The organism is Bradyrhizobium sp. 482_C4_N1_8 (assembly GCF_052075965.1).
GTDB classification, from domain to species: domain Bacteria; phylum Pseudomonadota; class Alphaproteobacteria; order Rhizobiales; family Xanthobacteraceae; genus Bradyrhizobium; species Bradyrhizobium barranii.
In genome coordinates, this window is record NZ_CP197231.1 from 8445775 (window position 1) to 8559473 (window position 113699).

The 113699-nt window shown below is 63.8% G+C and carries 105 protein-coding genes, 2 tRNA genes and 4 pseudogenes (2 of these 111 only partly in view); 32 read left to right on the forward strand and 79 right to left on the reverse strand.

The window, feature by feature from the left end:
- Together AB7Z56_RS40055 and AB7Z56_RS40060 are read left to right on the forward strand one after the other, a co-directional pair.
- Positions 1-1996 carry the 3' portion of a tetratricopeptide repeat protein gene (locus tag AB7Z56_RS40055; protein ID WP_441256854.1) on the forward strand. Its footprint begins 1253 nt before the window's first position, so only the last 1996 of its 3249 coding nucleotides appear in the window; the start codon falls outside the window, past its left edge; it ends in the stop codon at positions 1994-1996.
- A gap of 17 nt (positions 1997-2013) precedes the next feature.
- Positions 2014-2249: pseudogene (locus tag AB7Z56_RS40060) on the forward strand (IS5/IS1182 family transposase); the annotation flags it as partial.
- A gap of 84 nt (positions 2250-2333) precedes the next feature.
- On the opposite strand, the gene AB7Z56_RS40065 reads toward AB7Z56_RS40060, so the two are convergent.
- The 11 genes from AB7Z56_RS40065 to AB7Z56_RS40115 all read right to left on the reverse strand — a co-directional run bounded on the left by AB7Z56_RS40065 (position 2334) and on the right by AB7Z56_RS40115 (position 19332).
- Positions 2334-3794: a protein kinase domain-containing protein gene (locus tag AB7Z56_RS40065; RefSeq protein WP_441256794.1), complete on the reverse strand. Its 1461-nt coding sequence runs from the start codon at positions 3792-3794 to the stop codon at positions 2334-2336.
- Positions 3795-4361: 567 nt separating this feature from the next.
- Positions 4362-6047: an ATP-binding protein gene (locus AB7Z56_RS40070; RefSeq protein ID WP_441256795.1), complete on the reverse strand. Its 1686-nt coding sequence runs from the start codon at positions 6045-6047 to the stop codon at positions 4362-4364.
- 13 nt (positions 6048-6060) lie between these two features.
- Positions 6061-7209 carry a hypothetical protein gene (locus AB7Z56_RS40075; RefSeq protein WP_441256796.1) on the reverse strand — a complete coding sequence of 383 codons (1149 nt, stop codon included), beginning with the start codon at positions 7207-7209 and terminating at the stop codon, positions 6061-6063.
- Positions 7206-8024: a hypothetical protein gene (locus AB7Z56_RS40080; protein WP_441256797.1), complete on the reverse strand. Its 819-nt coding sequence runs from the start codon at positions 8022-8024 to the stop codon at positions 7206-7208. The genes AB7Z56_RS40075 and AB7Z56_RS40080 overlap by 4 nt, the downstream gene beginning before the upstream one ends.
- Positions 8021-12265 carry a hypothetical protein gene (locus AB7Z56_RS40085; protein WP_441256798.1) on the reverse strand — a complete coding sequence of 1415 codons (4245 nt, stop codon included), beginning with the start codon at positions 12263-12265 and terminating at the stop codon, positions 8021-8023. The genes AB7Z56_RS40080 and AB7Z56_RS40085 overlap by 4 nt, the downstream gene beginning before the upstream one ends.
- 4 nt (positions 12266-12269) lie before the next feature.
- Complete coding sequence (locus AB7Z56_RS40090) at positions 12270-13340, reverse strand: hypothetical protein (protein ID WP_441256799.1); 1071 nt, start codon at positions 13338-13340, stop codon at positions 12270-12272.
- Positions 13337-14530, reverse strand: coding sequence for a hypothetical protein (locus tag AB7Z56_RS40095; protein ID WP_441256800.1), 1194 nt, complete (start codon positions 14528-14530; stop codon positions 13337-13339). The genes AB7Z56_RS40090 and AB7Z56_RS40095 overlap by 4 nt, the downstream gene beginning before the upstream one ends.
- Positions 14530-16062, reverse strand: coding sequence for a hypothetical protein (locus AB7Z56_RS40100; RefSeq protein WP_441256801.1), 1533 nt, complete (start codon positions 16060-16062; stop codon positions 14530-14532). The genes AB7Z56_RS40095 and AB7Z56_RS40100 overlap by 1 nt, the downstream gene beginning before the upstream one ends.
- Positions 16062-18125, reverse strand: a complete 2064-nt coding sequence (locus tag AB7Z56_RS40105) for an HsdM family class I SAM-dependent methyltransferase (RefSeq protein WP_441256802.1) — start codon at positions 18123-18125, stop codon at positions 16062-16064. The genes AB7Z56_RS40100 and AB7Z56_RS40105 overlap by 1 nt, the downstream gene beginning before the upstream one ends.
- A 17-nt stretch (positions 18126-18142) precedes the next feature.
- On the reverse strand, positions 18143-18526 hold the full coding sequence (locus AB7Z56_RS40110; RefSeq protein ID WP_441256803.1) for a hypothetical protein: 384 nt from the start codon (positions 18524-18526) through the stop codon (positions 18143-18145).
- The gene (locus AB7Z56_RS40115) at positions 18523-19332 is read right to left on the reverse strand and encodes a hypothetical protein (protein ID WP_441256804.1); all 810 of its coding nucleotides are present in this window, start codon (positions 19330-19332) and stop codon (positions 18523-18525) included. The genes AB7Z56_RS40110 and AB7Z56_RS40115 overlap by 4 nt, the downstream gene beginning before the upstream one ends.
- 723 nt (positions 19333-20055) lie before the next feature.
- Between AB7Z56_RS40115 and AB7Z56_RS40120 the strand changes: the two genes are divergently transcribed.
- From AB7Z56_RS40120 to AB7Z56_RS40130, 3 genes are read left to right on the forward strand one after another with little or no spacing between them, the layout of a single operon-like run.
- Positions 20056-20820 (forward strand): hypothetical protein, encoded by a 765-nt coding sequence (locus AB7Z56_RS40120; RefSeq protein ID WP_441256805.1) that lies wholly within the window; start codon positions 20056-20058, stop codon positions 20818-20820.
- On the forward strand, positions 20820-21113 hold the full coding sequence (locus tag AB7Z56_RS40125) for a helix-turn-helix transcriptional regulator (protein ID WP_441256806.1): 294 nt from the start codon (positions 20820-20822) through the stop codon (positions 21111-21113). Before AB7Z56_RS40120 ends, AB7Z56_RS40125 begins: the two co-directional genes overlap by 1 nt.
- Positions 21110-22261, forward strand: coding sequence for a tyrosine-type recombinase/integrase (locus tag AB7Z56_RS40130; RefSeq protein WP_441256807.1), 1152 nt, complete (start codon positions 21110-21112; stop codon positions 22259-22261). Before AB7Z56_RS40125 ends, AB7Z56_RS40130 begins: the two co-directional genes overlap by 4 nt.
- 89 nt (positions 22262-22350) lie before the next feature.
- On the opposite strand, the gene AB7Z56_RS40135 is transcribed toward AB7Z56_RS40130, so the two are convergent.
- From AB7Z56_RS40135 to AB7Z56_RS40175, 9 genes are all read right to left on the reverse strand, one after another.
- A tRNA-Phe gene (locus tag AB7Z56_RS40135) sits at positions 22351-22426 on the reverse strand.
- A gap of 184 nt (positions 22427-22610) precedes the next feature.
- Positions 22611-22793 carry a DNA gyrase inhibitor YacG gene (gene yacG, locus AB7Z56_RS40140; protein WP_028151429.1) on the reverse strand — a complete coding sequence of 61 codons (183 nt, stop codon included), beginning with the start codon at positions 22791-22793 and terminating at the stop codon, positions 22611-22613.
- 145 nt (positions 22794-22938) lie between these two features.
- Positions 22939-23568 (reverse strand): Maf-like protein, encoded by a 630-nt coding sequence (locus AB7Z56_RS40145; protein ID WP_028151428.1) that lies wholly within the window; start codon positions 23566-23568, stop codon positions 22939-22941.
- A gap of 145 nt (positions 23569-23713) precedes the next feature.
- Positions 23714-24181 carry an arsenate-mycothiol transferase ArsC gene (locus AB7Z56_RS40150; protein ID WP_063985873.1) on the reverse strand — a complete coding sequence of 156 codons (468 nt, stop codon included), beginning with the start codon at positions 24179-24181 and terminating at the stop codon, positions 23714-23716.
- 132 nt (positions 24182-24313) lie between these two features.
- A complete protein-coding gene (locus AB7Z56_RS40155; protein ID WP_063985874.1) occupies positions 24314-24811 on the reverse strand; it encodes a UPF0262 family protein in 498 nt (165 codons plus the stop codon).
- Positions 24808-26103, reverse strand: coding sequence for a histidinol dehydrogenase (gene hisD / locus AB7Z56_RS40160; protein ID WP_063985875.1), 1296 nt, complete (start codon positions 26101-26103; stop codon positions 24808-24810). The genes AB7Z56_RS40155 and hisD overlap by 4 nt, the downstream gene beginning before the upstream one ends.
- A gap of 145 nt (positions 26104-26248) precedes the next feature.
- A complete protein-coding gene (locus AB7Z56_RS40165; protein WP_063986739.1) occupies positions 26249-26698 on the reverse strand; it encodes a DUF2948 family protein in 450 nt (149 codons plus the stop codon).
- Positions 26699-26779: 81 nt separating this feature from the next.
- Complete coding sequence (locus AB7Z56_RS40170; RefSeq protein WP_063986740.1) at positions 26780-27439, reverse strand: NAD(P)H-binding protein; 660 nt, start codon at positions 27437-27439, stop codon at positions 26780-26782.
- 26 nt (positions 27440-27465) lie between these two features.
- Positions 27466-28404, reverse strand: a complete 939-nt coding sequence (locus AB7Z56_RS40175; RefSeq protein ID WP_063985876.1) for an SDR family oxidoreductase — start codon at positions 28402-28404, stop codon at positions 27466-27468.
- A gap of 84 nt (positions 28405-28488) precedes the next feature.
- On the opposite strand from AB7Z56_RS40175, the gene AB7Z56_RS40180 reads away from it, so the two are divergent.
- The gene (locus AB7Z56_RS40180; protein WP_063985877.1) at positions 28489-29142 is read left to right on the forward strand and encodes a TetR/AcrR family transcriptional regulator; all 654 of its coding nucleotides are present in this window, start codon (positions 28489-28491) and stop codon (positions 29140-29142) included.
- A gap of 200 nt (positions 29143-29342) precedes the next feature.
- Here the strand turns inward: AB7Z56_RS40180 and AB7Z56_RS40185 are convergent, their stop codons facing one another.
- The 5 genes from AB7Z56_RS40185 to AB7Z56_RS40205 form a co-directional block, all read right to left on the reverse strand.
- Positions 29343-30167, reverse strand: a complete 825-nt coding sequence (locus AB7Z56_RS40185; RefSeq protein ID WP_441256808.1) for an alpha/beta fold hydrolase — start codon at positions 30165-30167, stop codon at positions 29343-29345.
- 114 nt (positions 30168-30281) lie between these two features.
- Positions 30282-30791 carry a hypothetical protein gene (locus AB7Z56_RS40190; RefSeq protein ID WP_028151419.1) on the reverse strand — a complete coding sequence of 170 codons (510 nt, stop codon included), beginning with the start codon at positions 30789-30791 and terminating at the stop codon, positions 30282-30284.
- Between the two features lie 260 nt (positions 30792-31051).
- The gene (locus AB7Z56_RS40195; RefSeq protein WP_063985878.1) at positions 31052-31360 is read right to left on the reverse strand and encodes an EthD family reductase; all 309 of its coding nucleotides are present in this window, start codon (positions 31358-31360) and stop codon (positions 31052-31054) included.
- A gap of 126 nt (positions 31361-31486) precedes the next feature.
- Positions 31487-33193: an FAD-dependent oxidoreductase gene (locus AB7Z56_RS40200; RefSeq protein ID WP_063985879.1), complete on the reverse strand. Its 1707-nt coding sequence runs from the start codon at positions 33191-33193 to the stop codon at positions 31487-31489.
- A 40-nt stretch (positions 33194-33233) separates the two neighbouring features.
- On the reverse strand, positions 33234-33422 hold the full coding sequence (locus AB7Z56_RS40205; protein ID WP_063985880.1) for a hypothetical protein: 189 nt from the start codon (positions 33420-33422) through the stop codon (positions 33234-33236).
- A gap of 317 nt (positions 33423-33739) precedes the next feature.
- On the opposite strand from AB7Z56_RS40205, the gene AB7Z56_RS40210 reads away from it, so the two are divergent.
- Positions 33740-33814, forward strand: a tRNA-Thr gene (locus AB7Z56_RS40210).
- Positions 33815-33914: 100 nt separating this feature from the next.
- Here the strand turns inward: AB7Z56_RS40210 and AB7Z56_RS40215 are convergent.
- Positions 33915-34934: an outer membrane protein gene (locus AB7Z56_RS40215; RefSeq protein ID WP_245328497.1), complete on the reverse strand. Its 1020-nt coding sequence runs from the start codon at positions 34932-34934 to the stop codon at positions 33915-33917.
- 1102 nt (positions 34935-36036) lie between these two features.
- On the opposite strand from AB7Z56_RS40215, the gene AB7Z56_RS40220 reads away from it, so the two are divergent.
- Positions 36037-36528, forward strand: coding sequence for a septal ring lytic transglycosylase RlpA family protein (locus AB7Z56_RS40220; protein WP_094184040.1), 492 nt, complete (start codon positions 36037-36039; stop codon positions 36526-36528).
- A gap of 96 nt (positions 36529-36624) precedes the next feature.
- Here the strand turns inward: AB7Z56_RS40220 and AB7Z56_RS40225 are convergent, their stop codons facing one another.
- The 3 genes from AB7Z56_RS40225 to AB7Z56_RS40235 all read right to left on the reverse strand — a co-directional run bounded on the left by AB7Z56_RS40225 (position 36625) and on the right by AB7Z56_RS40235 (position 38448).
- Complete coding sequence (locus AB7Z56_RS40225) at positions 36625-37113, reverse strand: cyclic nucleotide-binding domain-containing protein (RefSeq protein ID WP_063985882.1); 489 nt, start codon at positions 37111-37113, stop codon at positions 36625-36627.
- Positions 37114-37309: 196 nt separating this feature from the next.
- The gene (locus AB7Z56_RS40230; protein ID WP_063985883.1) at positions 37310-37948 is read right to left on the reverse strand and encodes a ferric reductase-like transmembrane domain-containing protein; all 639 of its coding nucleotides are present in this window, start codon (positions 37946-37948) and stop codon (positions 37310-37312) included.
- Positions 37949-37959: 11 nt separating this feature from the next.
- Positions 37960-38448 (reverse strand): hypothetical protein, encoded by a 489-nt coding sequence (locus AB7Z56_RS40235; RefSeq protein WP_063985884.1) that lies wholly within the window; start codon positions 38446-38448, stop codon positions 37960-37962.
- Between the two features lie 371 nt (positions 38449-38819).
- On the opposite strand from AB7Z56_RS40235, the gene AB7Z56_RS40240 reads away from it, so the two are divergent.
- Positions 38820-40583: a SulP family inorganic anion transporter gene (locus tag AB7Z56_RS40240; protein WP_231143678.1), complete on the forward strand. Its 1764-nt coding sequence runs from the start codon at positions 38820-38822 to the stop codon at positions 40581-40583.
- A 13-nt stretch (positions 40584-40596) separates the two neighbouring features.
- On the opposite strand, the gene AB7Z56_RS40245 is transcribed toward AB7Z56_RS40240, so the two are convergent.
- Positions 40597-41046, reverse strand: a complete 450-nt coding sequence (locus AB7Z56_RS40245; RefSeq protein ID WP_063985886.1) for a DUF3085 domain-containing protein — start codon at positions 41044-41046, stop codon at positions 40597-40599.
- Complete coding sequence (locus tag AB7Z56_RS40250; RefSeq protein ID WP_063985887.1) at positions 41043-41282, reverse strand: hypothetical protein; 240 nt, start codon at positions 41280-41282, stop codon at positions 41043-41045. Before AB7Z56_RS40250 ends, AB7Z56_RS40245 begins: the two co-directional genes overlap by 4 nt.
- 170 nt (positions 41283-41452) lie before the next feature.
- Between AB7Z56_RS40250 and AB7Z56_RS40255 the strand changes: the two genes are divergently transcribed.
- Together AB7Z56_RS40255 and AB7Z56_RS40260 are read left to right on the forward strand one after the other, a co-directional pair.
- Positions 41453-41620 (forward strand): hypothetical protein, encoded by a 168-nt coding sequence (locus AB7Z56_RS40255; protein ID WP_231143679.1) that lies wholly within the window; start codon positions 41453-41455, stop codon positions 41618-41620.
- Positions 41621-42205: 585 nt separating this feature from the next.
- Complete coding sequence (locus AB7Z56_RS40260) at positions 42206-43213, forward strand: LLM class flavin-dependent oxidoreductase (RefSeq protein WP_231143680.1); 1008 nt, start codon at positions 42206-42208, stop codon at positions 43211-43213.
- Between the two features lie 218 nt (positions 43214-43431).
- Here AB7Z56_RS40260 and AB7Z56_RS40265 read toward each other — a convergent pair whose 3' ends face one another.
- The 6 genes and pseudogenes from AB7Z56_RS40265 to AB7Z56_RS40290 form a co-directional block, all read right to left on the reverse strand.
- Positions 43432-44307 carry an amidohydrolase family protein gene (locus AB7Z56_RS40265; protein ID WP_063985889.1) on the reverse strand — a complete coding sequence of 292 codons (876 nt, stop codon included), beginning with the start codon at positions 44305-44307 and terminating at the stop codon, positions 43432-43434.
- A 13-nt stretch (positions 44308-44320) separates the two neighbouring features.
- Positions 44321-44713: a RidA family protein gene (locus tag AB7Z56_RS40270; RefSeq protein ID WP_063985890.1), complete on the reverse strand. Its 393-nt coding sequence runs from the start codon at positions 44711-44713 to the stop codon at positions 44321-44323.
- A 25-nt stretch (positions 44714-44738) separates the two neighbouring features.
- Positions 44739-45422, reverse strand: a pseudogene (gene hpaH / locus AB7Z56_RS40275) (2-oxo-hept-4-ene-1,7-dioate hydratase); the annotation flags it as partial.
- Between the two features lie 28 nt (positions 45423-45450).
- Positions 45451-46311, reverse strand: coding sequence for a fumarylacetoacetate hydrolase family protein (locus AB7Z56_RS40280; protein WP_063985892.1), 861 nt, complete (start codon positions 46309-46311; stop codon positions 45451-45453).
- A 55-nt stretch (positions 46312-46366) separates the two neighbouring features.
- Complete coding sequence (locus tag AB7Z56_RS40285) at positions 46367-46984, reverse strand: flavin reductase family protein (protein WP_283017788.1); 618 nt, start codon at positions 46982-46984, stop codon at positions 46367-46369.
- A gap of 3 nt (positions 46985-46987) precedes the next feature.
- A complete protein-coding gene (locus AB7Z56_RS40290) occupies positions 46988-47953 on the reverse strand; it encodes a Bug family tripartite tricarboxylate transporter substrate binding protein (protein ID WP_063985894.1) in 966 nt (321 codons plus the stop codon).
- A 129-nt stretch (positions 47954-48082) separates the two neighbouring features.
- On the opposite strand from AB7Z56_RS40290, the pseudogene AB7Z56_RS40295 reads away from it, so the two are divergent.
- The 3 genes and pseudogenes from AB7Z56_RS40295 to AB7Z56_RS40305 all read left to right on the forward strand — a co-directional run bounded on the left by AB7Z56_RS40295 (position 48083) and on the right by AB7Z56_RS40305 (position 51046).
- Positions 48083-48882 (forward strand): annotated as a pseudogene (locus AB7Z56_RS40295) (IclR family transcriptional regulator).
- Positions 48883-48963: 81 nt separating this feature from the next.
- Positions 48964-50259, forward strand: coding sequence for an O-acetylhomoserine aminocarboxypropyltransferase (locus AB7Z56_RS40300; protein WP_063985896.1), 1296 nt, complete (start codon positions 48964-48966; stop codon positions 50257-50259).
- Positions 50260-50263: 4 nt separating this feature from the next.
- Positions 50264-51046: an alpha/beta fold hydrolase gene (locus tag AB7Z56_RS40305; RefSeq protein ID WP_063985897.1), complete on the forward strand. Its 783-nt coding sequence runs from the start codon at positions 50264-50266 to the stop codon at positions 51044-51046.
- 190 nt (positions 51047-51236) lie between these two features.
- Here the strand turns inward: AB7Z56_RS40305 and AB7Z56_RS40310 are convergent, their stop codons facing one another.
- Together AB7Z56_RS40310 and AB7Z56_RS40315 are read right to left on the reverse strand one after the other, a co-directional pair.
- Positions 51237-52190: an aliphatic sulfonate ABC transporter substrate-binding protein gene (locus tag AB7Z56_RS40310; RefSeq protein WP_084795315.1), complete on the reverse strand. Its 954-nt coding sequence runs from the start codon at positions 52188-52190 to the stop codon at positions 51237-51239.
- Between the two features lie 22 nt (positions 52191-52212).
- Positions 52213-52434 carry a hypothetical protein gene (locus tag AB7Z56_RS40315; RefSeq protein WP_063985898.1) on the reverse strand — a complete coding sequence of 74 codons (222 nt, stop codon included), beginning with the start codon at positions 52432-52434 and terminating at the stop codon, positions 52213-52215.
- 392 nt (positions 52435-52826) lie between these two features.
- On the opposite strand from AB7Z56_RS40315, the gene AB7Z56_RS40320 reads away from it, so the two are divergent.
- Positions 52827-53558: an SDR family NAD(P)-dependent oxidoreductase gene (locus tag AB7Z56_RS40320; RefSeq protein ID WP_063985899.1), complete on the forward strand. Its 732-nt coding sequence runs from the start codon at positions 52827-52829 to the stop codon at positions 53556-53558.
- Between the two features lie 276 nt (positions 53559-53834).
- Here the strand turns inward: AB7Z56_RS40320 and AB7Z56_RS40325 are convergent, their stop codons facing one another.
- The 9 genes from AB7Z56_RS40325 to phnG are packed head-to-tail and all read right to left on the reverse strand — an operon-like array spanning position 53835 to position 60817.
- A complete protein-coding gene (locus tag AB7Z56_RS40325) occupies positions 53835-54446 on the reverse strand; it encodes a pyridoxamine 5'-phosphate oxidase family protein (protein ID WP_071909237.1) in 612 nt (203 codons plus the stop codon).
- A gap of 22 nt (positions 54447-54468) precedes the next feature.
- The gene (phnN, locus tag AB7Z56_RS40330; RefSeq protein ID WP_063985901.1) at positions 54469-55065 is read right to left on the reverse strand and encodes a phosphonate metabolism protein/1,5-bisphosphokinase (PRPP-forming) PhnN; all 597 of its coding nucleotides are present in this window, start codon (positions 55063-55065) and stop codon (positions 54469-54471) included.
- Positions 55062-56219, reverse strand: coding sequence for an alpha-D-ribose 1-methylphosphonate 5-triphosphate diphosphatase (locus AB7Z56_RS40335; protein WP_063986743.1), 1158 nt, complete (start codon positions 56217-56219; stop codon positions 55062-55064). Before AB7Z56_RS40335 ends, phnN begins: the two co-directional genes overlap by 4 nt.
- Positions 56220-56230: 11 nt before the next feature.
- The gene (gene phnL, locus AB7Z56_RS40340; RefSeq protein ID WP_063986744.1) at positions 56231-56929 is read right to left on the reverse strand and encodes a phosphonate C-P lyase system protein PhnL; all 699 of its coding nucleotides are present in this window, start codon (positions 56927-56929) and stop codon (positions 56231-56233) included.
- Between the two features lie 22 nt (positions 56930-56951).
- The gene (gene phnK, locus AB7Z56_RS40345) at positions 56952-57746 is read right to left on the reverse strand and encodes a phosphonate C-P lyase system protein PhnK (protein WP_063985902.1); all 795 of its coding nucleotides are present in this window, start codon (positions 57744-57746) and stop codon (positions 56952-56954) included.
- Complete coding sequence (locus AB7Z56_RS40350; RefSeq protein WP_063985903.1) at positions 57739-58635, reverse strand: alpha-D-ribose 1-methylphosphonate 5-phosphate C-P-lyase PhnJ; 897 nt, start codon at positions 58633-58635, stop codon at positions 57739-57741. Before AB7Z56_RS40350 ends, phnK begins: the two co-directional genes overlap by 8 nt.
- Complete coding sequence (locus AB7Z56_RS40355; RefSeq protein WP_063985904.1) at positions 58632-59735, reverse strand: carbon-phosphorus lyase complex subunit PhnI; 1104 nt, start codon at positions 59733-59735, stop codon at positions 58632-58634. Before AB7Z56_RS40355 ends, AB7Z56_RS40350 begins: the two co-directional genes overlap by 4 nt.
- 4 nt (positions 59736-59739) lie before the next feature.
- On the reverse strand, positions 59740-60348 hold the full coding sequence (gene phnH, locus AB7Z56_RS40360) for a phosphonate C-P lyase system protein PhnH (RefSeq protein WP_063985905.1): 609 nt from the start codon (positions 60346-60348) through the stop codon (positions 59740-59742).
- Positions 60349-60352: 4 nt separating this feature from the next.
- Complete coding sequence (gene phnG, locus AB7Z56_RS40365; protein WP_084795316.1) at positions 60353-60817, reverse strand: phosphonate C-P lyase system protein PhnG; 465 nt, start codon at positions 60815-60817, stop codon at positions 60353-60355.
- A gap of 119 nt (positions 60818-60936) precedes the next feature.
- On the opposite strand from phnG, the gene phnF reads away from it, so the two are divergent.
- A complete protein-coding gene (gene phnF / locus AB7Z56_RS40370; RefSeq protein WP_028151386.1) occupies positions 60937-61668 on the forward strand; it encodes a phosphonate metabolism transcriptional regulator PhnF in 732 nt (243 codons plus the stop codon).
- 126 nt (positions 61669-61794) lie between these two features.
- On the opposite strand, the gene phnE (AB7Z56_RS40375) is transcribed toward phnF, so the two are convergent.
- From phnE (AB7Z56_RS40375) to phnC, 4 genes are all read right to left on the reverse strand, one after another.
- Entirely contained in the window at positions 61795-62643 is an 849-nt protein-coding gene (gene phnE, locus AB7Z56_RS40375) for a phosphonate ABC transporter, permease protein PhnE (RefSeq protein ID WP_063985906.1), read from the reverse strand.
- The gene (gene phnE / locus AB7Z56_RS40380; RefSeq protein WP_231143682.1) at positions 62640-63524 is read right to left on the reverse strand and encodes a phosphonate ABC transporter, permease protein PhnE; all 885 of its coding nucleotides are present in this window, start codon (positions 63522-63524) and stop codon (positions 62640-62642) included. Before phnE (AB7Z56_RS40380) ends, phnE (AB7Z56_RS40375) begins: the two co-directional genes overlap by 4 nt.
- 76 nt (positions 63525-63600) lie before the next feature.
- Entirely contained in the window at positions 63601-64536 is a 936-nt protein-coding gene (gene phnD / locus AB7Z56_RS40385; RefSeq protein WP_283017790.1) for a phosphonate ABC transporter substrate-binding protein, read from the reverse strand.
- Between the two features lie 59 nt (positions 64537-64595).
- Positions 64596-65405, reverse strand: a complete 810-nt coding sequence (phnC, locus tag AB7Z56_RS40390) for a phosphonate ABC transporter ATP-binding protein (protein ID WP_283017791.1) — start codon at positions 65403-65405, stop codon at positions 64596-64598.
- Positions 65406-65579: 174 nt separating this feature from the next.
- On the opposite strand from phnC, the gene AB7Z56_RS40395 reads away from it, so the two are divergent.
- Genes AB7Z56_RS40395 through AB7Z56_RS40405 form a run of 3 tightly spaced genes read left to right on the forward strand, consistent with a single transcriptional unit; the run spans position 65580 to position 68158 of the window.
- Complete coding sequence (locus AB7Z56_RS40395) at positions 65580-66251, forward strand: chloramphenicol acetyltransferase (RefSeq protein ID WP_063985907.1); 672 nt, start codon at positions 65580-65582, stop codon at positions 66249-66251.
- Positions 66248-67441: an alpha-D-ribose 1-methylphosphonate 5-triphosphate diphosphatase gene (locus AB7Z56_RS40400; RefSeq protein ID WP_063979770.1), complete on the forward strand. Its 1194-nt coding sequence runs from the start codon at positions 66248-66250 to the stop codon at positions 67439-67441. Before AB7Z56_RS40395 ends, AB7Z56_RS40400 begins: the two co-directional genes overlap by 4 nt.
- An 18-nt stretch (positions 67442-67459) precedes the next feature.
- Entirely contained in the window at positions 67460-68158 is a 699-nt protein-coding gene (locus AB7Z56_RS40405) for a DUF1045 domain-containing protein (RefSeq protein WP_063979771.1), read from the forward strand.
- A 3-nt stretch (positions 68159-68161) separates the two neighbouring features.
- Here the strand turns inward: AB7Z56_RS40405 and AB7Z56_RS40410 are convergent, their stop codons facing one another.
- From AB7Z56_RS40410 to AB7Z56_RS40440, 7 genes are all read right to left on the reverse strand, one after another.
- A complete protein-coding gene (locus tag AB7Z56_RS40410) occupies positions 68162-68770 on the reverse strand; it encodes a hypothetical protein (protein WP_085965313.1) in 609 nt (202 codons plus the stop codon).
- Positions 68771-68853: 83 nt separating this feature from the next.
- A complete protein-coding gene (locus AB7Z56_RS40415; RefSeq protein WP_028159106.1) occupies positions 68854-70254 on the reverse strand; it encodes a selenium-binding protein SBP56-related protein in 1401 nt (466 codons plus the stop codon).
- A 292-nt stretch (positions 70255-70546) separates the two neighbouring features.
- Entirely contained in the window at positions 70547-71485 is a 939-nt protein-coding gene (locus AB7Z56_RS40420) for a dihydrodipicolinate synthase family protein (protein WP_028148940.1), read from the reverse strand.
- A 117-nt stretch (positions 71486-71602) separates the two neighbouring features.
- Positions 71603-73684, reverse strand: a complete 2082-nt coding sequence (locus AB7Z56_RS40425) for a methyl-accepting chemotaxis protein (RefSeq protein ID WP_063985908.1) — start codon at positions 73682-73684, stop codon at positions 71603-71605.
- Positions 73685-73805: 121 nt separating this feature from the next.
- Positions 73806-74576, reverse strand: a complete 771-nt coding sequence (locus tag AB7Z56_RS40430; RefSeq protein ID WP_063979773.1) for an enoyl-CoA hydratase — start codon at positions 74574-74576, stop codon at positions 73806-73808.
- Between the two features lie 11 nt (positions 74577-74587).
- A complete protein-coding gene (locus AB7Z56_RS40435) occupies positions 74588-75037 on the reverse strand; it encodes a MarR family winged helix-turn-helix transcriptional regulator (protein WP_063979774.1) in 450 nt (149 codons plus the stop codon).
- A 45-nt stretch (positions 75038-75082) separates the two neighbouring features.
- Entirely contained in the window at positions 75083-75736 is a 654-nt protein-coding gene (locus AB7Z56_RS40440) for a TetR/AcrR family transcriptional regulator (protein WP_063979775.1), read from the reverse strand.
- A gap of 91 nt (positions 75737-75827) precedes the next feature.
- On the opposite strand from AB7Z56_RS40440, the gene AB7Z56_RS40445 reads away from it, so the two are divergent.
- Both AB7Z56_RS40445 and AB7Z56_RS40450 read left to right on the forward strand, forming a co-directional pair.
- Positions 75828-77087 carry an HlyD family secretion protein gene (locus AB7Z56_RS40445; RefSeq protein WP_063979776.1) on the forward strand — a complete coding sequence of 420 codons (1260 nt, stop codon included), beginning with the start codon at positions 75828-75830 and terminating at the stop codon, positions 77085-77087.
- Positions 77035-78648, forward strand: a complete 1614-nt coding sequence (locus AB7Z56_RS40450; protein ID WP_063979777.1) for an MDR family MFS transporter — start codon at positions 77035-77037, stop codon at positions 78646-78648. The genes AB7Z56_RS40445 and AB7Z56_RS40450 overlap by 53 nt, the downstream gene beginning before the upstream one ends.
- A gap of 154 nt (positions 78649-78802) precedes the next feature.
- Here AB7Z56_RS40450 and AB7Z56_RS40455 read toward each other — a convergent pair.
- From AB7Z56_RS40455 to AB7Z56_RS40495, 9 genes and pseudogenes are all read right to left on the reverse strand, one after another.
- Positions 78803-80463: pseudogene (locus AB7Z56_RS40455) on the reverse strand (tannase/feruloyl esterase family alpha/beta hydrolase).
- 96 nt (positions 80464-80559) lie between these two features.
- Positions 80560-82014, reverse strand: coding sequence for a GntP family permease (locus AB7Z56_RS40460; protein WP_063979778.1), 1455 nt, complete (start codon positions 82012-82014; stop codon positions 80560-80562).
- Positions 82015-82017: 3 nt separating this feature from the next.
- Positions 82018-83037, reverse strand: a complete 1020-nt coding sequence (locus AB7Z56_RS40465) for a patatin-like phospholipase family protein (RefSeq protein WP_063979779.1) — start codon at positions 83035-83037, stop codon at positions 82018-82020.
- A gap of 109 nt (positions 83038-83146) precedes the next feature.
- A complete protein-coding gene (gene serA, locus AB7Z56_RS40470; RefSeq protein WP_063985916.1) occupies positions 83147-84391 on the reverse strand; it encodes a phosphoglycerate dehydrogenase in 1245 nt (414 codons plus the stop codon).
- A 120-nt stretch (positions 84392-84511) separates the two neighbouring features.
- Complete coding sequence (locus tag AB7Z56_RS40475; RefSeq protein WP_063979780.1) at positions 84512-85744, reverse strand: rhodanese-like domain-containing protein; 1233 nt, start codon at positions 85742-85744, stop codon at positions 84512-84514.
- Between the two features lie 73 nt (positions 85745-85817).
- Positions 85818-87011 carry a PepSY-associated TM helix domain-containing protein gene (locus AB7Z56_RS40480; RefSeq protein ID WP_063979781.1) on the reverse strand — a complete coding sequence of 398 codons (1194 nt, stop codon included), beginning with the start codon at positions 87009-87011 and terminating at the stop codon, positions 85818-85820.
- A complete protein-coding gene (locus AB7Z56_RS40485) occupies positions 87004-88032 on the reverse strand; it encodes an extracellular solute-binding protein (protein WP_283017793.1) in 1029 nt (342 codons plus the stop codon). Before AB7Z56_RS40485 ends, AB7Z56_RS40480 begins: the two co-directional genes overlap by 8 nt.
- Before the next feature lie 2 nt (positions 88033-88034).
- Entirely contained in the window at positions 88035-90368 is a 2334-nt protein-coding gene (locus AB7Z56_RS40490) for a TonB-dependent siderophore receptor (RefSeq protein WP_441256809.1), read from the reverse strand.
- 202 nt (positions 90369-90570) lie between these two features.
- Positions 90571-91455 (reverse strand): dihydrodipicolinate synthase family protein, encoded by an 885-nt coding sequence (locus AB7Z56_RS40495; RefSeq protein ID WP_063985917.1) that lies wholly within the window; start codon positions 91453-91455, stop codon positions 90571-90573.
- Positions 91456-91634: 179 nt separating this feature from the next.
- Between AB7Z56_RS40495 and AB7Z56_RS40500 the strand changes: the two genes are divergently transcribed.
- A complete protein-coding gene (locus tag AB7Z56_RS40500; RefSeq protein ID WP_063985910.1) occupies positions 91635-93047 on the forward strand; it encodes an FAD-binding oxidoreductase in 1413 nt (470 codons plus the stop codon).
- A gap of 8 nt (positions 93048-93055) precedes the next feature.
- Positions 93056-93751, forward strand: coding sequence for a GntR family transcriptional regulator (locus AB7Z56_RS40505; RefSeq protein WP_063979784.1), 696 nt, complete (start codon positions 93056-93058; stop codon positions 93749-93751).
- 6 nt (positions 93752-93757) lie between these two features.
- Here AB7Z56_RS40505 and AB7Z56_RS40510 read toward each other — a convergent pair whose 3' ends face one another.
- On the reverse strand, positions 93758-93898 hold the full coding sequence (locus AB7Z56_RS40510; RefSeq protein ID WP_162131457.1) for a hypothetical protein: 141 nt from the start codon (positions 93896-93898) through the stop codon (positions 93758-93760).
- Between the two features lie 190 nt (positions 93899-94088).
- Positions 94089-95027: a DMT family transporter gene (locus tag AB7Z56_RS40515; protein WP_063979785.1), complete on the reverse strand. Its 939-nt coding sequence runs from the start codon at positions 95025-95027 to the stop codon at positions 94089-94091.
- A 56-nt stretch (positions 95028-95083) separates the two neighbouring features.
- Here AB7Z56_RS40515 and AB7Z56_RS40520 point away from each other — a divergent pair, with 56 nt between their 5' ends.
- The 4 genes from AB7Z56_RS40520 to AB7Z56_RS40535 all read left to right on the forward strand — a co-directional run bounded on the left by AB7Z56_RS40520 (position 95084) and on the right by AB7Z56_RS40535 (position 98963).
- On the forward strand, positions 95084-95281 hold the full coding sequence (locus tag AB7Z56_RS40520; RefSeq protein WP_063979786.1) for a hypothetical protein: 198 nt from the start codon (positions 95084-95086) through the stop codon (positions 95279-95281).
- A gap of 96 nt (positions 95282-95377) precedes the next feature.
- Positions 95378-97399 (forward strand): YgiQ family radical SAM protein, encoded by a 2022-nt coding sequence (locus AB7Z56_RS40525; RefSeq protein ID WP_063979787.1) that lies wholly within the window; start codon positions 95378-95380, stop codon positions 97397-97399.
- A gap of 395 nt (positions 97400-97794) precedes the next feature.
- Positions 97795-98253, forward strand: a complete 459-nt coding sequence (locus tag AB7Z56_RS40530) for an Rrf2 family transcriptional regulator (protein ID WP_063979788.1) — start codon at positions 97795-97797, stop codon at positions 98251-98253.
- Positions 98250-98963: a class I SAM-dependent methyltransferase gene (locus AB7Z56_RS40535; RefSeq protein WP_063979789.1), complete on the forward strand. Its 714-nt coding sequence runs from the start codon at positions 98250-98252 to the stop codon at positions 98961-98963. The genes AB7Z56_RS40530 and AB7Z56_RS40535 overlap by 4 nt, the downstream gene beginning before the upstream one ends.
- A 60-nt stretch (positions 98964-99023) precedes the next feature.
- On the opposite strand, the gene AB7Z56_RS40540 is transcribed toward AB7Z56_RS40535, so the two are convergent.
- The 3 genes from AB7Z56_RS40540 to AB7Z56_RS40550 form a co-directional block, all read right to left on the reverse strand.
- Positions 99024-100157 (reverse strand): alpha/beta hydrolase, encoded by a 1134-nt coding sequence (locus AB7Z56_RS40540; RefSeq protein WP_063979790.1) that lies wholly within the window; start codon positions 100155-100157, stop codon positions 99024-99026.
- Positions 100158-100408: 251 nt separating this feature from the next.
- Positions 100409-100726 carry a DUF1488 family protein gene (locus tag AB7Z56_RS40545; protein WP_256376441.1) on the reverse strand — a complete coding sequence of 106 codons (318 nt, stop codon included), beginning with the start codon at positions 100724-100726 and terminating at the stop codon, positions 100409-100411.
- 3 nt (positions 100727-100729) lie between these two features.
- A complete protein-coding gene (locus AB7Z56_RS40550; RefSeq protein WP_224516821.1) occupies positions 100730-100930 on the reverse strand; it encodes a hypothetical protein in 201 nt (66 codons plus the stop codon).
- A gap of 331 nt (positions 100931-101261) precedes the next feature.
- Here AB7Z56_RS40550 and AB7Z56_RS40555 point away from each other — a divergent pair, with 331 nt between their 5' ends.
- Positions 101262-102353, forward strand: coding sequence for an AraC family transcriptional regulator (locus tag AB7Z56_RS40555; RefSeq protein WP_224580953.1), 1092 nt, complete (start codon positions 101262-101264; stop codon positions 102351-102353).
- Between the two features lie 78 nt (positions 102354-102431).
- Here AB7Z56_RS40555 and styB read toward each other — a convergent pair whose 3' ends face one another.
- Both styB and styA read right to left on the reverse strand, forming a co-directional pair.
- Positions 102432-102917, reverse strand: a complete 486-nt coding sequence (gene styB, locus AB7Z56_RS40560) for a styrene monooxygenase NADH-dependent flavin reductase subunit StyB (RefSeq protein WP_063979794.1) — start codon at positions 102915-102917, stop codon at positions 102432-102434.
- Positions 102918-102941: 24 nt separating this feature from the next.
- The gene (gene styA, locus AB7Z56_RS40565; protein ID WP_063979795.1) at positions 102942-104192 is read right to left on the reverse strand and encodes a styrene monooxygenase subunit StyA; all 1251 of its coding nucleotides are present in this window, start codon (positions 104190-104192) and stop codon (positions 102942-102944) included.
- Between the two features lie 107 nt (positions 104193-104299).
- On the opposite strand from styA, the gene AB7Z56_RS40570 reads away from it, so the two are divergent.
- Both AB7Z56_RS40570 and AB7Z56_RS40575 read left to right on the forward strand, forming a co-directional pair.
- Positions 104300-105229, forward strand: a complete 930-nt coding sequence (locus AB7Z56_RS40570; RefSeq protein ID WP_063979796.1) for a LysR family transcriptional regulator — start codon at positions 104300-104302, stop codon at positions 105227-105229.
- A gap of 30 nt (positions 105230-105259) precedes the next feature.
- Positions 105260-106282: an LLM class flavin-dependent oxidoreductase gene (locus AB7Z56_RS40575; RefSeq protein WP_354124611.1), complete on the forward strand. Its 1023-nt coding sequence runs from the start codon at positions 105260-105262 to the stop codon at positions 106280-106282.
- A gap of 26 nt (positions 106283-106308) precedes the next feature.
- Here AB7Z56_RS40575 and AB7Z56_RS40580 read toward each other — a convergent pair whose 3' ends face one another.
- From AB7Z56_RS40580 to AB7Z56_RS40595, 4 genes are all read right to left on the reverse strand, one after another.
- Positions 106309-106698 carry a hypothetical protein gene (locus AB7Z56_RS40580; protein ID WP_441256810.1) on the reverse strand — a complete coding sequence of 130 codons (390 nt, stop codon included), beginning with the start codon at positions 106696-106698 and terminating at the stop codon, positions 106309-106311.
- A gap of 217 nt (positions 106699-106915) precedes the next feature.
- On the reverse strand, positions 106916-108217 hold the full coding sequence (locus tag AB7Z56_RS40585; RefSeq protein ID WP_063986745.1) for an aminotransferase class V-fold PLP-dependent enzyme: 1302 nt from the start codon (positions 108215-108217) through the stop codon (positions 106916-106918).
- A gap of 609 nt (positions 108218-108826) precedes the next feature.
- Positions 108827-108985 carry a hypothetical protein gene (locus AB7Z56_RS40590; protein ID WP_231143684.1) on the reverse strand — a complete coding sequence of 53 codons (159 nt, stop codon included), beginning with the start codon at positions 108983-108985 and terminating at the stop codon, positions 108827-108829.
- Between the two features lie 143 nt (positions 108986-109128).
- Positions 109129-111279, reverse strand: coding sequence for a GumC family protein (locus AB7Z56_RS40595; protein WP_063979799.1), 2151 nt, complete (start codon positions 111277-111279; stop codon positions 109129-109131).
- A 157-nt stretch (positions 111280-111436) separates the two neighbouring features.
- On the opposite strand from AB7Z56_RS40595, the gene AB7Z56_RS40600 reads away from it, so the two are divergent.
- Both AB7Z56_RS40600 and AB7Z56_RS40605 read left to right on the forward strand, forming a co-directional pair.
- On the forward strand, positions 111437-111622 hold the full coding sequence (locus tag AB7Z56_RS40600) for a hypothetical protein (protein WP_193375933.1): 186 nt from the start codon (positions 111437-111439) through the stop codon (positions 111620-111622).
- A gap of 312 nt (positions 111623-111934) precedes the next feature.
- Positions 111935-113699 carry the 5' end (the start) of an NAD-glutamate dehydrogenase gene (locus AB7Z56_RS40605; RefSeq protein ID WP_063979801.1) on the forward strand. The gene runs 3062 nt beyond the window's last position, so the window shows 1765 of its 4827 coding nt (coding positions 1-1765); it begins with the start codon at positions 111935-111937; the stop codon falls past the right edge of the window.

A 113699-nucleotide genomic window follows, 5' to 3' on the forward strand; every position in this document is an offset into this window, starting at 1 on the left:
GTTCTGCGACGAATCGCTCGATCCGCGCGAATATTTGGTTATCGTTGATGTGGTCGGAGAGTTTATTGGGGCACCGGGCAGACGTGTGTTGCTCAATCGTGCCTGGCGACGACGCTCGCACATCGAACCCGCCGAACAGCTCGAATTTCTGTCGGGTCTGGCCACCATGGCTAGTCAGGCTGGCGACGATGAACTGGCTCTCCAGGCTTGGCGGGACGCAGCTCCGTTCGATGCCGAGGGCGCTCTAACCGTCAACGAGGCGGTCGCACTCGATCGTCTGGGTAGGACTTCGGAAGCTCTGACCCTAATCGAGTCGAGAGCCCCAGCAGGCGAGCGGTTTCACACAGTTCTGGGAAACATTCGGAACCAGGCCGGTTTGCGAGCAGCCGCAATCGAAGCCTACAGGAAAGCGGTCGAAACCGAACCGCCGTTTGTCCTGCCCTTCCTGAATGCCTTCCGAAGCATAGAGAAGCTGCGCGAACCGTCGTTGGCAGAGCCCTTTGTCTCTGCACTTATGGAAAGATGGGAGCCCTCGCCACGGCGCTCAATCCTGCTTGCCGAAGGACACCTGCTCGCGGGTCGGCCAGCTACGGCGGCGGACTTCGCATTGGAAGCTCTCGTCGATGATGGGACGGTAATTCCACCCGAAGACGTGCACTCACTCCTTTACGAGCCGGATGACTCGTCACTTTTTGTTTCGCCGAGCGCAGACATCCATAAACTTTATGCCCTCGCACTCCTGCGGTCAAAGCGGTTCCAGCAATTATCTGAACTGGTGAGCACAGTGTTCGAGTGGCCCCGCTGGGCCGGCGGAGATTGGCGAATCTTGAATGCGGAAATCGCTCGAGCGGCTGGTTCCTCGCGGGAGATCCCCGCGCTTCTGGAAGGAATGGATCAACAAATACCGGCTCAAATCTCATTGGCGTTGGTGGCGCTTGAGAACGACGATCCGGACGCGGCCGAGCGGCTCGCAATGCAAGTGGCGGCTCAGCCAGATGCGGAGCGTTACCTGCATCCGGAAGGCCAGCCTGATGCGATGGCCCACGCGGTGCTGGCCAGCGTCTCATGTCACCGCGGCGAATTCGCAAGGGCGCGGGAGAGCGGACGCGAAGCGGTGCGACGCGATCCAGCCTGTGTTCTCGCGCGTCGCGTGTTCGTCGATGCGCTCGTCAATCTAGGGGACGACGACGAGGCGGAGGCCGTTCTAGCCGATGCGTTGCGGCGCCTTCCCTCGGAACCTCAAATTCTCCGTCTGGCCGTCGAGACACTGGTTGGCCTTGGGCAGCTAAAGAGGGCTGGCGACATATTGGCCCGATACCGGCCGGGACTCGCGGAGTACGGCAGCGAGGACCTCGGATACCGGCTCGGTGAACTTGTCGCGGCCGGCAGGTTGGCGGCTATCATGCCTCCCGCTTCGCAAACACAAGCTGCGCAAACCGAGTGGCCTTGGATCGGGGCGCTGGGCCCTCCCCTTTCTGGGTGGCTTGCGGGTGCTCATCACAGCCTAACGAACCTTGCCGAGCTCAAGATCGCGCTGGCAATGTTCACCGCGAAGGTGGCCGAGAAGGTCCTGGTCGACCGTCTGTTAATTCCATTCCGGGAGGCGATCGCCGGGCAACTCCTCGCGCCCGACGATCGATTTCGGGATGTAGACGCTTTCATTGCAGGAGGGCGTCCGCCTTCTCTGGGTGGGATGGTCCGCCTTCTCCGTTACACGGCCAGGCCGTTCTCGTCTGCGGATCCGGACGTGCTTAAAGCGTTCCGGAAGTACGTTCGGGCCGCCAATTGGCCCGGACGAGACCTGCTTCAGAACCTCTCCTTCATGAACAGACTCCAAAATCTCGCCAATGTCAGAAATGACAGTGCGCATGTGAACGAGCCTAGTGCGGATGAGATCGTTACCGCCATTTCCATCGTCGTTGACCAGGGGCGACCTGGAGATATCTTCAAGGCGATAGGGATCGAGCTGCCGGACCTTTCTGCCAAAGACAGATGACTATAGGCTGGAGGCACACTAAGGCTACATCAACCCACGTTGCGCTGACGATAGCCTCGCTTGCTGTCCATCCGATAAGGTGCGCTCAAACAAAACATCCGCCCGACAAGCACCTCTATGCCCAGCGCCATCTCGTGGAATGCTGCTTCAGCAAGCTCAAGCAGTTCCGTCGCGTCGCAAGCCGCTTCGAAAAGACCGCCCGAAATTACCGTGCCGTCGTCACTCTCGCTGCCATCATTTATGGCTGCGTTAAGTGTCCACACCACCTAGAGCTCGGCCGCGAGTATCCCGATTCCACGCTCGCGCGCACAGCGCATCAAGATTTACTACTTATTGATCAAACAAGCCCTAGAGCGCGAAAATGCTCGGCTTTGTTAACCGCCCACTCGTCATCTGGTACAGCCTTCTGGTAAGCGCGAAGGAAAGCAGTCGCCTTACCGGTGTCTCGCATCTGCTCATACACTGCGACTAGGCGCCGGAGGATTGCCGGTTTGCCGGGCAGCCGCCGATGAAGCGCCAGCAGTTGTTCCGCCGCCATCTCGTACTTCGCGTCGAGCGCGAAGATCGACGCCTGCTTGAGCAGAAGGTCTGGGGCGTCCGGCGTCTCCGCCAGGCAACGCTCTACGAAATTCCGAGCCTGATCAACTTGTCGAATTTCGAGATAGGCTGCGAGCGCAAGGCGGCATAGCTCCGCGCCCGCCGGCGTCGGCGAGTTCACCACCTCTGGCCGTGCCTCAATGTCTCGAATGCAGTCAAAGAATCGCCCCTCCCGGTAGGATGCTTGAACCATCACCAGGAATGCCCGTTCATCCCGAGAAGTCTCGAATTCGGCTCGCGCCACGAGCTCGGCCTCGCGATATTCTCCTTTCTCCATGAGGCGAACTGCCTGTGTCGACCAATCTTCGTGTGCGGCCATTGGCCGGGCGACAATTCGGATTGGCGTGAACTCGAGCTGCGCTCGTCGTACTTGCCGGAATGTTTCCAGCATCGCATCCACGCTTGGCCAGCGATCGTTAGGTTCCAGCTTGAGGCAGCGATCAATAAAGTCGTCCAGCGCCTGCGACACTGACGAGTTTAACTCACGAGCGCGCGCAAATGGCACGTGCCGCGCGACTTGACTCAAGGTGTCGTGAGGAAGACGCGCCGTAACTAGGTGATAGATGAGTACGCCAAGGCTATAGATATCGCTGAGGTAACGCGCCGAGGAATCGCGTGCCGCTAGGGTCGCTCCTACGATTTCCGGCGCCGAGTAAAGGATGGTACCACCATTTTCGCGCGTCCTAGCATACATGTCCTCCGGCAAAATGCTCGATCCGAAGTCGGTCAACTTCACGCGTTCAGCCGAGACCAATATATTCTGTGGCTTGATGTCGCCATGAGACATCCCGACGCGATGAATATGCGCGCACCCTTCCATAACCTTCTCGAACACGCCAAGTAATCTTGCATAACTCGCGACGAACCCCTCCTCGCCTTGATCAAGCATCTGCGCGAGAGTCACGGAGGGGAAGTATTCCATCTCGATCGCATACCACTCGCGCTCGGGCGGAACGCGGCCCATCCAGTAGACATCGACCACGCACGGGTGTGGGACCTGTCCGATCAGGAACGAGCCCTCGGCCAGTTCTTCGTTTCGCTTCCCCTGGGCTTTCGGAATCTTCACGGCGACGATGGCACCATCCACCACCCGTTGCGCTTTCCACACCCATCCGTAGGAGCCGTCGCCTAGGCATTCCAATAGCTCGTAGCGATCGCCGAGACGTCGGTCGGCACGGGGAATAAAAAACTTGGTTGTCATGAGTCGCCTCTTCGAAGAATACTCTCGAGACGGAGCAGTCCGTCTTGCCCTGCGCGAACAACAAACTGGTAAAAGAGGAGCCTTGCTCGTGGATTGCCTGGAACCCGCACGCCGCCAATGGCGCTGAAGCCATCTCGCACGATTCTGCGGAAGCTGTCGTGGTCAGGCAACGAGACAAGACCTACGCTCCAGTAGGCAAGCAGCAGCGTCGCTCCTTCGCAGGCCCAACGATGCTGAGCGAGTAAGAGCGTCTCTACCTTTGGACTGAGGTCCTTCTGCTTACCTGCGTATCGCTCGAATTCGGCAACAAGCGCGACACGCCGGGTGGACCGCTCAAACCATACCGAATCGGAGCGGACGTCCTCCTCAACATGCGCAAGAACACCTTCGTGCGGGGCAGGCACTTCGGAGATAGAGGCGAAGCCGAGATCGCGTCCAACGGCCGTTAAGAACGTGCAACCGAGGCTGTGCACCAGGTGCCCAGCGTCGCGCACACCCCACTCAGTCCACATGGGGAGATGGGAAGCCACGGCTTCGACGGTGAGCCTGCTCTGTGCGTCTGTGACGTTAGGCACCGAATCTGCCCCACACGTTGAGAACTTCTGGCGATTCTCCACCATGAACCAGCGCCTTAGTTCCGATACGGACCAAGAGAGGAGCCGGGATTGAACGACCGCAGATGAGCGCTTCACCCGTCGAGAGCCCAGGAAGCTGGTCAAGGTCAGCGGCACTCACCATATCCGACGTCTTGGCGATGAACCGTTGGTCGTCTGGATTTCGCAGCCTCATGGCGATCAGGGTATTGCACTGTGATGTCACGTCCGGATCGAGCTTCGACGGACGTTGACTTACGACTGCGAACCCAACGCCGAATTTGCGGCCTTCGCCGGCAATCTTTTTGATAATCCGATGACTGACCGCCGGCTCCCCCGCTGGAGCAAAGTTGTGCGCCTCTTCGTAGACGATGAAGCACGGACGGACACGATCGGTCTTGCTAGAAGCCGCGCGCAGAATCTCGCTCGATATTAGGGCAGTGATGACTTGCTTCGCGGTATCGCTGAGTCCCTGCAAGTCTACGATCACGAGGCGACCGCGGCGGTCCGTTGGTCGTCCCACCATTTCGTAGACGTCTGTCGCGCTGGGAAGGCCAGAGTGGTAGAAGCTTTGGGCTTCTTGCAGCACTCGAGAAAGCTTCATCGACGCGACTGCGGCGCTCCGGCCGTTGAGTGCGGTCGCTTCCGCTTGGCTAAGTTCATCCCACTGTCGCACTTCGTCGATTCCATCGCCAAGGTAATAACGGAGACGGTTGATATCGCGAGGTGTCACTACTTCATGCGCGATCCAGTAACGGATAGCTACATCAAGCACACGCTGCTGTGGTTCGGTGAGACCGGGCAAGATCTCGCTGAGATCGTCCATCTCGAAGTTATCAAACTGCAGAGCAAGCTCCTGATTCAAGCCAGCATATTTCTGGCGGAACGAGGTGTTCTGAGGGCTGTAAACTGAAATCCCTGCGCCGGCCTCGCGCATGCGATTGAACGCTTCCCGAATCGCCGGCAGGGCAGCCTTGTCGCGCTCGTCATCTAGCTCGTCGGGGCGCTCGTTAAACCGCATCTCCCCGCCCTGCAATGCGCGACCATACTCGCCATGCGGATCAAAGACGACGACCGTTCCATTGTTGAGGGCGACAAGGCGCTCGATGATACGACCGACCGTGTACGACTTCCCCGAACCTGTCATTGCGAGCACGGCGAGATGCTCGGTCACCAGACGATTCACGTCCAAATAGACGGGCACTGCGGTAGCACCCCGCTCATATCCGACCAGATTCCCGATATGAAGGCTGGAGTGCTCCTGAAACTCGTAGAACGCGCTTAGGAACTGAAAATCAACCGGCTCTACCGGAGCTCCCGGATCTAGCGCGCGACGTGGCATCTTGATCTGCCCGGTGGCAGGATCTCGAAATCCGATCGCCTCGAGCTTACCGAGCACATGCTCACCCGTTACCTGCGCTCCAGGCAAGAGTTCGAGCTCGGTTACTGCCTGCCCGAGGCCAGAGTTATACAGCACATTGCTTCGACTAATGCTGACGATGCGTGCGAGGACGTCGGTTTGTGCTTCCTGCTCTCGCTCGCGATGGCGAACCCGCACGAATTCACCGCGCCGACCGGCAAAAGACGAGTTCAGCACCATCGTGAGGCTCGTAGGGTCGCCCGTGTTGCCGACCAGTCTGCCAAGTACGTGGGTGGTCATATTGCTTTCTCCTTTATGTCGCGAGGTCCCAGTCCGAAAGCCAGAAGCCCTCGAGATCTCGCCGCTTAAGCTCACTGGCGACACTCCGGCTGTAGTGTTCGAGGAATGGTCCAAGGGCATTGAGCTCACGCTCAGCCAACTGAACCGGGAGAGGTGCTGACGCCGCGCCGCCGACGGCGGTTAGGGCCATGGTCAGGCCGACGATTTCATCGATTGCTGAAGCAGTCCATGCCGGGGCATCGCCAATCAATTGCATCAGTCGTGGCTGCGTCGTCTGCCCCGCGCGGAAATGCAGCCCGATGACCCCGAGATCGACAACTGAGCTAGGCTCCATACGCGGCGTGTGCACATTCATGCGGAACGCAGCCGTTCTCGTAAAGCTGCCGAGAATCCCATGCACGAACCGCCGCTCCCCCACGCCGAGAATTGCGTCGCGGATGCCATCAAGCGCTTGCAAATGGTCGCGGTTGACGTTCTCGGTAGGGAGCAGCTGACTGCGTCCTTCCTGGATCCGGAGATCCTGCTGCGCCGAAAGAACGATTGCGCCGAACCGTTGCGATGCTAAGCCTACGATGACAGGCCCTTCCGCCCGCCACGGAAAAAGGTGCTCCCGGTGACGGGACCAGAATGACGCGATTGTTTCCAGCGTCGCCGCATAGGCGGCCTTGTAACCTTCGTCGCCCACTGGGTCCGACGGTGGAACCATCCCCCGATCCATGATCAGCGGAGTGTCGAGGTAAATAAGCCTCGCGCGCTCCTCGGTGACCGCCCTGTCTGCCAACTCATACGCCTGCCGCATTGACGCGAGCGCAATCCGCTTCGACTGGTTCTCAAAGTTGATGTCGTCGATTTCACATGCACTGTCTTGCCCAGCCGTCGAGATAGCGTTCTGCTCAACGAGCAGATCGCAACGGCACGCAGCCGCTCCATAGAGGAAGCCGCCGATGGTTTTCGTCGTCGAAGCATGGGTGGCGATGCCAGCCGCGCGCGTGTTGATAGGATTCGGGCGGGCCACCGCGCGCACTAGGCCTGCCTTCACGAACAGCGGCGCAACGCGTTCAAGGTCGCGGATCTGCTTGAGCAAGCGGCCAACCGTTCCCGGCAGATGAACCTGCGATTGAACGGCAAGTGTCTGCGCTAGCGTTCGATTGTTGGTGTTCATAGTTTGGATACCTCGCGAACCGCACTGACGTAGGGAGCGTATGGGCTTTGCATGACGAGTTCATACGCCTGCGTCGTTGGCGCAGCGCCAACGACAAGACCTCTTTCATTCAATTCTCGCAAAAGCGAGCGACCGTTCTCGCCGGAGAAGCGAAAGATCATAGAGGAGCTCAGACCAGCGATTGCCTGCTCTTCGTTCTCGAAGGCGTGGCTGAGTAGAAACACGAGAAACCCGTAGTGGTCCGGCCGAAGCGCAGCGAGCTCCGACGTCTGCGCGACACGTAAGTCGCCGGCAAGGTCAGCCAGGCGTGTGAGCCATCCTTCGACTTGCGGAGCAGCGTCAAGTACGGCGAGCGACCAAATCGGAAGACAAGTAACGACAAACAGCCCTGCAGCGGGGTGCAGACGGTATGCCCCCATGCAGACACTCAGATCGCTCCAGGTTGCCCCGGGAACAGACGGTGTCTGCAGGTTGCCCGTCAGCCGGTAAGCGACTTCCGGGCCCAGCACCTTTGCGAGTCCTTCTCCCCCTTGGGGCACCCTATCAATGCGCTCCGCACGCCAGGCTACCGGGCGCTCGCACTGTGCTCTGCCAAATGGTGGGACGAGGAGGAGCAGGTGCCCCGGGGTTCGCGTCCACTCAATTAAACGGGATTGTTCTTCCGGTTCGGCGGCTTGGAAGCCGTCCGCGAATGCGAGAACGATCGCGCGGCCGTCTGGGAGGCTCTTGGCCGGCGCGGCCGACAGGGCTTCCTTCAGGACCTGGCCCCGCCGATGCGATGCGAGTGTGCCATGGAGCAGAACGGGGACGTTCACGTCCTCCCTCCCAGCCGGTAGGTGCGCTCCACGAGACCGCGGCCAACTAATGCTTCTGCTTCCTGGGTTTCCAGGGCGGGGTCACGACCCGCATCGAGCGCCGCCACGATCTCGCACCAACGATCGAAGCTCACGCCCGCGGATCCGAGCACCTTTCCGCCGGCAACGGTGTTTTCATGAGCGTGTGCCTTCACGAGCTTCAACGCTTCCGAGAGTGCGCCCACGTCCTCAACGTCCCGGATGCTGAGCGTCTTCGGCGATGCGCTGTTCACAGCCGTTGCTAGCGCTTCGAGCCCGCGCTGCGACCGTAGGAGGTCCGCGCCCTCGACGAGGTGCTTCCGATATCCGGCCACGGCGTTCTCTGCAGAGAGGATATGGCCCAACAACTGCGTCAGGGAGTTGCGCGGTTCCTCGAGAAGGTCGCGAGCTCGCGACATCAAGGGCTCGAAATTCCCTAGGCGCGCAGGGCCATCAAACTCGGAGCGTAGGCGGTCTACTTCGTCGCCGCGCACATTCTCCAGGGCGCCCTCGATGAAGGTCGGCCTCCCCAGCAGTTTGTCGAGTCCAAGAACGGCCGACGGATACTTGAAGTCTGCCGGCGCGTTGGATAGGACCGCCGAAAGCGTCTGCAGACGTCCGGCCGCCCCTGACAGATCCATCCGCAGCCTCTCGTACACCGATTTAAGGTCACGGAAGGCTGCGACGATCTGACCATCGCATTGTTCAAGCGGACGCTCAACCCAAGTCGTGAGGTCGACACCCGCCTCGCGAGCCAGATTCTCCAGTTGGACCGTTGCTTCAGCGACCTTCAGGTCGCGCAGATTTTGCCGCAGAGTACCGGGCTCATTCGCCTGCAGGAGCCCCGTCGCCCCTGCAGGGAGGGCCGGGGCGATGGCGCCGTCGAAAATGTGTGCGATCTTCTCGAGCGAAAGCGTGAATAGGGCGATCGGGAAGCCCAGTAGCACTGCAGCATCGGCGCGCATCTCATCTGCCAGCGAGATAGTCCGGGCGCGAATGCGCTCCTCAGCGCGACGCACAAAGGCGACAAAGAGCGACGCACGGCGGATTCGCTGCCATAGAGGAACATCGTCAGATTCAAAGTCGAGCGTCTTGACGTTCGGGTCCTGTTGAATCGCGAGATAGTCATCGCGGCGATAGACCCAATTGACATCGCTCAAGACGCGCCGCCGTCGCTGCGCACTCAAGCACAGTGAATCCGCAGTAACGGTCGCTGACTCGGCTGTGTCGAGAGCGTTAAGGTCCATGTTCGATCTATTCAACTTGCCTCGGGCCGTCAGCGTCTTAGCCCCAGGCTGTCCGCCTGCCTCCGGCGCGAAGAGTTCCTGAACGCGGCCGGCGCCGAAGACCCCCTCCATTTCGCGTACAAGTTTCGGGTATTCCTTCGTGAGCCAGTTGTCGGCCTCCTGGACAGAGTTACGCAGCTCGGCACGCGTGCGAGCGGTATAAGCATCGGCGCTCTTGGCGCTCGGCTGCTCTTTCGCGAAACCGAGGGACCTAACAATCGACATCCACTCGAAGTAGGTGTCTTTGGGCTTCACACCTTCCCACGAGTAGCCCCAGAACCACTCACGCTCGGCAAGCGGGAAGGTCCAGTCTCCCTTTAGAACGCGTCGAATCGTCTCGACGAGAAATGGCGAAAACAGAGGCGCTGCCGCATCGTCGAGCCGAGAAAATAACCCAGCACGTTCGCTGTCGCTATAGCCAGCTGCGCGCGCCTTCGGGGTGACTCCCAACTTAGCGAGAAGCGCTTTGAGCTCTTCAACGTCAACGCCCGACTTCTCGTCAAGGTTGGCGAGCGACGCGGGCTGCGCGGTGTCGATCGCGAGGATTCGCCATGCCCGTATGAGAAGCTCCTGCTCCGAATCCTTGAGCTTGCCGGACGAGCGCAGAGGCCAAGCAATCCGCCCGAGCTCGTTGAGCCGCTGCCGGAAGCGGCCTGCCTCGTCGGCGAATGGGCGCAAAAGACTCTGAAGGCGCCCGGTGAACGCGGTGGTAAAGCCGTGGCCGTCGAGCCGGAAGCCCGCGCAAGAGGCTGTCGGGACGCCCACCTGATGGAGGATGTGTTCTTCCGTCGAGGTGAGTTGATACAGCAGGAGATAGCTTTTGGCGCCCTTCAGCGTGTCGCCGGCCGGATTTGCCATTATGTCGACGAGGGCCCGGGACGCGGTGAAGGCAACAAGAGGCGTTCGTCCTTCTTCTCCGAACTGCGCACTGACAGCTTTGCACAGCCGCTGTAGTTCGTCTTCGTTCTTGACCCACGCGAATAACAGCCGGCCCTTCGGATGAAGCTTGAGTCCATCAAAGGTGACCAGCCCGCCACCGGAGGTGCCGCGACTCCCGGGCGACGTCGCAACGATGTTGAGCGCCTCGTCGCGAATGCCAGAGGGAGCGAAATCGTAGGTCCAGTGCTGGTCGATGACGCGCATCGCACCCACAAGGACCTGCCGCGCACGGTCGCGCTCGCTTTGCGAACGAAGCGTCGAAAGCACCTTCTCGTGCGCCGCGTTCTGATCGGGATCGCGGAAAATAAGAGAAGTCTGCCCCTGCTTGCGGTATCTGAGGTCGAGACGGGCAATCATCTCAACACTTGGTCCGACGTGCGTAGCGGTATCAAGGCCAAGGTCCTCAGCGCCGAGAAACCTACGCCATATTGCGCGTGCCGCATCCTCTGCGGCAGGATGGGGGTAAAGCAGCGAGACGAGGTGGACGAAGTCCGCCTGCCGCAGCGGCACCAGCAGCGTGTGCTTGCCATCGTTGCGCCGCAGGCCCTTTGTCTCGTGGATCGCGTAGGTTCCAAGATTTGAGAGCAGCTGACGAAGATCGAGCGGCTGATCGACGCCGCCAAGACGCCACATGCCGCGGTCACGGGTAAATTTTGATGTACGCAGGGCCTCCGCAGCTTCCAGCTCATCCCACTCCACGCGGCGAAACAGGGTCGCAACAGGCTCGTCATATTCGTTGCGTGCCGAGAGTAAGGCCGCTCGCGTTTCGGTGGGGTAAGTGTCGAGCGAAACCGGAAGCTGCCCGTACAGCAAATCACGCGCGGTCGCGAGCTGCGCACGGTCAGGAATTCTCAGCATCTCGATCGCGTGATGGTCGAGCACATGTTGCTGGACCCGCCCGGACACCTTCACCAGATCATCGAAAAGCGCGCCCACTGTCGGCACGTCCTTCTCGCCACGAGCACGCTTGTCGCGCAAGCGCTCGTCAATGCTCGCCATGACGACATTGAACCAGCCGAAGTTGCCGGCGCTCATTGCGTAAGCGGCTTCGACAAGCCCTTGCGGATAGGCCTCCGCTAGGCGCCCCTCCTGCGTTAGCGTCTGCACGAAGTCACTTACGTCGGAGAACGCGTTCGACTGAAGCTCGGTCAGCTCGAAGCGCCGGGCGGTCGACTGAATCTCACGCAACTCGTCCCCGATGGCCGGTGAGCAAAGCGCCACGTACCGGAGCCAAGGCAGTTTCCTGCGCGGGTCTTCTTCTTTGATCGCCTTTCCCATAAGTTTGATAGCTCGCCCGTCAAGGTGCTTGATGTCGGTAGCATCGAGTCCGAACGTAGCGGCCTCTGCGGCGGTCTCGAGCTCATCCAGCACAACCAGCACGTACTTGATGCCGAGCGAATGAAGATACGTATACGCCGCCTGACAAAGGCGCGTTGCGAGCTCCGGATCTTCGTAGAGCTTTTCGTCGGAGTGATTGGCGGACACTTCGAGTACAACAGCGAGCTTCTTCGGATCAAACCCCGCAACAATAAGGCGGTCGGCGCCTTCTTTGGCGATCTGGCCCTGAATAGAGCCATCGAAGGTTCCACGCGCAAGGGGTAGCAGCGCCTTATAAAGTCCATAGGCGAACCAATTGTCGACGTTGTTGTAATCGTTGGCGACCTGGCTATAGCGAATGTAGAGACCCAGGTACTGCTCACGGTCCGTATCGTCGTGGAACAGATTGGCCTGCGCCAATGCTCCATCGTCCGCTCGTACCCACCAGCCTCGCGAAGTGCCGTTGATCTGCGCCACGAGTTCGTAGCCAAGGCGCGATTTACCGACGCCCCACTGCGCGATCACCGCGAAGACGTGGGCGAATTTCTCGGCCTCGTCGTCGACCAGGTGAATGAAGTGCCGGAACGCCTCATAGAAGCGACCCTGCCCGACGATGGGATGCGTCAGCGGATAGCTCGAAACGCCCGTCGCTGCCCACTGGTGCTTGGCCTTGTTAATCATCGCGTCATCTCCTTGGCAGAGCGGGGTGTCGTGCGGTTCGGTTACTTTCAAGCGCAGCCCACGAACTCTGGAAGCGATCGTTGAACTCAGGGTGGACAACCCAGCGCACGAGCTTGCGCGACGGGTCGCCGAACAAGCCTCGACCGTGTCGCGACTGTCCGGGTTCGGCGGACAGGATCTCGAGCGCACCGGTGGATACAGAAGTCTCCAGCAGAAGGTCCATCCATCGGCTAAAGTCTTCGCCGGACGGGCTGGCTCCGAATGTCGCGAGAAGCTCCCTCAGGACTAGCTCCGCTGCCACAAGGCCACGGATGTCAGCATGGCGGTTTGTTATTTCGGTTAGCGCGTTCGCCGCGGTGACCTGTCCTGTGAGGTCGGCGACGAGCGAGACAGGCAACTGCAAGGCACCTTGCGATGTTATCCATCCAACAGTCTCGAGCAGGTGCAGCGGCGCCGTCAGCGGGGAAAGCGACAGATCGTCCCGCCGACTAGCTCTGCGAAGGACATCCGGGTGAACGGCGAGATTGGAACAGCCCGTTTGCACGAGCCAGCGCGCGGACGAGCGCTGCTCGAGTCCTTCTAACCAGTGTTCTGGCTCGGCAAAGCGCTTGAGGATCAGAGATTCTCCGGGAGTTATGCCGCGGCGACGCGAGCGGACCTGCTGCCAATCCTTTAGGACCCAGTCACCATCGAGTAGCCGGCACAGCAGGCAACGCAGCCATACGCTGTTCCGCACAAGGAACTCGGCAAAGTCTGTCAGGATACCGGGGGACTGCCTTTCCCAGCGCGACACCAGATCTGCGGCGTCTACATGGAGCTGCCACTTCGACCCGTGCTTGATCATCAAGCCGGCTCCGTGCAGCAATGCGCCATCAGACGTGGTCACGGCGCCGAATAACCCGAGCGCAGTTCGGCGGGAGAGCGTCTTGCTCAGGACATGTTGCCAGACCGCGCGCGGGCTCCCCGAGCAAAGCGCTGGATCCGCACGCATGAGCGTGGCGAGGGCGCGAAACCAAGCTTCGCCATCACGCGTATCGGTCCAGAAGGACGGTCGCTCCAAATATAGCACGCTCATAACGTCGCGCCCTTCTCAAGGAAACCGCCTGCTCGTCCGACTCTCCCGCGGGCCCAAGTTTCTGCGACCCGGCGCACCGCAGCGGTGATGTGGGATCCAAGGCGGTAGAAAGCGCGACTGCCGAGGGCGCGGTAGCAAGCATCGGAGAACGATGGGTGAATCGTGTACCCGGGACTCCTGCCACCGGATCCGTGATCGAACCGCCAGACCTCGCGCCGCACGAGCACCTCGACGACACTTGCGAGACGGTCATCAAGCACAGCGGCAGAAACGCGATGAGCGAGGACGGTCACGTCGAGTTGTGCGAGCGTTTCCAGCACGAACTCACCGAGCGAACCGCACTGAACCTCCTCACCCGTCGGAAGAGTTACAACGACATTGACTCGTGGCGGGTTCTGGAACAATGCGACGTGAGCGTGCTCCAGCTCAAACGCCAAGCCTCCCGAGACCCGCTCGGCCTCCCAGGCCTCCTTCGTAAATACCATTTGGCTAAGCAGGAAAGCCCAGGGCCGCTGAAGCACCCAGCGCATCGAATCGCCGTCGCCTATACGGTCGTCGAGCGCACCCGAGAGTACCACAGCCGCTGGGGCCGTGTCATCGAGAGAGGGAAGTCTGATCAACCGACCCGGCTGCCACGTCTTCGAGGGGTCATCCCAGACGACACCCGGGATTGAACCTACAGATGTCGGTGGTGATTTAACCGGGCCGGCTGTCGCTGCGAGTGCGCGCAGCAGGACCGGAAACGCCTGTGCCTCGTGCGCAGCTGCAGGCAACACGAGTCGCTCGAGCTCGCCCGACCGAGTCTCGGCAAGCGATGGGATTACTCCTGCGATGAGTTCTGCGGCAAGCGGCCCCGACGCTGTGACCGTTCCGCAAAGACCCGCAACGTCGTTCCGTTCGCCGATCTCCCTGAGCCGAGCGAGGACGATGCGCAGCCACGCCGCCCGCTGTTCACAAAAGAGCGAGAAGATCGCAGGCAGCGTCTCGGAATAGGTCGGGAGCACGTTCGCCAAACTGACGAGCTGAGACGTCGCGACGAGTCGCGCACCGTCGTCGAGCCACAGACCCGCGTCCCGAGGAGCGGACAGCGCCCGCAGTGATTGGCTCGCAACCTCGCCGGAGGTGATAAGCGCCTTGAGATCGTCGACCACGCGCACGAGGGCGCTCCCTTGGAGAGCCGAGAGGTTCATCAGTCCCCGCCTCCGGCTTTATCCGCGTCGTTTATGAGCGCGTAGAGGGCGTCTAGATCGGTGAAAAGACCCGGTCCATCACCGTTAGCGTTGCGACACAGAGTTTGAATTAGGGCGCGATCACGGCTTTGATCGCCAGATTCCAGCCCCTTCTGTGCTGCGACGAAGTCCGCCTCTGAGCGCTTGCATTCAATTAACGACTCGACGAGCTGAATAGCGGCAACCGTTAGGAGCCTTGCCGCATCGACACATTGACCCGCCCGAAGCATCCGATCATCGGTCGCGAACCATTCGGCACGATCGACCGCAGGCACATTCGGAATAGGGACTTTAATAAGTCTCACGTCTCCCGGATAAGAGTGCGCCGAGATACCGCGAATAGTCGACTGTATCTGCAGGAAGCCGATATCTGATTTGAGGTAATGCCTGATAAATGACGCAGGGACTTGCTCTCGATCCACGCGAAGAAGCATCACTTCCGTCGAGGGGTATACGCCGGCATCAGTTTGGCAATAGCTTACGTTACGTCCTATGTAGCTCTTGTTGTGTGCGGCGTTGCAAAGGAGGAGGTCGTGAGCGCTGAGCATTCGCGAGTTATTAGCTGGACGCTCAACCGTACGAAGCTCTCCTTCGAGAAAGCCCCGACCGAGGTTTGTCACGGTCGCTTGAAGCACCCCGATCTCGGCCTCTGGTTCGGTCTGTCCGTTCGTAACCAGGGACGTCAAAGTTTCAAGAGACTTCGTTTGACCTCCAACTTGCTTAAGATACTGCTCTACTGCTGCTGGGTAAAAGTGGGCGTCAAGCCGCTCCGTAAGATCGTTCGAAGGCAATCGTCGAGTACGCTTGCCGAAGTCGATTCCCACCGGGGGCGAGATGTGTTTCGCGTGGACCATAGCAACGCTCGCCTCGAGGGCACGGGCATGCGAGCGCAAACGCTCCGCCTGTCGAACCTTGTCCCCGATGTAGCGTGCAGTGAGATCATTCACTCTTGGTGCAGGCAATTCCGGGACGTCGTAGAGGCTGATGGACGTAATCATCATGCCGCGCTGCTGTCGCAGAAATGCCATGCGTCCGTGACGAGAATTGAAGTAAGACGAGAGAAACCCGGGATCAACTCCAGGATTCAAATCGAGAAACATCACTTCTGACGAACAATTGACTTCGATTGCAGGAGGCACGACGGCGGAGTTACCGAGCTCACCCTTGCGCACCAAGAGGACGAAGCCGGGCTGCAGTCTCGAGCCTTTCATGATGCCGAGGTGGGCAGAGTGCTTGATCCGCTCCGCCTGATCAGGATCGAGCGAACCGGCCACGATGCAGCCGCCGGAGATGAACGGGACGCCGTCGACATCAGTCGTGTAGTGGGGAGTAACCGCTGAGGTGTGCCCGATTCCGGATCGTCGATACAGATCAATGAGCGGCTGCGCGCCAAACCGACTCAACTTCTCTTCATTTTCGAGCAAAACCGGACGGTAGTGTCCTGGATCAAGGCGCTCGGACATGAAAAGAGATGGGGTTCTGAAGGACTCCATCACTCGCCCCGCACGTAGGCGCCCACGATGGCGGCCAGGTCATTCGGAACACCAGCGCTATAGTCCTCAACATTGTTTTTGACGATATACCCGAGGGTGTCCGCGACCGCCATGAACACGTCGGCCTGCGGCTCATCCTGAAACCTCTCTGGATCGTCTTTCCGCGCGTGGCGCTTCTGGAGATAAAGGACACTCGTCTTTGCGCCCGTACCTGACAGCTTGAAGGCATCCGCGGGCAGGCTGATCACCGCCTTTACGATAGCCTTGCCGCCGTGAAACTCGCCGGTGGCATCGTCCTTCGTTCCCATAATGTATTCGCGCACGTAGCGGTCGCCGGAGTTACAGAGGACGCCATCCGGCAGAATGATCAGGAGCCGCCCGCCGGGCTTCAGCAGCTGGAGGCAGCGGTCGATGAACAGCACCGCCGGATCCGTATTTGTGGAAGCTTTGTTCCACACACCCTTGCTATTGGGGGATCCGCCCATCGCGAGGCCGGTGACCGAGGGCGAGTAATCGAAGCCGCCGCCGCGACCGTCGCGCGGTGTGAGGTCAGAACGGAATGTCTGGAGGATGCCCCCCATCGCCTCGTCATGGTTCTTCTTTGCCTCGTCCTGGCCTTTGCTGAATTTGGGCGTTCCGAAAGGCGGATTTGTGCAGATGAGGTCGAAACTACCGGGCTTGAGCTGCGGGCTGGTGAGCGAGTTCTGGATGTAGAAGATCCGGGCCTTCGGGGCACCAAGCAGCGCCATGTTGACGCGCGCCAGCATCACCATCTGGGGCGATGAGTCGGCCCCGACGAAACTGTGTTCGCAGAGGTCGGCGAAGAGTTTCTTACGCGCTTCATCACTCGCGGTGGCCTTGCCACCGATTTCGTCGAGAGCGCGCTTCAGATGGCCGAGCGCAACGGAGACGAATCCTGCGCTCCCACATGTGGGGTCGCAGAACTGAAACAATGGGTGGCCCTTACCATCGCGCGCGACAAGGCTGGCAGCGTCTGTAGTACTCTCCTTAATGTCGTGGAACGCCATCGCAAGCATTGCCTGCTTTACGGGCGCTGGAGTGAGGTAAATGCCGAGGCCGCCCTTCGATTCGAAGTTGGCACGGAGGAAGACATCAAATGCACGACCCAGTACGTCGGCGGCGACGTCCGCGAGGGTGCCTTGCTTCTTCACGATCCCGCCGCGGTTGTCGGTAACGGGCCCAAGATCCTGAATGAGCGAGAGTACCGCTTCGTAGTTGCCCGGTTGCGCCAGGCGAAGGTGGGTGTTCTTGTCGAAGATGGGGTGCTTCTCGCCTGTGTCATCGGTGACAACGTAATCAGGGTGTCCCTTGACGTGCTCGAACGCGGAGTGGATCGCGGCAACCGCATCGGTGCCCTTCGCCTTCACGTAAGAGGCTGTGAAAACGTCACGCAGGTCCAGTTTCTTGCCGGCGTGCTCAAATGTCAGCGCACCTTCGTGGTGGAGACGAAACGACTCGAGGAAGAGGAGTTTTGCGACCTCCTCGATGATGTCGTTCTTGCCGTTCACCCGGTCTTTATGTGTCTGGTAGATGCGTTCGTGCAGGGCGTTGAATCCCTTCATTAGGCGGTCGTACATCTTCATCGACCAGCGGTATGTCGGATCAGCCTTGATCCGCTTGTATTCGTTGATCTCTCGAAGCCCAGGCAGCTTGTCGATCTGATGAGGCGGGTAGGCGAGATCAAACAATGCCTCGAGTTTGCCTTCAGCGTCGCGTACGACAGCGAACTGTGGGAACTGGTCTGCCGCAGTCTCTGGCGGCGGCAGCGTGTACGAGAGCATCTGCACCGAGTCAGCGTTGCTGCGATCCCAAGCACTAGATGGCAGGACCAACGCGAGCACGCGTGGGGTCTCGACGCCCTCATGGCGGCCCCACGCGATGGCTGCGGACATCCCTGCTTCGCTAGGCTTAAGCTCAACGCGCTGGTGGAATCCCGCCCCCGACAGGGCGTGCAACAAGCTCTTGAGGGCCCCCGTCTCCTCGGAAACGACGGGGCTCGTCGTCGCTTCTGCCTCAGTCTGGGCCTTTTTGGGTCGTGCCATGGAATGCTCCTGTGGTCCTACTGGGCGATACGAATCAGTTTTGGGCCGAAGATCTCGAGCCCGGGCGTGCGCCGCGCAAGCGCGAGGACCTGCTCGTCGGTGGTGATGAAGTGATTTGGAAGGCGAGCGCGTACTTGCGCCGCGGGGATGGGTTTGCCGGCGAAGGAGCGCACCGCCTCGAGGATGGCGTCTTGCAGCTTTTCATCCACACCGCGCGATGCAACATGGAACGTGCCGGCGGCGCGATCATGCCGAACTCCCGGAGCACACATCAGAAACAGCTGGAGCTGCTCCAGGGTCCAGGAGCTCCCCGTCGCCCGCATCCGCTCGTAAAGATCTTCGAGCGTAAGCGACTTCTCCTTCAGCGTACCGAGAAGCTCCGCTGCTTGACTGGGCGTCATTGCAGCACCTCGTGACCTTGGAAGGCGCGATTCGCAGAAAGACCGTGCGTGTCGTCAAACATGCGCGCGAGCGCGTTCAAGAGTGTGCTCCAGCGGCGGTCCAACACACGGCCTTGGGCATGGTGTCGTTCAACGGCACGCTGCCACCGCTCGCGAGTCTCGCGCTCTGGCGCGGGGACGTGAACGGAAAGGAGAGTCTGAGGTGGGACGAACTGCCGGACCGACCCAATCGCGAGCCGCGCAGTCTGCAAACGAATATGGTGTGTAGAAAGGAGCAAGGCCCACGCTGCGGGCGTCTCGCGAAACCGTAGACGAACCCAGCCGTCCATGGGGAACGTGTTGGGCGAAACGCCGTCGTCGACATAGGCTACACGGAAGCTCGTGCCGAGCGTAGAGAGGAGAACCTCGCCAGCGACAAGGGGCTCGCCGAGAGTACGTCCGGTGGCGAGGTCTGCGGGATCCGCAATCTCTTCAACCGGCTTGACGAACAAATCGTCCGCAACGTCACTCAGCCGGAGAGCGCGGGCCCCTTTCGGGGCGGACAGCAGCCGGCTTCGATGATCCGCAGTGGCGAGAGACCGAATGGGCACCCAATCCAGTTCTTCAAGTGCAGATTGGTCCGCGCGGAGAGCGACAGCGTCGGGTAACCAGCTTGCGTTCGACATGGATTCACATTCGAAGAAGATTCCCTCGTGCAGGTCACGCTGGGCGGACGGTGCGGTGGCCACCTCTTCTGCTGCGGCTTTGATCCGTTGGATGCTCTCTCCAACAAGGAGCATTTCATCGAGAACATCCCGAAGCGCCATGTAGAGGCTATCCATTTCGGGTGGGACTGGGGGCAGCCGAAGGTTTGCGAGGGTCCCGAGACCGACGCGGCGCAGTACTCCAGATTCTATCAGGAGCAGCTGTTCGTATTCCGTCCGGTTGAGGCAGAGCGCGAGCCAAGTCGCGATGGGCCCTGAGAGGCCGCGAACGATAAGGGAATTGCCGTCGACGGGATGACGCCGTGCTGCAGGCGAAATCAAAGCCGCTCGTACAGGCGCAAGCTTGTTCAGTACGACGTCGCCAGGCTGAACGCACCAGCGCTCCGCCAGTTGTGGCGTTTCCCAATGCGACCCGGCCAGTAGCAGGCGGAGCCGCCCAATATTGGACTGGCGGTAAATCGGCGTCGTGGCAGTGCGGGGGTCGTAGGTCAGCGCACCAGGCGTCTCGCTTACGCGCCAACCCTCCAATACCCGGCCCCCAAGCTGCGCGACGGTCAACCCGTGCCGATTGGCGCGCAAAGCTACTGCTGCGGGGCCAGCGAAATACGCCGGCGCCCACCCCGGCGCGGCGGCGAGAAGGTCTGGCGGCACGATCTCTATTGCTACATGTGAACTCACATTGCGCTATTGGGACGGAAAAGATCTCGTGTCAATGATATTGTGATGTCGCACGTGTGGCGTATTTCCAATTGTAAGTCCCATGCATTCCCCATCTTAGTAGAGCTCGAATGGAATTGACTTAGCTTCCATTTGAGTGCTACTTGGATGGAAGGCGGTGATTCTATGGTCTTTCCCAATCAATTGGTCGAAACGGTCGCCCGTGTTTTGGGCGTGCCAACTCAGACCGTGGCTCAACATGATCGTATTCTGGCCTTGAATGGATTTCGGAAGATGGGGGGCCGTGGGCGGAGCTCGGCCAAAGTAACCCCGGTGGACGCCGCTAATCTTATCATTGCAGTTGTGGGAGCGCCGGTATCCGGTCCAACCGTGCGGGACACGGCAATCAATTTCGAAAAGTATGCTGGGCTCTCCGCCAAAATTGATCTCGTTCAGAGTGACGGAGCAACTTGGTCATCTGATCTTAAAGTGATGCAAGGTCTTAGTGCTGGTCATTCGTTCCGCGATGCGCTGGCCGCACTGATTTCCGCATTTTCTGAAACAAAAATGGAAACGGCAGAGGTTTTTCGACAAGCTCACAATGAACCGTTCAAGGTAACCGGAGAGGTTCGCATCTACGTAGAAATGCGAGGTCCTCGTCCTAAAGCGGCAATTTCCATCGAGGGCGACGCCATTGATCCGACGCTTGCTGGCCCCGGTGCGCACCCAAGTGATTACGTCAGAAATCAATATTCTGAAAAACTTTTTTATGGAGAAACGATTCCAAATCTATCCGATGAAGAAGCGATCATGGGCTGGTTGACGGCGCGGTCTCGTCAACACGGGGGCGATTTATTTCAAACCCGGACCATAACGGACGTTACGATCGCCGAAGTCGCCGGCCTGTGGAAGAAAGACGTTGGAAGTACCTAATGATGCGCGCAGACTCACCTGAAAACTTCCTTATCATCGAAAAACGATCGTCGCGGGTTGGCAGATTGTCGCTTGCCCCGATCGGTTTGAGTAGAGAGGCGGCGGCCGAGTTCATCGGTATCGGAACGACGCTGTTCGATAGAATGGTGAACGATGGAAGAATGCCGCTTCCTCGCGCGCTCGACGGAAGGACGGTTTGGGATCGGGAAGAAGTGGAGGCTGCTTTTCGGGCGCTGCCTTATCACGGCGCGAAGATTGCAAAGGAAAATTCTGATTGGAGTAGAGTCAAATGAAAATCAGGCTTCTCGACGGTAGTGGCACGATCGATCTTAAATATCTGTTGGAGGATGTGGATCGATACGGCAACATTCGGATTTACTTCCGCCGCAAGGGCGCACCTAAAATTCCACTCAAGCAGCCCATTGGTTCAGCGGAATTTATTTCAGAATATAAACTCGCATTTGCTGGCAGGGCGCAAACTTCAGTACCTCGGCAGAAGTTCTCGCAAACTCGTGCGGCCAACGGCTCACTGCGTTGGCTAATCGAGCGATACTACGATGAAAGCGAAGATTTCTCTTTGCTCGACTCCCGAACGAAGCATGTCCGCAAGATGACGCTCGACACGATTTGTATGGAGCCGATGAGCCAAGACGATGCGACTCCCATCGGGATGATGGAATTTGCTAGTATGCCGCCACTCGCCGTGCGGCGTCTGCGCGATCGAAAAAAGGGTGCACCGGAAGCGGGCAACACTCGCGTAAAGGCGCTTCGTCAAGTCTTCAAATTCGGGATCGAGCATCAATTTTGCCAACACAATCCAGCGCGGGAGGTTTCATACATCAAGACTGGCTCGCAAGGCTTTCATGCTTGGGATATCGGGGAAGTTCGGCAGTTTGAGGAGGCCCATCCGCTGGGCACGAAGCCCCGACTCGCTCTGGCGATTCTTTTATTCCTAGGTGCGCGAAGATCGGACGCAGTGCAGTTCGGCAAGCAGCACGTCCGCGCAGCTGAGCACATGCCTCCGGCATTGCGGGACCTTCATACTGGGCGGTGGCTTCAATACACTCAGCACAAGAACAGAAAAAAGAAGCCAGTTACCCTCACTATCCCGATACTTGCAGACCTCGAAGAAGTCTTGGAGGCTTCGCCGCTTGGCGATCTAACTTGGCTAGTAACGACGTTCGGGAACGGCTTCACGCCCGCCGGTTTCGGTAACTGGTTTCGAGATCAATGCAACAAGGCTGGGCTCAGGCATTGCTCGGCTCATGGACTGCGTAAAGCGGGGGCGACGATCGCAGCCGACAACGGCGCCTCCAGTCACACGTTGATGTCGATCTTTGGCTGGTCAACGATCAAACAGGCTGAACTTTACACTCGTTCCGCCGATCAGAAACGGCTCGCGGCGACCGGCATGAGGCTAATTGGGAGGGGAAAAAAATGAACAAAAGTGTCCAACAATTTCCTTATCGGAAGTCCGTTGGGCAAAAACGGCAACTAACTTATTGAAACTTAAGCATCCACGACGCGGAATGGTGCCCAGGGGCGGAATCGAACCACCGACACTGCGATTTTCAGTCGCATGCTCTACCAACTGAGCTACCTGGGCGTGCTCCAAAGAGGGGCCAAGGCCCATCGAGCGGGCGGTTTATAGTGGGCTAGAAGCGGCCTGTCCACCCGGCTTCGCCAAGAGGCTTCGCCGGGCGCGGCCCGGCTGTGCACAAGATGGGGCGGACTTGCTGCGGCAGGCGCGCGGCGCGTCGACCATCGGAGTAAGCAATTGATATTAGTAATTATTCTTCGCCGTCCGCCTCGTCATCGCGGCCGGGGATGACGTAGGAGCCTTTCAGCCAGCGGTTCAGGTCGACGTCGCGGCAGCGCGAGGAGCAGAACGGGCGGGTGGCTTCCGACTGCGGCTTGCCGCAGATCGGGCAGGTTTTGAGCGGGCCGGCGGGCTTTTTGACGTGGTCGTCCATGATGTCGGCAGCTTACTCGGGGTGAAGGCGTTCAAGAGCCTGTCGGCAAAGCGGTTCCTCGGGCGGTCGCGCAGGCGTCGCGGGCCGGGTCCGGCGGGCCCATTCTACTGTGCATGGGGTTGTTTTCGAGATTTTTGTCGGCGCGCTAGATGGCCGTGGCGTTGAGCCAGCCGAAGCGGATCGGAAAACCCTCGCCGCCGAGCAGCGTCGTGGTCTCGTAGAGCGGCAGGCCGACGACGTTGCTGTAGGACCCCACCATCTTGACCACGAAGGAGCCGGCGATGCCCTGCACGGCGTAACCGCCGGCTTTGCCGCGCCATTCGCCGGAGCCGATATAGGCCTGGATGTCGTCCTCGGAGAGGCGCTTGAAGCGGACGCGGGTCTCGACCAGGCGCTGGCGGAAGGCCTCGCGCGGCGTCACCAGGCAGATCGCGGTGTAGACGCGGTGGTTGCGGCCCGACAGCAGCCGCAGGCACTGCGCGGCCTCGTCCACGAGGTTGGCCTTGGGCAGGATGCGGCGGCCGACCGCCACAACCGTGTCGGCTGAGAGGATGAAGGCGCCGCGCAGCTCGTCGTCGAGCTGCACCGATTTCAGGGCAGCGTCGGCCTTGGCCCTTGCGAGACGGTTGGCGCAGGCGCGCGGCAGCTCGCCCCGCTTCGGCGTCTCGTCGACGTCGGCCGGCCGGAGCGCGTCCGGCTCGATGCCGGCCTGGTTGAGCAGCGACAGGCGCCGCGGCGAACCGGAGGCAAGTACGAATTTGGGGCGGCCGAGCATAAGGTGATTGGGGGATGAAGCAGGGGGTGAATTGCGCGCGGAACCTATCGGAAGGGGGCTGATTTCACAACCCGGGAACCCGGACTTTACTGATTCGAGGCGTCCAACATGCGTGTGCCCTCGGTCTGTGACGCGGGTGTTACGGCTAACCGCTCGCCGCGCCGACCTTCGCAAAACGCCTGCGGATGCGCATCAACAGCTGGTCGCAGACCTCGCGGTAGGCGGCGAGCTTCTGGTCGCGGCTGCCTTCGATGGTGGTGGGATCCTGCGTCGGCCAGTATTCGACGTCGGCGGCGAGCGTGCGGGTCAGCTCCAGCGCCTTGTGGTGCGCTTCGGGCGAGAGCGTGATGATGAGGTCGAAATTGAGCCCCTCCCAGTCCTCCAGCTCCTCGAAGGTCTGCGGCTTGTGGGCGGAGATGTCCTGCCCCAGTTCGTCCATCACGGCGACCACGAAGGGATCGAGCTCGCCTTTCCTGGCGCCGGCCGACTTCACGTAGAGGCCCTGCGGAAACATGTGCCGCAGCAGGCTCTCGGCCATCGGCGAGCGCACGCTGTTCATCGCGCAGGCGAACAGCACCGATTGCGGATCGCGTGCGCGTGGCGGACCCGCCATCGCGCCTAGCCTCTTTTGAGAGAGGGCATGGCCTTGTCGGAAAACCGCTGCACATTTTTCCGGGCCATTAAGCCGTTTGTCTCGCGCATGATCTGGTCCGAAAACCGGTGCCCACTTTTCGGGATCATGCGCCTAACCCTTCCAGTGCAGGACGGTGATGAGCGTGAACAGCCGGCGCGAGGTCTCGAAGTCGACCCGCACCTTGCCCTTCAGCCGCTCCTGGAGCGTGCGCGATCCCTCGTCATGGATGCCGCGGCGCCCCATGTCGATGGCCTCGATCTTGTCCGGCGTAGCTGTCCGGATCGCCTGATAGTAGCTGTCGCAGATCATGAAATAGTCCTTCACGATCCGCCGGAACGGCGTCAACGACAACAGATGCGCGACCACGGGCGCACCGTCCTCAAGGCGAATGTCGAACATCAGCCGGCTGCCGGTGATTCCGATATGCAGCGTGAACGGCCCCTTCCCGTCGGCGCCATCGGGCGCGAACAGGTTCTGCTCGATCAGATCGTAGATGGCGATCGCGCGCTCATGCTCGATGTCGGGCCCGGAACGGCCGATCGAGTCCTCGTCGAGGGTGACCGCGACGATGCGATTGGTCGAGTCGTCCTGTTCGGGCGGCTGGGTCATGACAGATTGAGGCGCAATCCAATCGAGCGCGAATGAGCGTCCAGCCCTTCCGCTTGTCCGAGCGTCATCGCGGCAGGTCCGAGCGCACGCAGCTGGTCCGGGCCGCATTTCAGGATCGAGGTGCGCTTCATGAAGTCGGCAACTCCGAGGCCTGAGGAGAACCGCGCCGAGCGCGCCGTCGGCAGCACGTGGTTGGAGCCGCCGACATAGTCGCCGATCGCCTCGGGCGTATGCGCCCCGAGGAACACCGCGCCGGCGTTGCGGATCTTTGCGGCAAGCGCATCGGGATCATCAGTCATGATCTCGAGATGCTCGGCCGCGATCGCATCCGCGAGCGGAATGGCGTCGGCAAGATTCTTCACCATGATGATGGCGCCGAAATCGGCCCAGGAGGCGCCGGCAATTGCGGTGCGCGGCAATGTCTTCAGCTGCGCTTCGACGGCCTTCTCGACATCCGCGGCGAGGCGCGCGGAATCCGTGATCAGGATCGATTGCGCGCTGGCATCATGCTCGGCCTGCGCCAGCAGATCAGCGGCGATCCAGTCGGCATTGCCGGTGTCGTCGGCAATCACCAGCACCTCGGAGGGGCCGGCGATCATGTCGATACCGACCTTGCCGAACACCAGCCGTTTTGCGGCGGCGACATAGGCGTTGCCGGGGCCGACGATCTTGGCCACCGGCGCGATCGTGGCGGTGCCGTGCGCCAGCGCCGCCACGGCCTGCGCGCCGCCGACCCGGTAGATCTCGCTTACGCCGCCAAGCGAAGCGGCCGCCAGCACCAGCGGGTTGAGCTTGCCGTCCGGCGACGGCACCACCATGACGAGGCGCGAGACGCCGGCGACCTGCGCGGGCACGGCGTTCATCAGCACCGAGGAGGGATAGGCCGCGGTACCGCCGGGCACATAGAGGCCCGCGGATTCGATCGCGGTATAGCGCCAGCCGAGCTCCACGCCGAGCGGATCGGTGAAGCGCTCGTCCTTCGGGAGCTGGCGGCGGTGATAGGTCTCGATGCGGTCGCGCGCGAGCTTGAGCGCATCCAGCGTCGCGGCATCGCAGGCCTTCACGGCCGTCTCGATCTCGGCGGCGGTGACGCGCAGGCCGGATGCATCCAGCTTCAGCCGGTCGAACTTTGCCGTGGCCTCGAGCAGGGCCGCATCGCCCCGCCTGGCGACGTCGTCGACGATGGTGCGCACGGCGGCCTCGACGTCGGCCGAGACCTCGCGCTTGGCGGCGAGGAAGGCCGCGAATCGCTGGTCAAAATCGGCGCTGCTGCGGTCGAGACGAACGGGCATTTTTGGCTTGGCTTCCGGCTGGTCTTTGGGGCGGATTGGCTCACCCGACCCCCTGCTCAATGGCGCGGCGGGGAAGCTGCGTCAACCCTCGGGAGATGCCGTTCCGGCAGCGGCCCGACCTGGCTTGACTGGTATACCGGCCAGCTCACCCCTCCTCCTCGAGGCCCAGTCCGGCCCCGAGCGCGTCCGCCCCCAGATCGGTCAACTCGCATTCCAGACATTCGACGTCGAGGCGGATGGCGCCGCCATGGGCGAACAGCAGCAGGGCGCTGCCGCCGGGCTCCTCGTCGCGGCCGTCCTGGGAGTGAAACTCGATGCCGACGAGGTCCAGAACCTCGTCCGGCGCGCCGAGGTCGATGTTGCGCGACTTGCAGGCGAGCACGCGGTCGAAGCGGAGCGCGGCGACCAGCCGGCGGGGTTCGGCCTCGCCGTCCAGTGACTGCTCCCAGTCCAGCCGGCTCATCCCGACCACCAGCCGCTTCTCGCTTTGCCGCCAGATGATGTCGGCGGCCTGGACGCGGGCGTCCTGCACATGGGTCGAGATCACGGCGAGATCGTCGGCGTCGAGCGCGATCAGTTTGAGCTGGGGAGACATCGCCGGCATTTCTCCTCGGGGGCCGATAAGGCTCAACGCGCGCGGACGCGGAAATTTCCGTGAAACTAACGGGCTAGCCGGCTAGAGGCTATTGATATCCTCCATCTCCAGCACCTTCCGCGGATACCCCTCCCGGGCGACACGAATCATGGCGCGGCCCATCTGCTCGGTCGAGGTGACGAGCCGCGGCGAGATCCGGCGCAGCGCCGACCAGAGCGGCCCGGTTGCGGCATACACGGCCTGCACCCAGGCGGTCTTGGAGCGGGCGCCGTGCAGGGGCTGGATCGCCCCGGGGCGGAACATGTAGGCCCCCCGGAACGGCAGCTTGAGCAGATCGTTTTCGGTCTTGCCCTTGATCCGCGCCCACATCCGCGATCCCTGCTCGGTGGAATCGGTGCCGGCGCCGGTGACGTAGACGAACGTCATCTGCGGATTGAGCTTCGCGAGCGTCGTCGCCGTTGCGAGCGTGAGATCGTAGGTGAGATGGCGATAGCGATCCTCGCTCATGCCGATCGAGGAGACGCCGAGGCAGAAGAAGCAGGCATCGAAGCCCGTGAGCTGCGCTTCGATCGCCGAGTAGTCGGTGAAATCGCCGTGCGTGATTTCGGTGAGCTTCGCATTGCGGACGCCGGTCGGGCTGCGGCCGACCACGAGCACGCGGTCGATGCCGGTGTCGATCAGGCATTCGCGCAATACGCCCTGCCCGACCATGCCGGTCGCGCCGAAGATGATGACTTGCATCGTGACGTCCCCACCCGGCCCGCGGCTCATGCGGCGACCGCGATCTCGTCGAAGGATACACCGGTCAACGTCGCCGAGACATCCCACAGCATGGCGGCCGCGGCGAAATCCTTCGCCTGCGGCATGATCTTCGCCGGCGCGGGCGGCCCCTTCAATTCGTAGAACCAGTTCGGACCGCAATAGCCGCCGGGCTCTGCAGCCGGCGAGGTCGCCGCGAACAGCGTGGGCAGCGCGCCTTCGGCTGCGGAGTGGCTGATGAAAGGCTGGAGCCAACGGCTGACACGCGACTGGAAGGTGTCGGCGCCCGGCCCGTTCGGAATGAGATCGGTCCGCGCGTAGCCGGGATGGGCAGCAAGGCTCGTCAGGCCCCAGCCGGCGGCGAGGCTGTGGCGCTGCAGCTCCAGCGAAAACATCAGCATCGCCAGCTTGGACTGGCAATAGGCGCGCCAGGGACGATAGGAACGCTTGCTTTGCAGATCGTCGAAATTGATCGCGCCGGAGCGGTGCGCGAGGCTCGACAGATTGACGATGCGCGGCGCTTTCGCGCGGCGAAGCTGCGGCAACAGCTGTGCCGTCAGCGCGTAATGGCCGAGATAGTTGGTGCCGAGCTGCATCTCGAAACCATCCTCCGTCTGCTGCCGCTTCGGCAGCGCCATCACGCCGGCATTGTTGATCAGGAGATCGAGCTGCTCGTTGCTGGCGGCAAAGCGCCTGGTAAAATCGGCGACGGAGGCGAGACTGGCGAGATCGAGATGCTCGTAGGCGATCAATGCGTTGGGAAACCGCTCGCAAATGCCCTCGATCGCCCGCAGGCCCTTTGCGTCGTTGCGTCCGGTGAGTATGACAATGGCACCGGCGCCCGCCAGCGCCATCGCCGTCTCGTAGCCGAGGCCGCCCGTCGCCCCGGTCACGACGGCGGTCTTGCCGCTGAGGGAGGGGATGTCTGCCGTGCTCCAGTCGGTCATGCCGTATCTCCGTTCGGGGCTGGAATGAGGCCCGCGACCGGTCTAAATGTGCACTGAGTGCAAGTTTGCAAGAGGTGAAATAATTTGAAGGCTTCAAAGCCCGGCGGGAAATCGGTCAGGACAGGCGCCAAGCCATTGCCGGCAGGAGCAAAATCCCCTGATGGTCCCGGCCTGCGCCAGCGTAAATTGCAAGAGACCCGCGAGCGGCTGACCCGCGCGGCGATGGCACTGTTCCTGGAGCGCGGCTTCGAGGCCACGACCATCGACGACATCGCGACCGCGGCCGACGTGTCACGCCGCAGCTTCTTCCACTACTTCGCGTCGAAAGAGGACGTGGTCGCCGCCTGGCAGGAGGGCGCAGCAAGCGCGCTGGTCGCAGAGGTCGTGGCGCGGCCAGTGGGCGAAACCATGCTGACGGCGGCGGAGAATGCGATCGCGGCGGCCGTCAGGCGGATCGACCCGGCGGAAGCCGCGGCAATGTCGCGGCTCAAGCGCGACAATCCCGCGCTTCACGCGCGCGACCAGCTCAAATACGAGAAGCTCGAGCGCGCACTGGCCGAAGGGCTTTCGCAGCGTGCCAAAACCAAATCGGACAGGCTGAAGGCACGGCTCGTCGCCATGATCGCCACCGGCGCGATGCGCGTCGGCGGCGAAAACTGGATCGGCGAAGATGTGCGGGAGAAACCGGAGGTTTTCGTGAAGCGCACGTTCGATGCGATCAGGGCGATCTTGAAGTGAGTGCGCACCCTCCCCTGGAGGGGTCCGGGACGAGCGTAGCTCGCCCGTGGGTCGGCTCACATGGAGCGCAGCGGAATGTGAGACGGGGTGGGGTGACGGTCTCTCCGCATCGAACAGCGCCCGAGGGGAGAGATCACCCCACCCCGCTCGCGCTGCGCGCGATCGACCCTCCCCCTCCAGGGGAGGGTGAGATCAGTCCCTCACGCCTTGAAGAACGCGAGCAGGTCCGCGTTGATGGTTTCGGCGTGCGTGGTCGGCATGCCGTGCGGGAAGCCCTTGTAGGTCTTGAGCGTGCCGTTCTTCAGCAGCTTGGCCGACAGCGGGCCGGAATCGGCGTAGGGAACGATCTGGTCGTCGTCGCCGTGCATCACCAGCACGGGCACGCTGATCTTCTTCAGGTCCTCGGTGAAATCGGTCTGCGAGAACGCGACGATGCCGTCGTAATGCGCCTTCGCGCCGCCCATCATGCCCTGGCGCCACCAGTTCTGGATCACCGCTTCCGACGGCTTTGCGCCGGGACGGTTGTAGCCGTAGAAAGGACCGGAAACGAGGTCGCGGTAGAAGCCGGTGCGGCTGGCGGCGAGCTGCTTCTGGAGATCGTCGAACACGCTCTTCGGCAGGCCGCCGGGATTGGCCGCCGTCTGCACCATCAGCGGCGGCACCGCGGAGAGGATCGCAGCCTTCGCCACCCGGCTCTCACCGTGACGCGCGATGTAGTGCACGACTTCACCGCCGCCGGTGGAGTGGCCGACATGGATGGCGTTCTTGAGGTCGAGATGCGCGGTCACCGCCGCGAGATCGTCGGCATAGTGATCCATGTCGTGGCCGTCGGCGACCTGCGAGGAGCGGCCGTGGCCGCGGCGGTCATGAGCGATGACGCGGTAGCCGTGATTGGCGAAGAATATCATCTGCGTGTCCCAGTCGTCGGCCGACAGCGGCCAGCCATGGCTGAACACGATCGGCTGGCCCGAACCCCAATCCTTGAAAAAGATCTCGACGCCGTCCTTGGTGGTGATGGTGGGCATGAATGGCTCCTTCAGTGAAAATCAATCCGGGGCTCGCAAAACGCGAGCCGGCAATCCGGAGATGGTCGGTCGATGTCACGAGGTCGATGCCGCGCACCGACCGTGAACGTGCGATCAGGCAAACGTCATCGGCTTGTAGCGGCGCCAGGCGCCGATGGTCAGCACCACGAAGAACACCAGCACGATGCCCTGCACCACGGCGAAGACGGGGCCTCCCGGCGGATTCGGCGGCACGGCAGGCGCGAGCGCGGCGAGCGCCGGCACCTTCAGGAACGACTGGATCACCAGCACGAAGACGTTGAAATAGAGCGAGATCATCGCGGTCACGATGTAGACGGGACGCCAGACCCCTTTGAGCTTCATTCCGTAGAGCGCGAGGCAGGCGATCGCGAGCAGCACCAGCGAGATGCCGGCGATGATGTACGAGGGCAGCAGCTCCTTGAACGGAAACAGGAAGCCGGTGACGCTGGTGAGGATCGTGAACAGCAGGAAGATCGCGGTGAGGCCCGGCATCGACTTCGACCCGAGCAGACCGAACATCACGACCAGGCCGGCGACGATGCCGATCAGGCTGATGATGACATGGACCAACGTGAAGGCGGGCAGGCTCAACCCAAGAACCACGGCATCTCTCCTACTCTCTGCATTGAGATCAGGCGATTGATATTACGGTCCTCATCGGATGGCTACATACGCGATGTCACAGACTCGTGCGGAGCCATGCGCCGTCGTGCGAATCGACAAACGCACGACCGAATTTTTTGCAGTGCTGTCACAAACGAGAGCAGTTTGTAGCCCGGATGGGGCGAAGCTAAATCCGGGCTACGAGCTTGCAGGTCTTCGACGAAAGTTGAATCGAATTTGGCGAGACGCTTCGCGCGCGCTCAGACTTCCTTGGTGTCGAAGATCAGCAGATCGGCGCCGCCGCTGGCGAATTTCGGCACGTCGCCCGCGGCCGCCTTGCCAGCTTCGCTGCCGAAGGCCTTCTGGATGTCGCCCACGCTGTCGAAGCTGAGAATGGCGACGAGGTGGACGCCCGATGGTCCGGCGGGCGAGCCGACTGCGCCCGTGCTGACGGCGTATTTCTTCAGGCCGGGAAGTTTCTTCGCGAGCGGAATGTGGGTCTCGGCATAATGCTTGTCGAAGGCGGCGGCGTCTTTGGGCGTCTTGTAGAGCACGACGAGTTCGGCCATTTAGTCCTCCCTTGTGAATCTTTTGTTCTTCCACGCGCGATTGGCCTCGCGACGGGGCGATAGTCTGTGGGACACGGCAAGATGGCAAGTGAGATTCCGCTTGCCGTCTGCTTGTCTTGTCCTTGACTAAAGCGCCGGTTTTGCGGCGTCGCCGAGATAGCCGTGCAGGGAGGCCACGACCTGCGCGCCTTCGCCAATGGCGCCGCCGACGCGCTTGACCGAGCCGGAGCGGACGTCGCCGACCGCGTAGACGCCGGGCACCGAGGTCTCCAGTGGGGCCACCAGCTTGCCCTGGTTCAGCTCGGACTGCGCGCCCGTCACGACGAAGCCGCCGCGATCGAGCGTGACGCCGCAGCCGTCGAGCCAGCTGGTGGCGGGATCGGCACCGACGAACAAAAAGAGATTCTTGATGTCGGCGGAGTCTTCATCGCTCGACAGCCGGCTCTTCCAGCGGATGCGCCGCAGCAGCGAAGCCTCGTCGCCCTCGAGCGCGGTGATCTCGGTGTTGAACATCAATTCGATGTTGGGTGTCGCTTCGATGCGCTCGATGAGATAGCGCGACATGCTGGCGCCCAGGCCACCGCCGCGGATGATCATCAGCACCTTCTTGGCGTGTCCCGACAGGAACACGGCCGCCTGCCCCGCCGAATTGCCGGCACCGACCAGGGCCACCTCCTCGCCGGCGCAGAGCCGCGCCTCGACCGGAGAGGCCCAATACCAGACGCCGCGGCCCTCGAACTTGTCGAGGTTCTCGATCTCGGGGCGGCGATAACGCGCGCCGCTCGCAACCACGACCGCGCGCGAACGCAAGGGATCGCTGCCGTCGAGCGTCACCGCAAAGGCGCCGTCCCGGCGCGTGCAGTCGAGCGACTTCACCGTGACGGGGATCATGATGTCGGCGCCGAACTTCTGCGCCTGGTTGAACGCGCGCGCGGTCAGGGCCTGGCCGGAAATGCCGGTCGGAAAGCCGAGATAGTTTTCGATGCGCGCGCTGGCACCGGCCTGGCCGCCGAAGGCGCGGGTGTCGAGCACGGCAACCGAGAGCCCTTCGGAGGCGGCATACACCGCGGTTGCCAGCCCGGCGGGTCCGCAGCCGACGATCGCGACATCGTAGATACGGTCGTTGCGGGGGCCGCCGATCATGCCGATCGCGCGCGCAACCTCGGTTTCGCTGGGGTTGCGCAGCACCTCGCCGCTCGCCGCGACGACCAGCGGCCAGTCTTCCGGCTTCGGCGAATAGCGCGCGATCACCTCGGCGGCGTCGCGGTCACGCTCGGGATCGAGCAGATGATGCGGCTGGCCGTTGCGGGTGAGGAAGCCCTGCAAGCGCACCACGCCGGCCGAATACGAGGGACCGATCAGCACCACACCGCCGACGCCGGCCTGAAGCAGATTGACCCGGCGCAGGATCAGCGCGCGCATGATGCGCTCGCCGAGCTCGGCCTCGGCGACCAGCAGCGCGCGCAGGCGGGGCGGCGGCAGCAGCAGCGTCTCGACCTCGCCTTCGGCGCGGCCGTCGACCAGCGCCGGCCGGCCCGAGAGCTGGCTGAGCTCGGCCAGAAATTGCCCCGGCCCCTGGTCGATCAGCGGCGTGACATTGCCGAGCCCGTCGCGCTGGGTGATGGCGACGTGGCCCTTCAGCACGACGAACATGCCCGGCCCGGGCTTGCCGGTCTCGAACAGGAATTCGCCGTTAGCGTAGGTGCGGACCTCGCCGAAATTCCGCATGCGCTCGATCTCGGCCGATGTCAGCGCCGGAAAGGTCTGCTCAGGGCGCGTGAACCGCGACATCTGCGCGTCACCATCGTCTCGTTGCTGCTCGTCCTGCCCCATTGCCACGTCCATGCACTCCAAAAATTCTAATCGCCAGACTTCAATCGCCAGTCTTGCCGGCGGTCCCCTCATCTAGGGAAGCATCGTCATTCTGCGAGGGGTCGGTGATTGCGGCGCGTTCGCGCGCCTGCATCTTCCGTCGCTTCAGGTTTTCGCGCAGCGCCGATTTCAGCCGGTCGTCCCGCGCCCCCCTCGCCTGTCTCGTGCTCTTGTCGTTCTCGTCAGCCATCAGCGGTCCATACCAGCGATCCGCGATAACATGCCCGGAGAATGCGGCAGCTCAAGAGGCCCCTCACGAACTGTTCGTGCGAAATCCAAAATGGGCCGAATGCCATGCCGCGGCCAACTGGCCAGTTGGCCGGGGATATCGGAACCGAAATCGGCGGAAAGTCGGTACTTTCACCTGAAAACGGGCATTTTGGCCCCGATATCGACCCGATTTTCTCGTTTTGGCGGAGCTAGCAAGCTTGCACAGGAGGGGGGCTTGTGGCAGATATCGGCCCGCTTGGTAGGCCCCCTTGGCGGCCGATTCTTATCCCAGCACATGCTGCCGTAGCTCAGTGGTAGAGCACTCCATTGGTAATGGAGAGGTCGACAGTTCAATCCTGTCTGGCAGCACCAGTTTCCTCAGAAAATCGCCTTCTTCCGTTGCCCGGTTGCCTCCTGGGAGGGGCCGGACGTGTCGTCCGCCCCCTCCGATTCTCGCAGTGATCGAGCTCAGCTAGAAGCCGAAGCCGATGCCGCCGGCTGCGAGATGGTGCGATGTGCCGCCGAAGCTGGCCGTCCACGGGCTGGTCGCAGCATGAGCGGGATTCACGGTGGAGCCGAAAACCTGATTCACATCGCCGACGTACAGATAGCGGTACTCGCCGAACAGGTAAGCGCCGCTGTTGCCGAGGGCGAAGCGCGCACCGGCCTTGGCCTGTGCCGCAAAGGTCCAGGCTGAGGAGTCCGGACGCGCGTTGACGTGGTTGATGCCAGGCTCGGCCGGGTCGGTCTGTGTGGACGTGGCGCCGTTGATGGAGACGTTCGCGGCCCCGATCCCGCCACCGATATAGGGCGTGATGCCTTGATAGGGCGTGTTGAAGCCGACAACCATGTTCGCCAGCAGCACCGTGGTGCGCGTCGGGAAAGTCGTGTCGAAGGAGTGCTCTGCAAATCGGTCTGTGGGGGTCACCAACGTCGCACGCGGCTGGTTACCTGCCAGATAGAAACCTTCGATCTCCAAAGCGGGCCGCAGATACGTACCATACGACCATTCATAGCCGAGATGCGCGCCACCGAACCCGACGCCGCCGCTGCTGGTCCGCCCTGTGGCGTCGACAGCCAAGGGGCCCCCGACGGCCTCAACGAAAAAGACGGTGCCGAGCTGGCTGACGTCAGTGCCGCCGCGACTGCCGCCGCCACCGAACACACCGACATAGGCACCGCCGGTGCGCGCCGGCGCGACTGCGGGTCCCTTGTTGTACATCGCATAAGCCTGCGCGGGCGGTGCTACCGCAACCGTCTCCCTCGCGGCGTCGCGTCCGGCTGGCTTGGCTGCCGATGCAGTCGCCTCTCGCGGAGTGACCGTGCGCCGCTCCTGTTTGGCCTGCTTCAATTCGGCGCGCAGCTCGGAGATGGTCTGCTGCTGCGCCTTCAGCATGCGAAACAGTTCGGCGTTGGAGGGAACGTCCTCGGCATGGGCGGCGCTCGCCATCATCAATCCCGCGGCCACGATGAAACATTTACGCGCTGTCATTTGATACCCCGCCCCTCGGTTGCAAATCATCGCTGACACTATGGAATCTGGTCAGGCCATCGCAAAGATATCGCGTCCGCGGATGCGACCGTTTGAGGCACCCAAGCTGGCGATTCCGAACCCATGTGGATTTTGAGCGACACGCACCCCGCGTCTCGATCAATCCCATCGGGCAACACGATTCTCAATTCACGCATGAAGCGGCATTCTCGCGGCATGAAACGCCCGAGTTTTGCTCTCCTCTTTCGCCCTCTTCCGTGAAGAGGGCGCAGGGAAGGCCGGGTGCCGGCTGGCACCCATGATCCGCTGCGCCAGGAATTTGCACACGCAAATGCGCAGGCGGGAAACAGGTGGGCCGGAAAAACACCCGGCCTTCCCTGCGCGATGGTCTGACGGTTTATGCGCGCTCTCCCCGGAGCCGAGTTCCTTCTGGCCTCCGTCACCTCGCGAATTGGCGATGCCTCGAAACCCGGTAGAGCCCCGATCCATCTCCGCAAGGCTTGACCGTAGCAACGACGGTCAGGACCACGCGTTTTCGCCGTACGCAGCGATCCAGCTCCGCCCAAGGGCTTCGCCGGACACAGGCGCCGTCCGTCCCGCACGCAGTCAAGGCCCTCACGAGGTTCATCTCGCCCTGGTCCCGCATTCGCGTGCCCGGCACTGCCGCGTCCACCGCACCCCGGCCCACGTTCGTGACGACGTACGATCGCCCCTCTTCTCGGGGCGGGATGACGGAGAGAATGCCGTAATTCCGAATTTCGGTAAAGTGGAATATTTTTACTGAAGAGGATTGACGGGTTTGTGCGAGCGGCGGGTGTTTTGCCCGACGTATCAATTAGCGCGAGCGTGTCGGCTTGTGGCGACATCGCATGTGTCACTCACCGCAGGTTCCATCAGGTCATGCTGCTGACGCATTCTCTGTCTTAGTCGGGGACAACCTAAAACACTGCGTGCGGACCGCTCTGGTTCGCACATCGGTTCCGTAGCCAGGGGTTGGCTCGAATCCGCAAAGCACTGGTGCAAGTTCGTGAACGCTTCCGCGTTCGCTTGACCATGCTTGCGGTGTCGGAACCGGACGATCGAAAAAATCACAGGAGTTATAATGCTGTTCCGCTCGAGCGCCGCAATTTGCGGCGCCCTGGTTGCGCTTGCCGTTTCTGTTCCCGTTGATCGAAGTGAAGCGTGTGAAGTTCACTCAAGCGCCGTCGTCGATGCCGCCTCCGGGGAGGCGATCGTTGGCGCCGCATCCATGTACAATCCGTTCAAGCCCGGCAAGGAAGAGGGCGGTCCGAACACAGCCTCCGGCGAGCGCTATGATCCCTCTGTCTGGGCGGCTGCCATCAAGACGAATTTGCGCGGGAAATTTGGTGGGGTCCAATTTGGCGCGAGGCCGAAATATGCCCTCGTCGAGGCCGTCGGCAAGAAGGTCATCGTCAAGATAAATGACGTGGGGCCATTGAGGCCTGGCCGCATCATCGACCTCAACGAGCGGACGATGCGCCATTTCGATCCAAGCCTGGAACTCGGAGTCATTGTTGGCGTAAGAGTGATCCCACTTTCAGGGGACGATTGGATCCCGGGACCGGTGGGCTGAACGTCCCACGCGAAGTGGCGTGGCCCGGATGGAGCGCGAGCGTAATCCGGGACCGTCAGCCGCGGAGCGAACTTGCGGCGGCGCAGAGAAGCACAGTCATCTCGCGGGGGTTTCGTCTTCGTCCGCCTGGTGTCCGGTGAGGCGATCGTCGGCACGGCGCAGCCGCCGGCATAGCTCTCGATTGACGTTCTGCAGGACGATCACATAGGCGTGGATATCGGCCTTGTAGCAAGCGTAGAGCTTTTGCGCCGTCAGCTCGTACAGCACCGTCGGACTCTCCGCGACCACCGTGGCGGAGCGATTCTGCATTTCAATCAGCGTCATTTCACCGAAGAAATCGCCAGCCTCCAGAACGGAAATCGGGATGACGCTCCCCGAGTTCGCCTGCTTGCTCACCGCCAGCCGGCCGGATTTGACGATGAACAGCGAGCGTCCCGGCTCGCCTTCCGCCACGACGGTCGCGCCGGCATCAAAGCGGCACTCGACCAGCATCGAAATCAGCAGGTCGAGGCTCGGGTCCGGAAGACCGCCGAAGAACGGCGTCGCGAGCAGGAACGTTTTCAGCTCGGGGGCACTGACAACCATCACGCTAGGATACGCCCCGTCGCAATCTGCGGCAAGCGGAGCGGAGATCGGCGCTGACGACGCCGAACGTGTTTGAACAAGGCGGTCAGCAAAAGTTTCGTAGGATGGTAGAGCGCTTGCGAAACCCATCATGCTTCCGCGCAGACAAAGTGCGATGGGTTTCGCTTCGCTCTACTATGCGCTACGCGCGGCCATGTCACTGCGGCGCAGTGCTCTCGCCGCGCAAGGTCCTTCGCTTTCGCCACACCTGCAGGTCGATCATGACTTTTACGGTTGCCGCGAGGACGAGCGCGCAGAGTGCCGCCTTAGAGATCGTCTCCATCGTCCCCTCGATCAGCAGGCAATGGACCACGCTGCCTGCGACGATGACGATCGCCAGCGGCATGTGAATGAAGCGCCAGGTTCGTGGTCGCAGTCCCAATCGCCGACGCAGGGCGGCCAAGAGCGCGACCGCGAAGATGGCCCACATCGCGGTCACGCCAAAGGGAGAGAACGGCGTCGGCGATGAGAAGGTCAGCGCGTCGATCATGTCGGGCGGACTGGTGATCCAGAGGCCAACGACATGGATCACGATCGCTGCGACCAGCGTACCGCCGATCCAGTGATGCGCACGCCGTCCGCGATAAGCCGGGAATCCCGGCAGATATCCGCCGATCAGCAGGGGCTGAACGAGCACGAGGCCGAGGGCAACAATTCCCGCAAACCCGGCCACGACGTAGAGCGGACCGCGCCATGCGAGCTGCTCGCTTCCCGCTGCCGCGACGATCGGCACGCCAATGGCCGAAGCAAGGGCAACCCAGATCAGGATCACCCGGGCCAGTCTCCACCCCTTCATTCGCAACCCGGTCAGGCCGTCTGCAGGACGAAGTGCGCTTCCAGGCTCGTCTCCTTCGCGCTCCGCATCACCGGCCGCAGAAAGACGGTCTTGAACTCACCGCTGTCATAGGCGAGGTGACCATGCGGCTGGCCGAAGATCGGAATGATCTGCGGCATCTCGAGCCGGAACTTGCCGTCCTTGTCGGTGAGCGTGGCGCCATGACTTTGCGGTTCGTGCTCCTGCCCTTCGGTCGTGTGCGCCCAGATCTGGATGCGCTGCCCGGCAAGTGGAGCCCCGTCGCCTGCGCGGCGAACGGTGCCGCTCATCCAGAAGCCGCCCTTGCCGATCCGGTCCACGATCGCCGCGCCCTTGCGGTAGTTGTTCGCGCCACCCGACATCGACTCGGTCGGTGCGAGGCCTTCGGCACGGGCCGGCAACAGGAGCCCGGACACCCCGGCCGCCAGGACCGAGCCGCCGGCGGCGAGGAGATAGCGTCGGTTGAGTACGACCATGGTCATGTCAGTTCCTCCTCGCGACCCCAGCAGCAGTTTCACCAAGGGTACAACAACAGGCGCAAAACGCCCAGTTGAGACAACGGGCGCACCAGGTCGCAATAACAGGGTTGTGAACGGAGGCACAGGCCACTCAAACAGCCGCGAACGAACGCCATTCTCGCGGCATGGAACGCCCGAGTTCGGTTTTGGTCCTTCCCCCTCGTCCGTGAAGAGGGCGCAGGGAAGACTTGGTGCCGGCTGGCACCCATGGCCCGCTGTGCTGCTTCGGCCATAGCGCCGGGCCACTGTTCAGCCTGCTGCGGGCGTAATAGCCTGATCGGTCCAACACATCATGCGGGGCAAACTTGCTCAATGCGGGCTGGGAGAAACCATCAATGAAGCGCTGGTTGCCCGGACTCGACACTCTCCGTCAATATGAAGCAGCATGGCTTCCGCACGATATCTTCGCCGGCATCGTCCTGGCGACAATGCTGGTCCCGGTCGGCATTGCCTATGCAGCTGCATCGGGCCTGCCGGGCATCTACGGTTTGTACGCAACGATCGTGCCGCTGCTGGCCTACGCGCTGTTCGGCCCAAGCCGCATTCTCGTCCTTGGCCCGGACTCGGCGCTGGCGGCAATACTCCTTGGAGTCATCGCTCCCTTGGCTCAGGGCGATCCCCTGCGGGCCGTGACACTCGCGGGCATGATGGCGATTGTCTCAGGGACGGTCTGTATCCTGGCAGGCGTCGCGCGCCTTGGCTTTATCACCGAGCTTCTCTCGAAGCCGATACGCTACGGGTATATGAACGGAATTGCCCTGACCGTATTGATCAGCCAGCTGCCCAAGCTCTTCGGCTTTTCCATCGAGAGCGAGGGGCCACTGCGAAGCCTGTGGGCGATTGTCAGCGCGATCCTTGGGGGGCAGATAAACTGGGTCGCGTTCGCGATTGGCCTCGCCACGTTGATCGTGATCCTGCTTCTCAGGAACAACAAGCGGGTACCGGGCCTTCTGATTGCGGTCGTTGGGGCTACGCTCGTCGTCGGGGTGCTTGATCTCGGGACGCAATACGGCGTCAAGGTGCTGGGCCCCCTTCCCCAGGGCCTGCCGGGTTTCGTTGTCCCATGGATCACCTCCAGCGACCTCGTGCCGGTGCTGATCGGCGGTTGTGCAGTAGCGATGGTTTCGTTTGCCGATACGAGCGTACTTTCACGTGCCTATGCTGCGCGATTGGGGTCTCGGGTCGATCCCAACCAAGAGATGGTCGGGCTCGGTGCCGCCAATCTGGCGACGGGATTTTTCCAGGGCTTCCCGATCAGCAGCAGTAGTTCACGGACACCCGTTGCGGAAGCCGCCGGTGCCCGCACTCAACTCACCAGCGTCGTAGGCGCGCTTGCCATCGCGTTGCTCCTCCTGGTCGCGCCGAGCCTGCTCCAACATTTACCCACCGCCGCATTAGCCGCCGTCGTTATCGCATCGGCGATTGGCTTGATTGAAGTTGCCGACCTCAAACGAATCTATCGCATTCAACGGTGGGAATTCTGGCTGGCCATCGTCTGCTTTGTCGGTGTAGCAGTGCTCGGAGTCATTCCAGGAATTGGTCTTGCGATCGCAATCGCTATCATCGAGTTCCTGTGGGACGGTTGGCGCCCACACTCCGCCGTATTGGGGCGCGCCTACGGCGTCAAAGGCTATCACGACATCACACGATATCCGGATGCGCGCCGGGTCCCCGGGCTGGTCCTGTTTCGCTGGGATGCACCTCTGTTTTTTGCCAACGCCGAATTCTTCAGGGAACGCGTCCTGGATGCCGTAGCGACATCGCCAACACCCGTGCGTTGGCTAGTTGTTGCCGCGGAGCCGGTCACGAGCGTAGACGTCACCGCCTGCGACGTGGTTGCCGAACTGGACCGATCGTTGCACGCGCAAGGCATAGAGTTTTGTTTTGCCGAACTCAAAGATCCCGTGAAGGACAAGCTGAAAAGATTTGGCCTCTTCGCGCAGCTTGGAGAGAATTACTTCTTCCCGACAATCGGCGTAGCCGTCGCCCGCTATCTCGAAACCAACAACGTGGAATGGGAGGACCGGGAGGACTGGGAGGACGACGATGTGCAGGGCTTGGAGAGAGTAGCGGGCCAAGATACCGCGTCTGGTCCTTAGCCGAGATTCAGACTCAAACCCGACAACTGCGTCCTGACGTGGTGTCATTTTTGTCCCGGATGCGCAGCGATTGCAGTCGTATGCTCGCCGTCCCTTTTTCGACGACAGCCACCGTCATCGCGTCGGGCTCGAAGGTCACCTCGAGGTCGGCGCCGGCATCGACGGCAGTGCCGATCATCACCAGATCGATGAATTCCCTCCCATCGTTATCGCCGAAGATGGCGCGCTTGATACCCAACCAACTTTGGACCGGCACCCTGAGCGGGTCGCATTCGTTTGCGTAGGCCAGAGTCACGCTGCCCCGAGGCCTGGCGCCGTTATGCACGAGATAGATGCCTTGGCCACCGACAAGCCAGAAACCGGGGGAATCTCGACCGTTCATGGCTCGCACCGAAACCGGCCATTGCCGGACGGCCTCGTTCCAGAGCGCCTTCAGCCTTGCATGAGGGAAGGTCAGCTTCACTGAAGTGGGTTCCGCCGAGCTGCGTAGTTACGAGTTGCGATCGCGTCGGCAATCTGGTCGCGTGGCACAACGCACACGATCTGGGCATCATTCGGCAGGGCGAACGTCAGCCAATAGGTTTCGGCGTCGTATGCGGCGATCACCACGACGGCTTCGACGTAGGCAGCTTTGCTGTTGTCGGCGACGGAAAACCCAGCGTCCGTCAGCGCGGTGCGTTCCTGTTCGTCAAACTTCACGGCGTCATCTCGTGTCTGGAGGACGCCCCCGCGACTCGCGGTTTACCCACACCGCTTACGGAAACCTCGTTAAATCGCATTAAGGTTGTGAAGGATCGGCAATGTCCGGCGACGACGGGAGCCCGACGACTCAAGCGTCACGGCTGCGCGAACGAGACCCAAGCCATTGAATGATCCTTCTTGTCAGCGCCGCATCCCTCAATATTCAGCAGGCATCCACTGGTGGCGCCGCAGCGCCCTACCGCGACTGCGTCCAGATGTCGCGCTCCTCGTCCATGGTCAGGACGATCGGCATCGGCTTCGGCTGGATCGGTAGTTACCGCGATTTAACTGGCTGATCTCTCCGGATCGGGCGAGGGCTGCACGCGAGCACACCGTCCGCGAGAACGACCAACAATGCCGGAAATTGAAATCACCGACGAGTGCCGCGCTCTGATTGCGGCCGAGTTCCCGTCCGACGATACCGGACAACGCCTGGCAAGCGGCAAATGGCAGATACAGATCGATGAGGTGACGTGGCAAATGCTGCACAAGGCACGGCGGCCCGGCGAGTCAGTATCGGACTGCATCATTGCGTTATCATCATCATCCAGCACAAGCGCGGCTTGCTGTAGCTGCCGCCAACGGGAAAAGTGCCGGCCACATCTCGACCGAACCGACAATCATGGAGGTTCGTCCCTCGACGCCAGAGACGTGGAATAGGAACGGCAGAACAATTCACGAGATGGAGCCAAAACTAGTAAACGGAGGACGATTTCGCTCTTGAGAAGCAAAAGGTGAATCCTGGCCCGCTACATCGTCTCTGACGTTAGCACAGCAGATTTGGATTGCATTTGCGCGCTACGGCCGCGCTAACATTTCCATAATAAGCCACTACATGTGAGGCCGCAGCGCACATCGCACTCCCACCCGGTACGCCAAACATGATCCCCTTCTCCGTGCTCGACCTCGCTCCCATCCGAAGAGGTGGCGATGCGGCGCAGGCGTTCCGCAACTCGCTCGACCTCGCCCAGCATGCCGAGACCTGGGGCTACAAGCGGTTCTGGCTCGCCGAGCATCACAACATGACGGGCATCGCGAGCGCGGCGACGTCGGTGGTGATCGGGCATGTCGCGGGCGGGACTAGGACGATCCGGGTCGGGTCCGGCGGGATCATGCTGCCGAACCATTCGCCGCTGGTCATCGCCGAGCAGTTCGGCACGCTGGAGTCGCTCTATCCCGGGCGGATCGATCTCGGGCTCGGCCGCGCGCCGGGCACCGATCAGTTCACCGCGCGGGCATTGCGGCGCGACCTCGCCACGAGCTCCGAAAACTTTCCGCACGACGTGCTGGAGTTGCAGGCGCTGCTCGGTGATGTCCAGCCGAACCAGTCGATCCGCGCCGTGCCCGGCTTTGGGACGAAAGTGCCGCTCTGGATCCTGGGATCGAGCACCTTTGGCGCGCAGCTTGCCGCGATGCTCGGGCTGCCATTCGCGTTCGCCTCGCACTTCGCGCCTCAAATGATGATGCCGGCGCTGCGCGAATATCGGGCGCGCTTCGAGCCGTCGGCGCAGCTCGACAAGCCCTATGCGATGGTCGGCGTCAACGTGTTCGCCGCCGAGAGCGACGCGGAGGCGCAGAGGATGTTCTCCTCCCTCCAACAGCAGTTCATCAATCTGCGCCGCGGCACGCCCGGCCCGCTGCCGCCGCCGGTCGACGACATGGACGCGCTGTGGTCACCGGCCGAGAAGGCCATGGTTGGCCAGTCGCTGTCCTGCTCCGCCGTCGGCTCGCCCGAAACTGTCGAGGAGAAGCTGAAGGCGCTGATCGCCGAGACCGGCGCGGACGAGCTGATGACGACGGGCCAGATCTACGACCACGCCGCGCGGCTGCGCTCGTTCGAAATCGCAGCCGAGGTGCGCGACCGGCTGGCGGCACGGCCGGCGGTGTGAGCGCCAGAATTGGAGGCTGTGAAAGCGCCCGGCCTTCATGGGGCGAGACGTCTGCCGCTAGCGGCTCCTCAGCATGAGGGTCTAAGACTTTGCCACGATACGAGACCTCATCCTGAGGAGCCCGCCAAAGGCGGGCGTCTCGAAGGATGGCCTCGGGCGACAGCCGGGCCTGCATGGTTCGAGACGCGCGTACCGCGCTCCTCACCATGAGGGTCTTGCTAGTCCGGAAAGCCGAACAGCTTTGCCGGATTGTGCACGAGGATCTTCTCCAGCTCGGCCTGGTCGGGCGCGTAGCGGTACATCAGCTCTAGCAGGTCGGCGTCGTTGGGCGGCTGCTTGACGGAGACGGGATGCGGCCAGTCGCTGGCCCAGACGCAGCGGTCGATTGCGGCCTCGATATAGGCGCGCGCGATCGGGATCACGTCGTCATAGGGCGGGCCGGCCTGCGAGGTCTTCTCGCCGAGCGACAGCATGACCCAGAAATTGCCCTTCTCGAGCAGCTCCAGCATCTTGCGCAGGTTCGGATCATCCCGGCCATTCGAGGGCACGGGCCGCGCCATGTGGTCGATCAGCACGGGGACGTCGAGATTCTCGTACTTGGCGACGCTGGAGACGATGCCGTCCTTCTCGGGCTGGATCTTCACGTACCAGCCGAGCTCGCGGATGCGCGCGATGGCGCGGGCGAAATCGGCGTCCGACAGCACGGCGCCGAGCTCCTGGCGGAAACTGAAGCGCGCGCCGCGCACACCCGCGTCATGCAGCTTGGAAAGATACGAGTCGCTCGCTTCCGCGAACACCAGTGCGTTGGCGCAGCCGCGATAGTTCGGGCCCATCGCCGCAAGACCGTCGAGTACGACGGAATGATCCGCACCATAGGTCGTGGTCTGCACGATGATGCCGCGCTCGATGCCGAGCGTCTTGTGCACGCGCAGCGCTGCTTCCCAGGTCGCGCTCGGCATCCGATAGGCAGCGCCGGGGCGTTCCGGATATTTGTCGATGGGCCCCAGCACGTGAAACTGGCTGTCGACAGTCTTCGGCGGCGGCGCCCTGACCGGGCGACGGGGGTTCGGGTCGAACGGCAGATAAGTCGGCATGCGCAAAGCTCCCTCAGTCGATCACGGCGGTGAAGTCGCACTGCACCAGCGCGCCGCCGTCCATATTGTCCATCGGCAGCGCGTGACGCGCCGGGCGCGAATGCTCGTCCGGAAACATTTTTAGCCACTCGACATTGACCGGGCCGCGGTGTGTACGGTCCTTCAGCCACACCGTCATCTTGATGATGTCGTCCGTGGTGCCGCCGGCGGCTTCCACCGTCGCCTTCATATGCGCGAACATGTTGGCGCATTGCGCGTCCAGGCTCGCAGGCATCACGCCGGCCGCATCACGGCCGAGGATGACACCGGACATCACGAGATTGCCGATGCGGCAGGCGTTGGGAATCGGGTTGGCGTGCTTGAAGCCGCCGATGTGGATGCTCTTGCGCCGCGTTTGACCCGTCATGATGCGCTCCCTCTTATGTGTTGATTCAGACGAACTGGCACGACACCGAGCCGAACGCGCCATAGTCGGCATGGAACGTGTCGCCGCGCCGGATGTCGACGGGACGGGTGAACGATCCCGCCAGCACCACCTCGCCGGCCGCGAGATGTTCGTCATGCGGCGCAAGACGGTTGGCGAGCCAGGCGATGCCGTTGGCGGGATGATTGAGCACGCCGGCCGCAAGCCCAGTCTCCTCGACCTCGCCGTTGCGGAACAGCAGCGCGCCGATCCAGCGCAAATCCGCATCCATCGGGCGGAACGGCCGGCCGCCGAGCACCAGCGCGGCGTTGGCCGCGTTGTCCGAGATCGTGTCCATCACCTTCCGCGTTTTGCCGGTCTCGGGATCGATGCGATGCATGCGCGTCTCCAGGATTTCGAGCGCAGGCGTGACGTAGTCGGTGGCGTTGAGCACGTCGAAGATGGTGCAGTCAGGTCCGCGCAGCGGCGCCTTCAGCACGAAGGCGAGCTCGACCTCGATGCGCGGCGCGTGAAAGCGGTCAAACGGAATGGGCGTGGCGTCGGCATAGAACATGTCGGCGAACAGCACGCCGTAATCGGGCTCGGAGATGCCGACCGCGTTCTGCATCGCCTTCGAGGTCAGGCCGATCTTGTGTCCCTTGATAACACGGCCGCGGCCGAGCTGCAGTTTCGTCCAGGCGCGCGGCGAGGCGTTCGATCGTGGCGGTATCGAGCATGGCTTACTGCTCCGCGGCGACGGTGTTGCGCAGAACGCCGATACGACTCGACTCGACCTCGACGACGTCGCCCACCCTAAGCCAGCGCGGCGGATCGAAACGCGCGCCCGCGCCCGTCGGCGTGCCTGTTACAATCATGTCGCCGGGCTTCAGGGTGGCGAAAGTGGAGAGATAGGAGATCAGGAAATCGAACGGGAACATCAGCCGCTCGGTCGTGTCCTGCTGCCGCACCTCGCCGTTGACGCGCGTGATGATGTCATGAGGCCCGCGCGGATCGAGCTCGTCAGACGTGACGATCCACGGCCCGATGCTGCCGGAGCGATCGAAATTCTTGCCCTGGGTGACGTTGAACTTGCCGTGGCGCAGCCAGTCGCGGATCGTGCCCTCATTGCACAGGGTCATGCCGAAGATGTGCGACCAGGCTTTGTCGCGCGGAATGTGGCGGCCGCCCTGGCCGATCACGATGACGAGCTCGCCCTCGTAGTCGAGCTGCTCAGATACATGAGGCTTCTCGAGCGGCTGGCCGGCGCCGGTCATCGACGAGATGCTGCGCACGAACAGGCTGGGATATTTGGGCAGGTCCGAGCTGTCTTTATACTCGGCATTGCGTTCGGCGTAGTTGACGCCGATGCACCAGAGCTTTTCCGGCGCCAGCACCGGCGGAAGCAGGACGAGGCTTTCCAGCGCGTAGTCGGGTTTTTGTCCGGCCACCGCTTCCTGCGCATCGGCCAGCGCGTTGGCTGCAATCAACGCTTTCACGTCGGAGAAGTCGCGGCCGATCCGCCTGGTCAGATCGACGACACCGCCATCCACCGCCGCGCCATAGCGCAGCTCTCCGTCCAAGAGATAGCTTACGAGTCGCATTGTCGTGTTCTCCGATGGTCTTCAGGCACATAGGCCGGCGCGATGGGCTGCGCGCTCAGTCTTTGGATTTGGGCGTCTGGAAGACGGTGTTCAGCGTCACGATCTCACCGAGGCGCGCGTAGCGGGGCCCGCCGATGCGCGCGATCGGGTCGAGCGCCGCGGTCTCGACCTTGCCGTCGTTCACGAGGCCGTCGCGGATGTGGAACATCACGACCTCGCCGACGATGAGCCGGCTGCGAGCCTCGCCGAATTCGAGGCACTGCCGGAAACGGCACTCCATCGCGACGGGTGCTGCGGCAAGCCGCGGCACCTTGATACACTCGCTCGCGATCGTCTCCAGCCCGAGATGCTCGACCTCGCTGATTTCAGGCGGATGCTCGACCGAGCTGTCGTGCACCGCGGACATCAGCGGGGTATCGGCGATGTGGATCACATATTCCTCGGTGTCGAGGATGTTGTGCGCGGTGTCCTTGTAGTCGGCACCTTTGCGGCCGACGCTGATGGCGAGCATCGGCGGCTTCTGCGAGACGAAGGTGAAGGCGCTGAAGGGGGCGAGGTTGAGCACGCCCGAGCGCGACAGGCTCGTGACCCACGCGATCGGGCGCGGCACCACGATGCCGGTCATCAGCCGGTAGATGCGCTCCGCGCCGAGCTCGGTGGGGTCGATCCGCATCGCTCAGTCAGCCTTGATGTTGGCCTTGCGCACGACCGGAATCCACTTGGCGTCCTCGCGCGCGAGATAGGCCTTGAACTCGTCCGACGTCATCGGGGTGGATTCTCCGCCAAGCTTTTCGAACTTGTCGATCACACCGGGATCTTTCAGGATCGCAACCAGCGTCTCGTGAAGTTTGTCGACGACCGGCGCCGGCGTGCCGGCAGGCGCGAACAGGCCCGTAAAAGTCTGGCCGTCGAAATCCTTGTAGCCGAGCTCGGTGAAGGTCGGGACATCAGGCAACGACTTCAGGCGGTGCGGGCTGGTGACGGCGAGCGCGCGGAACAGGCCGGCCTTGATGTGCTGGAGGCTGACCGTGAGCTGGTCGAATGCGAACTGCACCTGGCCGCCCAGGAGATCGTTGATCGCCGGCGCGTTGCCGCGGTAATGCGCGGTGACCCATTGCAGGTCGAGGCTCGACTGCATCAGCTCGCTGAGCAGATGGTTGGTGGTGCCGGGGCCGGGCGAGGCCATCGTCAGCTTGCCGGGCTCGCGCTTGGCGAGTTCGATGAATTCCTTGAACGTCGTGGCCTGCACGGACGGGTGCACTTCGAGCACCAGCGGCGTCATCGAGATCGTCGAGATCGGAAGAAAATCCTTCTTCCAGTTATAGGCCTCGCGCTTGTTGATCTCGGTCGCGAACAGTACCGGGCCGTTGGCGCCGACGAACAGCGTGTAGCCGTCGGGCGCGGATTTCGCGAAGGCTTCGCCCGCGATCATGCCGCCGGCGCCGGCCTTGTTCTCGATGATGAAGGGCTGGCCGAGCTTTTCCTGGAGCTTGTCGGCGACGATGCGCGCGGCGCTGTCGACATTGCCGCCGGCCGGATAGGGCACGATCAGCTTGACGCTGCGCGCCGGCCATTGCTGGCCCGATGCGGGTCCCGCCAGCATCGCGGCTGCGGCAGCTATGGCAATCCAGATTAATCTCATGTTAACCTCCCGGCGGCGCTTCCAATTCCATATCGAGTGCCGTGACGTCGCGCATGGCGCTCGATCGCGGCGCAATCTCCAGATGAGCGCTTTACCTGTCGAGAGAATTGTGGCGTTCTTGTCCATAATATGGACAAGACGAACTCCGCAAGATCCGCCCGCGGAACGGCAGAGCCGCGACAGGGCGCGCAGACCATCCGGCGCGCGCTCGCGGTGCTGCGTTTCTTGCCGCAGGGCGCGAAGACGGCGTGCCGCTGGCCGAGGTCGTGCGCGCGACGGGCCTCACCCGCCCGACCGTGCATCGCATCGTCCACGTGCTGATCGAGGAAGGCATCGTCGAACGTTACGAGCGAACCGGCCGCTACGCGATCGGCAACCAGGTGCCGGAGCTCGCACTTGCGCGCCCGCGGCCGTCGCGGCTGCTGGTCGCGGCAAATCCGTCGCTGCGGCGTGCCTCCACCGAGATCGGCGACACGCTGTTCCTGACGGTGCGGACCGGCAACGACACGCTGTGCGTCGATCGCAGGATCGGAATCTATCCGATCCAGGTGCTGTCGATCGAGGTCGGCGCGCGGCGGCCGCTCGGCGTCAGCAGCGCAGGCGTCGCCATCCTCGCCGCGATGCCGGCTCAGGACGCGCGAAAAATCGTCGCGGCCAACGAGAAGCGATTCGAGGCCTACCGGACCGACGTCGCGTCGGTGCTCGGCCAGGTCACCGCCGCGAGACGGCTGGGGTACGGCATGAGGGAGATCGGCCTCGTGCAGGGCACGAAATCGATCTCCACCTGGATCAAGACCCCGGACGGACAGCCTGCCGCGGCGATGACGGTCTCCGCCGTTCGGACGAGGCTCGGCCCCCGCCGCGAGCAGGAAGTCGTGGAGATCCTGCTGCGGGAGGCGCGCACGATCGAGCAGGCGATCCGGGGTTAGGCGGCGCTGTCAATGGGCTGACTTCGCGCACCATTTTGTGGCACAAGAGCCGCCTCCGCCGACCGACCAACGAGGCCACGCATGCCCGCGCCGAAACCGCCTGCCTTCGAGACCCTGAGCCTGCATGCGGGCCAGCATCCGGATCCCGCGACCGGCGCCCGCGCGGTGCCGATCTACCAGACCACGTCCTACGTGTTCCAGGATTCCGACCACGCCGCCGCGCTGTTCAATCTGGAGCGCGCCGGCCACATCTATACGCGCATCTCCAATCCGACCACCGGTGTGCTGGAGGAGCGGCTCGCGGCGCTCGAAGGCGGCGTCGGCGCGATCTGCACTGCGAGCGGCATGGCCGCGCTGCATCTGGCCATCGCGACGCTCTTGAATGCCGGCGACCATATCGTGGCGTCGAGCTCGCTCTATGGTGGCACCATCAATTTGCTGGCGCACACGCTGCCCCGCTTCGGCATCACCACGACCTTCGTCAAGCCGCGCGACCTCGACGCGTTCCGCGCGGCGATCAAGCCGAACACGAAACTCGTGATCGGCGAGACCATCGGCAATCCCGGGCTCGAAGTGCTCGATATCCCGAAGGTCGCGGGAATCGCGCATGAGGCAAAGATTCCGCTGCTGATCGACAATACGTTTGCCACGCCCTATCTCAGCCGCCCCATCGAGCTTGGCGCCGACATCGTGATGCATTCGGCGACGAAGTGGATCGGCGGCCACGGCATCGCGATCGGCGGCGCCATCGTCGACGGCGGCCGGTTCGACTGGCGCGGCTCCGGCAAATTCGGCGTGCTGACCGAGCCCTATGGCGGTTATCACGGCATCGTCTTCGACGAACAGTTCGGCACGAGCGCCTTCATCATGCGCGCGCGCACCGAAGGCCTGCGCGATTTCGGCGCCTGCCTGTCCCCGACCAACGCGTTCCAGCTCTTGCAGGGCGTGGAGACGCTCGGCGTGCGCATGGACCGGCATATCCAGAACACACATCTGGTGCTGGAGGCGCTGAAGTCGAACAAGGCCGTCGATTGGGTCCTGCATCCCTCGCTGGAGGACCACACCGACTATCAGCTCGCAAAAACGCTGCTGCCGCGCGGCGCCGGCTCAATCGTCTCCTTCGGCATCAAGGGCGGGCGACCCGCCGGCCGAAAATTCATCGAAGCGCTGCGCATGATCAGCCATCTCGCCAATGTCGGCGATGCCAAGACGCTGGTGATCCACCCGGCCTCGACCACGCATCAGCAGATGGATGCCGAACAGCTCAAGGCCGCCGGCATCGGCGAGGAGCTGGTGCGGCTGTCGGTCGGCATCGAGACGGCAAGCGACATCATCGACGATCTTGCGCAGGCGCTGCGCATCTCGCAAAAGGTCTGACACCATGAAGCTCACTGTCAACGGCGCCGAGGTGTTTGTCGCAAACGGCGGCCGCGAGTTCGACAAGTCCCTGCCCGCGGTCGCCTTCATCCACGGCGCCGGCTTCGATCACTCGACCTGGGCACTGCATACGCGCTGGTTCGCCCATCACGGATTTTCCGTGCTGGCGCCCGATCTGCCCGGCCACGGCCGCTCGGCCGGACCTTCGCTGTCAACGATCGCCGAGATGGCGGATTGGACGGCGGCATTGCTCGCCGCGGCCGGCGTGGCGAAGGCGCACCTGATCGGCCATTCCATGGGATCGCTGATCTCACTGGAGACGGCGGCGCGTCATCCCGACAAGGTCTCCGCGCTGAGCCTGATCGGCACCGCCGCGACCATGACAGTCGGCCCGGATCTCCTGAAAGCGGCCGAAGCCAACTCGCAGGACGCCAACGACATGGTGTCGATTTGGGGCCTCGGCTTCAACGCCGAGCTCGGCGGCAGCCTCGCGCCGGGCCTGTGGATGCATGGCGGCGCGCAGGCGGTGCTGAAGTCTTGCGAGCCCGGCGTGCTGTTCAGGGATTTGTCGGCCTGCAATGATTACGCGAATGCACTCACCGCTGCGGCGAGCGTGAAAGTGCCTGCTACCCTCATCCTCGGCGAACGCGACATGATGACGCCGGCGAAGGCGGGCAAGGCGCTCGCCACGGCGATCCCGCATGCGAAGACCGTCGTGGTGCCGGGCGCGGGCCACATGATCATGGCCGAGCGCCCGGATGAATTGCTGGCGGCGTTGAGGGGCTGAGCCGCATCCGACTTGAAAGTTTGGACGCAGATAGCCGCCACGGGCGGCATGGCCGGGCTAGTCCCGGCCATCCACGCCTGGCCGCGCGCGCGAAGTACGTGGATGCCCGGGCCTTCGCCTCGCCGAAGCAGCTTCGGCCGCGCAGGCGGGACAAGCCCGGGCATGACGACATCTTGCCAGTGCCCCCGCCTTACGACCCCGGCGTCCACTTCCAGACGATATCGGAGACATTGACCGGCTTCGGGATCAGCCCGAGCTTTGCAAAACGGTCGGCCACGGCCTGCTGCGTCCTGATCACCTCGGCGTCGAGCGGCACCACGCTGTAGACGGAGCGGTTGACGAAGCGCCTGACAGCCTCGATGTCGACGCCGGTCGCCTCGGCCTGCGCCTTTGCGACCTCCTCGTGATACTGCTCCGCCCACTTGCCTTCGGAGGCAAAGGTCGTGTTGAGCTTCGCGACCAGCGATGGATATTTCTCGACGAAGTCGGTGTTGGCGATGTAGTAGGCGTTCGGCTTGTGCACGTCCTTGTCGAAGACGAGAACGCGCGCGTTCTCCTTCAATTCGGCGAGCGCGAGATAGGGATCCCAGATCGACCAGGCGTCGACCGAGCCCTTCACGAAGGCCGCCGTCGCATCGGCCGGCGCCAGCGGCGCGGGCGTGATGTCGGACCAGGACAGGCCGGCCTTTTCGAGCGAGGCGACCAGGAGATTGTGCGCGCTCGATCCCTTGCCGAAGGCGACGCGCTTGCCTTTGAGATCGGCGAGCGTCTTGATGGCTGAATCCTTCGGCACGATGATCGCCTGGTTGTCGCCCTCGGACTTCACGGCCGCGACATATTTTATTTTTGCGCCGCCGGCTTGCGCGAAGATCGGCGGCGTGTCGCCGACGAAGCCGAAATCGACGCTGCCGACGTTGATGGCCTCCAGCAGCGGCGGACCGAACTGGAAGTCAATCCATCTGACCTCGATGCCCAGCGGCCTGAAGGCGTTTTCGAGCGTTTGACGCTGGCGTACCGCCGGGAAGAATCCGCCCTTCTGAGTGCCGATGCGGATTTCCGCCGGCTTGTCCTCGGCGCGTGCTGGTGCGGCCAGGGCGGTTGCAAGGAGAAGCGCTGCGGTCAGGATATGTCGTCGTGCAATCATGTTGCGGTCCTTTGCGTCAGGTTCAGTTAGCGAAGAGTGAGGAATTGGCGCGGCGGCTCCGCTCCGAAAACACCGCACGGGCTGCGCGTTCGGCCTCGCGCGCCGAACGGAACTGGCGGCCTTCGAGGCTGTCGAACAGGCGTTCGGAGGAGAAGAAGCGGAAGCCGCGCTCATCTCTTGTGATGATGCCGGCGGCGCGGTCGTGGATTTCAATGATGTAGGCGTTCGACTGGGTCTGGGACATGACTGCTCGTTCGCCGGAATGTCGGCGTTCCTGTCGTGGGATTTGTGCTGTGGGAGGTTGCTAGGAGGCGATCAGCAACAACAACAGGCGCCGGTTGCCGCCGAGAAACAGCGCCGCGTCATGCACGCGTGCATGTCGCTGGGATTACGCTGGTGATCGGTTCTCATATCGCGGCATCAAGCTCGAGGAGCAGTTTCGATGCTCCGAATATCGAGCGATTGGTGAGCTCGGTCAATGAAATGGCTATCCATATTTGGCACCGGCGCGCTGGCGCGCTTCTCCCGGCGCAAGTACCGACAGACGGATTCATCTCGCGATGAGTTCAGCAGGCGCGGGCGGCAGGCGTGGTACGCTCGCGCAACGTAAAAACAGACAATCTGGGAGATCCGGACATGGCGAATGATCTGAAGTGGCGCACCGCGCTCGTCACCGGCGGCTCGCGCGGGATTGGCGCAGCCGTCTGTCGCGCCCTGGCCGCATCAGGCGCGGCGGTGGCGATCAACTGCCGGGAGCAGATCGGGCAGGCCGAGCAGTTGGCAGGCGAGATCGGCAAGCAAGGCGGTCGCGCGATTGTCGTTGCCGCCGACGTCTCGCAGCGCGACGCCGTGGCTACAATGGTCGAGCGCGCCACGGCCGGGCTCGGGCCGATCGATATCCTCGTCAATAATGCCGGCATCGCGATCACGCGCGGCGTCGACGATCTCACCGAAGAGGATTTCGACCGCACCATGATGGTCAACCTGAAATCTGCCTTCCTGTGCACGCAGGCGGTGCTGCCGGAGATGCGTGCGCGGAAATGGGGCCGCATCGTCAACATCTCCTCGGGCGCGGCGCGCGGTGCCGGCTCGATCGGCCCGCACTACAATGCATCCAAGGCCGGCATGGAGGGCCTTACGCGCGGTTATGCGGCGCGGCTGGTGAAGGAAGGCATCACCGTCAACGCGGTGGCGCCGTCGCTGATCGAGACCGACATGATGAGCGGCCAGCCCCAGTTCGTCAGCCGCATCCCGCTCGGCCGCTTCGGCACGGCCGATGAGGTGGCGAAAGCCGTGATGCTGCCGGTCGACAATGCCTACATGACCGGGCAGACCATCGCGCTGAGCGGCGGGATGGCGTTTAACTAGGAGCGAAGATGGTGCCGCCTTTCCTTCTCCCCTTGTGGGAGAAGGTGGCGCGAAGCGCCGGATGAGGGGTATCTCTCCGCGCGCACCGCTCTTCGTGAGCCGTAGGGTGGGCAAAGCGGAGCGTGCCCACCATTTCTATCGCGGTGTTGGATAGGTGGTGGGCACGGCGCAAGTGCGCCTTTGCCCACCCTACGGCTCCTTTTCGTGAGGAGAGATACCCCTCACCCGTCTCGCGGCGAGCCACCCTCTCCCACAGGGGGAGAGGGCAAGAGAGCGCTACCACATCGTCGCCGCAGCGCGCTCCGGCCAGATGCGATCATATTCCGCGCCGCCGACCTTGTTCTCGCTCATCTCGGCCAGGATCTGGCCCGGCGTCGGCAGCGTCTTCGGATCGATCCGCTTGTCGGGATTCCAGAGGTCGGAGCGGACGATGGCGCGGGCGCACTGGAAATAGATTTCGTCCACATTCATCACCATGACGCTGCGCGGCGCCTTGCCCTCGACCTTGAACGAGGCGAGCAGCTCGGGATCGACGGAGAGACAAGCGCGGCCGTTGGCCCGCACCGCGTTGCCGGAACCGGGGATCAGAAACATCAGCGACACCCTGGGATCGCGCACGATGTTGCGCAAGGAATCGACCCGGTTGTTGCCGCGGCGATCCGGCAGCATCAGCGTCTTCGGATCATGGATGCGGACGAAGCCGGGGAGATCGCCACGCGGCGAGCAGTCGATCCCTTCCGGTCCGATGGTGGCGAGCGCGGCAAACGGCGCCTTCTCGATGAAGATGCGGTAGAGCGGGGTAACGTGGTCGGCGACTTTCACGGTCGAGGCATCACCAACGGCACCGTAGATGGCCTCCAGCTGTTCGACCGTTTCAATCACCGACATTCCGTTCTCCTTGTTGCGCCGGCTATTCGTGCCAGCCTTCGTTCCTGATCACGCGCACGAGCTGGCGACTGTGATAGTCCGCGCTGCCCGCGTTGAGGATAGTGACATCGGCATTGGCCGATGCGTCGTCGACGCTGCGCGCGAGGCGATCTGCGATATTGCCGTCGCTGTGCCGGGCCCGGGCAGCAAGCCGCTGCGCCAGCACGTCCGGCGGCGCCGTGATCGCGACCACGACGACGTTGGCATAGGCCTGGCGGAGCGCGCCAATCACTGTGCGCGAGACATTGGCGACGACGGCCCGGCCGGCGAGGATGTCATCGTTGATTTCGAGCGGAAGAGCGTAGGAATGGCCATGCGCTTCCCAGTGCACGGCGAAATCGCCGTGCTCGCGCGCGCGGCGGAATTCGTCCTGGCTCATCGCGATGTTGTCTTCGGCCTCGGAGGATTCGCGCGTCACGACACGGCGCGGGAAGACGATGTCGCGATCATCGACGCAGGCCGCCTGTGCGAGCCGCAACAGCGTGTCCTTGCCCGCACCGCTGGGACCGACCACGAGCACGAGCCGCCCGGGTCCGATCCCGCTGGCCTCATCGTGTGCCATGGTCGCGGTCTCGCTCATGCGACGCGGTTTCCTTCGCGCCAGACGCTGCGGACCACGGGAACGTCGCCTGCGACATGCACGCGGATCAGGTCGGCCCGCTTGCCGATCGCGACCTCGCCACGATCCGACAGGCCAACCGCCTCGGCCGGCGCCTTGGTCACGGTGCGAACCGCCGCCGGAAGGCTGATCGCAGGCACATGCTCCGGCAATTGCAGCGCGGCCATCAGGAGGCTGGACGGGATGTAGTCCGACGACAGGATGTCGAGCAGGCCCTCTCGGGCGAGATCGACCGCGGCGATGTTGCCGGAGTGCGAGCCGCCGCGCACGACGTTCGGCGCCCCCATCAGGATGTCGATGCCGGCCTGATGCAGGCCGCGCGCGGCCTCGAGCGTGGTCGGGAATTCCGCCACCGACACGCGATCGCGCACGGCGTCCGCGACGTTCTCCTCGGTGGTGTCGTCATGGCTCGCCAGCGGAATGTTGTACTTGTGCGCGAGCGATACGATCTCGCGCATGTTGGTCGCGGCATAGAGCTTCTGATACTCGAAGCGCTTCGCGAACAGCTCGTCGAGCTCGGCATCGGTCTTGCCGCCGCCCTTGCCGCGATAATAGTCGCGCAGCTTGACCTCGTCGCGGAACTGGCGCTGGCCGGGGGTGTGGTCCATCAGCGACATCAGCTTGACGTCGGGACGGTCGATCAGCTCCTTGGCTTCCTCGACCACGCTCGGCATCGGGATTTCGCAGCGCAGATGCAGGAAGTGGTCGGCGCGCAGCAGGCTGGCATCGCGCGCGGTCGTGATCGCGGCGGCGAGCACGCCGGCGCGGCCATCGACTTCCTCGGCGCCGTCCTCACGCCAGACCCGGAGCGAGTCGAACACGGTCGTGATGCCTGAGGTCGCGAGCTGGCCGTCATAGGAGATGACGGCGGCGACCGGATTCCAGAACACTTTCGGGCGCGGCACGTAATGCGCTTCGAGATGGTCGGTGTGGAGCTCGATCAGGCCGGGCATGATGAGGTCGCCGCCGGCATCCTCCGCACCCGCGGGGGCCCTGCCCTCGCCGATCTCGGCGATGCGTCCGTCCGCGAGAGCGAGCCAGCCCTGTTCGATCACGCGGTCAGCCAGCACGATCCTGGCGTTGGCGATCAATGTTTCCTTCGGCTTGGCATTCATTTCCATTTCCTTCAGGCCGCGGCGGCAAAGCTGGTGACGTCAACAATACGGTCGGCAATCAAATGGCGGATTTCGTCGTCATGGACAATGGCGACCATGGCGACGCCCTGGCGCTTCTTGTCGGCGACCAGCTCGACCACGACGGCGCGGTTGGCGGCATCGAGCGAGGCGGTCGGCTCGTCCAGCAGCAGGATCGGCAGGTCCGAGATGAAGCCGCGCGCGATGTTGACGCGCTGCTGCTCGCCGCCGGAGAAGGTCGCGGGCGGCAGCTGCCAGAGTCTTTCAGGGATGTTGAGGCGGTGCAGCAACTCGCCGGCGCGTGCCTGCGCGTCGGCTCGGGCCGTGCCGTTCACGATCAGTGGCTCCGCGACGACGTCGATGGTCGCAACACGCGGCACCGCCCGCAAAAACTGGCTGACATAGCCGATGGTGGAGCGGCGGATGTTGAGAACCTGCCGCGGCTCGGCGGTGGCGAGATCGACAACCGCGCCGCGATGGCGAATGCCGATACGGCCGGAGTCGCAGCGGTAATTGCCAAAAATCATCTTCAGGATCGACGACTTGCCGGCACCGGACGGGCCAGAGAGCACGACGCATTCGCCCGGGTTGACGTGGAAGGTCACGCCGCTGACGACAGGCAGCTCGATGCCGCCCTGCAGGTGCATCGTAAAGGTCTTTTTCGCGGCGGCGATGTCGATCATGGCGGTCATCGGAAAACTCATCTTGGAAGGCTTATGGCGGCAGAATCGAGGAAACGAGGAGCTGGGTATAGGGCTCGCGGGGATCGTCGAGCACCTGGTCGGTGAGACCCGTCTCGATGACACGGCCGCCCTTCATCACCATCACGCGATGCGACAGCAGTCGCGCCACCGCGAGATCGTGGGTGACGATGATGACGGCAAGGTGCAGCTCGGCGACGAGGCTGCGCACGAGGTCGAGCAGGCGCGCCTGGACAGACACGTCCAGACCGCCGGTCGGCTCGTCCATGAACACCAGCCGCGGCTCGGTGACGAGGTTGCGCGCGATCTGGAGACGCTGGCGCATGCCGCCGGAATAGGTGCGCGGCGCATCGTCGATGCGCGCGATGTCGATCTCGACACGGGTGAGCCAGTCCGACGCGGTATCGCGGATGCGGCCGTAGTGATTCCAGCCGACCGCCATCAGCCGTTCGCCGACATTGGCGCCGGCCGAGACCGCCATGCGCAGGCCCTGCGCGGGATCCTGGTGCACATAGCCCCAGTCGGTGCGGAACAGGAAGCGTCGCTCGGCTTCGCCAAGGCTCGTGAGATCGCGGGTGACGCCGTCGCGCATCCGGTACGACACCTGGCCGGCGCTCGGCGCGAGCTGGCCCGAGAGCATTTGCAGCAGTGTCGACTTGCCCGAGCCGGACTCGCCGACGATCGCCAGCACCTCGCCGGGGTAGAGCGAGAACGACACGTCGCGGCACGCGGCGATGCGGCCATAGGACTTGCTGAGCGACTCCGCGACCAGCAGCGGCTGATCGTTCTCCAGCATCTCCTCAGCCATTTGATCCCTCCTGCGCCTTCTCCTTGTACGGCGCGGCGCTCATGCTGCCGTGATGTCCGGCGGCCTGGCGGCCCTCGCAATAGTCGGTGTCCGAGCACACGAACATGCGCCCGCCCTTGTCGTCGGTGACAATCTCGTCGAGATAGGAATTTTCCGCCGCGCACAGCGCGCAGGGCGCGTTGAAGCGGTACGGCTCGAACGGGTGATCCTCGAAATCGAGCGACACCACCTGCGTATAGGGCGGGATCGCATAGATGCGCTTCTCGCGACCGGCGCCGAACAATTGCAGCGCCGGGCAATTGTCCATCTTGGGATTGTCGAATTTCGGCGTCGGCGACGGGTCCATCACGTAGCGCGCGTTCACCTTCACCGGATAGGCGTAGGCAGTGGCGATGTGGCCAAAGCGGGCGATGTCCTCGTAGAGCTTCACATGCATCAGGCCGTATTCGGCCAGCGCATGCATGCGCCGCGTCTCGGTCTCGCGCGGTTCGAGGAAACGCAGCGGCTCCGGGATCGGCACCTGATAGACCAGCACCTGGTTCGCGTGCAGCGACGTCTCCGGGATGCGGTGACGCGTCTGGATCACGGTTGCATCTTCTGTTGCCGTGGTCGTGGCGACGCCCGCGGTCTTGGCGAAGAATTTGCGGATCGAGATCGCATTCGTCGTGTCGTCGGAACCTTGGTCGATCACCTTCAGCACATCCTGGGGCCCGAGGATCGCGGCCGTGACCTGCACGCCGCCGGTGCCCCAGCCATAGGGCATCGGCATTTCGCGGCTGGCGAACGGCACCTGATAACCGGGGATCGCGATCGCCTTGAGGATCGCGCGGCGGATCATCCGCTTGGTCTGCTCGTCGAGATAGGCGAAATTGTAGGCGGGCGCGTTCATTCCGCGGCCTCCTTCATGGCATCGGGCGCATTGGCCTCGGCAAATTCCTTGCGCAGCTTGCGCAGGAGCCCGAGCTCGGACTGGAAGTCGACATAGTGCGGCAGCTTCAGATGCTCGACGAAGCCGGTCGCCTGGACGTTGTCCGAATGCGACATCACGAATTCTTCATCTTGCGCCGGGGCCACGGCCTCTTCGCCGAGCTCGCGGGCACGCAGCGCCCGGTCGACCAGCGCCATCGACATGGTCTTGCGCTCGCTCTGGCCGAAGGCGAGACCATAGCCGCGGGTGAAACACGGCGCTTCCGTCGCCGAACCCTTGAATTGATTCACCATCTGGCACTCGGTGAGCTCGATGGAGCCGAGCGGCACGGCGAAGCCGACGTCCTCCGCGAAAAATTCGACCTCGACCTCGCCGAAGCGGATCTCGCCGACGAAGGGATGGTTGCGGCCGTAACCGCGCTGGGTGGAGTAACCCATGGCCAGCAGAAAGCCTTCGTCACCGCGCGCGAGGTTTTGCAGGCGCAGGTCGCGATCGGCCGGGAAGTTCAGCGGTTCGCGCGTGAGGTCGCCGACGCTGGCGCCGTCTTCGGCCCGCGGCGAGGATTCGATCAGCCCGTCGCGGCCCAGAATGTCGGTCACACGCGGCGTGGGCGCCGTCGAAGCTTCGGCCGTCGCCGGCACTTCAGGCACGAAGCCCTGGCCAAGCGAGGGATCGAGCAGGCGGTGCGTGTAGTCGAAGGTAGGCCCGAGGATCTGGCCGCCGGGAATATCCTTGAAGGTCGCCGACACCCGCCGCTGCACGCGCATCGCGCCGGTGTCGACCGGCTCGCTGGCGCCGAAGCGCGGCAGGGTGGCGCGGAAGGCGCGGACCAGGAAGATCGCCTCGATCAGATCCCCGCGCGCCTGCTTGATCGCGAGCGCCGCGAGCTCGCGGTCGTAGAGCGACCCTTCGCTCATGACGCGGTCCACGGCGAGGCCAAGCTGCTCCGAGATCTGATCCAGCGTGACTTCGGAAATGCTCTGGTCGCCACGCCGCGCATTGGCGAGCAGGCGATGGGCGTTCTCGATGGCGCGCTCGCCGCCTTTGACTGCGACATACATGCGACTAGCTTCCCTTGTTCACGACACGCGTGGTGCGCGGGATCGCAACCACGGCATCATCGGCGACCAGCACCAAATCGATGCCGCGCGGAAACAGCGCCTCGTTGAACTGCAGCCGTTCGAACAGGTCGAAAGGCCTGATCGAGGCCTGAAGCGTCGCGACACCGTCGATGCCGGGGCCACGCAGTTCGAAACTGCGCCCCGAATTCAGGCTCTCGACCTGAAGGATCACCGTGGTCGAACGATCCGGATACTCGTTCGTGCCCAGTGCGAAGCGCTCGAGCGACGGCAGCGCCGCACCGTCACTGATCAGCGCGAAACTCGCGATCGAGGAGTCCTGCACCACCGGCGCGCCGGTGTGGAACTTGAGCCATTTCACCACGTCCGATCGCTCCGTCATCCGCTCATCGAGCCAGAGCGGCGTGTCGTGATCGAACAGCGTCAGCGCGATCGCGGCAGTGCCGCGCATCGTTGGCGCGGGCGCTCCCGCCATCGGCACGATGCGCTGGACCGAGCCCGGTCGCGCCATCGCGTCCATCACGGAACGAAAGGTCGATTGCGCCGACAAGACCTTGTCGACGAAACCCGGCGGCAGTTCCGCAATCGTGGTCATGGCCTCACCCCTCACCGCGCACCATGGTGTAGAAATCAACCTTCGTCGCGGCGGTCTCGGCCGCCGCCTGCTTGCGCTGGATCATAAGCTGCTCGCGCAACGGCGCGATAACGTCACGCTCCACCGCCTCACCGAAATCACTGGACTGCGCCAGCGCGTCGCAGAGCGCGATCAGCCGCGCCTTTTCGCCATCGCGCCCCAGCGTGTAGCCGAAGCCGACCTCGCCGCTCGCGAGCCGGACCGCTGCGCGAGACACCGTGGCTTCACCGAGATTGAACGGCGCGCCGTCGCCGCCGACCCGGCCGCGCAGCATGACGAGACCGTTTTCCGGCGCGCGTAGCTCCTGATGCGCCGGCAGGGCGAGAGCGCGGAGGCGAGCGGCGATCTCGCCCGCCTCCGCGTGCGCCAGCACGGCCATCGCGGCCTTGCGCTGGACTTGCTGGTTGTTGTGCTGGGTCACCCAATCCACCGAGCTTTTGACAGAACTTGCCGAATCCAAGTTGTCTATGATAATAGACAACTTGATACGGAAGCGCCATGACTGTTTCGTGACAAACGTGTGATTTCTGAAGTAGGCTTCTCGGCGACATGAGCATGCAGGACACAGCCTCTTCGGGCGTCGCGCTGTGGCGCCTCGTTGCCGACGGCATCGAGCGCGGCATCGCCGACGGCCGCTTTGCAGCCGGCGACAAGCTGCCGGGCGAGATGGAGATCGCCGAGACCTATCGCGTGAACCGCCACACCGTGCGGCGCGCGCTGGCCGCACTTGCCGAGCGCGGCATCGTGCGCGCCGAACGCGGCAGCGGAACCTATGTCGAGGCGCAGCGCCTCGCTTATCCCTTGCGCTCGCGCACCCGCTTCTCCGAGATCGTCGGCGCCGACGGCCGCGAACCGCATGGCCGGCTGATCGAGGCGTCCGACGACGTCGCGACCCGCGAACTGGCGCGCGAACTGGGATTGAAGGCCGGCGCGCCGCTGGTGCGGATCGAGGCGATCCGCCTCGCCGACCGCACGCCGATCTGCGTCTCCACCACCTGGCTGTCAGCGGAATTGTTTCCGGGCGCGGGTGAGGTATTCGCCGCGACGCGCTCGATGACGAAACTGCTCGAGCATTACGGCGTCCGCGACTACAGCCGCGGCGCGACCCGGATCACCGCCGGCATCGTGGACGCAACCGATGCCGCGCGGCTCGATCTGCCGCTGGGACGGCCGATCCTGGTGGTCGACGCGACCGACCACGATCTCGCCGGCAAGCCGCTGGTGACCAAGCACTCGCGCTTTGCAGCGGAGCGGGTGGAGTTTCTGGTGGAGAACGGGTGAGCGGGCGACCACGCAGGGCTCGTAGGGTGGGCAAAGGCGCACTTGCGCCGTGCCCACCATCTCTCCCCGATATCTAAGCAGAAGTGGTGGGCACGCTTCGCTTTGCCCACCCTACGGCGCCGGCGATCAGGCGACAGCTCGCCGCCCAATGATCGCAAACCGCAACTTGCTCGAAATAAAATCGATCGCGGCGACGGCGACCAGAATCATCAGGATCAGGAACGACACCCGCTGCCATTCCAGCACGCGGATCTGCTCGGCGAGTTGGAGGCCGATGCCGCCGGCGCCGACGATGCCGATGATGGTGGCCGAGCGCGTGTTGGATTCGATGAAATAGAGCACCTGGCCGGCGATCACGGGCAGCACCTGCGGCAGCAGGCCGAAGCGGATTTCGTGCAAAGCACTGCCGCCGGAGGCGCGGACGCCTTCGACCTGCTTCTGGTCGGCGCCCTCGATCGCCTCCGAGAACAGTTTGCCGAACGCGCCGAAATCCGACACGGCGATGGCGAGCACGCCGGCGAACGGACCAAGCCCGACGACGTTAATCCACACCAGCGCCCAGATCAGGGTGTCGACGCCGCGGATCGAATCCAGGAAACGGCGGACCGGAAAACGCAGGATCTGCGAAGGTATGACGTTGCGCGCGGCCAGCAGGCTGACCGGAAGCGCGAACAGCGCGGCGAGCGTCGTGCCGAGCAGCGCGATCGACAGCGTCTCACCCAGCGCTTTCAGATAGACCGGCAGCGAAGAGCCCGGATCGGGCGGGATCATCATCAGGCCGATCCAGCCGAGCTGGCTCAGCCCTGCGAAGAATCGCGACGGCGAGAAGTCGAGATCGACGAGGCCGTAAACCAGGATCGCAAACGCCGCGACGATCATCGCCGGCATCGCGAGCCGCGCCGAGGCGGGGCGATCGAACACATCGGGGTAGCGCGCGCGAAGCTCTCGCGTGTCGACCTCCTGCGGTCTCGTCACGTCCGTGCCTCCTTGCCGAACAGACGGCCGCGTAGCCAGCCCGTAGTGATGTCGATGATGAAGACCGTGATGATGATGGTGAGCAGGATGGCACTGACGTCGGAGTAATAGAACTTGCGGATGGCGACGACGAGCTCCTGGCCGATGCCGCCGGCGCCGACGAAGCCCATGACGGAGGCTTCACGGACGTTGATCTCGAAGCGCAGCAGCGCGTAGCTGGCATACCCCGCCGTCACCTGCGGCACGATCGCAAAGCGCATGCAGGAGAGCCAGCTCGCGCCGGTCGAACGGATGCCCTCGACCGGCTTCATGTCGGCATTCTCGACGATCTCGGAGAACAGTTTGCCGAGCGCGCCGGTGGAGTGGATCGCGATCGCGAGCACGCCGGCCATCGGCCCGAGCCCGAAGGCAATCACGAAGATCAGCGCGAAGACGATGCCCGGCACGGTGCGGGCGAATTCGAGCAGGCGACGCACCACGAAGCGCAGCCAGGGCGACGGTGAGGTGTTCTCAGCCGCGAAGAAATTCAAGGCGAAGGCCAAGGTCGCGCCGATCAGCGTGCCGACGTAGGAGATCAGCAGCGTCTCGCCCAGCATCTTCAGCCATTTGCGCCAGCCCCACAGCCACTCGCCGGCATCGGTCCAGACCCGCTGGCCGCTATCGAGCGTGAGGATGCGGTCGAAATAGCTGATGAAATTGCCGAAATGGGCAAAGAAGGTGCGCAGGTTCACTTCCGCGCCGATCGCGGCAAGAAACAGCGCTGCGGCAAAGATCACCAGCCCCAAAAGGAGTCGGAGCCGCTTGCGCGCGACCGCCTGGCGATAGGCCGCGTTGAGCACGGCGAGCTGCTGCTCGGGGAGGATCGAAACCGCGACGGTCATCTGGCCAGGGAAGGTAGTCGATCAAAGAGAAAGAGCCGGGTCCATCGACCCGGCTCCAGTGCTATCGTCCCGAAACTCAGGACGCCTTCTTCTTACGCAGTGCATCGACGAACTTGATCAGCTCGATCGTGCCATCCCAGTCCTTGGTGGTGGCGGGATGAAAACCCTTCTTCTGGCCGTCCTGGAGGCGATCGAAGGCCGCCTTGTCCTTGGCCGGCGCGTCGAAGAACGCCTTGGCGATCGCCGCCTTGGCATCTTCCGGCAGGTCGGAATTGTAGGCGTAGGGGCCGTTGATGATCGGCGCCGACTTGTGGATGATGCGGAAATCGTCCTTCTTCATCGGCGAGCCGTCGGCATTCTTCAGCATGCCCTTGGTCAGCATCTGCGCCAGCGTGGAATCGTCATCGCTGGTCCACTGGTTGGCCGCAACGTCGACCGTGCCCTGCGCCAGCGCCAGGATCGCGTTCTCGTGGCTGCCGGTGAAGACGACCTTGCTGAAATAGGTGTCGGCATCCGTGATGCCCATCTTGTCGAGCTCGAAGCGCGGCACGTTGTTGCCGGAGGTCGAGTTCGGATCGACGAGGCCGAGGTTCTTGCCCTTGAGCTGGTCGACGCTCTTGTAGGGGCTGCTCGCCTTGACGAAGAACACAGAGTAGTAGCCGGTCGAACCGTCGGCGTTGATGTCGTTGGCGAAGGCATCGGTCTTGACGCCGGTCAGGCGGGCGCGGGCGAATGACGCCGAGCCGTAGCTGGCGATATAAATGTTGCCGGCGCGCTGGCCCTCGATGACGGCGGCGTAGTCGTTGGCGATGCGCAGCGTGACCTTCACGCCCAATTCCTTGGAGAGATAGTTCATGAACGGCGCCCAGCGCTCGGTCACGCCCGAGGCGTTTTCCGCCGGAATGACCGCGAAGGTCAGTTCGGGGTATTTGGCTTTCCAGTCGTCGGCGGAGGCCGAAGTCGTGAACGCGAGCGCGGCGGCGCCGGCAAGAACCAGTCTGCGAGTGATCATGATACCCTCTTCATCGGTTGGGGTCGGTTGACGCAAAAATTGGCAACTACAGGCGCAGCTCAGGCAGCCGCGGCCGTTCCGAGCGCCGGCACACCCTCAGGCACCGGCACGGGCATTCCGCCCATGACGTCGGAGGCTTCGAGATCGTAGAGCTCGCGCGCGACGTCGTCGGTCAATTCGGCAGGCGCGCCGTCGAACACCACGCGCCCCTGCGCCATGCCGATCAGGCGATCGCAATAGCTGCGCGCCAGATCGAGCGAATGCAGGTTGCAGAGCACGGTGATGCCGAAATGCTTGTTGATGCGCAGCAGCGCATCCATCACGATCTTGGTGTTGCGCGGGTCGAGCGAGGCGATCGGCTCGTCGGCGAGGATGATGTCGGGCTGCTGCACCAGTGCGCGGGCGATCGCAACACGCTGCTGCTGGCCGCCGGAGAGCTGGTCGGCGCGCTGGGCGGCGAGTGAGGCGATATCGAACTGTTCGAGCGCCGACATCGCCAGCGCCTTGTCGTGCTCGGGCCAGGTCTGCGTCAGCGAGCGCCAGGCCGGCATCGTCGCGAGGCGCCCCATCAGCACGTTGGTGAGCACATCGAGCCGGCCGACGAGGTTGAACTGCTGGAAAATCATCGCCGAGCGCGCCCGCCACTGCCGCAATTCCTTGCCGCGCAACGCGGTGACGTCGAGGCCGTCGAACAGGATGCGGCCCTGCGTCGGCGTCGCCAGGCGATTGATCATGCGCAGCATGGTCGACTTGCCGGCGCCGGAGCGCCCGATCACACCGACGAAGCCGCCGGGGGAGATTTGAAACGAAGCGTCGTCCACCGCGGCTTTTGCGCCGAAGCGGCACGTCAGACCTTCAACCACCAGCATAGAGGGCTCCAGAGTAGCTGGCTGCCACCGCTAGCGCCGGCACTTGACACTTGTGTGACACGCGGATCGCGCTGCGGCGATCCTACACACCTCTTCCCCTGTCATCGCATCGTCATGACGTTGTCATCAGGGCACTCGAAGAGGTACGCCCGCCCTCGACCTATCGGATGTAGCATGGCCGGCAAAACGCTCTCGGTTCAACCGACCATCGACCCTTCGGCGAAGCTGCATGAGACCAGGCTCGGCACCTATACCGAGGTCGGTGCGCGCACGATCCTCACTGAAGTCACGATGGGCGATTACTCCTATGTCGTGAACGACGCCCAGATCACCTACACCACGATCGGAAAATTCTGCTCGATCGCGGCGATGACGCGCATCAATCCCGGCAATCATCCGATGCATCGCGCCACGCAGGCGCATTTCACCTATCGTTCCAGCGCCTACTTCGAAGGCGAGAGCGACGACACCGAGTTCTTCGACTGGCGGCGCCAGCATCACGTTCATATCGGCCACGACGTCTGGATCGGCCATGGCGCGATCGTGCTGCCCGGCCGCAACATCGGCACCGGCGCGGTGATCGCGGCGGGCGCCATCGTCACCAAGGACGTGCCGGCCTACACCATCGTCGCCGGCAATCCGGCGCGCATCGTGCGGCGGCGGTTCTCGGAAGACGTCGCCGGACGGCTGGCCCAACTCGCCTGGTGGGACTGGGATCACGACAAATTGCGTGAAGCACTGCCCGATTTCCGCAAGCTCGGGATTGAAGATTTCCTCTCGGCATATGAAGCACGGGCAAGCTCCCTCACCCGTTCCCCTGCCAGCAAACGAAGCGCGGTCGCTTGACAGACATCTTCCTTGAGGGCGGCCGGGCCCTGATCGGCTCCGAGCTCGTCGAAACTTCCATTCTGGTGTCCGGCGCGGACATTGCGCAGGTCGATGCCTCTCGCGGCCGTGCGCGGCTGGCGATCGATGCGCGCAACCTGCTGGTGCTGCCCGGCATCGTCGATCTGCATGGCGATGCCTTCGAGCGCCAGATGATGCCGCGCGCCGGCGTCGACTTCCCGATCGACGTCGCGCTCGCCGACAGTGACCGCCAGGCGATCAGCAACGGCATCACCACCGTCTTTCACGCCACGACCTGTTCGTGGGAGCCGGGCCTGCGCAGCGCCGGCAATGCGCGCGCCCTGATGGAGGCGATCGAGCGGCAGCGCCCGCAATTCGCCGCCGATACCCGTTTCCACCTGCGGCACGAGACCTACAATCTCGAGGCCGAGGCCGAGATAAGCCAGTGGCTCGCCGAGGGCCGCGTCGACCTGTTCGCCTTCAACGACCACATGGACGGCACCGTTGCCGACATGGCCAAGCCGCGCAAGCGCAACCGCATGGTGGAGCGCACCGGCCTCTCGGGCGAGGAATTCGACCGGCTGGTCGAGCGTGTGCTTTCGCGCGCCAGTGAAGTGCCGGCTTCCGTGTCGCGGCTTGCCGCAACTGCCCGCGCGGCCGAGGTGCGGATGCTCTCGCATGACGATGCGACGCCGGCGATGCGGCAGGAGTTTCGCGAGCTGGGCGCTGACATCGCGGAGTTTCCGATCAGCGAGGAGACCGCGCGAGCGGCCGCGGCCGCGGGCGATGCGATCGTCTACGGTGCGCCGAACGTCGTGCGCGGCGGCAGCCATACCGGCTGGACCCGGGCATCCGACATGATCGCGAAGGGGCTCTGCTCGGTGCTGGCGTCGGACTATTACTATCCCGCGCAACTGCTCGCCGCGTTCCGCCTCGCCGCCGACGGTGTGCTGCCGCTGCCGAAGGCCTGGGATCTGGTCTCTGCGGGACCAGCGCGCGCGACCGGCCTTGCCGATCGCGGCGTGCTCGCAGAAGGATGCCGCGCCGACATGCTGCTGGTCGACGACAGCGTGCCGCTGCGGCCGCGGCTGATCGCGGTGGTATCAGGCGGAAAGCTCGTGCATCTCACTGATGCGACGCGACTGCTCGCTGCGGCGGCGACGCCGCGCGAGGCTGTTGTTGCGGCCTGAACCGGTTATGCTCGGGCAATGACAGATTTTCCCCGCTACGCGATCTACTTCGCAGCCGGCGCCGACAGCGCCCTCTCCCGCTTCGGCGCCAAGCTGCTCGGCTATGATGTCTACACCGGTGAGGAGATGCCGTTCCCTGCCGACGCATCGCGTGTTGCGCCGGATTGGCGCGACGTCACGGCCGATCCCCGCAAATACGGTTTCCACGGCACGCTGAAGGCGCCGATGTCGCTGGCGCCAGGCAGGACTGAAGCCGAGCTCGTCGCAGCCTGCGCGGCCTTTGCCGGCAAGGCGCGGCCGATGCCGTCAATCCGTCCGGTCGTCGACTCCATCAGCGGCTTCATTGCGGTGATTCCGACCGAGCCGGTGGGCGCGCTCCAGCAACTTGCCGCCGATTGCGTCCGCGAATTCGACGACTTCCGCGCGCCCATGACGGCGGAAGACCGCGCGCGGCGCAAGCCCGACAAGCTCACTGAGCGGCAGCGCGACTATCTCGACCGCTGGGGTTACCCTTACGTGATGGAAGAATTCCGCTTCCACATGACGCTGACGGGACGCCTGGATGCAGAACGGCGCGGGCCGATCCTGGAGATGCTGCGCGCGAGGTTTGCGACGCTCGGCCTCGAGACGCTGGTGATCGACCGGATCGCGCTGTTCAAGCAGGATGATGCCAGGGCGCGCTTCCGCTTTGTCGGCGAGTGGGCGTTGGCGAAGTAGGACTCAGCGCCAGCTCGCGAGATTGAAGGCAAGCGCCACGGCGCCAACCAGAATGAGGCTGGTCGCCCAGATTGCATCCAGATTGAACCAGCTTCGCGCGACGAACCTCAATCCCAGATAGCGGTAGACCAGCCACGCCAGACATCCGCCGGCACTGACCATGGCGACAACGTGCACCAGGGACACCAGCACCGCCATCCCGAGACTTGTCTTCAGAAGACTTGCCTTCATCAGCGCGCCCGCCGCCTCATGGCCGGCATCGAGCTCGAAGGCCTGGCAGAGCCCGAGATAGATCGGCACGAGCATCAAGGCCGCGCCGTGGGCAATGGCAACGGCGAATGACCAGAGCGCCAATTGCGTTGGCGGAATTCGTGCCAGCGTGCGCGGATGGCGTCGCTCGATCAGCCGATAGACGCCGAAGCCGATGACGAGAAGACTCGCGCCGAGCTGGATCGAACGCTGCCACTCGGCCAGCACGAGCAGGAACGCGAATGGCAGCAGCACGAGAAGTGTTGCCAGGAGATGTCCGGCCGCCAGAGCCCACAACGCGCGGAACAGCGCGCGCGGGCTCTTGTCCATGAGCCCAGCCGAAACGGCGAGCGGCCATCCCATTCCCGGATTGACGCCGTGATAGAGACCGCTCGCAACAAGAGCGAGCCACAGCCAGCCGAGCGGCCAACTCCCGTGCTGCCAGCCTAGGCCGACGGGTAGCAAAAGGAGTCCGTCGAACAATCGCCGCCCTCCAGCCTGATCTGGTGCGCACGATATCCGTCGGGGAAGCTCACGAAATAGTCCTTGGCGAGCTCGAGGCCGCCGTCGCGGCCGACATTGGCCATGACTTCGACGCCCGGAACCCCATCGGGATAGAATTGATCATCCCAGGTGGAATACAGCGAATTGGTCCAGTACACGCGCTTGCCGTCGCGGCTGATCTCGACCATCTGCGGACCGGCCGCAAATGCCTTGCCGTTCGGATGGGGCGTGCGGCGCGCGATGCCGCCGATGTGAACCGAGCCCGCGAGCTTCGGCTTTCGCGGATCACTCACATCGTACTGGCGCATCTCACCAGTGCCCCAGCACGAGACATAGAGAAACCGGTCATCCATCGACAGGTCGATGTCGGTCACCAGCGGTGGCACGGCGCCAAATCCCTGCAGCAGCGGCGGGAGCTTCTCCTTTGGCGCGGGCTCGGGCGGGATCGTCGCCGTCTTCTCCGCATGGAATTTTCCGCCTTCGCGCCACCAGGTCCAGATCGACGCTTCGAGGTTGGTGGTGTCGACCACAACGCCAACGAAGCCGTATTCGCGAACCGGATCGTGCGCGGGCCGCACCTCCAGCGCCATCTGATGATTGGCGCCGAGGTCGATGGTCTGCACGTTGCGACGGGCGCGGAGATCCCAGAAGTGGAGACGATGGCCATATTTGTTCGCCAGCAGATCTTCCGCGACGATCCCGTTCTCGAACTGCGGCGGCAACGCCCATTCGCTCGTCACCATGTAGTCGCGCGGCAGGTTCCACCAGAAATCATAATGCAGTGTCTGCGGACCGCGGTCGATCTCCCACCGTCCAAGGACCTCGAACGTCTCGCAATCCATGATGAAAACGCCTGGAGGCCCGTTGGTGCCGTCCTTGCCGCCGCCGCCCAGCGTGCTCACATAGACGCCGTCCGGCCCGCAATGGATGGTATGCGGCCGCGAGTAGCCGGTCTTCTTGAAGATTTCCTCGGGCTCGATGATCTTGTGGATTTTGGCTTTGGTCGGATCGGGCTTGGTATCGATGATGTAGATCCGCGACGAGCGTATCCCGGGGATGATGAGATAGCGCCGCTCGATGAAGGCGTGTCCGGCGAGCGGAGACAAGGCGGAGGAACAGGCATTCCAGCCGAAGTGATGAAACTCATCGCCCTTGTTGGGCATCGTCACCGTGTGGACGATTTGGCTGTAGGTCGGCGATCCCGGCTTGACGTCGATGACCGCGAGAGCATCCGGTTTTGAGAAATCCGGACTGAGCAGCAGCGTGTAGGCAAAGTTCTCTGCAGGTGCTTCCATCGCCAGCTTAGGCGATGCGTGAAAGGTGGGATCCGGCCTCATCGTCATGGCACTGCCTCCCTGTTTCGTCGGCTCGCTCCAACCTGGCTCGGAATAGCGGCATAATGAAGAGCTGCTCAGCGACGTCTTGAGAAGCTCCGCGGACCTGGTTGGCGAGCGTGCAAGGAGCGTACAATATGTCATCGCCGGCGTGCGGAAAACCGCCCGAACCGCGCTAATTCGACGCCCTCAGCCAGACGGAAGCCGGCGGGATCAGGCCAGCGCGCACCTCACACTCGGCGTCGCCCCCGCGAAGGCGGGGACTGCCGAGAGAGCTAGCGACAACCGAGTGGGTGCGGCGCTACTTCCCCCACCGCAACGCCAGCGCATCCCGCTCCTTCGCGAGTTCCAGCAGCCCTGCCCGCGTTGCCGGGTGCAGCGGCTGGAGCGGATGCCGCACGGCGTCCGATTTGATCACGCCGCCGGCCTGCATCATGGCCTTGCAGGCGATCAGGCCGCATTGGCGGTTTTCGTAGTTGATCAGCGGCAGCCAGCGCTCATAGGCGGCCTTTGCCTCTTCGCGCTTGCCGGCGAAATAGGGATCGATGATCTGGCGGATGCCGTCGGGATAGCCGCCGCCCGTCATCGCGCCGGTGGCGCCGGCGTCGAGATCGGCGAGCAGCGTGATGGCTTCCTCGCCGTCCCACGGTCCCTCGATATCCTTGCCGCCCGCCTCGATCAGGCTGCGGAGCTTTGCCGCCGCGCCCGGCACCTCGATCTTGAAATAGCGGATGTTGGCGAAGTCGCGCGCCAGCCGCGCGAGCAGCTCAACCGACAGCGGCGTTCCGGCAACAGGCGCGTCCTGGATCATGATTGGAATGTTGATCGCGCCGGACAGCACCTTGAAGAACTCGACGATGCCCTTCTCGGGCACGCGGAAGGTCGCGCCGTGATAGGGCGGCATCACCATCACCATCGCGGCCCCCGCCGCCTCCGCCTGCTGGCTGCGCGCCGCGCAGACGGCCGAGCTGAAATGCGTGGTGGTGACGATCACGGGAACCCGGCCCGCGACATGCTCCAGCACCGCATGCATCACGGTTTCGCGCTCGGCATCGGTGAGCACGAACTGCTCGGAGAAATTGGCGAGGATACAGAGACCATTCGAGCCCGCATCGATCATGAAATCGATGCAGCGGCGCTGGCCCTCGAGGTCGAGCTCGCCGCGCTCGTCGAAGATGGTGGGCGCGACCGGGAACACGCCGCGATAGGGGCGCTGGGCGTTGTGTGGGGTGGCCGGCATCGAACTCTCCATCCTTGATACGTCTGTTGCGGCACTCCCGCAGCGCCACAGATGTACCCGCCGCGTGAAGCGGCGGCAATGCCGTTCGCGCGACGCCCAGACGGATGACGATCGAGGTTATGCGGTCTTCACGGCCCCCAAAAAGCCCTCGACCGCGACGCGAAGACGATCGGCATCGCCCGACATCTTCTTCACGGATTCGGACAGCACCGTGCCGGCGTTGCCGGTTTCCTGGTTGAGTCTCGCGACGCTGCCGATGGTGTCGGTGACCTCGCGGGTGCCCTGGGCGGCCTGCTGGAAGTTGCGCGAGATCTCGGTGGTGGCCGCGCGCTGCTCCTCGACGGCGGCTGCGATCGCCGTCATCTTCTCGTCGATGCCGCTGATGGCGCCCCCGATCGAACGGATGGCGGTCACGGCCTGGCCCGTCGCGCCCTGGATCTCCTCGACCTGGCGCGAGATTTCTTCGGTTGCGGTTGCGGTCTGCGCGGCGAGGCTCTTGACCTCGCCGGCGACCACGGCAAAGCCGCGGCCGGCCTCGCCCGCACGCGCCGCTTCGATGGTCGCGTTCAGCGCCAGGAGATTGGTCTGGCCGGCGATGGCGTTGATCATCTTCACGACCTCGCCGATCCGGCTCGCGGTCTGATCGAGGATCTCGACCGTCGCGTTGGTCCGCTCGGCCTGCGACACCGCCTCGCGCGCCTCGCGGGCGCTCAACTGCACCTGTGCGGAGATCTCGCCGACGGATGCGGAGAGTTCCTCGGTCGCGGCCGCGATGGTCTCGAGATTGTTGGTGGCCTGCTCGGCTGCGGAAGAGACTGCCGCGGTCTGGCTGGTCGACTCTGATACCAGCGTGCGCACATCGGTCGCGGTGGCATCGAGCTCCCTCGCCGACGCCGCGACACTGTGGATCACCGCCTGCACGGTGTCGTCGAAGCTGCGGCATGCGTCGTCCACGGTGCCGGAGCGGGCGAGTTGCAACGCCTGCTGCGATTCGCGTTCCTGGCCCAGCCGCTCGGCGGTCGCCGCGCTCTCGCGCAGGCTCTCGAGCGCGGCAGCCATGGTGCCGAACTCGTCGGGATATCGGGATCGCGGCACGGGCGTCGCATAATCACGGGCGCCGATTCGCGCGATGGCGTCGAGGATGGCGCGGACCGGGCGCATCAGGCGATTGCGCACCACGTAGACGCCGGCGAGGGTCACGGCGAGCGCGAGCAGAAACGCGAGCGACTGCACGATGAGGTTGGTGAGCGCCTTGGTCTGCACGGCCTCGGCACGCGCGATCGACTGATCCAGCGCTTTGGTCGCGACCCCGACAATGAGCGGGAACGGCGACTGGCAGAGCGTATTCCACTCCGAAGCGGGCATCGCGGGCTTGCCGCTGCCGTCGAGATTCTTGGTGAGATCGCCGATCTGCTTCAGGACGCCATCGGTCTTGGTCTTCGCGTCCGACGCTGCCGTCACCAGCTCCGCCGTCACGTCGGGCGCGGCCAGCAACTCGGCCATGCCCGCCCAGCCGGAGGCGATCGTGCCGTCCCATTGCGCCACCGACCGCTTCTGAACGTCGTCGAGCGGCTTGCTGCTGTTGATGTTCGAGCGAAGCGACGAACAATGGACCCCATAGCGGTCGCGCACCTGCCAGGCGAAGCGGCGGACCTGGATCATGCGGGCGATGTAGGGATCGTTCATCCAGGCGCGGTTCGACACCGCGGTGGAGGCGAGGTTCGCAGTGTCGATGACCTTGGTGACGGCATCGTACCAGGAATTGGTTCGCTCCATCTTGCGCTCGGCGCGCGGAAGCCTGGCCTCGTCGTAGAACAGCTGGAATTGCGGCGCGGCTTCGTTCCAGCGCTGCTTCAGCGTGCCGGCGAGCTCGTCGCGGCGTGCGAAATCGACGGTCGGGAGTGCAGCGCTGATCCCTTCATAGCCGCCCTGCTCGGCCTTCTCGGCTTCGGCGAGTTTTGCCTTGGGATCGTCCTCGCCAAGGATGGCGCTCTGGGCATCGCCACGATTGTTGCGCAACGCGAGCACGCCATGGAAGATCGCCTTGTCGGCAGCGGCGAGCCGCGCCGTCTCGAGACTGTCGCTGTAGCGACCGAACGCTCCGAACATCTGGATCGCGGTAGAGGCCAGCGCACCGGCGGCCAGCAGAGCCATCAAGGTCAGGAGAAGCGAGCTTACCGATTTCTTAAACATTGCCATGAGTCAGGGGGCCTGCATTGTACTGCCGGCCACCCTGCATCGCGACATGCCAAGGATCGGTTAAGGTTTTAGTCAAATTGCCGGAAGTGCCCGGTCTGTAAGCGCTTTAAGACTAGCGAAATCAGGCAACCTTGGTGAAATCCGGCGGCCGGCGCTCGGCGAAGGCGGTGAAGGCCTCGCGTGCTTCCGCCGTGCGCAAACGCTGCGCGAATTGCTCGCCTTCGGCCTGCATCTGTGCGACCAGCGCCTCGCCGTTGCGCATCAACTTCTTGGTCGCAGTAAGCGCGCCGGCCGGCTGGCGAGCGAGCCGCTGCGCCAGCGCGAGCGCCTCGGCATCGAGCTTGTCGAGCGGCACCACACGGTTGGCAAGGCCCCATTCCAACGCCGACCTCGCCGGTACGGTCTCGCCCAGCGCGAACATCTCGTAGGCGCGGGCGTAGCCGATGCGTGCCGGCATCAGCAGGCTGGAGGCGGCCTCCGGCACCAGCGCGAGGCTGACGAAGGGCGTCGACAATTGCGCGTTGTCGGCGAGCACGACGAGGTCGCAATGCAGCAGCATCGTGGTGCCGACGCCGACGGCGCGGCCCTGCACGGCCGCGACGAGCGGCCGGGTGCAGCGCGCCAGCGACTGGATGAAGCGCACGACGTTACGGCTGCCTTCGGACTTGCCGGCTGCCACGGCGGCGAATTCGCCGACATCGTTGCCGGCGGTGAACATGTCACCCTCGCCGCGGATCAGGATCACGCGGGCGGACGGATCGAACTCGGCGGATTCGATGGTGTCGGCGAGCTTGCCGTACATCGCATCCGTCAGCGCGTTCTTCTTGTCGGGGCGCGCCAGCGTGAGGGTGAGAATTCCGTTGTTGTTCTCGATCCGGACGTGCTCGGTCATGGGTCTCTCCTTTAGTCGTCTGAAGGTCTTGGAAACTTGTCCTGAATGCTGGTCAGCCAGCGCGCGACGATGTCGATCTCCGCGCTGGTAAATCCGTCCGTCAACGCGGCGTTGATCTGCGCCGCGTCAGTCTTCGCCTGCGTCAGCACGGTGCGCCCCTTCGGCGTCAGCCATACGCGCCAGGCCCGGCCATCCTCGCGATCGGCCCGCCGCTCGACCAGCCTCGCCGCAGCACTGCGATCGACGAGGCCTGAGATGCCGGCCGGCCCCATGTCGAGCGCCGCGCCTGCCTCGCCCATCAGCACGCCGTCCTGCTTGCCGAGGATGAACAACAGCCCCGCCTGCGCCGGCGTGACCTCGTTCTGCGGCTGCGCCGCCATCCAGCGCTGCAAACGGCGTTGCGCGACGTTCAGGAGGTAAATAAGCCGATGATGCCTCGCTGCGGCTTCTTTATTTCGCATGCGAAATAGATAGCCGAGCCGAACCGGATTGTCAAAGGGAGACGGCTACGCGGCGCGGCAGCCATCGAGGAACAGCGCCGCGCAGGTTTGCACGCGGCGCTCGATCTGCTTGCGTGACGGCAGCGGCATGCCCCCATAGATCGCCGCGCGCTGCGGCGCCGATGCGACCATGCCGATCAGCATGCCGGCAACTTCCTCCGCATCATCGATGGCGATGCGCTTGCGCTTGACCTGGACACGCAGCCAGCCCGCGAGCGTCCTGACGGTGCGGGAAATGCCGTTGCTGTAGAAGTTGGCGGCGAGCTCGGGGAACGCGGCGGATTCCTGCAGCACCATGCGCTGCAGCGCCACGACCTCAGGATCGAGCGCGAGATCGGCGCAGGCCAGCAGCGCGGCACGCAGGCCCGTCTCGATATCGACCTCGTCGCTTCCTTGCAGATCGACGGCGGAGAGCAGCCGCTCGAGCCTGTCCGCGCACATCGCCTCGAACAGCGCGGCCTTGCCCGGAAACAGGCGATAGAGCGTCTTGGTCGAGATGCCGGCGCGGCGTGCCAGCTCTTCGGTGCTGGTCGCGGCATAGCCGTCGACGGCGAAGGCGTGGCGCCCGGCGTCGAAGACGATCTGCCTCGTCTCCTCGTCGCTGCGCAGTTGCGGCCGCCCGCGGGGGCGGCATTCACCTGATGGCTTTGCCTGAGCCATGCTTTTAAATGACGCCTGTCATTCCATTGACAATTCCAAAGCTAGTCTCATTTTGGAAATCGTCAAGTTTCCTAATTCAGGGGAGCCGGCCATGTCCGTCCACACGACCCCATCTGCTGCGACCCAAACCGCTATTCCAGCAACCGTGCCGGAGGGCGTGCTGCCCACCGCACCGACCGGCGTCCGCCGGCAAAAAATCAATCTCCGCAAGCTGTTGCTGATGGGTGCGGCGATCGTCGCGCTGGCCGGCGCGAGCTGGTACGGCTACGACTACTGGACCGTCGGGCAGTACCTCGTCTCCACCGATGACGCCTATGTGAAGGCTGACAACACCACGATCGCGCCGAAGGTCAGCGGCTACCTCGACCGCGTCCTGGTCGGCGATAACGAGCATGTGAAGGCCGGCCAGGTGCTCGCCAGGATCGACGATCGCGACTTCCGCGTCGCGCTCGACCAGGCCAAGGCCGACGTCGCCGCCGCGAATGCGACGGTGACAAGCAAGCAAGCGCAGCTCGAGGTCCAGGAGGCCGTGATCGCGGCGGCAAGAGCGACCATTGATGTCGACAATGCCGCGAAGGTTTTCGCGAAGCAGGAGAACAAGCGCTACACCGATCTCGCGGCAACGGGTTTCGGCAGCGTGCAGAACGCGCAGCAGGCGCAAGCGCGCGACGCCGGCGCAGACGCGGCGATCCAGCGCGATATCGCCAATCTCACCTCCGCCTTGAAGCAGGTCGATCTCCTCAACGCCGAGATATTGCAAGCCAGGGCCGCCGCCGCACGCGCGGCCGCACTCCAGCGTCAGGCCGAGCTCAATCTCGGCTACACCACAATCGTCTCGCCGATCGACGGCGTGGTCGGCAACCGCTCCTTGCGCGTCGGCCAGTTCGTACAGGCGGGCACGCAGCTGATGGCCATCGTGCCGGCCGAGGGCGCCTATGTGGTCGCCAACTTCAAGGAGACGCAGCTCACCCACGTGCAGGCCGGCCAGGCCGTCGATATCGAGGTCGACACCTTCCCGGGCCAGGTCGTGCACGGCCACGTCGATTCCATCGCGCCGGCGAGCGGCCAGGAGTTCGCGCTGCTGCCGCCCGACAACGCCACCGGCAATTTCACTAAGGTGGTGCAGCGCATCCCCGTCAAGATCGCGCTCGATGCCGCGCACGGTCCCGCGATCGCGCTACGGCCGGGCATGTCGGTGATCCCGACTATTGCAACACGTTCGACCGCGCCGACCGCGAATGCGGCCGTGACGCCCAAGACAAACGTAAAGGCGAAGCTCGTTTCCGGAGGGTCGTGCTATGTCAAACAGCCTCTCACTTTCGACGCCAGCAACACCGGCCGCGACGCCTGATCCGGCAATAGCCGACCCGAACCGCGCGAGTGCCGCGATCTGGATCGCCGTGCTCGCCGCCATGATCGGCTCGTTCATGGCGATCCTGAACATCCAGATCACCAACGCCTCGCTGGCCAACATCGAGGGCGGCATCGGAACCGGCGCCGACAACGGCTCCTGGATCTCGACGTCGTATCTGATCGGCGAGATCATCGTGATCCCGTTGACCGACTATTTGAGCCGCGTGTTCTCGTTCCGCCGCTACATGCTGGCGAGCGCGACGCTGTTCGCGGCGTTCTCGGTCGCCTGCGCCTTCACACATGATTTGCCGTCGATGATCGCGATGCGCGGCCTGCAGGGCTTTGCCGGCGGCGTGCTGATCCCGATGGCGTTCACGCTGGTGCTGACCAAGCTGCCGAAGCCGCAGCAGCCGGTGGGTCTTGCGATCTTCGCGCTGTCCGTCACCTTCGCACCCGCGATCGGCCCGACCATCGGCGGCTATCTCACGGAGAACTACGGCTGGCGTACCATCTTCTTCGTCAACGTGATCCCGACCGCGGTGATGGTGGCGGCGCTCTATCTGACGCTGGAGAAGCAGAAGATGCAGCTCGGTCTCTTGAAGGAAGGCGACTGGGCCGGCATCTTCACCATGGCGATCGGGCTGTCGGCACTGCAGGCCGTGCTCGAGGAAGGCAACAAGGACGACTGGTTCTCCTCGCCCTTCATCGTCAAGCTCGCCGTGATCGCGGCCGTCAGCCTGACGCTGTTCGTCACGATCGAGCTCACGATCGAGAAGCCGCTGATCCGGCTGCGTCTCCTGACGCAGCGTAATTTCGGCTTCGGCACCATTGCGATGACGATGGTCGGCTTCGCGCTGTTCGGCTCGGTCTATATCCTGCCCGCCTATCTCGGCCAGGCGCAGGGCTACAACGCCGAGCAGATCGGCAATGTGCTGGCCTGGACCGGCCTGCCGCAGCTCGTGCTGATCCCGCTGATCCCGAAGCTGATGCAACGCTTCGACACGCGCTATATCGCGATCACCGGCCTTCTGATCTTCGCCTATAGCTGCTTCATGAACACGGCGATGTCGCCGGACTATGCCGGCGACCAGCTCTGGATTCCGAACATCGTGCGTGCCGTGGGACAGGCCATGGTGCTGACGCCGCTGACCTCGGTGCTGACGGGCGGCATCGCGCCGCAGGACGCGGCCGCGGCCTCCGGCATCAGCAACATGTTCCGCAATCTCGGCGGCGCGATCGGCACGGCGACGCTCGCGACCATCATCACCAAGCGCGAGCAGTTCCACTCCAACATCATCGGCCAGTCGGTCACGCTCGGCCGCGAGGAAGTCCGCACCCGCATCGCGCAGATGACGGATTACTTCATGGCCCACGGCGTGCCCGACCCCCACGCCGCGCGCGAGCAGGCCATCATCGCGCTCGGCAAGACGGTCAAGCGCCAGGCGCTGGTGATGGGCTATTCCGACGCCTTTGCCGTGATCGGCATCGTGCTGGTGATCGCCGCGATCGCGGTGCTGCTGACGCGGCGCGTGAAGGCGGCCGGTGGGCCGGTGCATTAGGCTCTTCTTCCCCCTCTCCCCGTTCTTACGGGGAGAAGGTCGGGGTGAGGGGCCTCTCTCCACACGTGAGATCGTCGAGGGACCTGTACCCCCTCACCCGGATCGCAAGAGCGATCCGACCTCTCCCCGCAAGCGGGAGAGGTGAAGAGCCGCCTCACGGCGCGCAGGTGAAGCTGGACGCCTCCGTGACCGGGCCGCTCTTGTAACGCGGCCAGGACGGCCAGCGGCACAGCGGCATCGCGCGCAACACGGCAAACGACGGCGCCTCGACCTTCTGCTCGCTAACTTCGAGATCGCCGGGCGCCTTGCCCTTCTCGACCCAGTCGACCAATGCGCTCAGCATGTCGACATTGGCCGGCGCGCCGGAGCCGACATGGTCGACGCCGGGGGCGGTGTAGAGCCGCGCGAATTCCGCCGTCTCGGCCTTGCCGAGCTTGCGCTCGACGCTTTCGAAATAGCGGATGCCGGCATAGGGGCTCTGCGCATAGTCGGCCATGTGCTCGAGCATGATCAGCCGGCCGCCGCGTCCGCGAAAACGGCTGAGATCCGGATCGGTCGAATCCATCAGGCTCGAGACCTCTAGCAGCCGCGCCTTGTGCTCCTCGACCTTGTAGGTGGTGACGTCGAGCTTGGGATCGCGTGCGAACACATGTTGAATGCCGCCGGCGCCGTAGATCCAGGCGATGCCGTTGTTGGGGGCAGGCGGCTGCGCGGGTGGCGCTGTGCCAAGCCACCACGCCACCCAGCCACCGGTCGGTCCGATCGCCGCCGCATCCTCGCCCGACACGCCCCAGCCCGGATAATCGTCGAGCCCGTTGGCGAGCGCGAACGGGAATTTGTAGGTCCCGTGCAGCGTGTTCACGGCCTTGATCTGTGCATCGGTGAGGCACTGATCGCCGCTCTGGCCCGCCGCACAACGCAGCGTCTCGACCTTGAACGCTGCCTTGCAGGCTACGGGGTCCTGCACCAGCGCATTATCGGAGCCGTCGGCCTTGTCGCAAGCCTGCCGCACGGAATCGGCCACGAGCTTGACCTGCGCCGGATTGATCCAGCCCTCGCCCATGGTCGCGAGCCCCGAGCGCGTGCCGGCATGCTGCAGGCCGACCCAGTTGATCACGGGCACGCGGGCGAAGATGCCATCGAAATCATCAGGGTAACGCTGCGCCATGGTGAGGCCTTCGCGGCCGCCCTCGGACGAGCCCATGAAGTACATTTTTTCCGGCTTCTTGCCGTATGTGCGCTCCATCAGCCCAACCGCGGCGTCGCGCACCTTCTTGTAGGCACGGTGGGCGAAATTCTCGAAGGCTTCGTCATTCAGCGCGAACAGTTGCGGCGGCTCGCCTGGCTTGGACTAATGGCCGGAATCGGTGCCGTAGGTGACGAAGCCGCGCGCCAGCGGCGACGGCTTGTCGAACGGATAGGCCGGCGGCAGCCCAAGGCCGGTGATCAGCACGCCGTTAAAGCCCCCACCGCCATACTGAACGGAGCGCCCGTTCCATTCGACGGGAAGGTTGACCTGGAATTTAATCGGCGGCGCCTTGGGATCGGTTGGGTCGATGTGACCCAGCACCTTGCAGAAACCGGGATTGGCCGGCGTGATGCGCCCAGACGGCGTCGGCCCGCGCCGGCGACAGCCAGTTGCGACGGCGCCAGCAATGTCGCGGAAACGATCTTCACGGCATCGGCGCCGCCAGCGAGGCTTTTGCAGACCATCTCCGCATCCTCCGCCAGCGTCGCCGCCGACACGGCATTCGCACTCAGCGCGACCGCCGCACCCACGAGCAATGCACACCGCTTCGCGTTCTTTCGCGTCATCGTTTCCACCCTGGCTTTCCCTATTTTTGTATCCGACGGTTGGCCGCATTCAATGCAACCTTCGCCCTTCCGTCAATCGCTTGCGCTGGCCTTCCTTCAGAACGATCCCAGCGCGCTGCCCAGGGCGATCACAGCCACCAGCGCCAGCAGCGAGGTCACGATGCCGACCATGACGATGTCGAAATAGCTATCGCGATGCGTCAGGCCGCAGATCGCGAGCAGGCTGACCACCGCGCCATTGTGCGGCAGGATGTCGAGCGTCCCCGAGCCGATCACCGCCACGCGGTGCATCAGCGCAGGGGCTATGCCGGTGCGCGCGGCGAGCTCGACATAAGTCTGGCCGAGCGCGTCGAGGGCAATGGTCAGGCCGCCTGACGCCGACCCGGTCAGAGCGGCCAGGATGTTGGTCGCGACCGCTAGCGAGACCAGCGGTCCGCCTTCGATCGCCAGCACCCAGTCGCGCACGATCGTAAACGCCGGCAGCGAGGCGACGACCGCGCCGAACCCGACGAGGCTCGCGACGCTGAACGCAGGCAGGACGGATGCATTGGCTCCGGCGTCCATGGTGCGGCGAAGCGCCGGCAGGCGAGCCCGGTTCAGCACGATGGTCGTGACGATGGCCGCAGTCAGCGCGACCGCGACCGACCACACGCCTGCGACGGCCGCGAGCGTGGTTTCACCAAAACGCTGCTCGGCGAGATAGCTGACATCGAGCCGCGGCAGCACTACGAGCGACATCACCAGATTCACGATGACGACCACGATCAGCGGCGCGATCGCACTCCACACGGGCGACGGCCGCTCGCTGCGCTGACCGTGCTGGAGTTCCGCCGGATCGAACTCGCGCGCGGTCGTGGCGCGCTCGCGCACGAGCTCGTCGGCGGCGGCGCGCTCGGTCGCGCCCTCGATGTCGTCGCCATAGCCTTCTCCGGTACGGCGCGCTGCGGCTTCAGCGCGGTGCAGCCACCACAATCCTGTCACGAGCATGATGAGGGAGGCGATGATACCGAGACCTGGCGCTGCGAACGGCGTCGTGCCGAAGAACGGCATCGGGATCGCATTCTGGATCGACGGCGTGCCCGGCAAGGCCGACATGGTGAAGGTCGACGTTCCCAGCACGATCGCAGCCGGGATCAGGCGACGCGGGATCGAAGCCGCGCGAAACAGCGAGCGGGCCATGGGAACGATGACGAAAAACGCAACGAACAGGCTGACGCCGCCATAGGTCACCGCGGCACCGGCGAGCACCACCGCCAGGATCACGCGACGCTCGCCGAGGCGCTCCGCCATGAAGGCGGCGACCGACGTGACCGCACCGCTATCGTCCATCAGCTTGCCGAAGACCGCGCCAAGCAGGAAGATCGGGAAGAATTGCGCCAGAAATCCCGCCGCATGCACCATGAACACCTGGGTCAGGTTCGCAAGCAGCGGCTCGCCGCCGAACAACGCGGCAACGAGCGCTGCAAACGGCGCCAGCAGAAGCACGCTCCAGCCGCGAAAAGCGAACAGGACGAGCAGGGCGAGCCCGACGAGGAGGCCGAGAAGACCCATGCCTCAGCACTCCGACAGCAGGACGTCGAGATCGGCGGTCGATTGCCGGCCGATGTCGGCACCGTGCGCGGCGAGAAACGCGTCCGCGGCCAGGCGCCCCTCGGCGCGCAGCATCGAGACGAACTCCCATTCGGCGTTGAGCTTGGATGACGCGCCGAACTTCGCCAGCATGTCGCTCTTGACGCGGTGGGTCCGCATCTTTGCCCAGCGCGCGCCCTCGCCGCTGCCGGGGTCGGCCGCCTGGCGCAGCAGCGCGATCATGCGCAATTCCTTCATCAGGGGCGAATTGAACGAAATCTCGTTCAATCGATTGAGAATCTCCGCAGCCGTCCGCGGCTCTTCGAGCGTTTCGGTCGGATTGATCTGCACCAGGATCGTGTCGTGCGCATCGCTTTCGCGAATAAGCGGCGTGATCGTGGGGTTGCCGGCGAAGCCGCCGTCCCAATAGGGTTCGCCGTCGATGTCGATCGCGCGGAACATGGTCGGCAGGCAGGCCGACGCCAGCAGCACGTCCGCCGTGATCTCGGCATTGCGGAAGATCCGTCCACGGCCGGTGCGCACCCGCGTCGCGGTGACGAACAGCTTTATTGGCGAGTTCGCGAGCCGCTCGAAATCGATACTCTCGGCCAGCACGGCGCGCAGCGGATTGTAGCCGGTCGGATTGAGATCGTAGGGCGACAGCACGCGCGACATCAAATCGGTGAGAATGTAGAAGGGCGACGTATCGAGCGTCCAGCGCCCCATCAATCGATCGAGCGGCGAGCGCTGGAGCGGACTAAAGGCGGCAGCCTTCGAAACGCGGCGCCAGTATTTTTCGAGCGCGTCGCGCGCGCCCTCGGCGCCACCGGCCGTCCAGCCGTCCGCCAGCACGGCCGCGTTCATCGCGCCTGCGGAGGTTCCGGAGATCGCTGCGATCTCTAGCCATCTCTCTTCCAGGAGGCGGTCGAGCACACCCCAAGTGAAGGCGCCGTGCGAACCGCCGCCCTGAAGCGCGAGATCAATCAGTACGGCGTCTCGTTCCATGGCGGACACTCACGCAACTGAAGCTCAAATTCGACGTGATTGTAGCACGCCGAGGATGACAGCAGTGTGGGAGCTGTGACCGCAAGATGCAACCGGAACGTAGGGCGGTTCAGTGCTCGAATACCAGCCGTGCGCCGACCGTGCCCTCAAGCGCGCGGATCTGCGCAAGCAGCGCGCCTGAATCCTCGCCCCCGAGGTCGGCGTCGAGCACGACGTAGCCGAGGTCGCCGGCGGTCTCCAGATATTGCGCGACGATGTTGATGTCGCGCTGGAGGAAAACCTCGTTCAGCCGCCGCAGCATGCCCGGCACGTTGCGATGGACATGGCTGAAGCGCGCACCGGCGGGACGCAAGTGCAGTTGCACCTCCGGGAAATTCACCGCGCCCATGGTCGATCCCGTGATGAAATAGTCGACCAGTTTTCGCGCGACTTCCCCGCCGATGCGCTCTTGTGCTTCCTCGGTCGAGCCGCCGATATGCGGGGTGAGGATGACGTTCTCGAGGCCCTGCACCGGGCTCTTGAAGCGATCCGAGTTCGAGGACGGCTCGACCGGAAACACGTCAATGGCTGCGCCGGCGAGATGGCCGTCGCGCAGGGCGCCCGCGAGCGCATCGAGATCAACCACGGTGCCGCGGCTGTTGTTGATCAGGAACGAGCCTGCTTTCATCGCCCGCACCTCCGTCTCGCCGATCATGCCCGCGGTCTCCGGCGTCTCGGGCACGTGAAGGCTGACGACATCGCTCTGCGCCAGCAGCTCTTCCAGCTTCTCGACCGGCTCGGTGTTGCCGTGGCGGAGCTTGTCGGTGCGGTCGAAATAGATCACGCGCATGCCGATCGCTTCGGCCAGCGTCGAGAGCTGCGAGCCGATATTGCCGTAGCCGATGATTCCGAGCGTGCGGCCGCGCACCTCGCGGCTGCCGGTCGCCGACTTGTCCCAGCCGCCCTCATGGGCCGACACCGAGCGCGGGAAGATGCGCCGCAGCAGCATCACGATCTCGCCGATCACGAGCTCGGCGACGCTGCGCGTGTTGGAAAACGGCGCGTTGAACACGGGAATGCCGCGCTTGCGGGCCGCCAGGAGATCGACCTGGTTGGTGCCGACGCTGAAGCAGCCAACCGCGAGAAGCCCGTCCGCGGCCGCGAGCACCTCATCGGTGATCTGGGTGCGCGAGCGGATGCCGAGCAGCGACACGCCCTTCAGCGCGCGCCGCAGGTCTTCGCCGTCCAGCGCCTTGGTCAACCGCTCGACATTGGTGAAGCCCGCGCTCCGGAACAGGTCGACAGCGCTGTCATTGACGCCTTCGAGCAACAGCGCCTTCGCGTTCCGCTCGGGGCTTTGGCCTGGGGCTGGCATGGAATCTCCGTAGGTCACAGCTTTGCCGCAGCTCATAGACCGCGGGGGAGATGCAGCACAATAGGGTTTGGATATGGGGAGAAGATGGCGGGGCGGTAAGTGTTTACGGTGGCCGCCCGGTCAAATGACGTAAAACCCATGCGTGCCGTCGAGACGCAGCTGCTCGACCAAGCCATATTCCCAGTCGAGATAGGCCTGCATCGCGCGCTCGGCGACGTCAGTGCCCTCATAGGGCCGGCGGTAGCGGTGCGCCGGATCGGGCTTCGGCAGCACGCGCGGCGGGCCGACCTCGAGCTCACCCTCGTAACCGCCTTCGAGGACGTAGACCTCCCAGCCCATCTGCGCGAGCCAGGATGCCGTCATGTCGGCACGCACGCCCTTGTCGTCGGTCAGGAGGATGCGCGCGCCGCGCACGGGCGCGGCCATGTCGGTTTCCTGGACGAGCTGGCCACCGGGATAATGGCGGAAGCCGGGGAGATGGCCGGCCGCATACTCCTCTGCGTCGCGCACGTCGAAACGATAGAGCGTGCGATCGGTCTGAGCTGCGAGCGCCTTCGCCTCGCTCGCGCCGATATGGCGAACACCGGCGCGATAGGCGACGTCGCGCGCATTGGCCGGGCCCCCCTCGAATGGCCCGATCGCGCCACGCCGGTCCGCGCCATGATCGAGCGTGTGCCGCGCCAGCGTCCAGCCGATCGTGCCGTTGCGCAACGCCCGCACCTTGTTGGGCACGCCGGCGTTGATCAGCGACTGGGTGCCGATGATCGAGCGCGTGCGCCCGGCGCAATTCACGATGATGGTGGTCTCAGGGTCGGGCGCGGCCTGTCCTGCGCGCAGCACCAGCTCAGCGCCGGGCACGCTGACCGAGCCCGGAATGTTCATGGTCGCATATTCGTCGAAGCGGCGAACATCGAGGATGGCGATGTCGGCCTTGTCCGCGATCAGCTTTGCCACTTCGTCGGCACTGAACGACGGCGTGTGGCGGCGGGCCTCGACCAGCTCGCCGAATGCCTTGGAATAGGAATTGACGTCCTCGAACACCTGATAGCCCGCATCGCGCCAGGCCTTCAGCCCGCCGTCGAGCGCGCTGACATTGGTGTAGCCGAGCGCGGCAAGCCGCTCGGCGCCGGTTGCAACAAGTCCCTCGCCATCATCGTAGAGCACGATCGCGACGTCCTTGCGCGGCAACCGCAGCTCGGCCTCGATCGCGATCCGGTCCGCGGCCATGTTGGCGGCAAACAGCGGATGCCCGGTGGCGAAGCCGGCCTCGTACCTGAGATCGAGCAGCGCGATCTCCTCGCGGAGCAGCAGCGCGCGGCGGATATCGGCGGGGGTAACGGTGAAGAGCTTCATGGCGTGAACCCTGGCAAGTACGGCCAAGGGCTTTTGAACGATTGTCGCGCGCTTGGCTAGCCTTCGCGGCCGTTCACTCGCCCGGAACCAGCCGCCCGAGCGGCGGCTGCGCGGGACGCCGCAGCCTGCGGCGCGACAGATAGAGCAAAATGCCGGTGACCGAGAACAGCGGCATCAACGCTGCTGCAATCATGAAGGCGAGCTTGCCCGGCCAGCCCAGGAACGCGCCGCGATGGATGTCGAGCACGTTCGCGATGATCTTCTGGCCGAGCGTCTTGTCGGCATAGCGCTCCGCCGAAATCACCTGCCCCGTGACCGCATCCACGCGGAATTCGTCGCGCGTGGTATCGAGCGTCGAATCCTTCGGCCACGACCGGATCCGGATGACCGTGCCGGGTCCGGCGGGCAGCGTCAGCAACGCTCTGGAGAAATGTTTCCCCTCCTCATGCTGGAGCGTCGTCCATGCCTGATCGAATCCGATCGGCTGGGCCGGCTCGGGCCGGGCGGACGGACGCGGCACCTTTGCGGACATCTTCGGCTGCATCTTCGCAGCAGCGACCTCTGGACGCGACAGCAGCCAGACCACCCCGTCCTTGTACCAGTCGAACGAGTACCACAGCCCGGTCAGCGTCATCACCAGATAGACCGGCAGTACCCAGGTGCCGATGACGGCATGCAGCGAGCGGTGCAGGCCGCGCCCGCTGAGTCCGAGATTGGGTTTCAGCCACATCTTCACGCTGCCGGCGCGGCGCGGCCAGCGCAGCACGAGGCCCGAGATGAGCATGACGATCAGGCCGAGCGCGGCGATGCCGGTGATCTGGCGTCCCCACCCCTTGGCATCGCCGGGGATCAACAGCCATCGATGCAGCCTGCGCACGGTCGCGAAGAACTCCTCGCCACGCGGCGCACCCAGCACGCGCGCGTCGTAGGGATCGACATAGAGCGATGTCGGCCGCGCGCCCTGCTCGTCACGCGCGAAGCGGACACGCACCGCCGCGGCCGGATCGCTCGACAGCGTGACGGCCGAGACCTTGCCGAGGTCCTGCCCCGCCTTCAGCCGGGCCACCAGTTCGTCCGGCATCAGCGCCGGCGCCTGGCGCGGCGCGACCTGCATGATACCGCTATTCAGATGATCGCCGATCTCGTCCTCAAAGCTCATGATCGCGCCGGTCAGCGCGATCAAGGCCAGCAGCAGCGCAAGCACGAGGCCCGCGATCGAGTGAATCTGGTGCAGAGCGGCCTTGATGTGATGCCCCACCCTACTCATCGAAGCCAACCTTCTTGATAAGCGAGATCGCGGCCTGCTGACGTGCGGCGATCTGGTCGATCGAAATTGCATCGGCGATGAACGTGCCCATTTCGGCAACGATCGGTGCACGCTCCGCTGCTGCAAGCACGGGGTATTCCAACTCGGCAGCGGCAAAGATCCGCTGCGCTGCCGGCGTGACAAGGAATTCGAGGAATTGTCGCGCCAACGCCGGATGTGGCGCCTGTTTCGCGATGGCCGCGCCGGTGAGGTTCACATGCGTGCCGCCGCCCTTGAAGGTCGATGGCACCGCCTTGACCTCCATCGCCCAGGCACGCCAGTCGGCCCCTTCGCGTCCGTCGCGCAATTGCGCCAATGCCACGGTGTTGCCGATGCCGATCTTGCACGCGCCTTGCGCGATCTCGCGGATCACGTCGTTGTCCTTGCCATCAGGCTTGTGCGCGAGATTGGCCTTCAGCCCGGCGAGCCAGGCCTCCGTCGCGGCCTCGCCGTGATGGACGAGATAGGCCGCAACCAGCGCGACATTGTTCTGATGCAGCGGCGAGCGCATGCAGAGCTTGCCGCGCCATCTGGGATCGGAGAGGTCTTCATAGTCGATCGAAGCAAGCGCGCTGTCCTTGCGCACAAAGGCAACGCGCGGGCGGACGGAAAGCGCAAGCCATTGCGCGCCGTTACCACGGAGATTTGGAGGGACCACCTGGTCGAGACGCGACGGCGTGAAGGCTTGCGTCAGACCGCGGGTGGAGAGCTGGGTCGTCTTGTCCAGCCCGATCGTCATCAATAGGTCGGCAGACGACGCGTCACCTTCCGATACCAAGTGCTTGACGAGACTGTCCTCGACGAAGACGATTTTCACCTTGACGCCGCTGGCTTCCGTGAAGGCCGCAACGACAGGCTCGACCAGGGCAACCTCCCTGGTCGAATAGAGCGTGATCTCCTCGGCGCGGCTCGCACCTGTGGCAGCAAGGCAGGCAGACGCCGCCGCGATCAGGACCGCGATGGCTTTGTGCCGCACCGCCATCGCTAGAACTTCACCGTTGCCGACAGCGAAACGCGGCGCGCATCGCCGATCGCGACGTTCAGATTGTTGACGGCGGAGGGATAATAGACGGTGTCGAACAGGTTCTTGACGTTGAGCTGATAGATCACCGGCGTGTTCTGGTAGTTCGTCTCATAGGTCGCGAAAATATCGGCGACCACATAGGACGGCAAGAAGAAGCTGTTGATCGCATCACCGGGACGGTCGCCGACATAGCGCGCGCCGCCGCCGAGGCGGAGCTGGCCCGGCAAAGCTGTACCGAAATCATAGACCAGATAGAGCGAGGCCGTGTTCAGCGCGACGTTCTGCAGCTTCATGCCGTAGAGCGACCGATCTTCGGATGCCGTCACCCGCGCGTCGGTATAGCCATAGCTGCCGATCAAGGCCCAGCTGTCGGTAAGCCTGCCGGTCACGTCCAGCTCGACGCCCCGGGAGCGGGCGCGGCCGACGGTATGGAGTTCCACCACGCCAGCGCTGTTCGTCTTCGTCGTCTGCACGTTCTTCTTGTCGAGATCGTAGAGCGCCAGCGTACCGGAGATACGCTTGTTCAGATCGAACTTCACGCCGGTCTCATATGACACGCCTTCTTCGGGCGCGACGTTGGAATCGATCACGATGCCGATCGGCGCGATGGTCGAGTTGGGCTTCAGCGATTCGGTGTAGCTCGCATACAGCGAGATCTCGTCGGTCAGCTTGAAGATGGCGCCGCCGAGGGGAAGCACCTTGTCTTGCGACACGTTGGTATTGGTGACGAACGGTTTCCCGCGCCCGGCGATCTGGTCGTAGTCCATGTAACGGACGCCGCCGACCAGCGCGAACCGTTCGGTGAGATGCAGGGTGTCCTGGAAGAACAGCGACCATTGGCCGAGCTTGTCTGTCTGTGCGCTATCGCTGTTCGACACCGTCGTGCCCGGTCCGACCAGCCCGTAGACTGGATTGTAGACGTTGATGGCGGGAGTCGCCTGCCGTATCAGATTGTCGCGATAGATGGTGCGATACTGGCCGTCGCCGCCGAATACCACCTCGTTGCGCATATTGCCGAGCCAGAAGCCGCCGGAAATGTACGACGTTCCATAGCTGGCATTACTGAGCGAGCCCTGCGTGCCGTCGTTGCTGCGCGTCTCGACGCCCGTCGTGAAGTTGAGGGTGGAGATGCGGAGCTGGTTGGCGCTGAAGGTTTCGGTGTTGTAGCTGTAGCCGGCGTAAAGCTTCCAGTCCTGGTTGAAGCGATGCTCGATCGAGGCTTGCATCAAGTCCGAGGTGCCCCAGGTGTTGTTGAAGGGCTCATCGAGCCAGCGCGTGGACGGCACTGCGAGCGGTGCCTTGGTCACCGGATTGAACGCCGTGCCACGATCGAACGGATAGATGAATTCACGGTGCTCGTAATTGAGCTGGACCGTCGTGTCCTGGCCGTACCAGGCCAGCGACGGTGCGACCAGCATTTCGCGGTGACGGCCGAAATTCCGCCAGTAATCTTCGCTGACGCCGTAGCCGATGAAGCGATAGGCAAGGCCCTGATCGCCGATCGGACCGGTAACGTCGAGCAGGCCGTCAGCGCCGGTTTTCGAGGCACTGAATGCCGAGCCGAGCAGCGTGACCGAACCGTGCTGATAGAGCTCCGGGCGTTTGCTGATCGTGTTGACGATGCCGCCGGGATCCATGATGCCGTAGAGCAGCGAGGCCGGCCCCTTCAGCACCTCGACGCTTTCGACCGCGGGATTGAAGCTGCGGCCCTGCACCAGCGGCATGCCGTTGCGCATGATCGAACCGTCGCGGTTGTCGCCGAAGCCGCGGCGGATCACCGCGTCCTGGCTGCCGGCGAGCGTGTTGGTCTGAGTGATGCCGGAGACATTGATGAGCGCATCGTCGATGTTCCGCGGGAGCTGGTCCTTCAACACCTGTTCAGGCACGATGTTGACCGCCTGCGAGGTATCGAGGGGCGAGGCGCCGCTGCGCAGTGTGGTCGAACTCGGCATCGCGCGGTAACCGAGCTTGGCAGCTTGCTGCGCGGCGGCCGCGGCTGCAGCACGTTCCGATATTGTCGGTGCTGCTGGTGTGGCGGCATTCCGGCTGCGCTGGCGCGCGGCGGCTTGCGTCCGGCGCTGGGGCGATTCAGATGCGCGGGCCGGCTTCGGTCGCTGCACCGGCGCTTCCACTGTCACCGGCGGCAGCGCTGACTGCGCCTGCGCGGTCGTCGTGTTCGAGGGGGATTCGACGAGCAGCACCGCTGCGCCGAGGAGAAGACCTGCACGGCTCTTGCCGGCATGATGACGATGGCCGCTGACGCGTTGGCCATCCACGAGGGCACGCACTTTCATTCCACTTCAAGTCAAGAACATTGAAGTGTGCGCCTGTAACAGTCGGCGGGATCGAAGAGAACCGTAGGCGAGCTTGAATCGCTCTAGTGTTGAATCGTTCTAAGCGCATCGGCGCACCGAACGGCAATCACCGATTGACGTCGCAGGGATCGCAACACGCTGCACGCGAATCCGCGGCAACGTGTCACGAAAGTTTCGCATCTCACGCGATGGCAGGAGCAATCAGCTCGTCAATCTTTCGCTTGAGCGCCGCACCATCGGACGAAGCACGGAACGGCGGGCGTACGCGCAGCCAGCCGGCGTCGCCCGTCTGTGCGGCGAGGATTGCCTTCAGCGTCGCGAGGAACGACGGCGTGTTCAGCACGACATCGGTCGCGGCTTGCATGCGCGCCTCGACGTCCTTGCCGTCAACCATGCCCTTGACCAGCTCGGGCACGACGTTGGCCATGCCGCAGATGGTGCCGGCGCCGCCGGCGACGATCGCGCGGGTGATGTCGGCTTCGTTGCCGACGGTGATGGCGAGATCCGGCGCGGCAGCACGGAATGCCTGGAACTGCTTGAAGTCGCCGCTGGAGTCCTTCAGGCCCGCAACCACCTTGCCGTAACGCTTGCGCAAGTTCGCAGCGACACCGGTCGGGATCGCAACGCCGGAGACCTGCGGGATGTGATAGAGCGAGGCGCGCAGGCGATCGTCGGCGACGCCGTCGATGATCGCAGCAAAAGCATCCTCGATGCCTTCGGGCGTGACACCACGGTCGAAATAGGGCGGCAGATACAGCAGGTGGCGCAGGCCGAGGCCGAGCACGGTGCGCGTCAGCGCGATGCTGTCGGTGATGGCGGGAAAGCCGCCGCCGATGCCGATACGCTCGGGCGCGACGCCGGCCTTGAGCACGGCCTCGATGGTCGCGACACGCTCGGTGACATTGAAGGAGGTGCCCTCGCCGGTGGTACCGAACAGCACAACGCCGTCGACGCCCTTGCCGAAGAGCTGCCTGGCGTGAGCGGCGAGCTTGGCGGAGTCCACGCTGCCATCAGTCGCCAGCGGCGTCGCCGACGCCACCCAGAACCCGCGAATTGCCTCCGTCATCTCACCACCCATTAGCTGCGGTCCCGGACTAAGCCCCTGATCTCGAACGATCTTAGGAGGCCTTCCGAGCCTTGTTTTTGCTTTACTTTTTATGTTGTACCTTACATACAAGACGGACGCAAATCCTTTCCACCATCACGGCGCGCATGAGACGCAGCCAGATTCCGAGGAGGTCTCGCATGAACATGTTGAGCCCCATTGAGCGTCCCGATCAGTTGCTTGGCGCCTTGCGCGACAAGCTCGGCGCGGCCGCCGTGCTGATGGGCACCGAGGTGCCGACGCGCAATTGCAACGACTGGAGCGCGAGCCTGCCGCAAACGCCGCTTGCGGTGATCCGGCCGGTCGATGCGCAAGGCGTCGCCGATGCGATTGCGGCCTGCCGGCAGGCGCGGCTGCCCTTCGTGCCGCAGGGCGGATTGACCGGGCTGTGCCGCGGCGCATCGCCCGAAGCGGGCTGGGTCGCGATCTCGCTCGAGCGCATGACCGGCATCGAGGAGATCGATCGGGCGTCAATGACGATGACGGTGAAATCGGGCACGCCGCTGGAGACGATCCAGAAGGCCGCCGACGAAGCCGGTTTCTTCTTTCCGCTCGATCTCGGCTCGCGCGGCTCCTGCGCGATCGGCGGCAATCTCTCCACCAATGCCGGCGGCAACCGCGTGATCCGCTACGGCATGACGCGCGAACTGGTGCTCGGCCTGGAGGTGGTGCTGCCCGACGGCACCATCATCACCAGCCTCAACAAGCTGATGAAGAACAACGCGGGCTATGACCTCAAGCATCTCTTCATCGGCTCCGAAGGCACGCTCGGCATCATCACCCGCGTGGTGTTGCGGCTGTTCCCGAAACCGCGCTCGACCATGGCGGCGCTGTGCGCGCTGAAGGACTATGCCGCGGTGATCGCCCTGCTCGATGCCGCGCGAAGCGGGCTCGGACCGCTGCTGTCGGCATTCGAGGTGATGTGGCCGGACTATTGGGACGTGATCACGAATCGCGCCGGGGTGAAGCCGCCGGTCGCCGCAGGCCACGGTCTCTACGTGCTCGTCGAGGCCCAAGGCACCGACGAGAGCCTGGATGCACCGCGTTTCCAGGCCTGGCTCGAAGAGCTGATGGAGCGCGGGCTGCTCGCAGATGCCGCCGTGGCGCAATCGCTGGCGCAGACGCAGGCGTTCTGGCGCGTGCGCGACATCTGCGCCGAGTTCGGCCAGGTGCTGGGTCCGCACATCTCCTACGACATCGGGCTTGCGGTGGCGCGGATGGACGAGTTCGTCACCCGCTGCAAGGCCGCGTTGGCCTCCGGCATCAAGGGATGCGAGAGCGTCTATTACGGCCATATCGGCGACGGCAATCTGCATCTCGTGTCCTGGGTCACCGGTCTTTCCGTCGCGCAGCAGCCGAAGGAAGAGATGGACGCGATCATCTACGGTCTGGTGCGTGAACTGGGCGGCAGCGTCTCCGCCGAGCACGGCATCGGCACGCTGAAGAAGAAGTGGCTGGGCCATGCCAGGAGCGAAGCCGAGATTGCGTTGATGCGGACGCTGAAGGCCGCGCTCGATCCCGATCACCTGCTCAATCCCGGCAAGGTGATCTGAGACAGCAGATGCGATCGCTCAAGCTCGATACGCCGAAATCGCTGTCGCAGCGGGTGGTGCTGCGGCTGCGCCAGGCTATCATCGACGGCGAGTTCGCGCTTGGCGCCGCCATCTCCGAGGAGATGGTGGCGAATTCCTTCGGCGTCAGCCGCACGCCGGTGCGCGAGGCGATGGGCCAGTTGCAGGCGCAGGGCCTGGTCGTGATCCGGCCGCAGGTCGGCAGCTTCGTGTTCACGCCGAGCGCGGACGACATCACTGCGCTCTGCACCTTCCGGATCGCGCTCGAGCCCAAGGCCGCCGAGCTCGCGTTTCGTCACGATCGCGACGGCGCAATTGCGACGATGAGCGAGGCAATCGCGGCGATGGAGCCGGCGATCGCGGCGAAGGACAACATCGCCTATGGCCGCGCCGATGCGAGCTTTCACGAAGGGTTGTTCGCGCATTGCGGCAACCGCTATCTCATCGAATCCTACCAGCTCGTCTCGGGCCGCGTCGCCGCGCTGCGCACCAACCTGACGTCGCCGATCGACGTGCGCACCCGCTCGTCCTTCGACGAGCATCGCAAGCTGCTCGATCTGTTCGCGCGCGGCGAGTTCGCGGCCTTCGAAGCGCTGATGACGACGCACATCACCAATTCCGGCCTGGTCTACGCCAAGGCCTTGAAAGTGGAGGCCTTGAAAGTGGAGGCGCTGAAGGTGGACTGAGCGCCTCTACCCCGCGTCCTTCGATCCCGGCCTGTCCAGAAAATCCAGCGCGGTGTTGATCTGTTCGAGCTGGTGCTCGATCTTGTCGCGATCGTCGACCGACTGCGCCTTCTCGAGCTGTTCCACAAGCTTCTGCTTCCGTGACAACAAGTTCTCTATGACCGTACTCACAAGTCCCCCATCGCCCCGAAACGAAACGTCGAGGCAAAATCCGGTTACGGCACTGGCGCCGGGATGGTCGGGGCGCGCGCGAGCATGGCTCGCACCGGTCCCTTGATCAGAATGTTCGCGGAGGCGGTTGGTTCCTGCGAATGAACCACAACTCCGATCGATGGAACTATTTGCGCAGGCTCGCCCAGACCCCGCCGAGGATCAGCACACCGCCGAACAGATGGATCAGTTTTGGCGGTTCACCGAGAATTGCGAACGACAGCAGGGCGCTCGCGATCGGTCCGAGATAAAGCACGAGCGAGGTTCGGACCGAACCGAATTTGCCGCCGAGCCAGGCAAAGCCGGCATAGGCGAGCAGCCCGGGAACGATCCCGGCGAAGACGTAAGCCGACACCGCTTTCGTGCTGAAGACCTGCGCCGGCGTGGTCCACATCTCGATCAGCGCCTGCGGCAGCGAGAACAGCGCGCCGGCGCCTGCGAACAGGCTCATGCGCGCCAGCAGCGACGCCTTGGGCGCCGCGCGCGATTGCAGCAGCGTGTAGCCGGACCAGCCGAGCATCGCGATCACGACCAGGCCGTCGCCCGCTGCCGTCTCCAGTGCGAACAAGGTCTCCGGATGACCGCCGGAGATGATGAGCAAGGCGCCGGCGAGCGCAAGCGCCGTGCCGAGCCATTGCAGCGGGCCGACCTGCTCGATGCCGAGCACCGCAGAGATCATCAGCACCGTGACCGGCGACAGCGCCATGATCAACGCGATGTGGATCGCCGTCGTCGAGATGCCCGCGGCATAGACCGGGCCGCCGCAGAGGAACATGCCCATGAAGCCGGCGGCGAGGATCGGCCAGATGTTCTTGCCAAGTGGCACGCGGCCGGCGCGGATCTCGGCGAACGCGATCGGCGCGAGCCCGATGGCAACGATGCTCCAGCGGAAGAAGGCGAGCGCGAAGGGCGGGACCGAGCCCGCAAGCCCGCGCGCCAGAATCTGATTTGAGGCCTGCGCGGTCGCCACCAGGATGAAGCCGATCAACGCAACCGCACCGAGCCAGGCCTCGGTGGACGGCGCCGCGCCGGCGTCATCACCGCCGTCAGAAGTTTCCTTGCCCATGGAGCAATCGGATATCCGATGTCGGCCGCGGTGAGAACCTGGAAGAGGGATCGCTCATGTGCATATGGGGCACGCGCACTGTTCCGGGCGGCGAGGCGATGCGCGCCATGCGCAAGGTCTGGATCGAAGCGGCGTTGCCGGGCTCGACGGCAACCAATCTCCGCCTCGTCGAGGACGCCGTACCGATGGTCCGCCAGCATGGCGGCGAGCCGGCCACGACTGCCGAGGTCCGGCAAGGGTTCGCGAACGGTTAACGCACTCCCGCAAGCCGGATAGCCCCTGGCGGAACCGCAAATCTTCACGCGTCCGTCGGTTGTATTCGTACGCCCGGAGTCCTATGCGTAGGCGCCATGGACATCCAGATCATCACCGCCGAAAAGCCCCTGATGGCGCAGGCGCGCCCGCGCAAGCCGGCGCCATTCCTTCCCATGAGCCGCGCCGAGATGGACGCGCTCGGCTGGGACGCCTGCGACATCGTGCTGGTGACCGGCGATGCCTATGTCGACCATCCGAGCTTTGGCATGGCCATCATCGGCCGGCTGCTGGAGGCGCAGGGCTTTCGGGTCGGCATCATCTCCCAGCCCGACTGGCATTCGGCCGATCCGTTCAAGGTGCTCGGCAAGCCAAAAGTGTTTTTCGGCGTCACCGGCGGCAACATGGACTCGATGGTGAACCGCTACACCGCGGACCGGCGCATCCGCAGCGACGACGCCTATACGGCCGGCGGCGAAGGCGGCAAGCGGCCCGACCGCTGCACCGTCGTCTACGCGCAGCGCTGCCGCGAGGCGTTCAAGGACGTGCCGATCGTGCTCGGCGGCATCGAGGCCTCGCTGCGCCGGATCGCGCATTACGATTACTGGTCCGACAAGGTGCGCCGCTCGGTGCTGGCCGACGCCAAGGCCGACCTCTTGCTTTACGGCAATGCCGAGCGCGCCGTCGTCGAAGTGGCGCAGCGGCTCGCTGACGGCGAGGCACCGCGCGACCTCAACGACATCAGAGGCGTCGCGCTGTTCCGCCGCGTCCCGGAGGACTACAGCGAACTGCACGCCGACGATCTCGATTCCGCCGACGAGGGCGCAACGCGCCAGAAGGGTGCGACCGTCATCCGGCTGCCGGCGCTGGAGCAGGTCGAGCAGGACAAGGAAGCCTATGCGCGCGCGTCACGCGTGCTGCATCGGGAGAGCAATCCCGGCAATGCACGGCCGCTGGTGCAGCGTCATGGCGACCGCGACCTCTGGCTCAATCCGCCGCCGATCCCGCTGACCAGCGACGAGATGGATGCGGTCTACGACCTGCCTTACGCACGCGCGCCGCATCCGTCCTATGGCGAGGCAAAGATCCCCGCCTGGGACATGATCAAGTTCTCGGTGACGATCATGCGCGGCTGCTTTGGCGGCTGCACCTTCTGCTCGATCACCGAGCATGAGGGCCGCATCATCCAGAACCGCTCTGAGGGTTCTATTCTGCGCGAGATCGAAAAGATCCGCGACAAGACGCCGGGCTTCACCGGCGTGATCTCCGACATCGGCGGCCCCACGGCCAACATGTACCGGATGGCGTGCAAGGATCCGAAGGTCGAGGCGGCGTGCCGCCGGCCGTCCTGCGTCTTCCCCGAGATCTGCCCGAACCTCAACACCTCGCATGACGATCTGATCCGGCTCTATCGCAAGGTGCGCGAGACCAAGGGCATCAAGAAGGTGATGGTCGCTTCGGGCGTGCGCTACGACCTCGCGGTCGAGAGCCCCGAATACATCAAGGAGCTCGTCACCCATCACGTCGGTGGTTACCTGAAGATCGCGCCCGAACATACCGAGCGCGGCCCGCTCGACAAGATGATGAAGCCGGGCATCGGCGCCTACAACCAGTTCAAGCGGATGTTCGATGCCGCGGCCGAGCAGGCCGGCAAGAAATACTATCTGATCCCGTATTTCATCGCGGCGCATCCGGGCACGACCGACGAGGACATGATGAACCTCGCGCTCTGGCTCAAGAAGAACCGCTATCGCGCCGATCAGGTGCAGACCTTCCTGCCCTCGCCGATGGCGACCGCGACCGCGATGTACCACACCGGCGTCAACCCGCTGCGCGGCGTACGCCGCGGCGGCAGCGACAAGGTCGAGGCGATCAAGGGCCTGCGGCAGCGAAGGCTGCACAAGGCGTTTTTGCGCTATCACGACCCCGACAATTGGCCGGTGCTCCGCGAGGCCTTGATCGAGATGGGCCGCCGCGACCTGATCGGCTCGCGTCCCGACCAGCTCGTGCCCGCGCATCAGCCGCCCGGCACCGGCAAGGCCGCCGGCACACGGCGACCGGTGCGCCCCGGCGGCAAGACGCAGCGGTTCACGACCAAGGGTCTGCGGGTGATGAAGTAGCGGCAGAGCCGGATGAGGTCCGGTTCGGCCTGCGGCAGTTGTGCTCCAAAATAAAATGTCGAAAACAACCCCATGCACAGTAGACGGCATGAGCGGGATCAATGGCTTAGGCGGTCTGCGGCGACGTTGACCCGTCGGGCAAAACAGGCGCTGGATGGCATCCTCGGCAGCGTTGGCTGAGCAAGTCCCCGACGCTCCTCCGTATCGATATCCCAAAGCTTCACATCGCGTCCCGCACGCAAGCTTTTTCCGCGCGCGCTGTGCGGATCATGCTCGAAACGGCATCTTCCATCGATTCGAATCCAATCGACGCGCCGGCCGATGAGGCGCGCGTTCCTTAACGCACGCTCCGAAACCAGTTGACCTCGGCGCCATCATGTAACATATGAAGTTACATGAAACGAGACGGCCGATTATCAGGGGTTCTCCACGTCCTGCTGCACATGGCGCAGCAGCCTGGCCCGTTCACCTCCGAGACCCTGGCGAAGGCCATGGACACCAACCCGGTGGTGATCCGCCGCATCATGGCGGGCCTGCGCGACCTCGGTTACGTCCGCTCCGAGAAGGGGCACGGCGGTGGCTGGACGCTGGCTTGCGATCTGTCGAGGGTGACGCTGCGCGACGTCTACACCGCGCTCGGCAGCCCCTCGATTCTGGCCATGGGCAACCGGACCGAGGCGCCTGGCTGCCTCGTCGAGCAGGCCGTCAATGCCGCGCTCGATCAGGCCTTTGACGATGCAGAGGCGTTGCTGCTGTCGCGCTTTGGCGAAGTGACGCTGGCGATGCTGAGCGACGATCTGCGCAAGCGCCTGGGTGCGCGAAAGCTTCACAGCATGAGCGCGCATCACGCGTGACCCATTCCCCTCAGCAGGACAACATCGTGACCGACATTCAAAACGCGTTCTCCGATCCGCAGATGGTGGCGAAGTACACCGAAGGGCCGCCACGGTTTGTTCCCGGCTACAATTCGATGCTGTCCATGGCGGCGATCCTTTTGGGCGAGCGTGCGCGTGAAGATGCGCGAATACTCGTTCTTGGCGCCGGCGGCGGCCTGGAGCTGAATGCCTTTGCGCAAGCGCAGCCGCGCTGGACCTTCGACGGCGTGGACCCGTCCGCTGCGATGCTGAATCTCGCGAAGCAGACGCTGGGCCCGCTCGCGTCGCGCGCGCGTCTGCACCAAGGCTATATCGACGATGCACCGGAGGGGCCGTTCGACGGCGCGACGTGCCTGTTGACCCTGCACTTCGTCGATGTCGAGGAACGGCTGCGAATAGCGTCCGAAATCCGCCGCCGCCTCAAGCCCGGCGCGCCGTTCGTCGCGGCCCATTTCAGCATCCCCGGCGACGACGATGAACGGCCGCTTTGGCTCTCGCGCTATTCCGCCTTTCTCGCCGCAGCCGGAGTCGAGCCCGACAAGGCGGCCGCCGCGCGAAAGGCGGTCGACGGCCAGTTGAGCATTCTGGCGCCCGCGCGAGACGAAGCAATTTTGCGCGACGCAGGCTTCTCCGTCCCAACCCTGTTCTACATCGGCTTCACGTTCCGCGGCTGGGTCGCCTACGCCTGAGACGTCACGGCCTCGTCGACACGTCGCCATGAAGAAGCCAGGCAGGGCCTGCCTCTCGCGCTACTCCGCAAGCCGCGCGAGCGGGCCCGCGGCCGCCTTCTGTTCACCCAGCGCTTGGCCCTGGGCCATGCGTTGGCGGATCATTGCGACAACCGGGCCTACCTGCTCGAAAGCCCGGTCGTGGGCGTCGTCGCCGGCGACCGCCAGTTTCGTCAGGTCGTAGACGTCGATCCGGTCGCGCGCGAGCTCAGTTCGATAAGGCTCCTGGGTCGGGTCGATATCGCCCAGGCGGGCGACGTCTCCCCAGATCGTCTTCGACAGCGAGAGCGCGCCGTCGTCACGCGAGACGAACAACGAGATGGGGGGCCGCGCGCCGCTCATCCGGTTCAGTTGCGAGCGGAAGACATCGACATCCACGTCGGGTGCCACCAGCATCACATTCTTCAGCTTGCTGCGCTTCGACGCGACAGCCGGGGCGCGGATCGCCCGCGTTCGCAGTGCTTCCAGTGCGATCCAATTGCCCATCGAATGAGCCAGAAGATAAACTTCGCCGACGGCAGACGAGGCGTCGAGCGTGCTCAACAGATTGTCGAGCGCGTCACGCGAAAAATTGGCGCTTTCCCGGTCATAGGTATACGCGCGCAGCCTCAGCTCGCCGCGCGATGGCCAGGTGAAAAGCACGGGAACGACCGGCACTTTGGAGTCGTGCACGATCTGCGCGAAGCGATAGACCGCATCATCGAAGCGGTTGTTGAAGCCGTGGACGAAGACAAGCACCTTGTTGCGACCGGACTGCTTCATCGCCGCGGCGACAGACGCAGCGAAATGCGTCTTGTCGAGATAGTCGGCCGACACAGTCGTGAAATCCCGTTGGGGGTCGCCGGGCAGGCTCGCGGGCCACTGCACTTCGCCGATCTTCCGCGCGGCATCTGGCGGGATCGAGACAGTCACCTCGGCAAAGGACAGCTCGTCCGAACGGTCCCCGCTGAACATCTCACCGGGATCGACGTCGGATCGCTTGCGATTGGTGACGACGTAGATCGGGACATTTGTGTTTCCGGGGGCGACCTGCGCTGTCGGAACAAGCACGCCCTGCGACGGACGTCCTGCACAGCCGCCCAGGACTGCTGCGATCGACAAAGCCAACAAAACTGCTGGAGCACTGATGCGACTCGTCCGGACCACCGGCAACACTCACAACTGGACGCAAGAGCGCGATAACTCACCATCCGGGCAACGGAAGGGGCACCGGATATCGACCAGTCTATACCGGCTGAGCGTGCCTGGATGTCACGGCGCGGCAACACCCAGCCGGCGACAACTGCGGAACCCGGTCTTGCAGACCATGGTCGAGTGAAATGTTTAAGAGGGAGATGTCGAGCATCTCACGTGGCACAAATTGCATATGCGTTGCCGTTGCGGCGGCGGCCTTGCTTTGGCGGTCGTCAGAGCGCCTTGACGTGCTTGGAGAAGATGCGGAGCCGCTCGCGCTGCCGCCTGCCCTGCTGTTCGAAAGCGTATGATGCAAGGCGCTCGACCGCGTCGCGGAGACACCTGAATTGGGTCTCCCTTTCGTCGGGACGCGTGCCCTTCGAGCCGTGAAGGTCGTCCAGCGCGACGCTGCTTATCTCGCAGTCGACGATGCTGGCGCCATACGTCATCGTAAACAGAAACGCCATCCGCTCCGTGTCGTAGCCAAGAATCTGGCCGCGCGTCAGAAGCGCTGCGTTTTCCGCTGGGGATACTCTCGGTGGACGCGGCAATTGTCAGCCTACGGCTTCGCCGGTGTCGCACGGCGGCACCTCCGCCAGGCGGCTCGCCTGCGAAGCAAAATCGTTGAACGCTGCGACTGCGTCGCTCATGTTGCGGCATCCGCGGCTGTCGCGCGAGGCGTGAACGCGAAGATCGAACAGCTCCATCCAGAACAGGGGCGCCGCAGCTGAACCGGCTTCAAGCGTTTCGAACATGTTGATCTCGCAATCGCCAACGCGCTCAAGCGCAACCGTCCGTGGGCCATGAGCGATATGAGGAATTCCGAGCAATTTTCCGTAACTTCGCAATATCTTCACGTTTATAGGCGGCGCGCCATCGCAGCTGGACATCAAGGCCTTCGGGCTTTTTCGGGGTGGGTTCGCCCCCGAGTACAGACGACGCACCTAGGGGGACAGATCGCCGATTTAAGTCACATGACACCCGGTTTCTTGTTATCGTGAGCCAATAACTTGATTTTCTATGCCGCGATCCCGATGCGCGAGCCGAGGACTCAAGGCCGCAGCGGCAACGACGAAAGGGTTCGATGTGGCTGCTGCCCGTTCGCCCCAATTGCAAGCCATGCCCAGTGCGACCGGCGGCATCGCCCGCCTGGTGTGGGCCCGCCTGCGCGAAGCCGGCATTCAGGCGGACGGCTTGCTGTCCAAGGCCAGATTGACCCTCGAGCAGATCCAAGACCGCAAGGCGCGGCTTAGCGTTGAAAGCCAGATCAAGTTTCTGGAGCTTGGTGCCGAGGCGCTGCACGACGACGCCCTGGGATTTCACCTGGCACGGGACTTCGACCTTCGTGAGATCGGCCTGCTCTACTATGTCGCGGCCTCATCCGGGACAGTCGCTGAAGCATTGTCAAAGACGGAGCGCTATTGCCGCCTCGCGAACGAGGGAATTTCACTGCGATTTGCCGCGAAGGACATGGCGATTGCGTTGAGCTATGTCGGCGTGGAACGGCGGTCGGATCGGCACCAGATCGAATTCTGGGTGACCTCTATCATTCGAATCAACCGCGCACTGACCAACCGCCGCGTGGTGCCAAGCCGTGTCAAAGTCGCCCATCGCCGTCGAGCGATGCCCGCGGAGGTCAGGTCGTTCCTTGGTTGCGAGATCGAGTTCGGATCAGACGTCGATGAGATCGCCTTCCCTCAGTCCGTGGGACAGATGCCCATCGAAAGTGCCGATCACCACTTGAACGATCTGCTGGTGACCTTCTGCGAGGAGGCGCTTGCACATCGGAAGCCTGGGGGAGTTTCGCTCAGATCGAGCGTCGAGAATGCCATCGCGCCACTGCTTCCCCATCGCGAGGCACGGGCTGAGGAGATCGCGCGCCGGCTCGGCATGAGCCACCGCACGTTGGCGCGGCGCCTCGCGTCGGAAGGACTGACCTTCACCGGCATTATGGACGAGCTGAAAATCGACCTCGCCAAAAGCTATTTGAAAAAGGACGAGTTGCCGATTTCGCAAACCGCCTGGCTGCTCGGCTATGGCGAAGTCAGCGCATTCACCCACGCCTTCAGGCGCTGGACCGGAATGACGCCACGACAATGGCGTGCCGCGGACGATCCCAAGCGCGCCGACAACGTCAACGATACGCCCCCTCGCGCAAAGAACGCCAGGGCAAGCTAGTCCCGGCGGTAACGCCAAAGCGCCCCGATGCAGCCAGGAAAACACCAGATCCACTCAAGCCGCGGACCGCTGCAACCCTCACCGATCCACCGGCACGCCCGGCCCGAGATGATACCGGCTCGAGAAGAACACCAGCGGCGTAGTGTCGCGATAGTCGCAGCTCGAAACTTCGGCGATGATCAGCGTGTGGTCGCTGACATCGACGTGGCGTGTGACCTCGCAGGCGAACCAGGCCATGCAGCCCGACAGACGCGGCAGGCCGTCGACGATGACGTAATCCGGCGTCGCGCCGGTGTTCGGCTGGCTCGCGAAGTGCCGCGACAGGTCCCGGCCATGCTCGGGCAGGACGTTGACGCAGTAGCGTCCAGTCGCCGAGATCGCCCGGTGCATGCGTCCTGGCATGACCGACACCAGCACGGTCGGCGGGGACAGGCTGACGGTGACAAAACTGTTCGCGGTCATGCCGCAGACGCGGCCGTGCTCGTCCAGCGCGGTCAGCACCGCGACACCGGTCGTAAAGCGCGATGCGGCCTCGCGGAATGAGGCCGGATTGGCGCGCGGCATGTCAATCCCCACTCGCATCGGTCCTCACGCAATCGCCCTGACCGGCTCAGGCGGCGCCGACATGCGCTCGATCCAGGCCTGGATGCGCTGCGGCGTGCAGATGCGGTCCCACTGCCGGTCCGGGTAGTTGAAATTCTCGGTGAACTCGTTGGCCAGCGCCGGGTTCTGGCTCATCGCGCCGATCAGCATGCCCAGCGCTTCCGTCGGCGGCTGCAGCATCACATTGGTCCAGCGCGAGGCCGCCAGCACGCGATCCTGTCGTTTCAGCTCGATCTTCTCGCACAGGCGCAAGTCGAGCGCATCCGCGTTGACGATCTCCTCGCCGAGCACGAAGGCCGCATAGGAGGCGACATTGGCGCCCTGGCCCATCATGGGATCGACGATCGCATGGACGTCACCGAGCGCGATCGCGCATTTGCCGTCGTCGAACTCGACCACAGTGTTGCGCACCGTCGGGACCACGCCGCCTTGCAGCAGATCCTGCGGCTGCGCGAGATCGAAGCGCGCGGTGTCGATGCGGTCGTAGGTCGTCGGGTGATGCTTCTCGAGCTTGCCGAGCAGCACTTTCAAGAAGTGCTTCGGGTTGTCGTCGTAGCTGAGCGTGGCCAGTTCCTCCATGTCGCCGCCCGGCACATTCTCCATCAGCAGCGCGTTGGCGACACCGCCGAACGTAATGGTCGGGATCACGATCATCTCGCCATGGCCTGGAGACACCGAGAGCGTGACGTTCATGGGATCGGGCTGCCGCATGCCGGTGTAAAGCCCGACGCACAGCCGCCGTTGCGGCTGCGAATAGGGGGTGTGCTCCGGCCGGTAAGTGAAGAGCTGGCCCAGCGGACCCTTGCCGGTCGAGACGACCAGGAGATCGAAACGGGCGACCAGCGGACGGATGTCGCGCTCTTCGATGCGGCGATATTCGATCTTGCCGCCGCGGCTGACAAAATCCTGCATCAGGGCAGGAAGATAGATCCGGTAGTCGACGGCGCGGCTCGGCTTCGAGAAATCACCGCGAAAGCTCAGCGGCTGCGGAAAATTGAAGACGTGATCGTGGTAGTAATAATGGTCCTTCGGATCGCTCCAGTGATTGACGCCGAGATAGTCCTCGCGCGCGATCGTCACGTGGTGATGCGCGACGGTGTTGAGCAGGCGGATGTTCTTGTATTCCTCGGGCGGTCGATCCGTGATGATCGTCGCGTCCACGCCGTGCTTCTGCAGGTAAAGCGCGAGATGCAGGCCGGCGATGCCGGCGCCGACAATTCCGATATGGCGTGCCAATTTCGTCTCCTCCCCTGTGAATGCTTGTTTTGAGGGAGCCTAGCGACCCGCCGAGTTGCGCACTACGGAATAAATGGGATATAATTTATTCCAGATCGGAATGAATTATGGACCGGATCGATTGCCTGCGCGCTTTCGTTCGCGCCCTGGAGGGCGGCAGCTTCTCGGCTGCGGCCAAGGAGCTCGGAATCGGCCAGCCCGCGATCAGCAAGCGCATTGCGATGCTTGAAAGCGAATTCGGCACGCAGCTGTTTTCGCGCACGACGCGCACACTGAAGCCGACGGCCGAAGCGCACCGGATCTACGATCTCGCGCGGCAGATCCTCGACAGCTTCGACATGGCGCGGTCGAGTGTCGAACAGGCCGCACCCCGCCCCACCGGCACGCTCCGGATCGGCGTGCCGTCGTCGTTCGGACGGCGCTACGTGATGCCCGTCATCGCCGAGTACGTTCGGAATTATCCGGAAGTGCGGGTCGACATCCGCTTCAGCGAGCGGTTCGTCAATCTGGTGGAAGAAGGCATCGAATTGGCGCTGCGCATTGGAAACCTGGAAGCGAGCACGCTGGTCGCCCGCCGGCTCGGGACCGTGCAGCGCCATCTTGTTGCGACACCCACCTATCTGCACGGCCGCCCGCTGCCGCGGACACCTGACGATCTCAGCTCGCACCAGTGCATCGTCTATTCGCGGATGTCGCCGGCGCAGCAATGGGCCTTCGAATCCGAGCATGGCCGTCACGTCGCATCGATCAACGGACCCATTCACGTCGACGACGCCGATGCGATGCAGGAGGCGACGATGCAGCATCTCGGCATCGCGATCCTGCCCGAATGGAATGCCGCGGAGGGCCTTCGCAGCGGCGAGCTCGAACATGTGCTTCCGGAGTACACCATCGCCGCGCTGCCCCTGCACGCGGTCTATCCGGAGACGCAGTGGATGTCGTTGCGCGCGCGAAGCTTTCTGGATCTCCTGGTCGACCGCGCCGAGCATTTCGCGCCAGCCCCGTCGCATACCCGCACCGCCGGCGCAGGCGGTTGACGCCGCCCCCGCCATCATTAAATGACGCCCATGAAAAAGATCGGATTTCTGTCCTTCGGACACTGGACGCCCTCGCCGCAATCGCAGACCCGCTCGGCGGCGGACACGCTGCTGCAATCCATCGAGCTGGCCGTCGCGGCGGAACAGCTCGGCGCGGATGGCGCCTATTTCCGCGTGCATCACTTCGCGCGCCAGCTGGCCTCGCCCTTCCCGCTGCTCGCCGCCGTCGGCGCGAGAACCAGCACAATCGAGATCGGCACGGCCGTGATCGACATGCGCTACGAAAACCCGCTCTACATGATCGAGGATGCGGGTAGCGCCGATCTCATCGCCGGCGGGAGGCTCCAGCTCGGCATCAGCCGCGGCTCGCCGGAGCAGGTGATCGACGGCTGGCGCTACTTTGGTTATCGCCCGGCCGACGGCCAGAGCGATGCCGACATGGGCCGGCGCCATGCGGAGGTCTTTCTGGACCTGTTGCGCGGCGAAGGTTTTGCCGAGCCCAATCCGCAACCGATGTTTCCCAATCCGCCGGGGCTGCTGCGCCTCGAACCGCATGCGGCGGGCCTTCGCGAACGGATCTGGTGGGGCGCCGGCTCGAACGCGACCGCGGTGTGGGCAGCGAAGCACGGCATGAATCTGCAGAGCTCGACGCTGAAGAACGACGAGACCGGCGAAGCTTTTCATGTGCAGCAGGCGGCGCAAATCCGGAGCTATCGCGCCGCGTGGACGGAGGCCGGCCACGCCCGCGAGCCCCGCGTGTCCGTCAGCCGCAGCATCTTCGCGCTGATGAATGATCGCGACCGCGCCTATTTCGGCGGGGAGCGCGGAGGCGAAGACCAGATCGGCTTCATCGACCCGCAAACGCGTGCGATCTTCGGCCGGAGTTATGCGGCCGAGCCGGAGGCACTGATCGAGCAACTACGGCAGGACGAGGCGATCGCCGAGGCCGATACGCTGCTGCTGACGATTCCGAACCAGCTCGGCGTCGACTATTGCGCACATGCGATCGAGGCGATCTTGAAGCACGTCGCGCCGGCGCTTGGCTGGCGGTGAGACCGCCGACCGATTCACTGCGAAAGTCAGGCCGTCTCGCGCTGGCCCCTGATCTTCTCAAGCCAAGCTGTCAAACGCGGATGTCTCGTATATCGGCCCTCCAGGCCCGCCAGTTCCTGCTGAAAGACCGGCAGCGAGAGCAGCCGTTCGATATCGGGCTCCCTGATCTTCCAGATCGCCGGCGGAAAGAAGCCATGCACCTTGAGTTCGTAGAGCTCGAAGATCGAATGAATGATCTCGTGTACCGCCCGGCGCTCTTCCGGTGTGATCTCAATGTCGCCGGCAGCCCCTCGCTCGAGGAATGCCGCGACCGGAAGGCGGCGTCGCAGGTCGGAGACCCGGTCGGAATATCGAAGGAAGATGTCCGCGCCCAGACGCCGATTGTTGGTGTGTAGCGCCGCATAGATCGCAGCCATGCCAACGATGATCGATCCGAGCGTCACGAATCTGAGAATATGGTCGAGCACGCGTCTCCTCCTTGCGCAGGGCACCGGAGTGACAGAGATAAACCAGACCGTGGGCCGATAAAATGGGGCGGCCAGGGCTCATGGACGCCCCCGCATCTCACATTTGTCAGATGCGCGGAGGATGAAGTCCCGTGAATTCGTGGTGATGTCAGTCCCGCGCCCGGGCCTACCCCGTCTTCGTCCCCGTGACGACGGCGAGCGCCTCGACGAGGCGGTCGAGATCGGCCTCGTCGGTAAAGAGCGCCGGCGTCACACGGATGCATTGGCCCTTGGCGACGCCCGCCCGGCGCACCGTCATGACCTTGTGGCTATCCCTCAGCTTCACGACGATAGCATCGTTGTCCGCCTTGCTGGTCTTGCCGGCGAGACGGAAGGACGTGATCGCGCCATATGAGCCGACCTCATCCGGCGTCAGGATCTCGATGTCCTTGAATCCGCGGGCGCGGCTCACCCAGTAATCGCGCAAATAGCGGAGGCGGGCTTGCTTTGCCGCCGCGCCGATCTGTTGATGGAGCGCCACGGCCGCGGGCACCGTCAGGACCGTCGCGAAATTGACCGTGCCGGTGTGCACCCGCGAGCGGATATCGGTCTCCGCAAAATCCTCGTCGCCCATGTCACGATCGATGTCGGCGAGGCGATCCTTCCTGATGTAGAGGAAGCCCACGCCGAGCGGCGCGCCGATCCATTTGTGCAGGTTGAAGCCGACGAAATCGACGTCGAGCTCGCCTACCCTGAAGTCGATCTGCCCCCAGGAATGCGCGGCGTCGACGATGGTGTCGATGCCCTTGACCCTGGCCATGCGGGCGATCTCGGCGACCGGCATGACGAGGCCGGTGCGATGGCTGACATGGGTGAGGAGGAGGAGCCTGGTCCTGGGATTCGCCTCGAGGGCGCGGGCATAGGCGTCGAGCACGGCCTGGCGGGTGGCCGGCTCCGGCACATCGAACCTGACCACGTCGACACCGCGGCGCGCCTTAAGCGCGTTCATCGCGTACTGCATCGAATCGTAGTCGAGGTCGGCGTAGAGAACGCTGTCGCCGGGCTTCAGCATGTTGTAGCCGCCGATCAGGAGCTGCAGCGCTTCGGTCGCGCCGCGGGTGAGCGCGATCTCCTCGGGCGCCGCGCCGACCGCCTGGGCCACCTTGATGCGCACGGCCTCGAAATCCGCACCCGCGCGCTGCCGCGCGTAGTAGGTGTTTTGATAGTTGACCATATCGGTCTGGCGAATGAACTCGCGCCTCACCGGCTCGGCCATAATGCCCCAAAAGCCGTTCTCCAGATTGACGACATCCGGCGTCACTGAATAGAGCCCCTTCACCGCCGCCCAATAGGCATTGTCGGTGGCGATGGCGGCCGCCGCTCCGGTCGGCTGCGCCGGCAGGCCGTCGGCTGCCATGGCCGGTGCCGCCAGGGACGTGACGGCTGCGGCCGCGAGGCCCTTCAGGATCGACCGGCGGTCGGACGACATTGTCTCATTCAGATGCATATCAGCCCCCCACGATGCGCGGCGAAGGGAGCAGCGATCCATAGAGCGCGCATGACGAAGGGATGACAGTTCGATGATGCCCGGCCGCCCGGTTACATTTCGGTCATTGCCCCGTCGATCATCCCGGCGCCGATGTCACCGGCCATTGCGAGACGTCCGCCATCGAAAGCAATTCCAGCTTCGCGGACGATTTTTCCAACAATGAGGCATGCGCAAGGCGCCGGGGATCATTGCGATAGTCTTGGAAGTCCGCATCGGATGCGAAGCTGACGATGTGCACCTCGATCGTGCCATCCGAATTTCGAAGACGACGCTACACACGCCCGTTGAACGCAGCGAATAGCGGCAAGACGGCATCCTCGTAGGCGCGGAAGGCCTCGATACCCTCAGGCGGTATTCGGGCAATGAGCACCAACGTTGCGGAGTGAGCTTGAGAAGTCATCGCCGCAATCCCGAGCCGAAATAGTCGCGCATTGGAGACGCCGCATCCTGCGGGCGCCGCCTCGCGGCGTCAATGACGGCTCGAATGCAAGGCCGGCACCTGCGAGACGCCCGCTTTGGGCGGGCTCCTGGGGATCAACTCGCGCGATCTCAGAACAAGGCGGCGCTGACGGCCTGTCCGTAGATCATCGCGGCGACGAGGGAGAGCAGCAAGCCCGCGCCCGAGAAAATCACGAGCACCTTTACGGTTTCGACATCAACGTTGGTTCTCGTCGCGCGGGATATCGCCTTTGCCAGTGCAGCCATCATCGCCAGCTCCGAACCGGGCCGCGCGGAGGCGGGCCCTGGTTCATCTAGCGTGATTGGGCGCGTTTGCGTGTGAAGCAGATTACAGGTGCGCTTGCGTGCTGCGCCTCAGACGCAAGCCGTAGCTTTGCCACCGGTCGGCATCGTCAAACCGCCCTGCTTAACGCGCTGCCCTCAGGCGCCACCGAACCCGCCGGCGCGTGATTGACGACGAGACCGGTCGGCACGGTGTTGTACCTCGACAGCGCAGCGGTGACCCGCCGCATCGCCGCCGAACCGAGCTCGCCGGCGCGGACCACCGGGATGATCAGATCCGCGTGCGCGGCCAGCGCGATGGCGTCGGGCTGAAGTGCGAGATTGCTCGCATGGACGACGATCAGATCGAACTCCGAGCGAATATCGTCCTCGGGCCGCGCATCGGCTTTTCTGCCGGCGCTCAGCAGCTCGTCGATCGACTGGAGCCCTGCCGTGGTGGAGCCGTCCTGCCATTCGGTCACCGGAGGCTGGGCACCGGCGAATTCCGGCTGGAGCCGGATCAGCACGCTCATCATGCCCCGATTCACCGCCGCGCGATTGAGCGAGCGCGCAACGGTGTTGCCGCCGGCACCTTTGCCGACCGACAACACGAGGGCGACCTTGCAGCCACGCACCGGCGCGCGATCGATCCGCTCGAGAAGCGGACGCAGATATGCGCCGAGATCGAGCTCGGCCGTCGCAGTGATTGGCCTTTGCCATACAGTGTTGGCCACGGCGCCAGGCGCCAGATCGGGAATGCGGGCCCAGACAGGCAGGTTCGGCATCGCCTCGGGCTGGCGCGCGGCCGGGGCCGGTCGCTGGACTTGCGCCTCCGCCGCTTCAGCACGCGCAAGAGTTTGAGCAGGAGTTTGAGCAGGAGCCTCGGCAGGCGCAGGCCCGTCGGACATGCTTCCCATCGCCGCAACGGCCGCCGTCGAGGTCAGGATCGAGCCGATCGCGAGCGCCGCGAGCAGCAAGGCGAGGGGCGGACGCGTCGAGCGCATCGGCGGAATGGCGAGCGAGGCGATCTTGGTCTGGGAGCTCTGCAGCTGGCGCTGCTCGTTGGTCGTCTTGAACCGCGACAGGAACTGCTCGTAGATGTTCTTGTTGGCATCGGCGTCGCGCTGCAGCTCCTGCAGCTTCACGAGTGCCTGACCGTCGACCAGCATCTGCGTCTCGACCGCCCTGAGCTGCTTTTCCAGCGCGTTCTGCTGCTCCAGCTGAGCCTCATATTCGGACTTCGCCGTGTCGATGTTCTTCTTCCGCTCGACCTCGATCTGCCTGTTGATGTCAGCCAGCTGGCTGTAGGAGATCGCGAGGTCGGGATGGCGGTCGCCGTACACCGCTTTCTTCTGCGCGATCTGATCGTTCAGGGTCGAGCGCTGCGCGCGCAGCATGCTCAGAAGGTCCTGCTTCACCGGACCTTCGACATTGGCCTTGAGATCGCGTTGCACCTGCTCGTAACGCGCCTTGGCTTCCTCGGTGCGCGCGCGAGCAGCGGAGACCTGCTGGTTGAGATCGGTCACCCGCAATTGCTGGGTCGTGGAATCCTTGCCGGCATTGAGTATCTTGTGCTCGAACCTGAAGGCGGCAACGGCATCTTCCGATACGCGCAGGCGCTCGTTCAATGCCTTCAGCCGGTCCTTGAGCCAGTCGGCCGCCTCGTCCGTCGCCTCGGTGCGGACACGGCCCTGGCTGGCGACGAACGCCTCGGCGATGGCATTGGCGTAATGCGCGGCCCGTTCCGCATTGTTCGAGGTGAATGAAATCGCAATGACGTAGGTCAGTCCGCGGCGCGAGATATCGAGACGGTTGCGGAATTTTTCGAGCAGGCGCGTCATGTCGGTGTAACCACCCGCGATGTCCGCGTCGTCGGCGATCTTGAGCTGCTCGATCAGGGGGCGGAGAAAGCCGTCCGATTTGGCGATCTCGATCTGGCTCTGAAGTGCCGCGGCATCCTGGCCGATGCCCGGCAGTACGTCCTGCTCCGAGGTGACGCGCAGCTCGCGGGGATCGACGACGACCAGGGCCGTCGCGGCATACCGGACCGGCAAGACCATCAGGACAATGACGCCCAGGGCGAACAGCGCCAGCGCCAGCGTCAGGATGCGCCGGCCATTCTCGCGCAGGAAGGAGAGCGCACCGGTGACGGTCAGCGATCCCTTGATCAGCGCAGGAGCAGCGCTGTCAGGCTTCGCCGTCGCAGCCCGCGGCGCTTCCCACGAAGCCGCAGGCTCCGTCGGGGCGATGCTTCGCGGAGATGCGCTTCGACCGAACGCCATAAGGTTGGACTCGAAATCAACTGACAGCCCCGGTTCAGAGGCTTGCTACACCGTAAATATCCATGGTTAACCGGCGGTTACGGCTGGCGCGCCGTGCTCAATGAACAATCTGTTAACGCGCGTGCCGATGCGCCGCGCTGCATCGGCGAGTCCGGTTTTGAACCGGGCTGGCGCGACCACCACGACGTCGATCAACGCTCCGCTGCGGCAGTTCGAGGGCGATCATTTCGTCGTCGGCATTGCATTCCTCTCGACGACATTCGAGGTGTCGACGCCGCCTCACCGGGAAGCGGGAACCTGGAAAATGGTGGTCGATGGCGTGGAGCTGACCCGCACTCACTAGAGCCCGCTGCAGCGCAATCGGAACGGAGCTCCAGCGCGCCATTCAGAATAAAACCACGAGCTCATACAGATTTGAAATTGCTCGTGATTTTTCTCGCCTCAATGATTCGGCGGCCGTCAGCGCCGCTGCCGTCGGGAATTTCGGCACGCCTCACAACAGCGTGCGCCTTTCGCTCCGGGATCGTAGTATTGTCGCCGGAAGTCGCCGACGCACGAGACCGAGGATCTTGCGTATCCACTCGATCGCGGTGCTCGACGAGATGCACTCCAGAATTAGGCTGAGGATCGCGACTGCGGTCGGACGGCGCGGCAAATGGAGGACATGATGGCGTGGCGTGACGACAAGGCCCGGGCAACCCTGATCCGCGATGCAGCCGGCAGCGTGCCGCCGGGCAAGAGCCCGCGGGCCTTTGCCGAGCCCCTGTTCGGCTACAGCAATATCGAGGATCTCGACAATTACGATGCCGCCTCGCTTGCCGTCCTGGCGGAGCAAGCCTGGGAGCATGTGCAGCGGCGCACGTCGGGCAGCGCCGATATCCGCGTGGTCAATCCGACGTTGCCGAACGGGCGCGAGATTTCCGTGCTCGAGATTCTCAACGACAACATGCCTTTCCTGTACGACTCCACGATGGCGGAACTCGCCGAGCAGGGCATCGAAGTCACCCTCGTCGCCCACCCGATCATCGCCGTCGAGCGCGATGCCGAGGGCAAGCTGCTGAGATTCTACGGCGAAGCACTGCCGGAGGGAGCAAGAGGCGTTCGCGAAAGCCTGATTCACCTCCACATCACCCGCCTGGACGCCGACGCCGATCGCCAGAAGCTGATCGACGGACTGACCAGGGCATTGAACAACGTCCGCGCCTGCGTCACCGACTGGCGCGCCATGCGTGACCGCGTCGAGGAGGCAATCAAGACGTTCGCTTCCAATCCGCCGCCGCTGCCGATCGACGAGGTCGCCGAAGCCAATCAGTTCCTGCAATGGCTCTGCGCGGACAATTTCACCTTCCTCGGCGTGCGCGAATATCGCTTCTCGCCCGACAGCGACGCGTCGGACGACATCACCACCGGCGAAGGCCTCGGCATCCTGCGCGATCCCGACGTGAAAGTCCTGCGACGCGGCAACGAAATGGTGGTGATGACATCGGAAATCCGCGAGTTCATGCACGAGCCGACGCTGCTGATCGTCATCAAGGCCAATGTCTCAAGCCTCGTCCATCGGCGCATCCGGATGGATTATGTGGGGATCAAGCTCTATGCACCCGACGGCCGGCTCGAGGGCGAATTGCGCGTCGTCGGCCTGTTTACCTCCGGCGCCTATACCCGCTCGGTGCGGCAGATCCCTTATGTGCGCCACAAGGTTGCGCGGGTGCTGCAGCGCGCCGGCTTCGACCCGAACGGCCATTCGGGCAAGGCGCTCATGCATATCCTCGAAGATTATCCGCGTGACGAGCTGTTCCAGATCGACGTCGACACGCTCTACAACTTCGTCATCGAGGTCCTGATCCTCTACGAGCGCCCGCGCGTCCGGGCGCTGGCGCGGGTCGACAAGTTCGATCGCTTCGTCTCCATCCTCACCTTCATTCCGCGCGACAAATACGACACCGACGTCCGCACGCGCGTCGGAGCCTTCCTGTCGCAGGTCTACAAGGGGACCCTGTCGGCGTCCTACGTATCGTTCCCTGAAGGCGCGCTGGCGCGCGTCCACTTCATCATCGGACGCTATGAAGGCAAAACGCCCGTCGTCGAGCGCGCCGCGCTCGAAGCCGGCATCAGCGCCATTGCCGCGACCTGGACCGACAAGCTCAAGGCCGCGCTCACCGCGTCGACCGACGGCATGCGGGCGCGCATGATCGCCAATCGTTATGCCCAGGCCTTTAGCGGCGGCTATACCGAGGTTTTCACGGCGGAGCAGGCCATCGCCGACATCGCCACCATCGAAAAGCTGACGCCGGCACGCCCGGTGACGATCTCGGTGCACCGCGACAAGGGCGAGGACGATCCCAGGCGCTTCGGCCTCAAGGTGTTCTCCGACGCCGCACCGCTATCGCTGTCCTACCGCGTGCCGGTGATCGAAAATC

Coding starts and splice junctions, on each gene's coding strand:
- AB7Z56_RS40065 (WP_441256794.1), bottom strand. CDS start 3,794: ATGACAACCAAGTTTTTTATTCCCCGTGCCGACCGACGTCTCGGCGAT.
- AB7Z56_RS40070 (WP_441256795.1), bottom strand. CDS start 6,047: ATGACCACCCACGTACTTGGCAGACTGGTCGGCAACACGGGCGACCCT.
- AB7Z56_RS40075 (WP_441256796.1), bottom strand. CDS start 7,209: ATGAACACCAACAATCGAACGCTAGCGCAGACACTTGCCGTTCAATCG.
- AB7Z56_RS40085 (WP_441256798.1), bottom strand. CDS start 12,265: ATGATTAACAAGGCCAAGCACCAGTGGGCAGCGACGGGCGTTTCGAGC.
- AB7Z56_RS40090 (WP_441256799.1), bottom strand. CDS start 13,340: ATGAGCGTGCTATATTTGGAGCGACCGTCCTTCTGGACCGATACGCGT.
- AB7Z56_RS40095 (WP_441256800.1), bottom strand. CDS start 14,530: ATGAACCTCTCGGCTCTCCAAGGGAGCGCCCTCGTGCGCGTGGTCGAC.
- AB7Z56_RS40100 (WP_441256801.1), bottom strand. CDS start 16,062: ATGGAGTCCTTCAGAACCCCATCTCTTTTCATGTCCGAGCGCCTTGAT.
- AB7Z56_RS40105 (WP_441256802.1), bottom strand. CDS start 18,125: ATGGCACGACCCAAAAAGGCCCAGACTGAGGCAGAAGCGACGACGAGC.
- AB7Z56_RS40110 (WP_441256803.1), bottom strand. CDS start 18,526: ATGACGCCCAGTCAAGCAGCGGAGCTTCTCGGTACGCTGAAGGAGAAG.
- AB7Z56_RS40115 (WP_441256804.1), bottom strand. CDS start 19,332: ATGGCGCTTCGGGATGTTCTCGATGAAATGCTCCTTGTTGGAGAGAGC.
- AB7Z56_RS40120 (WP_441256805.1), top strand. CDS start 20,056: ATGGAAGGCGGTGATTCTATGGTCTTTCCCAATCAATTGGTCGAAACG.
- AB7Z56_RS40125 (WP_441256806.1), top strand. CDS start 20,820: ATGATGCGCGCAGACTCACCTGAAAACTTCCTTATCATCGAAAAACGA.
- AB7Z56_RS40130 (WP_441256807.1), top strand. CDS start 21,110: ATGAAAATCAGGCTTCTCGACGGTAGTGGCACGATCGATCTTAAATAT.
- yacG (WP_028151429.1), bottom strand. CDS start 22,793: ATGGACGACCACGTCAAAAAGCCCGCCGGCCCGCTCAAAACCTGCCCG.
- AB7Z56_RS40145 (WP_028151428.1), bottom strand. CDS start 23,568: ATGCTCGGCCGCCCCAAATTCGTACTTGCCTCCGGTTCGCCGCGGCGC.
- AB7Z56_RS40150 (WP_063985873.1), bottom strand. CDS start 24,181: ATGGCGGGTCCGCCACGCGCACGCGATCCGCAATCGGTGCTGTTCGCC.
- AB7Z56_RS40155 (WP_063985874.1), bottom strand. CDS start 24,811: ATGACCCAGCCGCCCGAACAGGACGACTCGACCAATCGCATCGTCGCG.
- hisD (WP_063985875.1), bottom strand. CDS start 26,103: ATGCCCGTTCGTCTCGACCGCAGCAGCGCCGATTTTGACCAGCGATTC.
- AB7Z56_RS40165 (WP_063986739.1), bottom strand. CDS start 26,698: ATGTCTCCCCAGCTCAAACTGATCGCGCTCGACGCCGACGATCTCGCC.
- AB7Z56_RS40170 (WP_063986740.1), bottom strand. CDS start 27,439: ATGCAAGTCATCATCTTCGGCGCGACCGGCATGGTCGGGCAGGGCGTA.
- AB7Z56_RS40175 (WP_063985876.1), bottom strand. CDS start 28,404: ATGACCGACTGGAGCACGGCAGACATCCCCTCCCTCAGCGGCAAGACC.
- AB7Z56_RS40185 (WP_441256808.1), bottom strand. CDS start 30,167: ATGCCCACCATCACCACCAAGGACGGCGTCGAGATCTTTTTCAAGGAT.
- AB7Z56_RS40195 (WP_063985878.1), bottom strand. CDS start 31,360: ATGGCCGAACTCGTCGTGCTCTACAAGACGCCCAAAGACGCCGCCGCC.
- AB7Z56_RS40200 (WP_063985879.1), bottom strand. CDS start 33,193: ATGGGGCAGGACGAGCAGCAACGAGACGATGGTGACGCGCAGATGTCG.
- AB7Z56_RS40205 (WP_063985880.1), bottom strand. CDS start 33,422: ATGGCTGACGAGAACGACAAGAGCACGAGACAGGCGAGGGGGGCGCGG.
- AB7Z56_RS40215 (WP_245328497.1), bottom strand. CDS start 34,934: ATGACAGCGCGTAAATGTTTCATCGTGGCCGCGGGATTGATGATGGCG.
- AB7Z56_RS40220 (WP_094184040.1), top strand. CDS start 36,037: ATGCTGTTCCGCTCGAGCGCCGCAATTTGCGGCGCCCTGGTTGCGCTT.
- AB7Z56_RS40225 (WP_063985882.1), bottom strand. CDS start 37,113: ATGGTTGTCAGTGCCCCCGAGCTGAAAACGTTCCTGCTCGCGACGCCG.
- AB7Z56_RS40230 (WP_063985883.1), bottom strand. CDS start 37,948: ATGAAGGGGTGGAGACTGGCCCGGGTGATCCTGATCTGGGTTGCCCTT.
- AB7Z56_RS40235 (WP_063985884.1), bottom strand. CDS start 38,448: ATGACCATGGTCGTACTCAACCGACGCTATCTCCTCGCCGCCGGCGGC.
- AB7Z56_RS40240 (WP_231143678.1), top strand. CDS start 38,820: ATGAAGCGCTGGTTGCCCGGACTCGACACTCTCCGTCAATATGAAGCA.
- AB7Z56_RS40255 (WP_231143679.1), top strand. CDS start 41,453: ATGATCCTTCTTGTCAGCGCCGCATCCCTCAATATTCAGCAGGCATCC.
- AB7Z56_RS40260 (WP_231143680.1), top strand. CDS start 42,206: ATGATCCCCTTCTCCGTGCTCGACCTCGCTCCCATCCGAAGAGGTGGC.
- AB7Z56_RS40265 (WP_063985889.1), bottom strand. CDS start 44,307: ATGCCGACTTATCTGCCGTTCGACCCGAACCCCCGTCGCCCGGTCAGG.
- AB7Z56_RS40270 (WP_063985890.1), bottom strand. CDS start 44,713: ATGACGGGTCAAACGCGGCGCAAGAGCATCCACATCGGCGGCTTCAAG.
- AB7Z56_RS40280 (WP_063985892.1), bottom strand. CDS start 46,311: ATGCGACTCGTAAGCTATCTCTTGGACGGAGAGCTGCGCTATGGCGCG.
- AB7Z56_RS40285 (WP_283017788.1), bottom strand. CDS start 46,984: ATGCGGATCGACCCCACCGAGCTCGGCGCGGAGCGCATCTACCGGCTG.
- AB7Z56_RS40290 (WP_063985894.1), bottom strand. CDS start 47,953: ATGAGATTAATCTGGATTGCCATAGCTGCCGCAGCCGCGATGCTGGCG.
- AB7Z56_RS40300 (WP_063985896.1), top strand. CDS start 48,964: ATGCCCGCGCCGAAACCGCCTGCCTTCGAGACCCTGAGCCTGCATGCG.
- AB7Z56_RS40305 (WP_063985897.1), top strand. CDS start 50,264: ATGAAGCTCACTGTCAACGGCGCCGAGGTGTTTGTCGCAAACGGCGGC.
- AB7Z56_RS40310 (WP_084795315.1), bottom strand. CDS start 52,190: ATGATTGCACGACGACATATCCTGACCGCAGCGCTTCTCCTTGCAACC.
- AB7Z56_RS40315 (WP_063985898.1), bottom strand. CDS start 52,434: ATGTCCCAGACCCAGTCGAACGCCTACATCATTGAAATCCACGACCGC.
- AB7Z56_RS40320 (WP_063985899.1), top strand. CDS start 52,827: ATGGCGAATGATCTGAAGTGGCGCACCGCGCTCGTCACCGGCGGCTCG.
- AB7Z56_RS40325 (WP_071909237.1), bottom strand. CDS start 54,446: ATGTCGGTGATTGAAACGGTCGAACAGCTGGAGGCCATCTACGGTGCC.
- phnN (WP_063985901.1), bottom strand. CDS start 55,065: ATGAGCGAGACCGCGACCATGGCACACGATGAGGCCAGCGGGATCGGA.
- AB7Z56_RS40335 (WP_063986743.1), bottom strand. CDS start 56,219: ATGAATGCCAAGCCGAAGGAAACATTGATCGCCAACGCCAGGATCGTG.
- phnL (WP_063986744.1), bottom strand. CDS start 56,929: ATGACCGCCATGATCGACATCGCCGCCGCGAAAAAGACCTTTACGATG.
- phnK (WP_063985902.1), bottom strand. CDS start 57,746: ATGGCTGAGGAGATGCTGGAGAACGATCAGCCGCTGCTGGTCGCGGAG.
- AB7Z56_RS40350 (WP_063985903.1), bottom strand. CDS start 58,635: ATGAACGCGCCCGCCTACAATTTCGCCTATCTCGACGAGCAGACCAAG.
- AB7Z56_RS40355 (WP_063985904.1), bottom strand. CDS start 59,735: ATGTATGTCGCAGTCAAAGGCGGCGAGCGCGCCATCGAGAACGCCCAT.
- phnH (WP_063985905.1), bottom strand. CDS start 60,348: ATGACCACGATTGCGGAACTGCCGCCGGGTTTCGTCGACAAGGTCTTG.
- phnF (WP_028151386.1), top strand. CDS start 60,937: ATGAGCATGCAGGACACAGCCTCTTCGGGCGTCGCGCTGTGGCGCCTC.
- phnE (WP_231143682.1), bottom strand. CDS start 63,524: ATGACCGTCGCGGTTTCGATCCTCCCCGAGCAGCAGCTCGCCGTGCTC.
- phnD (WP_283017790.1), bottom strand. CDS start 64,536: ATGATCACTCGCAGACTGGTTCTTGCCGGCGCCGCCGCGCTCGCGTTC.
- phnC (WP_283017791.1), bottom strand. CDS start 65,405: ATGCTGGTGGTTGAAGGTCTGACGTGCCGCTTCGGCGCAAAAGCCGCG.
- AB7Z56_RS40395 (WP_063985907.1), top strand. CDS start 65,580: ATGGCCGGCAAAACGCTCTCGGTTCAACCGACCATCGACCCTTCGGCG.
- AB7Z56_RS40405 (WP_063979771.1), top strand. CDS start 67,460: ATGACAGATTTTCCCCGCTACGCGATCTACTTCGCAGCCGGCGCCGAC.
- AB7Z56_RS40410 (WP_085965313.1), bottom strand. CDS start 68,770: ATGGGATGGCCGCTCGCCGTTTCGGCTGGGCTCATGGACAAGAGCCCG.
- AB7Z56_RS40415 (WP_028159106.1), bottom strand. CDS start 70,254: ATGACGATGAGGCCGGATCCCACCTTTCACGCATCGCCTAAGCTGGCG.
- AB7Z56_RS40420 (WP_028148940.1), bottom strand. CDS start 71,485: ATGCCGGCCACCCCACACAACGCCCAGCGCCCCTATCGCGGCGTGTTC.
- AB7Z56_RS40425 (WP_063985908.1), bottom strand. CDS start 73,684: ATGGCAATGTTTAAGAAATCGGTAAGCTCGCTTCTCCTGACCTTGATG.
- AB7Z56_RS40430 (WP_063979773.1), bottom strand. CDS start 74,576: ATGACCGAGCACGTCCGGATCGAGAACAACAACGGAATTCTCACCCTC.
- AB7Z56_RS40435 (WP_063979774.1), bottom strand. CDS start 75,037: ATGCGAAATAAAGAAGCCGCAGCGAGGCATCATCGGCTTATTTACCTC.
- AB7Z56_RS40440 (WP_063979775.1), bottom strand. CDS start 75,736: ATGGCTCAGGCAAAGCCATCAGGTGAATGCCGCCCCCGCGGGCGGCCG.
- AB7Z56_RS40445 (WP_063979776.1), top strand. CDS start 75,828: ATGTCCGTCCACACGACCCCATCTGCTGCGACCCAAACCGCTATTCCA.
- AB7Z56_RS40450 (WP_063979777.1), top strand. CDS start 77,035: ATGTCAAACAGCCTCTCACTTTCGACGCCAGCAACACCGGCCGCGACG.
- AB7Z56_RS40460 (WP_063979778.1), bottom strand. CDS start 82,014: ATGGGTCTTCTCGGCCTCCTCGTCGGGCTCGCCCTGCTCGTCCTGTTC.
- AB7Z56_RS40465 (WP_063979779.1), bottom strand. CDS start 83,037: ATGGAACGAGACGCCGTACTGATTGATCTCGCGCTTCAGGGCGGCGGT.
- serA (WP_063985916.1), bottom strand. CDS start 84,391: ATGCCAGCCCCAGGCCAAAGCCCCGAGCGGAACGCGAAGGCGCTGTTG.
- AB7Z56_RS40475 (WP_063979780.1), bottom strand. CDS start 85,744: ATGAAGCTCTTCACCGTTACCCCCGCCGATATCCGCCGCGCGCTGCTG.
- AB7Z56_RS40480 (WP_063979781.1), bottom strand. CDS start 87,011: ATGAGTAGGGTGGGGCATCACATCAAGGCCGCTCTGCACCAGATTCAC.
- AB7Z56_RS40485 (WP_283017793.1), bottom strand. CDS start 88,032: ATGGCGGTGCGGCACAAAGCCATCGCGGTCCTGATCGCGGCGGCGTCT.
- AB7Z56_RS40490 (WP_441256809.1), bottom strand. CDS start 90,368: ATGAAAGTGCGTGCCCTCGTGGATGGCCAACGCGTCAGCGGCCATCGT.
- AB7Z56_RS40495 (WP_063985917.1), bottom strand. CDS start 91,455: ATGACGGAGGCAATTCGCGGGTTCTGGGTGGCGTCGGCGACGCCGCTG.
- AB7Z56_RS40500 (WP_063985910.1), top strand. CDS start 91,635: ATGAACATGTTGAGCCCCATTGAGCGTCCCGATCAGTTGCTTGGCGCC.
- AB7Z56_RS40505 (WP_063979784.1), top strand. CDS start 93,056: ATGCGATCGCTCAAGCTCGATACGCCGAAATCGCTGTCGCAGCGGGTG.
- AB7Z56_RS40515 (WP_063979785.1), bottom strand. CDS start 95,027: ATGGGCAAGGAAACTTCTGACGGCGGTGATGACGCCGGCGCGGCGCCG.
- AB7Z56_RS40520 (WP_063979786.1), top strand. CDS start 95,084: ATGTGCATATGGGGCACGCGCACTGTTCCGGGCGGCGAGGCGATGCGC.
- AB7Z56_RS40525 (WP_063979787.1), top strand. CDS start 95,378: ATGGACATCCAGATCATCACCGCCGAAAAGCCCCTGATGGCGCAGGCG.
- AB7Z56_RS40530 (WP_063979788.1), top strand. CDS start 97,795: ATGAAACGAGACGGCCGATTATCAGGGGTTCTCCACGTCCTGCTGCAC.
- AB7Z56_RS40550 (WP_224516821.1), bottom strand. CDS start 100,930: ATGTTCGAAACGCTTGAAGCCGGTTCAGCTGCGGCGCCCCTGTTCTGG.
- styB (WP_063979794.1), bottom strand. CDS start 102,917: ATGCCGCGCGCCAATCCGGCCTCATTCCGCGAGGCCGCATCGCGCTTT.
- AB7Z56_RS40570 (WP_063979796.1), top strand. CDS start 104,300: ATGGACCGGATCGATTGCCTGCGCGCTTTCGTTCGCGCCCTGGAGGGC.
- AB7Z56_RS40575 (WP_354124611.1), top strand. CDS start 105,260: ATGAAAAAGATCGGATTTCTGTCCTTCGGACACTGGACGCCCTCGCCG.
- AB7Z56_RS40580 (WP_441256810.1), bottom strand. CDS start 106,698: ATGGCTGCGATCTATGCGGCGCTACACACCAACAATCGGCGTCTGGGC.
- AB7Z56_RS40585 (WP_063986745.1), bottom strand. CDS start 108,217: ATGTCGTCCGACCGCCGGTCGATCCTGAAGGGCCTCGCGGCCGCAGCC.
- AB7Z56_RS40590 (WP_231143684.1), bottom strand. CDS start 108,985: ATGATGGCTGCACTGGCAAAGGCGATATCCCGCGCGACGAGAACCAAC.
- AB7Z56_RS40595 (WP_063979799.1), bottom strand. CDS start 111,279: ATGGCGTTCGGTCGAAGCGCATCTCCGCGAAGCATCGCCCCGACGGAG.